This window comes from Mesorhizobium xinjiangense, from assembly GCF_009749525.1.
Taxonomy (GTDB): Bacteria; Pseudomonadota; Alphaproteobacteria; order Rhizobiales; family Rhizobiaceae; genus Mangrovimarina; species Mangrovimarina xinjiangensis.
The window spans coordinates 57672-161486 of record NZ_WOAC01000011.1 but is presented as its reverse complement, the minus strand read 5'-3'; the positions used below and the strand labels follow the sequence as shown (position 1 = coordinate 161486).

The window sequence follows — 103815 nt, the reverse complement described above, 5'->3', positions numbered from 1 at the left end:
CGTTGTGATCGGAACGTCGACCAGCGAGGCACTCGCCTTGGCCGTGCGTCGGCTGGGTGGCGTTCGGGCGCTCGCCGCGCCGACCGTCACGGCCGACTATTTCGATGCCCTCGAGATCGAGGAGCAGGTGGATTGGTTGAATGACGTCGTGGGCAGAACAACGTTCCACGACGGTGCCGACACCAACTACATCACATTGCTCGATCGCGGCGTCAGCAGGGCGCACCCGCTCATCGCTCCGGCGCTCGCCGTCGCTGACCGCCATGCGGCGGATCCGGCGTGGGGTCTTGAGGATCCCGTTGGTCACGGTACGCAGCTCGCCGGCCTGGCTCTGTTCGGGGATCTGACGGCCGCGCTGCAGACGATGAACCCCATTCATGTTCGTCATCGGCTGGAGTCCGCCAAGATCATCCCGGACGCAGGCCACAATCCGCACCATCTGCTGGGCGCCGTTACGCGCGATGGCGTCAATGCCGCCGAGGTCACCGGTGACCGTCGGCGGACATTTACGATGGCGAGCACCACCGAGGATGATACTCCCCACGATGGCGCCCCCACATCCTGGTCAAGCGAAATCGATCAGCTGACCTCCGGCGTTTCCGGCGACAAGAAGATTAAGCGATTGCTCCTGGTGTCGGCTGGCAATACCAACCAGGACCAATTTGGGAACGATGACTATCTGACTGTCTGCGATCACCCGGACCACGAAGTGGAATCGCCGGCCCATGCCTGGAACGCGATTTGTGTCGGAGCTTATACCGAGAAGAATGCACTGCCGGCGGGCGAGTTTGGCGCGCCGCTAGCGCCGGTCGGCGACCTCGCACCATCATCGCGGACGGCAAGCTGGTCATCCCATTGGCCGCTCAAACCCGACGTCGTTTTCGAGGGTGGCAATTGGCTGGTCGACGGTGCCCCTCCACCTATGAAGCATCCTGCGCTGTCGCTCCTCACCACCGATCATCAGTTCCCGCAGCGGGCCTTCACCACCACCGGCGAGACGAGCGGCGCCACGGCGCTGGCAGCGCGCGCCGTCACCGAGCTTTGGTCTGACTATCCCGACCTTTGGCCCGAAACCGTCCGCGCCCTGTTCGTGTCGTCCGCGCGCTGGACACCTCAGATGAGAAGCCATTTGCCGGCCAGCCGCGTCAAGGGAGACTACGCGCCGCTGTTCAAGCGCTATGGCTATGGCGTTCCGGACTTGGAGCGCGCACGCCGCAGCGCGTCCAATGCGCTGACCCTTGTGGTGCAGGACACAATCACGCCATACCGGAAGGCGGACAAGGCCGCCCCGCAACACGTTCATAACGAGATGAAGGTGTTCCAGTTGCCGTGGCCGGTCGCGGAACTGCGCAAATTGGTCGATGCGCCTGTAAGCCTGCGCGTTACGCTGAGTACATTCATTGAACCGAACCCGTCCGAGCCGGCAAGAGGTTCGAAGTTCCGATACGCTTCACACAATCTTCGCTTTAAGCTGAACCGGCCGAACGAGAGCGAGGCCACGTTCCTTGCGCGTATCAGCAAGGCCGCCGAACAACCTGATGAACCGATCCTTGAGGAAGATGATAACTGGATGTTCGGTCGCAACCGACGCGATGTCGGGTCGCTGCACATCGACGAGTTGGTATGTCCGGCATCCGACTTGGCGCGCCGAAACCTGATCGCGGTGCATCCTGTCGCCGGCTGGTGGAAGACGAAGACCATCCCCGATCCGGAAAATCGTACTGCCCGCTTTGCTCTGATCGTGGAGATCGATGCTGGCGAGACGAACGCGGATCTCTACGCGGAAGTCCAGGCCGTAATCGAGAACCTTAATGTGATTGCCGCTTCCGTCTGACCTCGCAGCGCCGCGGGCGTGCTGCAGTAGTGGTCTTCAGAGCAGCATGATAGTTTGGCAAATGGACGGGGCCATAAATGAGTAAAACCCATCATCTTGACCTGCTGAACAATAGCATTTCCTATTTCAGGGAGGCGGTGTCTTATGCTCAGCGGGACTCGGATGACACCAATCACTGGAAGTTCGCAATCCTGCACGTCGTGCAGGCAATGGAGCTGGCTTTCAAAGAGCACCTTCGGCGCGTCCATCCCGCATTCATTTATGAATCGGTCGACAGGCCCGGAAAGACACTCACTCTGCGTGGTGCACTCGAGAGGCTGAAAAATCCGCAGATCGGCAATATTCCGATCGCCGAAGCCGAGGCCGCTAAGATCGTCAAGGCGTTCGACCTGCGAAGCGAATTGACCCATTTCGAGTTCAATCATTCGCACGATCATATCGAGTTGAAATTCGCCGAGATTTTCAGCTTTATGATCTTCTTTTACCGAAGCTATCTCGGCCTTGCCACTGCGGATTTCATCGACGAAGACCAACACAACAAGGTCATTCGCTTGGTAAGAACCCGCGCCGAACTGCTAGAGCGAGCGAAGGCTTATGTAGGTGGCCGTGACGATGGCGATGTCTGGCTGTGCCCCTCCTGCCAGGAGGCAACGTTCCTCACGGCGGAGGAGCAATGCTGCTTTTGTCATCACAAGGAACAAGTCGTCGAATGTCCGACATGCGGTGAGGAGACCCTCGAATCCGAGTTGATAGACACCTCGGATCTGCTCCATTGGGATTACGATGAGGGGCGAATGGTCCTTATCGAGAATTTCGGACTGGAGGAGCGTGCGTGCTCAGAGTGCATTACGGAAACGAGGCAGAAGGTCGAGGACCTGAGACGAGCGCAGTACGATGAAGACCTTGCGATGGATGAGTACTACGCCCGGAAAGGCAGATAAGGCGGACAGCAAGGCTTTGACTACGTCGAATTTCCTCTCGGCAGACTACAGGGCTGTCGGCTTGGTATTGTAATTCACGGGGCTTCAGAGCCACTCAAGCACGATCATCGTTCCCCATCCGGGTAGGCCGGTTTGCTGGGCGATTGCGCGCCGGTTGACAGTGGCCCGTCACGAGCGCGCTGCACCTTCGGTTGCATGCCCCACTTGTTCGCCGGCTGAGGGGGGCTGCCGCGTCCGCATCGACGTAGTCTCAGAGCTCGGGTACGCGTCTCCAATCGGGCCTCGCAAGCACTGAGGTCAAGACTTCTTTCGACGTTTTTTCGTTGCCGCGATCATCGGCTGCTCCCGAGAGACATCCAAAACGATTACGGTCAACTTGTCCTTCATCTGACGAGGCAGGTCATCGGTGAGCAGAGTACGGCTAATGACACCGGTTGCCCTGCCAGAAATATCCTCGCTGTCACACCATTACCCCCTTTAGTAACTCAGTTTGCCTAATCTCACCCGTGATGTGTTGCAAGAATTGCAATGCCTGTCGTCCGGCCTACAAGCACTCTTAGTGCCTTATCCCGTGCCGTCAGCAAATCGTTCAGCAGCTTAGTGAACCAATGTGCGATACGATGAGATACAATTGCGTTTCGAGGTCCCATGTCTGAAGTCGACTGGCTAAGCCATCTCCTCCAAATCATCTCCGTTACCGGTCAGCTCGAGGTTCGCTGCGCCTACGGTGCACCGTGGCGCGTTGCCTGGAGCCAGGCTGAGGCGAACGAAATTCCCTACCACGTGATAGTCAAGGGCCGAGCCATTCTCGAGGATCCGGAGACGAGAACAGCACGAGAGCTGCTGAGTGGCGATATCGTTCTGCTGCCACACGGAGCGGAGCATGTGCTGCATGACGGTAGCGGGCAAACGCCAATCCGTACACACGAAAGCGTGGGCTCTGCCGGATGGATGCTGAGCGAGAACGACGGCCAGGGTGAGCAACTGGATCTGCTGTGCGGGCGTTTTTTCGTCGCGCCCCCCCATGATCGGCTGATCCGCAATTACATGCCGCCCAATCTCGTGGCGCGAGCCATGGACGGTCATGGAGAAGAGGGCATCGGATCCGCTTCCAACCAGCTTGCGAGCCTGGTGGGGCTGATGCGAATGGAGTCCGCTCGCGACCGAGCGGGGGGACGCGCAATTCTCAACGCACTTTCTTCGGCTCTATTCACCTTGGTATTGCGCTCGGCCAGCGAAGCCGAGAAGGCGCCCGAAGGCTTGTTGGCGCTGGCCGGCCATCCGCGGCTCGCTCCGGCAATCGCCGCGATGTTCGCCGATCCTGCGCAGCCTTGGAAACTGCCTGATCTGGCGGACTTGTGCGGCATGTCACGCGCGACCTTCATGCGGCACTTTCAAGACAGGCTAGGCTGCTCCGCACTCGACCTGTTGACCGATCTTCGGATGAGTCTGGCCGCCAACGAGTTGAAGAAGCCGGCGATCAGCACCGAGGCTGTGGCCGAGACGGTTGGGTATCAATCGGTTTCCGCATTCCGGCGTGTGTTCGCCGAAAGGATGGGGATGACCCCGGGGGAATGGCGCCGTCTGTCACACAAGGGCGAGTATCCAGCCCTCGCCTAGTACCCATGTGCGTGCGGATTGATCCTTTCAAGCATAATATTGAGCCAATCCAGTCTCGAAAATTTCACCTTCGGCCGTAAGTTGGGCTCCGTCATCACTTGTTGAGGGAGCCACCCAATGAACTACATCGTCACAGCCGCCGCCGAGCCCGCAACCGGCGCCATCGCAGAAATCTACGCACAAGCCGAAAAGAGGGGGAGCACTCTCGGGCCTCTAACTTCCCCTTCAACCGCGCGACCAACCCCGACGAACGCCGTCATCGAAACTATCCTGAGCCGTAGCGCCGCCAAGTATTACGACGCTACCGCCACCCTGAGCGACGACCAGATCCGCGAACTGGTGCGCATTGGCACCGCCGCGCCGACTTCGTTCCACCTGCAGAACTGGCGCTTCATCGCGGTTCGCACGCCTGAAGCCAAGGCACGACTCCATCCGATCGCTTGGAAGCAGCCCGCGATCCTCGATGCCGCCGTCACCTTCATCATCATCGGCCAGTTGGCCGATGCCAGCACCGTCCCCGAGCGCCTGGCGCCGGTGGTGGAAGCCGGCATCATGCCGGCGCACCTGGTGCCGGAATGGGAAACCCCCGCTCGCGGATTGTATGACGATCAACCGCAGCGCCAGCGCGATGAGGCTGTGCGCTCCGCGACCTTCGGAACCGCGGCGATCATTTACGCGGCCCGCTCGCTTGGCCTGGGTTCCACGCCGATGATCGGTTTCGACGCCGAGGCCGTGCACAGTGAGTTCGGCCTGCGTGAAGACGAGGTCCCAGTCATGCTGCTGACCGTCGGGCCGGAGCGAGCCGGCAACTGGTCGCAGAAGCCCCGCATGCCGGTGACCGACGTGCTGGACTTCGCATAATTCTCAACCAAACCAAAAACTTATGGAGACTATGATGGCAAGAACTGCTGCCCTGAAGCCGGAACACGTGCCCGCCGAATCGAAACCCACTCTCGATGCCTTCACGAAGAACATCGGGTTCACCCCCAACATGATGGCGGCCTTCGCGCAGAGCCCGATCGCGTTCAACTCGTGGGCCACCCTGCTCGGCTCCCTGAGCAAGGCGCTCGACGTGAAGACACGCGACAGCATCGGCCTTGCGGTCTCCGAAGTGAACGGCTGCAACTACTGCCTGACGGTTCACAGCTTCACAGCCGAACATATGGCCAAGTTGTCGCCTGATGACATCATTCTCGCCCGGAAGGGCCGTGCGAGTGATCCTAAGCGGGACGCGGCCGTCCAGTTCGCGCGCAAGGTCATCGAGACCCGTGGTCACGTCAGTGACGCAGATCTGCAACCCGTCCGTGAGGTTGGCTACACCGATGCGAACATCATCGAGATCGTCGCATTGGTGGCCATGTACTCCCTGACGAATTTCTTCAACAACGTGTTCGATCACGACAAGGACTTCCCCGCCGTTGCGCCGGCCGGCTCAATCTGAGCTCTGTCCGTTCGCAACCTCTTGAAGCCATTGGAATCGATCAGATGAACATTCTCCATATTGACTGCAGTCCGCGTCAAGAATCGCATAGCCGCGAGCTTTCAGCGGCGATCGTCAAAAGGCTTCTTGAGGTTGCGCCGGACGCGAGCATCAGCCGGCGTGATTTGGGGAGCGAACCCTTGCCGCACACCGTGGCTGATTACGCAGCTGCGCTATCGACGCCGGCCACGTTAGCGGCTCCGCCGGAGGGCGTTTTCGATCTTTCCGAAGCACTCATCCGGGAAATCGAGGCTGCCGATGTGATTGTCATCGGAACGCCGATGTACAACTTCAGCATTCCGTCGACTCTCAAGTCGTGGATCGATCAGATCCTGCGGGTTGGTCGCACGATGAAGTCGACGCCGGCCGGGAAGGTGGGAATGCTGCGGGATCGTCCGGTATTCATTGGTGTCACATCCGGTGGCGTCTTTACCGGCGACCGAGCCAACCAGCCGGATTTCCTCACGCCCTATCTGTCGTTGGCATTTAGCTCCATTGGGCTGAAGACCCTGCAGTTCCTGCCCGTACAGGCCACTGCGTTCCTCGACCAGAACCAGGCGCTGGCGGCGAGGGACGACGCTCTCGCCGCTATCGACCCGACCGTCATGGAAGGCCTTCGTTCGGTTTATGATCGGCCTGCAAGCGATCGAGCATCCGCGCCATGGCGAGCCAGCCGCGCCGAGGCTGGGCCGTTGTCGGTCGAGATCTTGGCCGCGCTTGGAGAAGCGGGCGTGGCCCGTGACCCTTCGCTCATGCGACCCGCCCGACCGATCACGGTCTCATAACGCTCGGCTATCAATCCCATGGCCAAAGATGATTTTCCTTTGCGCCGTCATAGCCCCAAGCTTCGATCTGTGCCGCCTCTTCTTGCGCACGCCGCAGGCCGTTGGCGCGCCAGTATCATAACCACGGGCGCCCGCCCGGATCATGAGCACAAGGTTTTTTCGATGATGTCATCCATTGGTACTGCCGAGGGGACGGTTCCCAGAATCGGCGACAGGATCACCGACAAATCGGCGCCGCCCGACGACAACGCCATCCGCGGCTGGATCGGACCGGAGGCATTCGAGCGTTGGGCTGAGCTGCGGAACTGGATCAATGAATTCTACCCCGGGGTTTTCGCGCCGGACTGGCTCTATGGCGGCAAGAACCGCGGTTGGTCTCTGCGCTACAAGAAAACCAAGGCGTTCACCACCTTGGTGCCCGAATACCGGCGGTTTTCGACCGTGGTGGTCATGGGAGGGGCAGAACGGGAGAAGTTTGAGGAGCGGCGATATGTCTGGCGCCCGCAATTGGTCAAACTCTACGACGAGGCCAAAACATACATTGACGGGAAATGGCTGACAGTTGCCATCTCGTCGGCAGATGATCTGCGCGATGTGACGGACCTGTTGATCATGAAGCGCCCGCCACCGTCAGCTCGCTGAGGAAGGTCGTCGAGCCCCACGACCTGAAGTGAGACGGGGTCTACCCCATCCGCTCCGCGAGCTGAGAGGGCAGTAGTCGCCAATCGTTATTGTTATCGCAAACCGACCTTACCATATTTTGGACATGCAGAAAAATGTAATCTCCTTTCGCGAGCATCGTGAGCTCGGCGAGGTCGCGTGGCTGCGCGATCACGATTACGCCTTGGCGCTCGCCGCCGAGCAGGGCAAACCTGTTCTGCTGCTGTTCCAGGAAGTGCCTGGGTGTTCGACATGCGTGCGCTTCGGGCAGGATGTCCTGACGCATCCGTTGATGGTGGAGCTGATCGCCGATCGGTTCGTGCCGGTGGCGATCTTCAACAACCATCCGGGTGCAGACGCCGAGATCCTGCGCCGCTACGACGAGCCATCGTGGAACAACCCCGTGGTGCGATTTCTCGGGCCTGACGGAGCCCAGCTCCTGCCCAAGCTGGCAGATCGCTACGACGCGCTGGGGCTCCACGATAAGATCACCGCGGTTCTCGAGATGCTCGGCAACGATGTCCCCGGCTATTTCCAGTTGCTGGGGCGCGATCTGCTGGTCGAATATGGCCTCAGCAAATGCGTCACCTACACAACGCCGTGCTTCTGGTCTGGCGAAACGAGCCTCGCCCAGCATCGGGCGGTAATCACGACTGATGCCGGATGGATCGATGGCGAGGAGGTGGTACAGGTGCATTTCGATCCGCGGGAGGTCTCGCGAGCCGATCTGGATGCTTACGCACGAACCGAGGGGTTCAGCCCAATCGAAAGCGGCGGTTTCGAGCTTGACGGCGAACCGCAGTACTACCTGCACAAAAACGCGGCTTGTCATCTGCCTCTAACGCCGGCCCAGCGTACACGGATCAACCTGGCCGTGCCTTATCGCGAATGGCTCGCGAACCTGCTCAGCCCGCAGCAGTCGGCATGGCTTGCCGATGCACGGCTTCAGCGATCGAGCGGGGAAGCAACCTATCGCCAGGACATTCGGAAGAGCTGGCCGGCGCTGGCGGCGCAGCTTGGCCTTGTCGGGAAGGAGAAGTGATCATGGATGTCGGAACCATCGGCCTGATTGAGGATGGGGATATCCTGCTCGACCTGGCATCGCTGGCACTGAGCCATCTGGATCACGAGAATACCGACATCGGCCCCTATCTCGAAAGGCTCGAAGAGATCGAGGACAGGGTGTGCGATGAAGGGCGGAGCGCGGTTCTTTCGAGAGAACGCGCCGCCGTGCTCTCGCGCGTGCTGCATGGGGAGTTCGGGTTTGTTGGCGATACCGAAACTTATGATGCGCCGGTCAACGCCGATTTTAGCGGCGTGCTCGACCGTAAGCGCGGCCTGCCGATTGCACTGTCGATCCTTTATGTCGCAATGGCTCGCCGGGCTGGATGGAGCGCCTACGTGCTTAACCTGCCGGGCCATGTGATGGTCCAGATCGGCGAGAAGAGCCCCGTGGTGATCGATCCCTTCGCGGGTGGGGGTCCGGTGTCAGAACGGAAGATTGCGGCGATCTGCCAGGCTTGCCTTGGCAAGGAAGGCGGCGCTTCCGCACTCAGCGTCTTTCGGATGAGCAATCGTGACGTACTGGCGCGGTTGTTGAACAACCAGGCTGTCCGCGCGGAAAATGACAACGATCCTCACCGGGCCCTGGAGGTGTATCGGCGGATCACGCAGGTCGCACCGGAAGTGCTTGACGCCTGGCAAAAGCTTGCGCGTCTGCAATTGACATTCAACGATGTTGCAGGTGCGAGGAAAAGCCTGTTCGCCATGTCAGAGGTCGCGCCTGACAAGAAAACGCGCGATCGGATCATGGGTGCATTCGAAGCGCTCGGTTCAGCCAAACCTGTCTCACTGTAGAGGGCACCGGCCTACGGATCGCCTCGCCGTGGGAATGGCGTGGGCCGGAGGCATGTACCATACCGCCATTTAACCGGGAGAATATGTCGTGGATGCAAAGATCAGATTCGAGGATCGCCGCTTCAATCCGGATCTGGTGGAGTTTCACCAGCACGCCAAGGCCATGGCTGGTTCGGTCGGCTATACGGCAAAGCTAGGTATCGACGGCCAGCTTGCGCAATTACTGCGGTTGCGAGTGGCGCAACTCAACCCTTGCTCCTACTGCCTCATCCTTCACAACCAGGCGGCAGCGGACCAGGGAATCACGCCTGAACGCATCGCAAATCTGCCGAGCTGGAGGGAAAGCACGCTCTATAGCGATGCCGAACGCGCCGCCCTTGCTTATTGCGAAGCCCTGACCATCTTCGAACAGGCGAGCTTCGCTGCTGCACATGATGAGGTGGCGAAGCAATTCAGCGAAGTCGAAACCGCTGAGATCGCCGCTGTGATCATCAATATGAATGTCTGGACGCGGCTCAAGCTCGCCCAAGGGGCAACCCCAGTTAAAGCCAGCGATTCCGCCTGATCGACAAGTAACTCGTGGCCATGATAGGGCTGACGGCGGGGACCCGGCTTGATCGAGATCAGGCAATAGCCCGGCGCATCACGCGAACTGCGAGCACCTTGAATGTCAGAAAAACATATGCTATTTTCTGACACATGAACACGACCAAGACATCGGTTCCCGATCGGATCATGCAGCGCGCCCGTGCCGGCGGGCGCGGCGGCGTCTTTACGCCCAGTGACTTCCTCGATGTAGCGGGGCGCGCCGCGGTCGATCAGGCCCTTTCCCGACTGGTCAAGAACGGGAAGCTGCGTCGCCTGGCGCGTGGTCTCTATGATTTCCCGAAAGTCCATCCGAAGCTGGGTCCACTTTCCCCGGCCCCCGATGATGTTGCCCGGGCGCTTGCGCGCGAGACTGGTTCGCAAGCACAGATCGCGGGCGCGCACGCCGCCAACGCGCTTGGCCTATCGACCCAGGTTCCGGCAAAGAGCCTTTATCTGACCAACGGACCCTCGCGCAGGATCGTGCTGGGCAAGCGCGTGGTCGATCTGCGCCACGCATCGCCCAAGCACCTCATCGCGCCGGGCAGTCCTGCCGGAACGGTTGTCCAGGCGCTTCGCCATGTCGGACCAGTGCGAGCTGCAGACGTTGCCCAAGTTGCTGCTCGCCGGCTGTCGGCCAATGACAAGAAGGTGCTCGCCTCCAGTGCCATCCAGGCTCCGGCCTGGATGCGCCCCACGCTGATCTCGATCGGCAGCACAGCCGCGAGTTCGGTTGATGGATAGCGTCGCCCTTCTGCCGGCTGGCGATCGGGCGGCTCTCTTCGGAGAGACCGGCGCCGGCCGTGGCGTCGCCAATACCATCATCGAGAAAGACTTCTGGGTCTGCTGGACCTTGAAGCGCCTGTTCAGTCTTCATGAGGAGGCGGCGGCCAGCCTGGTCTTCAAGGGCGGAACGTCACTGTCCAAGGCCTACGGCATCATTGGTCGCTTCTCCGAGGACATCGACATGTCCTTTGATCGTACTGATCTCGGTTACTCAGGGGATCGCGATCCTGAAAACGAAGGCATCAGCCGTAAGAAGTCAGGGCAACTCATCGATGGCCTGGTCGCGGACGTCGAGCGGCATATCGCCGACAAACTCCTTCCGGCGTTGCGTGCTGCAATCGTTCAGCAGCTGGGCGAGCCGCAAAATGGCGAGTGGTCGCTCGTGGTCGATGACACTGACGCTCAGACGGTGAACTTCCACTATCCGCCGTCGCTTCCGGCGGCAGACTATCAGGGCATGGCCTACATCACGCCGCGCGTGAAGCTTGAGCTCGGTGCTCGCGGCGATCCGTGGCCTGCCGAGCACAAGATCATTCGTCCCTACGCGGCAGACGATTTCCCTGACTTCTTCGGCGATCCGGATACCACTGTTACGGTTCTGTCGGCGCGCCGCACCTTCTGGGAAAAAGCCACGGCCTTGCATGCGGAGGCCCATCGTCCAGCGGAGTCGGCGACCCCACAATATTTCTCGCGCCACTATTATGATCTCGCCATGCTCCTCGGCTCCGACGAGGGCAAGGCCGCCGCCGTTGATCTCGAGCTTCTGGCAACGGTGGCAAAGCACAAGACGATTTTCTTTCGCTCGGGCTGGGCCAGCTATGATAGGGCGCGCGCCGGCACCTTACGGCTAGTGCCGGACGAGATGCGGATCAAGGATCTCAGAGCTGATTATCGCGCAATGGCGCCGATGATGTTCGACGATGCACCGCTGTCATTCGACGACATTCTTGCCGCGATTGGAGAGTTCCAGGAACGCGTCAACAAATAGTCCCAGCACTTGCCCGGACTCGTGGCTGGCGACGCGTCATTCTGGCCCAGGAAGGATTGTCGCGCGGATCCTGAAATCGGCTACGTTGCAGGTTTCGGGAGTTGCGAGCCGCCTCCTCCGGAAAAGGTGGGGCGTCCCCTTCGGGACGGGCTGTTGGCTTCGCTGAAGCCCCTGTCGGGTCTTCCCCCATTCGGGCGGCCATCCCTGACGCGGAACCGATATCGGAACTCGTCATCGCAAGGGGCAACGCCTCCAATCAGAAGGCCGGGCTGATCACGCCCGGCCCTTGATCGTCGCAAAAAAGGGCGGCACCGTTCCTCGGAACGCGCCGCCCTGCAGGCTGCGGTGTTGCCTAGTTGACGGGGGTGAAGGTCACGTGGGCGACAGAAGCATTGACGTCCCAGTTCCAGTCCTTGGGTGCATCCGCATCGCCCCGAATACCGGTGTGGTAGGCAATGACGCCATTTTCCGGATCGCGATCGTTGCCGGCGCCCAGGGAGCCCAGCAGGCCCGTCTTTTCGTTGTTGTTCTCCGATCCGGCATCGTAACCGCGGACATCAATTGTCATTGGTTCGGTCAGGCTGAAAGCATCGACGCCGGTAAAGCCGGAAAAGCCGTCATTGGTGTTGCCAAGCATCCAGACGCCGTCCAGCAGCGGGTGTGCCTCATCGACCCGGACGAAGAAGGTCCGCTTCTGACCAGGCAAGGTGTAAATGGCCAGTTGCGCATCGCCGATCGTGGAGTCTTTGTTCATGGCCGCAGCGAGCGCGTACATCGCGGTGTTGCCGCCTTCTGCGACCGCCACGAGCTCCACGCCCGCTTTGTCACCGAGCTTGAACAAGGCGGGGGCATCCGCCGTGTGGCTTTCGACCACCGTCGGCGAAAACGGCTGACCGGTCAGAACGTTCTCGACCGTGATCATGATGAGTTTGCTGTCGCCATTCGAAGGCGTTGCATCCTGAGCAAAGGAGGGAATGGCTATGGCTGCGGCCAGTGGCAGCGCGATGAACAGGGCAGTCTTTGTCAAGCTGGTCGATTGAAACTTCACGGTGGTGTCCTTTTGGTATGTTTGCATTTCGATAGGCGAGTTCGCGGCCGGACAAAGGCTCACCACGTGCTGATCTCTCAGGCCGTAGGCCATCGTGACCTGTGCGCAAGCGCGTGAACGCCCGGATGTCCGGAAGATTGGATTCAGGAGGACTGGAAATGAAATCGCTTCTGGCCATTGAATCGATAGCCGGCCGTTATTGGTGATGCGCGCATACCGCACGCAGTGACATGCCGACGGTTCGACTCTGTGTGGCGCGGCCATTGCGCCACGAACACCACTGCTTGCGAGGATGGCGGCCGCTCGGTCGGGTGAACTCAACCAGATTCCCGCTAAGCGGCCCGAAACATGTCAGGGTCGTACGGCGGTAACTTCGATCTCGACCAGAAAACCAGGGCTGGCGAGACCTGCTACCTTGACCACCGAACGAACGGGGAGATTTGGCTGTTCGGTCGTGCCGAAGAATTTGGTGTAGCCATCCATGAAGCCTGCGAAATCCATCTCGCCGCCCTGCGCCGGATCGCCGACCAGGAAAGCCTGCATCTTGATGACGTCGCCCATTTTCAGGCCAAGTCCGTCCAACGTCGCCTCGATCGACTTCAGGACGGATTCGGTCTGCGCTTGAGTATCGCCATAAGCCGCGATCGTTCCCTCTTCGGCATTCGGGTCGATGACGGCAGGGACGGCCCCGCTCAGATAGACCGTCGTCTTGCCTGTCGGCACCTCCACCGCCCGGGCGATGGGGAAGTCCGAATTCGGGATCTTGTGGCGCACCACTTCATCGGCAATTGCGCTGCCCATCATGGCAGCGGTCGCAATCAACATGGCAACGCAGATCGGTGCTTTCATCGCTGGTCTCCTTAACGGACTGTGGCAAGCGGCGGGTTCATGTGCTCCCGCCGTTGCGCCGTCACATGCGCTGGTGATCAGCGCGAGTCCTTCACATCCTGCGCTGTCGCAGCATCCTGGTAATCGTTGCCGAAATGGGTACGCACATAGTTCACGACAGCCGCCACCTGGTCATCGCTCATCATGTCGCCGAACGGCGGCATTCCCTTCTGGCCGTGAAGGACGATGTAGATCGGATAGCCCGCCGACACGAGATTTTCGTTCTTGGCGAGCGCCGGGTAGTGTCCCGCGCCGACCGCGCCCTGACCCTTGTCCATGTGACAGGCGGCACAGACATGGGTGTAGATTTCCTCGCCCGATTGTTCGGAGAAGGTTCGACCCTCGCTGAACGTGACGCCGGCCGAGTCGGCGAAGGCCGCGGACGCGCCGAGCAGGGCCATGAGCGGGAAGGCGGCGAGGCCGCGGACGATGTGATTTTTCATGGTCGTAAGCCCTGCTGAATTGAGTTGGGTTTGGATCATGGCTCTCACCCCTGGAGCACGCGTTGATGCAGGCGCGTGATCGCATCGAGGGAGGATAGGATCGCCCCCTCCTGCCAGGCGGGGATGTAGGAGGCATGCTCGCCAGCCAGCACAATACGGCCGTCGATCTGGCACAGATTGTTGTAGTGCTCCTTGCGCGCTTCTTCGGTCCAGTCGCCGGAGCACCCCAGCGTGAAGGGCGAACGGTGCCAGGCCACGGCAATGCCGTTCTCGAACTCATCCTTGTATTGCGGATGGATGAGCGCGCCCTGCTCCACGGCGTTCCTCACGCGCTCCTCAGGCGACATGGCGGTGAACTCGTAAGAATTCGGCCCGTTCCACGTATAGCAACCGAGGAGGACGCCTTTGCCCTTCGAGTTGTAGTCGGTGCTTGGATAGGAGATCTGCGAGATCGGCTGATCGGTGTAGGAGATACCACCGAAGATTTTCTCGTCCTCCTCCCAGAAGCGCCGCTTCATCTGCAGGCCGACCTTGACCGCCGAGACATAAGGAACGGCGGCGATGGCAGCTTGCATCGGCCCGCCGACCTGGATGTCGATCTGGCTGAGGATGGTGAGCGGAATGGTGCAAACACACCAGTCGGCGCTTTCTTCATTCATCGCGCCGGGGTTCTCCGCGTCCTCGTAGGTCACGGTCACGCCGTTCTCATTCTGGTCGATCTTGGTGACCTTTGCGTTGAAGGTGATGAGATCGCCGACCTCCTTGGCGAAGGCTTGGCCGATGCGGTCCATGCCGCCGACAGGCTGAAACATGGTGGTCTGGAACTCGTAGAGCGCGAAGTTGGCCAGCGAGCCCCACAGCCGCGAGCTGAGAATATCGGACAGGCCGATGATGTCGCTGGGCACCGGCTCGGCCCCGATACCGCCGCCCGGATCCTTCTTGTAACCGCGGAATTCGGACGAATGCAGGCTAGCCTTGTAGCCGTAGTCCTTGTCCAGCGCGCCCCACGAGCGCAGCGCTTCGAGAAGGATTTCCTGGTCTTCCTCGGTGACCATACCTTCGAGGTGGCCCTTCTGGGTCACCTTTGCTAGCAGTTCCGACGTGTGACCCTGGAAGTCGGTCTTGATCTCGCGCACCCGCTGTGGCTTCCCGCCGAACGCCTTTGTCGAATGCAGGTAGGCGTTGTGATTGAACTGCTGGAATGGCTCGAGCTGGACGCCGAAACGCTTGCAGTAGTCAAGCAGCCCGTGGTGGTGAAAGGGGATGCGCCACGGGCCAGGATTGAGATAGAGACCTTCGTCGAACTCGCATTTTTGGGTGGCACCGCCAAGCTCGGTATAGGTGTCGCCGCCCCGTAGCGTCCAATTGCGGCCGCCGGCGCGATTGTTGAACTCCAGTATCTTGACCTTGTAGCCGGCCTGCCGCAGTTCCAGTGCCGCGGCCATGCCGGCAAGTCCGGCGCCGAGGATCAGCACGGACGCACCCTTGGGATCTCCCTCAAGCTTGATCGGGCCGGTGTAGTCGGACGTAGCCGCGAGGCCCATGCTGGTCATGGCCTGATACATGGCGGCACTGCCGGCCGTCATGCCGATCAATTTGAGCAGATCCCGCCGGCGCATGCCGGCGTTCGGTTCGTCGCTAAGCATTCAACGTCTCCTCATCGTGCGGTCCGCAATCCGACCCTGTCCGGTCGGATGGCAAAACTTGGCCAAAGCTTCCAAGCTCAGCCAATGAAAACGTTGTATGGATTTCATGCCCGGCGGGAATTGTAGGCGCCAAAGGCCCCCGTATGTCATGGGCAGGTAATGTCGGATATCAAAGCTCACACCAATGCGTGCCGGCGAGTCCCTCCACCAAACCATCGGCGGAGCATGGCGTTCAGATCGTCGTGCAACGGGCCGCCGCCCGGCTCATTTCATTGGTCGGATCATCGTCATTGGGCGACGCGCTAAATCATGAGGCTGAGCTGACCATGACCAAATCGCTGATCGTCGCTGAATGACGAGATCGTCACGCCGATCAAGCGGATCCCTTTCCCGGTCGGGAAGAGTGGCTCAAGCGAATGGCCGGTTCATATCGGGGCGTTAGATGGATCTTGGTGCCTCCGACGTCGGATATCCTGAAGGTTCATGAGATTGACTAGATCGTCCGCTTCCTCCAGCTTGAACCCAGTCGCTCGGACAACCCCGTCGATCTGGACTTCGCCACGTGCCGTCCGCCTCTCGCCTTAGATCATATCGTTGCTGCGCCATAGGTCACCCTAACGCGCGCCCACTGTGACAAGACCGAAATTCCTACTTTCGGTCAGAGATCTGGCGTCGGAAGATCGGGGAGGTGCAGGGCTTCCTCTCGTCCGCTAGAGGTTCGTGGCCTCAACCACTGCATTTTTCCAACTCCGCGATCCTGTCGACAAGTTCGCCCAAGGCGCCGGACATGAGCTGCTCCTCGCTTGTTGCCAGCAGTCGGCCTGAACGGTCGAGCGGGCTGCCTTGTGTGCCGGGTCGAAGCTGTTGTGGAAGCACCTCCATTCCTGCAGCGGCCAAGAGGTGCCGCAGAGCCGGAAAGCCGCGCATTCCGCCGACGCCCATCGGTGCCGCGCCCACGAGAGCGGCTGGTTTCCCGGCAATGAGCGCGCGTTGTTCCGTTTCTGTGAGCATCAGCCAGTTCACGGCGAGGCGGATCTGCGTGGAGAAGGCGCCGGTATATTCATCGGCACTTACGAAGAAACCATCTGCCCGGGCGAATACCTCTATCATTGCCTGGAGGGATTGATCGTTCACCACACCGAGGTCGATAGGTGGCAAATCGTATTCCATCAGGTCCACGCTCTCGACGGCCAATCTGCCCAAGAATCTTTCCCTGGCCAGCTCAGCGGCAGCAGTGGAGAGCCGGTTGTTTACGGAACTGCGCAGGGTGCTGCCTGCAAGAAAGAGTAAGGTTCGCATGGAGTCCCCATTTTTCGAGGTGGTCGGGCAAGGCCCGGACTTGTCTTGACACCTAAAGCCACTCTCCGTAAATACAAAAGTGCGAATAAAGGACAATGTTCGAATAGCGAACAGAGTCGAAGGAGGGAACGCGATGATGGATGGCTCGCAGCCGACTTCCGGAGGTATGCCCGTTTGGGCTGAAGAGGACGGGGGAACGCGCGTTCCCTACTGGATCTTTCAGCGCGAGGACGTACGCGCCCTCGAAAACGACAAGATCTTCCACGGCAACAGCTGGAATTACCTTTGCCTTGAGTGCGAACTCGCGGAACCGGGTGACTTCGTGGCCGTCCATGTCGGCGAGACGCCTGTCATCGTGACTCGCGATTCCGATGGCCAGTTCTACGCATTTGAGAACCGCTGCGCCCACCGCGGCGCCCTGCTGGCCCTGGAAGACCGGGGCAATGTCAAGGATTTCACCTGCGTCTATCACGCCTGGACCCATAGCCTTCAGGGTGACCTCAAAGGGATCGCCTTCAAAGACGGCATAAAGGGCTGTGGCGGCATCGCCGAAGGTTTCGACATGACGAATTACGGGCCCCGCAAGTTGCGCGTGGACTCGATCGAGGGGATGCTGTTCGGCAGTTTCGACGATGCCGTGGACGATCTCGAGGATTACCTCGGCGACGAGCTGATCGGGCGCATCGCCCGGGTGTTCAACGGCCGTACCCCGGTGGTGCTGGGCCGCTTCACTCAGATCCTGCCGAACAACTGGAAGCTCTACGTCGAGAACACCAAGGACAGCTACCACGCCAGCATCCTGCACACCTTCTTCACCACCTTTGAGCTCAATCGGTTGTCTCAAAAGGGTGGGATCATCGTGAGCGAGGGAGGCGGCTGCCATGTCAGCTACTCGATGATCGACCGGGATGCGGAGGAGGCGAAGAAGAACGCGAGCCTCTACTCCGACCAGAAAATCCGGTCGGACCGCGACATCTCGCTTCAGGACACCTCGATGCTGCAGGGGTTCAAGGAATTCCCCGACGACATCACCCTGCAGATCCTAACCGTCTTCCCCAATTTCGTCCTTCAGCAAATCCAAAACAGCCTTGCCGTGCGGCGGGTGCAACCTAACGGTATCGGCAGCACGCAACTGCACTGGACGTATCTGGGGTTCGAAGAAGACACGCCGGAGCAGCGAAAGATCCGGCTTAAACAGGCCAATCTCGTCGGCCCGGGCGGCTATGTCTCGATGGAGGATGGTTGCATTGGCGGTTTCGTGCAGCGTGCCACCGCAACGTCGCCGAACGAACGCGCCGTGCTGGCGATGGGCGGTTACGATATCGCCTCCGGCAACGATCGGATCACCGAGGCCTCGATCCGCGGCTTTTGGGTTGAGTATCGCGCGAGGACTGGGCTGTGAGGGATTACGTGCAGACCGCCGCCACCGCCGCCCGCATCGCCGACGCGCAGGCCCGCTACGTGCACACCATTGACGATGGCAACTGCGTGGACTGGCCGGAGTTCTTCGTCGACGACTGCTTCTACATGGTCACGACGGCCGACAACTTTGCCCAGAACCTCGAGGCCGGGATCATCTGGCTCGACAGCAAGGCAATGCTGCATGACCGCATCCTGTCGCTTTTCGAGGCCAACGTCTACGAGCGACATTCCTACCGGCACCTGATCGGGCAGCCCTTCATCACCGCCATCGAGGGCGAGGAGGTGGAGTGCGAGTCCTCCTTCATGGTGGCGCGCATTACCCGCGAGGGGCCGACGATGCTGTTTGCCACAGGGCGCTATATAGACCGCTGGCGGGTGACCGACGACGAGGTGCTGATCATGAAGCGGATCGTCGTGCTCGACAGCGGCCATATCGACACGTTGCTGGGCTTCCCGCTATGATGGATTTCACCCGCGACCGCATCCTGGTGTCGATCGGCGACCCGAATGGCATCGGGCCGGAGGTGGCCGTGAAGGCGGCCGCCGCGCTGGCTGACGCTCCCCGGTTGCGGCCAGTGCTGGTGGGGGATGCCCATGTAATCGATCCACTGGCAAAGGCCGAGGGACTGAGCCTCGCCGAGGCGCCGGAGGTCTGGGGAACAGCGGGAACGGTGGACGTGGCGCCGGTCGAGGCACTTGCGCTCGGAGCCAACGCGCCGGGCACAGTGAGTGCCGAGGCCGGGCGGGCGACGGTGGCCTATATCGAGGCGGCGCTGGCGCTGATCGACGGCGGCACGGGCCGCGCCCTCGTGGGCTGCCCGCATTCAGAAACTGCCGTCAATGCAAGCGGTCGTAACTTTGCGGGATACCCGCCACTCCTGGCCGAGCTGCGCGGCACCGGGCCGGACAGTGTCTTCATGATGCTCGTAGGCGGCGGCCTGAGGATCATACACGTCACGCTCCACGAGGGGCTGAAAGCGGCTCTCGATCGGATTTCCCCTGAGCTGATCGAGCGCGCCACCCTCGCGGGCGTCGATGCGCTAACGGCCCTCGGCATCGCCGCCCCGCGCATCGGACTCTTCGGGTTCAACCCACATGCCAGCGAGGGCGGCCTCTTTGGCCCGGAAGACCTGGCGATCGTGACACCCGCGCGCGAGCGCCTACGGGCGCGGGGGCTTGACGTGGAGGGGCCGACAGGGGCTGACACGATGCTGGCTATGGAAGGATTCGACGCCTTCGTCTGCATGTATCACGACCAGGGGCATATCCCGGTGAAACTGCTCGCGGGGCGCACCGCCTCCGCCCTTGCGGTGGGCGGGGGCGTGTTGTTTTCCAGCGTCGGGCACGGCGCGGCGTTTGACATCGCGGGGCAGAACCAGGCCGACCCGGATGCCACCGTGCGCACCATAAGACTGATTGGAGGCGTTCAATGAGTCACACCATCACCGTGCGGGACAAGGACATCGTCGTGGAGTGCGAAGCCGGAGAGACTGTGCTGGACGCGATGGAGCGTGCGGGTTTTGCAATTCCCTACTCCTGCCGCAAGGGAGTGTGCGCCTCTTGCGAGGGCGGGCTGTGCGGCGGCGAAGCGCAAGTGCGCGGACAGGGGCACCTCACCGGGCCGCAGGAGGGCGTTAAGCTTTGCCAGGCGCGGCCGTTGACCGACATCGAGATCGCCCCAGCGCGAATCCGCAAGGTCGACCCGGTGGAGCGCAAGGTGCTACCCGGCAAGGTCCGCAAGATCCAGCGCCTTGCCGAGGACGTGGCCGCGATTCATCTGCGCTTTCCAATCGGGAACCGTGCGCCGTTCCGCGCGGGACAATACCTGCGCGTCATGCTGCCTGACGGCGACAGCCGCAATTATTCCATGGCCAACCCGCCGCAAAAGAACGATGCCCTTGAGCTGCATATCCGCCACGTTCCGGGCGGCAAGTTTTCCGAGTCCATCCTCGCCCGACTGGCGCCGAATGACGTTCTGGAGGTTGAACTGCCCTATGGCGAGTTCACACTGACCGAGGCCGTCATCCCGGCCCTCCTGGTGGCCACCGGCACCGGTTTCGCACCGATCCGGTCGATTATCGAGAACCAGGTCCGCTCCGGCGCCGCGCGCCCGCTGCATCTTTACTGGGGCGGCAATGGAAGTGACGACATCTACATGCGCGCCGCCATGGAGGCGCTGGCGGAGCGGCATGTTTGGTTCACCTTCACGCCAGTTGTCTCGGGTGCAGATGCAGGCTGGCAGGGCCGCAGGGGCTTTGTCCACGAGGCGGTGCTGGAGGATTATCCGGACATGGCAGGGCTTGAGGTCTATGCCTGTGGCGCCCCCGTGATGATCGAAGCGGCGCGCCGGGATTTTTGCGCCAAAGCTGGGCTCGACCCCGACCTCTTCTTCTCCGATGCATTCGTGCCTTCGGGAGATGCCGAGGCCGTGCCCGCATGAAACGGATCCCGGAGGCGTGCGAAAAATGAACGGAGCGGAGGCATTGACCAGGGCGCTTCTGGCGGGCGGGGTGAACACCTGCTTCGCCAACCCCGGCACCTCGGAAATGCATTTCGTGGCGGCCCTCGACCGATTCGAGGAAATGCGCCCAGTGCTCTGTCTGTTCGAAGGCGTGGCGACCGGAGCGGCCGATGGCTATGGCCGCATGGCCGACAAGCCCGCAGCCACGCTAATGCACCTCGGGTTCGGTCTCTCCGGAGGATTGGCCAACCTGCACAATGCCCGCAAGGCGCGATCCCCGGTGGTTAACATCGTTGGCGAACACGCGTCCTGGCACCTGGAGTCCGGCTCGGCGCTTGTCAGCGACATTGAGGGCCTTGCAGTGCCAATGTCTGACTGGGTGCACACCAGCAGAGATGCCAGTAGCGTGGCGCGTGACGCCAGCGCGGCAATCACGGCAGCACGGGCACGTGGCGGCCAGGTGGCGACGCTTATCCTGCCCGCCGACACGGCGTGGTCCGCGGGCGGGCAGCCGCCGGACGCCCCGGCGCCGCCGCCCGCTTTGCAAACCGTTGACCCAGGGGCCGTCGGTGCTGCGGTGAATGCCTTGCGAAGCGGTGAGCCAGCCCTCCTGCTGCTCGGGGGACGTGCGCTGCGGCAAGGCGCTCTGGAGATGGCGGGTCGGATCGCCGCGGCCACTGGTGCGCGACTGGCCACGCCCTATGGCATAGGCCGGCTTGAGCGCGGGGCAGGGCGGGTTCCGGTGGAACGCCTTCCGGCGTTGATCGACCCGGCGCGAAAGGCTTTTGCGGGCATCCGCAACGTGATCCTTGCCGGAGCCGAACACCCCGCAGCGATGTTCGCGTATCCAGACAAGCCGCGCGCGATGGAAGATCCGGGCGCACGATTCATGTCGCTGGCCGAAGACTCTGCCTGCGCCCCCGAAGCTCTTCGCGCGCTCTGCGGCGCGATTGGCGCAAATGCGATCGATCCCGCGCTGGAGCCGCGCGAAGCTCCACTGGCTCCAACGGGCCACCTCACACCCGATGCAGTGTTGCAGGCCGTTACATTCGCCATGCCCGACAACGCGATCATCGTCGATGAATCGATTTCGGCAGGTCGCAACTTCTTCCCGCTGTCGAGGGGCGCGGTGCCGCATGACTATTTGCAATTGCCGGCTGGCGCGCTCGGCAATGGTATTCCTTCCGCTCTCGGAGCCTCGATTGCCTGCCCGGACAGGCCGGTCATCAATCTCGAGGGCGACGGCAGCGCTATGTATACCTTGCAGGGGCTGTGGACCCAGGCCCGTGAGAAAGCGAACGTATTGACCATCATCTTTTCCAACCGGCGCTACAACATTCTTGATGCCGAGATGAAAGGCGTTGGAATCTCGGAAAAGGCGGGACAAAGGGCACGGCGCATGCTCTCGCTCGACAGACCCGACATCAGCTGGGTCGACCTTGCGCGAGGCTTCGGTGTCGAGGCGGCACGTGTCACCGAGATCGGGCCCTTGATCGACATGGTCAAGGGGTGCGCGACACGGAAAGGACCCTTCCTAGTTGAAGCAGTGCTGCCATGACCCTTGCGCCCGCACCCAATTTCTCACCTTGCCGTGGCTCAGGTGCCGCCTGTGCCCGGTTCGCGCAGATACTTTCTGCATTACCCAGCCCATCAATGAATTGAACATTCAAGCCAGGGAGGAAATCATGTTCAACTTTTTCAAGCTCAAACCGTCCACTATGGGCCTTGCCCTCGTCGCGGCTCTGATCGGCACCGTGTCGAAGGCGGATGCGGAGATCGTTGTAATGGGCGGCAACCCGGAGGGCAGCCTCTTCTACGCCCAGTCGCAGGCCCTCGGGGCTATCATCGGTCAACACACCGACATCCGTGTCGACGTGCTGCCGCAGTCGCCCACCGTCTACTTCCCGATGTTCATGACCCAGGAGGCCTCGATCGGCCTTTCCAGCCCAATCGAAGCCGATTTCGCGGTACGCGCCAAAGGGCCCTACGAAGGAGTGAACGACGGCGAAGGCTACCCGATCACGACCCTGATGCTCGGCTCGCCCATCCGGCTTTCGCTGGTGGTCCGGGCCAATGCCGGCATCGATACCATCTCCGATCTCAAGGGCAAGCGCGTGGTAGCGAATTACGGCGCTTTCGCCGGCTCATCCATCACCGCCGAGGCGGTTCTGGCCAATGGTGGGCTGACTACCGATGATGTAGAGCTCGTCAGTGCGTCCAGCTATCCCGAAGGCGTCAGCGCCGTGATCGAGGGACGGGCCGATGCCGCCGTGGGATCCATGGGCAGCGGGATCCTGCAGCAGCTCAACGCGGCGGAAGGGGCCAAGCTGCTTTCCGTCGATCCATCCGAAGAGGCGATGGCCCGATCCCGCGAGATCGGCTCCGCCTTCGTGCCGCTTAAGGTGAAGGCGGGCCCGGTCGGGGTCGACGAAGACATCCACGTTCTGAGCTATGCCACTACGCTCTATGCGCGGTCCGATCTCGAGGATGAGACGGTCACGACGATCCTTCAGGCGATTTGGGATCACCACGAGGAGCTGGAGGCGATCCACCCCTCGCTTGCGACCTGGACGCCCGACCGCTTCGCCAGCGAACAGACCGTGGTGCCCTACCACCCGGCAGCGGTGACCTTCTACAAAGACCAGGACGCTTGGACCGACGAGGTTGAGGCCCGCAACAACGAGGTTGCAGGCGAGTAACGATCTGTTGCGGCCCTTCCGCAAGCCGCGGGAGGGCCGCATCCAAGCGAGCCATCCGACCGGCCTAGCTGAAGGGCGCTCGGCAAGGGAGGAAAGCGAGAGTTTCATGAATAACAGAAGACAACTGACCGGAGGCTGGAAACTGGCCGTCTGCGTGCTCGCCATCCTGATCCCAGTGGCCTCAGTGATCTACGCGTTGCAGTTGTTGCCGCGGTTCGGAATCGTCATCTACAAGGAGCAATTCCTCGCCCTCTTTCTCGCATTTTGCGTGGCGATCACCTTCTTTACCAAACCGCCCGTCGCCAAGGATCTTGCAGGCATGCAATGGATCGACCTGGTGTGTGCGCTGCTGGCGCTGGGCGTCGGCGGCTACATTTTTATCGAATACGAAACCATCGTTCGCAATCTCGGGCTAATCACCACCGACAAGATAATCGTCAGCGTCATAGGCCTCGCGCTGCTGCTCGAGGCGGCCCGTCGTCACGCCGGCTGGGCGATGGTCAGCGTGGGGCTGCTGGCCCTCGCCTACGCCTTTTTCGGTCACTACCTCTCGGGCATGTTCGAGACCCGCGTGATCCGCTGGGACCGTCTCGTGACCTACAACTACCTCAACGCCGGCGCCGTCTTTGGCATACCGCTTTACGTGGCCGCCACAATCGTCACCAGCTTTGTGATCTTCGGGCAGGTGTTGTTCCTCGTGGGGGGCGGCGATGCAATCTCGGATTTCGCGCTGGCCCTCATGGGCCGCCGTCGCGGCGGGCCCGCAAAAGTCGCCATCGTCTCCAGCGCCTTCTTTGGCTCGCTCTCGGGCAGCGCCTCGGCAAACGTGGCGACGACAGGCATCCTCACCATTCCTCTGATGCGGCGGGTGGGCTACAGCGCCGAGAAGGCCGCCGCGGTCGAGGCCGTCGCATCGACCGGTGGGCTCGTGCTGCCCCCGGTCATGGCGGCGACGGGCTTCCTGATGGCCGAGTTCCTCGGTGTGCCCTATGCTACGATTGCCCTTGCCGCGGCCGTCCCGGCGCTGCTGTTCTACTTCTGCCTGTATCTGCAGGTCGACATGGAGGCAGGCAAGGAAGGCCTCACCGGGGTGCGCGGCGAGGAGCTGCCGGACCTGCGCGACGCCAGCCTGCGGATCATACCTGTGGCGGTGCCCTTCGCGGTGCTGCTCTATGCGCTTTTCGGACTCAACTGGAACCCCGCCGCGGCGGCCTTCTCGGGGGCGCTGTCGACAGTGCTGCTGTCCCTTTTCCTGCCCAAGTGGCGTCGGTCGCTTCTTGGCTATCTCCGCACCATTGCGGCCGCAGGGGAGGCGGCGGTTTTTATCGCAATCATGTGCGCGGTCGCCGGGATTGTGGTGGGGTCCCTGGGGCTCACCGGCCTTGGGTCCAACCTATCGCAGAACCTTGTGGAGATTTCGGGCGACAGCGTCTGGATGCTGCTCATGTTCTCCGCCTTCGGCTGCATCGTGCTCGGCATGGGCGTGCCAGTGACGGCAACCTACATCATCCTCATTATTTTGATCGGTCCGGCCATGGAGCAACTTGGCGTCGACCGCCTGGCGGCTCATATGTTCATCTTCTATTTCGGTACGCTCTCGTTCCTCACCCCGCCGGTATGCCTCTCGGTATTTGTCGCCGCGGCCATCGCCGGTTCGGCCCCGATGCGCACCGCGCTGCAGGCGCTCAAATTCGCCGTCGTGGCCTACATCATCCCCTTCGCCTTCGTGCTGAATGGCAGCTACCTGCTGATTGGCGGCTGGCAGAGCATCGCGGCGACCATGGTGTCCGGCGCGGCAGGTGTGTTCATGATCTCATTCGCCCTGGTCGGATTCTTCGTGGGGCCGGTGGCCCTCTGGCTGCGCGGGCTGGCCCTCGTTGCTGGTCTGGTCGCGATATTCCTCGTCGGCCATTACTGGGCCGTCGCGCCGGCGGCAGTGGCGCTGCTCGTCGGCTTCTACGCCTTCCAGAAGCGGGTTTCACAGCACCTCGACACCAGCGGCAGGACTGACGTCGCCAACTCAGAAGTTGCGGGATAGCGCCTCGGCGTATTCCCGCAGCACGGGCAGCAGCTCGCTCTTCATCCGCGCGGCCGAGATCCGGGCGCGGGAGGCCGAAACGCTCATGGCGGCGACAGTCTTGCCGGTGTGGTCGACGACCGGCACCGCCATCGCCGCCATCCCGTCTTCCAACTCTTCGTCGGTGATGGCGACCCTCTCGTCCCGGGCCCTCAGGATCATCTCGCGAAGCTTCTTCTTGTCGGTGATCGTGTGCCGGGTCAGCGCCTTCGGCTCCAGAGCGGCGAGGTAGGCATCAAGTTCCTCGTCGGGAAGATCGGCAAGCAGTACCCGTCCGGTAGCGGAACAATAGCCAAGCAGCCGGCGGCCGATCCGGGCCAAGGACGAAACAATTTTTTCGGCCTCGGCGCGCGCCACGAAAACCGGTTCGTAGTTGTCAAGCACGGCGAGAGAGACCGACTCGCGGAGCCGGTCGCGAGCGTTATCGAGATGCGTCTGGGCCAATTGCGGCAGTGAGGTATTCTGGAAATAGGCATCTCCAAGCCGCAAGAGCCGTGGCGCTGGATGGAAGGCCGAGCCGACCTGAACGACATAGCCGAGATTGAGCAGCGTCAGCAGACATCGGCGCGCGCTGGCACGCGTGGTGTTGGTCGCTCTGGCCGCTGCGGAGATAGTCAAGGGCTTCCGGTCGGTAGAGAAGACCTCGATGATGCTCAGCCCCTTCGCGAGCCCAGCGATGTTCTCGCTATTAGTTGTCAAGAAGCCCTCCTTCGCTACGAATCCGTGCCGCAGCGCCTCGACCATACGCGCCTTGTTCATTGGCCGCGAATTTGGGGGATGAGCTGGTTGGACGCAACTCCATGGGGTCAGGACTCACAACCAGAACATGTGTGATTTTCAACGAAGAGATCCCTGTCAGATGTTTCACCAAGTGTCTGTTTCTGCAATGACTTCGAAAAGTATGAGAGTCCCGCGCACAAAAATTCAAACCACAATAGATTCGAGTAGCTCATTTGGAATCAGTTAGTTATACAAATAGCTGACGGGGTCCGGCTTCGGTGAAATTTCACAGTCGACCGGCTGGACCGCGATCACGATCGGCATGCGCTGACCCGGGACGATCATGCCGGCGTCCGCAGCGCATCAGCGGGATCGACAATTGTTTCACGATTGTTTTCGTCTTCCATGACCATGACCGGGAAGAAGCGTTGCTACCCGTAGCACTTTAAAACGAAACCTTCTTTATTGGTGAAATGTTAAGTCAGACGCCGCAATTGCGCGCCCTGGCGGCTCAAGTGAGAAGGCTTCGGACAGTCAGAACTGGATTGTATTCATGGTCGTGCAGATGTGGTTTCTCGTGCGCGCGGCGCCAACAAGATTATGCCTTCCATACTCGTAGAGATTGTCGTGGCTTCTCTCCAAGGGCGCGACAGCGAACAGCGGTCCGATGGCACCATTATCCCATGTCGAGATAAGACAACGAGGTTGCAATGAAGCTCTGTCTCAAGCGTGTCTATGAGCCCCCGGCGGAAAGCGATGGTCTGCGTGTGCTCGTCGACCGTTTGTGGCCGCGAGGCCTGAAGAAAGCGGATGCCGCGATCGATCTGTGGCTGAAGGAAATTGCCCCGTCGTCTGTTCTGCGCGAGTGGTTTGGACACGACCCGAAAAAATGGCCCGAATTCCGCCGCCGCTACCGCGACGAATTAGAAGAGCGCTGCGAGGACTTGGACATGTTACGTGAGCGCGGCGGCACAGGCCATGTGACGCTTCTCTATGGCGCAAAGGACGAACAGCATAACCAGGCCGTGGTGCTCATGGAGTTTCTGAAGAAGGATGGATCGTGAACGGTGATTTCAGACGCCGGTCGCGACGATGGTCCACGCATCACTTGTGATCGGGATGGGCCGGGCGAATGTCCACATCTCCCTCATTTTAACCACATTGATCGGATCGCCGGCGACAACCGTGCCGTCTGTAGAGCGTTCCGCCCAAACCACCTGGGTATGGAAGCGAAGCGTTACCTCGATCGCGTCGCGGGTCACCTCCACGTCGACGACATCAACGCGGTCGATAGCGATTAGGATGAATTCCGCGGTCTCTCCTCGCTCTTTGCGCTCGGCAATGGCTTCCTCGAATGCCGCTAGCACGTCATGCGACAGAAGCGGCTTCAGGGGTTCGATGTCCGCGGCAGCATATGCCACGGCGATGGTTTCATAGGCCTGGCTTGCGCCATCGAGGAATGCGTTGAGGCTAAATGCAGGGTCGAGTTGGAGAACATCGACAAAGCGCTCGTCATCCGTGCTTGGGGTGGCGTCTGCCGTTCGTATCGAGTGACCGAGTTGTTCCGTGTCGTCGGCTTCGCGTTTCCGCGTGGCCGTACTCAAGATTGAAAAAAGGGCCCACCAAATCCATAGAAGCGAGATTAACGCCAGGTTGGTTGCCGCCTCTGCCATTTCATTCATTTGCTCCTCCCTTCATGGTATTCGGTGCAGGGAAGCCAACTGGTGAAACGGCGGCGGCGAGTACAAAGTCCACCCAACCGACGGCCTTGCGAGCCGACATCGACACCAACATGGCCTAGTCTCCGGGCGCGACCATTCATCTCTGCTCCGAGTGCGGGATCACAGGCTGGAGACAAGCGGGTTGCTCGGCCTCTTTGGAAAGGTCCCGCCGCGCACGACGTAGGTGCTGTCGCCCATCCCATCCAGACTCGCGTCACGGGTCTCGTGCTGCTCGAAGAGGTAGGCGACCATACGTCGACTCGATGGGGGGCGTCGCCGGCCACGGTACAGTCAACTCCGATCTGCGCCGCACGCTGTTCCTTGCAATCAGTCCGCAACGGGATCCTGCGCAAAAATCGAAGCGATCCTAGATAGCGGTCCGCGTGCCGGGGTGCGCTCGTTCGACGGCGCTCTCCTCTGGTGCGTTGAGAACCGAGGTCGTGAGCAGGACCGCAGCGGCGAGAACCCAGTAATACCACGCGTCAAGCCCGGTAAAATTGAAGGCGAAGGGGGCAATGATGAAAACTACACCCAAGGCGCGGTCCACCCAAAGATGCAGCCGGTAGGGGATAACCCTGACGAGCCCCGTCTGGTGGTCCGTGAGAGCCGGCAGCACCAGTGCCGCGACACCGGCCACCACCGAAAGCCACAGTGCGACAGGGCTGCTCTCGCCGAGCTTCAGCAAGAATGGCGCAACAATCAACAAGATGGCGACAGGATAGTCGATCAGGTAAGCGTGCATGGATTTTGTGATGAAGCGGAAAGGCATGGTGTAACTCCTGTGCGCTCGGCAGCTCAATCGAGCTCTTGCGACACCGAGATGAGGGGCGCCTCGCACGAAAAACGATTCGACCGTGTTGTGATCGATGGGTCACCCGTGCTGCCACCGAGTTATCCCGATGAGGTGTATAAGGAGCGTATTCCCGTCTGCGCCTTGTTAGAAATGCCGGCTCGTTATCGTTTTCATTCCGCTCTTGAGGGTCGCGCCCAACGTTATCAGACACTGACCATGCCGAGCGCGCGGACGACTTCCGCCGCAACAGGCCCGACATCTTCTTCGAAGCGCAGGATCTCGGCACGCTCGCCAAGATGATCGGCGTCCCTGCCCATGCCTTCCTTTCATCGGTGCTTGGATGGTCGTTCACGTCGTTGGCGCGCGGAGTGCGACCGACACAACGCCCGATGATCGGGCTATTGAAACCCCTGACCCATCGGCCGTGCCGGAGCCGCGCGAGTGGGAGAAGGACAGCGATCTTGCAGCCTCGTACGTCACAGTTGACGAGATCAGGGTGAAAACGCGGGATTTCCGGTGATGTTTGCTACCAGAACGAGAATCTTCGCGCGGCAGTTCTCGACCCCTTTGCGGTCGTTCACAGGGCTGGCTCGGTTAGTGAGAAGCCGCCGTCCGTTTTCGCGTCAGGCAGCGTTGAAGACGAACGGTGCTTGCTGGAGCAGGTTTTGCCCGCGGACGAACACCTTGCAGGTTCTACGTGCGCGGGTGATGCCGTTGTAGAGCAGTCTGGCTCTTAGCTCATCGCTCCCTGGCACGCCGTGCGGCCAAAGAATAACGACGTGATCGAACTGCCGGTTCTTCGCCTGATGGATACCAAGAAGCGGAATGCCGCGCACGCGATCACTCGCATGAGCGCGGAAACTTGCAGCCTTCCGATCCACTAGGGCGCCAAGTTCTGGTGCGGTCCAAAGCGTCTTGCCCTGCCGGATCATCGATTGAAAAGCGGCCGCCGTAACTTGCGACACCCAGCGTGGCGGGTTTTCTAACTGAGCAAATCGCTCGGCAACCTGTGCGGGCGTTAGTACGTCTCCATCTCCTACGACCGCCATCACGGCTGCGATCTCGTCCGAGGCATGCGGCTCCAAGATCAATCGTATCGGAGGTATATTGTAGGTGGCGGAGTGCAATCCTTGACTGAGCCTTTGGGCGATCGCTTCAGCCCAGTCGCGCCCTGCCGGTGGAAAGAGCACGGCACGCGTTCCTTGCGCATAATGTATCGCCGCGCCGATGCGGAATGGCGCGTAGTTCTTGTAATAGTAATTGATAGTCAGCCCCGGACCTGCGGCAGGCGCCACGAGCTGGCGTAAGTTCGCTCCGGCGTTTAGCAAGCCAGCAACCGCTGTTCGATGGATGTGGTTGAGTTGGGTGGTATCCCCGCCCTGAAACCACTCCATGAACGGGCCGGTGTCTATCTCCTCGTTGAGGCATTGGAATTCGTCCGCAGCGACAAAAACGGACGCATGCGGCGCGAGCGCGCTTACGATGCGCAATCGTGGCGGTGCGAGTTCCTGCGCCTCATCCACCAGAATGACTGGATAGGAGCGTGCGACCCATCTCGCGACTTGCGGATTCTCCAGAAGCTGTCCGCAGGAATTGCAGTTTGCGTTAAAATCTCCGGTTTCGAGACCCAGCGCCGCCGCAAGCGAACGCCAGCGCGTCAACACCTGCAATGCGAAGCTGTCGATCGTCATGGCGACCGACTTCCCGCGCAACAGCGGATTTAAGCGTAGCTCCTCGTCGAGGCGGCGGCGCGAGCCATGCATGAAAGTCAGCGCGAGCACCTTCTGGTGTGGCAGCATCGCTTCTTGCGCCAGCCGCTCTCCCACGGACTCCATGAGCCTGTGGGTCTTGCCAGAACCTGCCGGTCCCTCAAATCCCCGGAAAGGCATCGTTGAACGTCCAATGCGTGGTTATCCCATTCGCGTGGGCTGCGGTTTGGGCCGAGTTCGCAAGGGGTTGTTTGCCGGTCGCTATTGCTGCCAGAACGGAAAGAACGTGCCGCACGCGGCGGCTGCACGCGGGCTTGCCGACTATGACATCGGCCAGTGTGCTGTGGAGAATTTCGTCGCGCTTGGCTCCGTCGGCTTTCAGATGGTCTGCAAGCCCGCCGATGTTTGCGGGTAAACCGAAGGCCGCGAGGTCGGCGTGCGCGATCATGGTTGCATCGGCGCTGCACACCCACGCGACAACATCTTCTATTATCCAGCCGTTCGGCCACTGGATGACCCGGTGACAAGGTGATGCGCCTGCCGACAAAGCGGCCTTGTAGTCATTGCCCGCCCCGTCTCCGTCGACAAGGCAGGTGATTGAAGGATGCACGATCGCAAGGTCGCGGTAGGTCTCCGCAATGCGCGCATCTTTGGTTGGAATGACGCCGACTTCGTGCGTGAAAGTTGCCCCTTGTGGGTCTGCGGGAAGCTCCGTCAAATCGGCGATGCGGCCGAACAAGCGCAACCATGACGCGTCGAACTTTCCTTCGGGAACGAGGACGGCGGGATGCATGACTGCGGAAACCGTCGCCGCGCGCTCGGTCAGAAAGAGCGAGCGCCGCACTGCCGTCGCGTTCTGGTCGATCGGCGACTTTAGCAACGGATTGGCGGATAGCGCGCCCGCGCGGTTGACCATCAACACGAGTTGATGAGGATCGGCCACCGATGAGACGGTCGGCGAATGGCTTGTGATGATCGTCTGCGTCGCCATCTTCTTCAAATAGTGGAGCAGCTTTCTCTGCTGCGGCGGCGGCACATGCAGTTCGGGCTCTTCGATCAGCATGATAAAGTTATCGCCGCGCGCTTTGCGCAGACTGCCAAACCGCATGAGCAGCACGAGAGTCTGAAGCGAGATGATTCCGTTGCCATGCCTACGGCCAGGCAACGGCGGGCGTCCCGCTTCCTGAAAGTGCGGCATCACGGCATCGAGTACGCCGTCGCTGTCGGTCGTGGTCAATCTAAGACTAAGATCGATCTGGCGGCCGAAGAGCGTTTCGAGATCGTCATTCACCTCACCGACGAGCGCGGCAAGCTTCTCGTCTTCTTCGAGCGGCTGTTCGGGATTGCGGAGCCTGTCCCGCTCGGCCAGCACCGCCTCCGCTGGGTTACCCCCCACGTAAGCGACCGTCTTCCGGAACAGATCGGAGCCAAAGGACATCATCCGGTCCCAAGTCCGGTTGGCGGGCACAAGAAAGAGGCCAAGCTCTTTGATGAGGCTGATAGGGAGCGGCACGACCGGCGAGTCATCCGCGAACGGATCGTCGTCATGTGCATCGTCATAGAAGTAGCGCACCGTATCCGTTTCGAGCGTCGTGCGATCGAAGTGCGCACAGAACGCGATCTGGCAGGCAAGCTCGGTCGCCTGCGCTGTAGCCGCCGGATGTAGGTCGCCGCTGACGGGGTCAAACCATTTCTCGACGCCGCGTCCCTGCCGGAACCAGTCATGGTGGTGGTCGGGGTCGTTGTGAGCGAAACCCGAAATTGTGGCGACGATCTTTATTCTTGTTGCCGCGACGGGATCGGAGCCGAAGAAATCATGTTCCGTGAGATGGCGTACCAGACGTTCGCGCCCGAGAAGCAGCGCAAGCGCCTCGACCACAGTTGTCTTTCCCGAATTGTTTGCGCCAATGAGAATAGTGAAATCGTCGAACAGAACCGTTCCGTTCTGGATGCCGCGAAAGCCGTCTATGTCCAGTCGAACTATCTTCATTGTTCCTGCCCCCACGAGAACAATAGCATTTGAGGAAGCGCCGGCGAAGCGCGAAGATTGAAGTGCGCTCGCTCCCAGCGACGAGCGCGCGTGTTCGCCGCCGGTTACGGAGCAACGATCAACTTTACTGCTGTTAGGCGTCGCGGCTGCAGTGTCAGTTTCCCGACTAAAGCGATGTTGCCTGAATGTTTGCTTCAATGTCCGCGAAGGAGGCGCTTCCGGTCGAAAATCATCGACCATGTGAAAGGCAGCTATCCTCGCGCGGCCGCCTACAACCTGTCATTCCGCTTCCCACCTCATCTCGGACATTTTGCCGTCTCCTGGTTTAACATGGCGTCGCCCAGGGGGCCGGGCTGTTGGCGGAGCTGAAGCCCATGCTGGTCTTCATCCTTCGGACGGCCATCCCTGACGCTGAAGAGAAACGGGGGAGATGCTAGGTAGGCTTCGACACTGGATCGACTATCGCCGTGCCCTTCGCGCACGCTGGCAGTATGATGCGAAGCGACTTCTCGCTGCAGAGCAGACGAACGCCTATTATGAGGCGCAACGCCGGGCCACCCGTGCTCGGGTGCGGCGTGAGAAAAGTGAAATCTACCATTGGGCCAAGGTGGCGGCCGAGGTAGCCCGACTCTCACCTCAGGTAGAAATGAACATCACGGTGCTGACGCATATCGTCGACGACGAAGAACGTCGCAACCGTTAAGCAACGTCAGGCCCCAACCCTCCGCCCCACGCTTGTCGTCGACTACGAACCAACTCGAGGACAGTGGTCGACCGGTATTGTGATTGGGCGGGCGGTTCGGGAAATCGAGAGCCACCGGGCTGGTTCACTTTGGGCAAATCCGACCCCCGCTCTCTGTGGATGGCTTTCCTAGTCCGGTTCCGGATCTTCCCGATCAACCCACAAGGGGTCCGCTAGCAAGCTGCGGCCGCTTGGCTTCGCCGGCGCGGTGATCGCGACCTGAACCGGACATTGACGGACGCCATCGAGCGGGGATCGGCCTTGCTCAACGGTGGAGCCCTTCAGATGTCACACGATCTTTCCCTCGCCCAGAACCACGCCTTCAATCTCTCCCGCACTCTGATGGTCCCGGTCACGCTCTTCGCGGTCAACGGCGAGTTCGGCGTAATGCCGAGCGACGAGCTCGACGACGCGGACGTCGAGGTGATCCACGAATACGACCCTTACCAGGTCGGGTCGGCTCATTGAGCCGGCTCCGCCACCAAGTTCGCAACCCAGCAGAAATGCCGGGTTGCCAGTGGACGCCTCCCGCCCTTGGCTGACGCGGAGATGTGCCGCTGGCGAGCCGGCGACCGCAAGGGAGGCTGCGCCGCGGCCCGGGCGACCTACCGGTCGCCTTTTGCCTGTGGCCGCGCCCTTGCCCTCGCCGCTCTTCGCGGCGTTGGGGAAGCGGTCCCGCAGGCCTGCGGGAATGGGCACAAGAAATGAAGAGGCTGGCGCCGAGAGGGTTGCTGGAGGCAATGATGGAAAGAAATGAGGTTGACGAACTCAGAGACCGTGTTCCTTGTGCGGCGGTGCTGGAACTGGCGGGTTTCGGGATCGACGAAAAGGAAAGCACGCGACGCGCCGTCAAACATCGACGCGGCGACGACATCATCATCGTGATCCATGAGGGAAAGGGCTGGTTCGATCCGCTCAGCGATGCCAAGGGCGACGTTTTCTCCCTCATTCAGCACATAGACAACGTCAACTTCGGTGAGGCGCTCGGACTCGCGGCCGAGCTGGTCGGTTACATACCGCGCGAGCCAACCTGGCGAAGACCCGCTCGCGATCCTGACCTGGAACCATCCGTTCATGCGCGCTGGCGCGGCCGGCGTAAGCCATGGCGTGGGTCGGCAACCTGGCGCTATCTGCGCGGCGAACGGTTTCTGCCGGAAACGGTCCTTCGTGCTGCAATTGCGGCGGACTGCCTGCGTGAAGGCCCACATGGCAGCATGTGGGCCGCTCATGTTGATGCCAGTGGTTCGTTGGTTGGTTGGGAAGAACGAGGCCCCGAGTGGCGAGGATTTTCATCGGGCGGCACCAAAATACTCTTTCGCTTTGGATCCACTGCGGCCGTGCGGGTGTGCATTACCGAAGCAGCTATCGACGCCATGAGCCTCGCCGCCTTCGAGGGTATACGGGAGGGCAGCCTCTATCTGAGCACAGGCGGAGGCTGGTCTCCAGCAACCGAGGCGGCGGTCCGAGCACTTGCAAACCGTCCCGATGTGCAGCTCGTGGCTGCTACGGACGACAATCCGCAAGGGGAAATTTTCGCGGGCCGCCTGCGCGAGATTGCCGAAACGGCCGGCTGCGACTGGATACGGCACAAGCCCCCAGCCGAGGACTGGAACGAGGCGTGGAAAGCAAGAGTGAGGGAGGAGCAGGCGAGAAGGGAATGGAGACGGGGCCTGCCGCATGCCCGCCGGTCGCGTCAAGGGTAAAGCTTCGCCCGCTACGCGGCCCTTGACCCGGCCGGGCGGAGAGGCGGCAGCGGGGGAGGGGTCAGAAGGGTTGAAGATGACGGTGAGATCGGAAGGATGAACCGCGCTCCGGCCCGACAAGGCCATAGGAGCCCGTTCATGACCCTTTCTTCCATCCGCAAAGTTTATCAGGGCATCGCCGACCGCAGGCAGATGTTTCGCATGTTCGACCGCCACGCGCAGCGCCCGAACCGCTTCCAAGGCGATTCCGGCCCGCTCTATGCTGGCGAGTGGTTTGAAGTGGCTCGGGCAGACCACGACTATATGTTCGAGATCCTGCCGCCGCTGTGGATTCGCGGTGAAATGTTCGCCCTGCGCGAATTTCTCACCGGCTCGGTCACCAGCGTCTTCTACACGCTGCACATAGACGGCAAGATGCGCTACTTCCACGCCTATTGCGACCTGTCGCAAGCACGCTCGGCCGTCGAGATACGCGACGTGATCGTCGAACGCGAATCTCGCCCGATCCGCGCCATGACGCGCGAGGAACGCATCGAGCATATCTGGTCGAGCACCCATGATGAGTACCGTGGTTATGCCGGCGAACTGTGGATGCCCGAACATCGCGGCAAACGCACAGTCCTCTTCTATGGATGGAGCCGCGGGACGACTCTCAAACTCCTCGATGCACTGACGGACGACGAAATCGCAGCAAAGCTTCCGGTGCATCTGCGGCATCTGCCCCTCGCGATCGCGGCGTGAGGAGGCAGCCATGTTCACATTTCCAATCATGGCTGTGCGCAAGGTCATCGATCGTGGAATCGCCGATGCCGCCGCTAATGGTGGCCATCGCAACCCCTACTACGGCACACGACCGGGCGAGGGCGAAAAGCCCGGCCTCTGGCTGGTCGGAGATCAGGGGGTCTACATTCTCTCCAACGGCAAGCTTGCCGAGTCCCAACACGCCCTGGTCATCTATTCGGAAGAGTGCCACCCCGTCGGAAACCCCAACTGGTGGGACTACAAACGGCGCTGGTTCGGCGGCGACGACGGTATTGAGTTCATAGCGGCCGAACGGCTGATTCCGCTGTTCGACCGAAACCATCGCTCGACGCATCTGCGCGTACAGCTCAGCGAGACCGAGATCTCACTGACCCTCATCACCCGCTAGTCGCCTCACCATCCGCGAGCCCTTCCGCGACCGGCATAGCCGTGCGCGCGCTCGCGCTCGCCCGACATTCACGGAGAGTTTCCATGTCACATGACGACCCATTCACCATCGACCTGTTCGGCAACACCGCCCTGTCTTCTGGGCTCGGTCTCGGCGTCACAGCCTTCGGCAACATTTTCGACGATGTTTCCGATGACGATCATGACCCGGTTCCGTCTTCACCGGCGCCTGCCATGCCGATCGCCAGCGTGACGGTCCCACCAGCTCACGCCGAAACGCGGGGAGCAAACTTCTATCTCGCCTCCGACCGGAATCTGGCCAGAGGCTGGAAAGAGCGTGCTCGTGACAATATCGCCGCGATCCGGCTTGCCGCCGAGATCGAGGATCAGGAGCGTGCCGCAACACCGGAGGAGCAGGAGAAGCTGATCAGGTTTATCGGCTTCGGCGCATCCGATCTTGCCAATGGCGTTTTCCGCCGTCCGGGAGAGATTGAGTTCCGCAAGGGCTGGGACAAGATCGGTTCCGACCTGGAGGATGCCATCTGCGAGGCCGACTATGCCTCGCTGGCCCGTTGCACCCAGTATGCCCATTTCACGCCGGAGTTCATCATCCGAGCTATTTGGGCGGGCCTGCAAAGACTCGGATGGCGCGGCGGCCGTGTGCTCGAACCCGGCATCGGCACAAGCATGTTCCCAGCGCTGATGCCGGAGCCGCTGCGTGACGTGTCACACGTCACCGGGATCGAGCTCGATCCGGTCACGGCACGCATCGCAAGGCTATTGCAGCCGAGGGCGCGTATCGTCACAGGCGATTTTGCCCGCACCGAGTTGCCGGCGAGTTTCGATCTCGCCATCGGCAATCCGCCGTTCTCGGACCGGACAGTGCGGTCGGATCGCGCCTACAGGTCTATGGGCCTGCGCCTGCATGACTATTTCATCGCGCGGTCGATCGACCTCTTGAAGCCTGGCGCCTTCGCCGCGTTCGTCACCGGCTCCGGCACAATGGATAAGGCGGATTGTTCTGCCCGCGAGCATGTCGCGAAATCCGCGGACCTGCTTGCCGCCATCCGTCTGCCCGAAGGTAGCTTCCGCGCTGACGCTGGCACGGACGTCGTCGTCGACATCCTGTTTTTTCGGAAGCGCAAGGCCGGGGAGCCGGACGGCGATCAATCATGGCTCGATACTGAGGAAGTGCGGCCCGCGACCGAGGACGAGGGTACCATCCGCGTCAATCGCTGGTTCGCACATCATCCGAATTTCGTGCTTGGCACGCACGCCCTCACCTCAGGTCCCTTTGGCGAAACCTACACATGTCGGCCAAGGCCGGACGTCGCGCTGGGCGAGGCGCTCGCCGCTTCCATGCTTCTTCTTCCGGAAGCGCTTTATGACGGCGAACCAACCGAGATCGATTTCGATCTGGAAGACGCAGACGATGCGGCAATCATCGATCTGCCGTCCAACCGCCATGTCCGTGAGGGCAGCTTCTATTTCGACAAGGCGCACGGGCTGATGCAGGTGATCGACGGCGAGCCGCTCAAGGTGAAGGTGCGTAAGGGGCGGAGCGCCGACGGCATACCGGAAAAGCACGTCCGGATCATTCAGAAGCTGATCCCGGTTCGCGATGCCGTTCGGGAAGTGCTGAAAGCCCAGGAGCTCGATCGGCCATGGAAGGACCTGCAGGTCAGGCTTCGCATCGCATGGTCGAGCTTCGTGCGTGACTTCGGGCCCATCAACCATACCAGGGTTTTCGTGACGGAGGACACCGAAACCGGCGAGACGCGCGAAAGCCATCGCCGCCCCAACCTCCAGCCCTTCCTCGATGATCCCGATTGCTGGCTGGTGGCGTCGATCGAGGACTACGACCTCGAAAACGATACGGCGAAGCCTGGTCCCATCTTCACCGAGCGTGTCATTTCTCCGCCTGCCCCCCCTGTCATCACCAGTGCCGCCGATGCGCTGGCCGTCGTGCTCAACGAACGCGGTCGCGTCGATCTTGAACACATCGCTGAACTCCTCCATCGCGATCTGGACGATGTCGCCGCGGAACTCGGCAGCGCCATCTTCCGCGATCCGGCCGATGGTTCCTGGCAGATGGCCGACGCCTACCTCTCCGGGCATGTGCGCGACAAGCTCAAAGCGGCCGAAGCCGCCGCAGCACTCGATCCAGCCTATGAACGCAATGTCGCGGTCCTGCAGGGCGTGCAGCCGGCCGATCTTCGACCCTCGGACATCACCGCGCGCCTCGGCGCTCCGTGGATACCAGCCGCCGATGTCGTCGCCTTTGTCAAGGAGACGATGAACGCCGAGATCAAGATCCACCACATGCCCGAACTGGCCTCATGGACGGTCGAGGCCCGCCAGCTTGGCTGGTCAGCGGATGGGACGTCAGTGTGGGGCACCGAACGCCGCCATGCCGGTGAATTGCTTGCCGACGCGCTGAACAGCCGCGTGCCGCAGATCTTCGATACGGTGAAGGACGGCGACAGTGAGCGACGCGTCCTCAATGTCGTCGACACCGAGGCTGCAAAGGAAAAGCTGCACAAGATCAAGGAGACTTTCCAGCGCTGGATCTGGTCCGACCCGGATCGCACCGACAGGCTGGCGCGAGTTTATAATGACCGCTTCAACAATATAGCCCCTCGAGCCTTTGACGGCGCCCATCTCCAACTTCCCGGCGCCTCGGGCGCCTTCGTTCTTTATGGGCACCAGAAACGTGGCATCTGGCGGATTATTTCGGCCGGCGCAACCTATCTCGCCCACGCCGTCGGCGCCGGCAAGACCATGACAATGGCCGCCGCCATCATGGAGCAACGTCGCCTCGGCCTCATCAACAAGGCGATGCTCACCGTGCCTGGCCATTGCCTGGCGCAGGTTGCCCGTGAGTTCCTGGCACTCTATCCGACCGCTCGTATCCTTGTTGCCGATGAGACCAACTTCACCAAGGACAAGCGCGCCCGGTTTCTCAGCCGGGCGGCCACGGCGAATTGGGACGCGATCATTATCACCCATTCGGCATTCAAGTTCATCGGCGTGCCGTCGGCCTTCGAGCAGCGAATGATCCATGACGAGTTGGAACTCTACGAAACGCTGCTCACCAAGGTCGACAGCGATGACCGCGTATCGCGAAAGCGGCTCGAGCGCCTGAAAGAGGGTTTGCAGGAACGGCTGGAGGCACTCTCCACCCGCAAGGACGACCTGCTCACCATTGGCGAAATCGGTGTCGACCAGATTGTCGTCGATGAGGCCCAGGAGTTCCGTAAACTCAGCTTCGCCACGAACATGTCGACGCTCAAGGGCGTCGATCCGAACGGATCGCAGCGGGCATGGGACCTCTATGTGAAGTCTCGCTTCGTGGAGACGAAGAATCCGGGTAGGGCGCTCGTGCTCGCCTCCGGCACGCCGATCACCAATACACTGGGCGAGATGTTCTCTGTCCAGCGTCTGATGGGCTTTGCTGCCTTGATGGAGCGCGGCCTGCACGAGTTCGACGCGTGGGCATCGACCTTCGGCGATACAACCACCGAGCTGGAGCTTCAGCCGTCTGGCAAATACAAGCCGGTCTCACGCTTCGCCAGTTTCGTCAACGTGCCCGAGCTGATTGCGATGTTCCGCGCGTTTGCGGACGTCGTGATGCCGGAGGATTTGCGCCAATATGTGAAGGTTCCCTCGGTCTCGACCGGCAAGCGCCAGATCCTCACGTCGAAGCCAACCACAGCATTCAAGCACTACCAGATGGTACTCGACGCACGCATCAAGGCCATCGAGGAGCGCGACCGCCCGCCGGAGCCCGGGGATGACATCCTCCTCTCGGTCATCACCGATGGCCGCCATGCCGCCATCGATCTACGCTTGGTCGACCCCGACAACGACAATGAGCCCGACAACAAGCTCAACAATCTCATCTCCAACGCCTTCCGGATCTGGAGGGAGACGTCTGGGCACACCTATGTCCGACCGGACGGCAAGCCGTTCGAGCTACCCGGCGCCGCGCAGATGATCTTTTCCGATCTCGGCACGATCAGCGTGGAGAAATCACGCGGGTTCTCAGCCTATCGCTGGATACGTGACGAGTTAGTGCGGCTCGGCGTGCCTCCAGAAGAAATCGCCTATATGCAGGACTTCAAGAAGTCGGAGGCCAAGCAGCGCCTGTTCGGCGATGTTCGTGCCGGTAAAGTCCGTTTCCTCATTGGCTCGTCGGAGACGATGGGCACCGGTGTCAATGCGCAGCTCCGTCTCAAGGCCCTGCACCATCTCGACGTGCCGTGGCTGCCGTCCCAGATCGAGCAACGCGAGGGCCGCATCGTTCGACAGGGCAACCAGCATGACGAGGTGGATATCTACGCCTACGCTACCGAGGGTAGTCTCGACGCGACCATGTGGCAGAACAATGAGCGCAAGGCGAGATTTATCGCAGCGGCACTCTCCGGCGACACTTCGATCCGCCGTCTCGAAGACCTCGGCGAGGGGCAGGCAAACCAGTTCGCCATGGCAAAGGCGATCGCATCCGGCGATCAACGCCTGATGCAGAAGGCTGGGCTCGAGGCTGACGTCGCACGGCTTGAACGTCTGCGCGCCGCCCATATCGATGACCAGCACGCCGTCCGCCGGCAGATACGCGATGCGGAACGCGACATCGAGCTTTCGAACCGACGCATTGCAGAAATCGGCCAGGACACGGAGCGCTACATTCCGACCGATGGGGATGCGTTCGCGATGATGGTCGTCGGCAAAGCCTACACCGAGCGAAAAGAGGCGGGTAGGGCGCTCATGAAGGAAATCCTCACGTTTATCCAGCTTCAGCACGAGGGTGCGAGCGTCATAGCCTCCATCGGCGGTTTCGATCTCGAATATGAGGGACAGCGCTTTGGCAAGGACGGCTATCGCTACTCCACCATGCTCTTACGCACCAATGCGGACTATGAGATCGATCTTCCGGTGACGACCACTCCGCTTGGAGCGGTCTCACGGCTTGAACACGCTCTTGGCGATTTCGAGGGGGAGCGGGAACGCTATCGTCAGCGTCTAGCCGACGCCCGCCGCAGGCTGGCGTCGTACCAGTCACGCGACGAGGAGGGCGAGTTCGCCTTCGCCGGCGAGCTCGCGGAAAAACGTCGACAGCTTGCCGAAATCGAGGAGGCGCTCGCCATGGATATCGAGCGTCCTGATGACGCTGCTCAGATGGCTGCCTGACCCGACCTTCGAGCCAGCCGCGCCGACAGGCTTGGCTGGCTCTTTTCATGTCGATGGTTACGTCGACGGCATTGCTGCCCTTTCGGTCCAAGGAAAGGAAAAGAGGAAATGTGAGGGGAAAACTCCGCTCGCAGATCGGTCTGACCGGTGCCGCTGGCGCTCAACCGCGCCGCTCGCAATCCCGGCCCGTCGTCCTGCGCAGGGCTGTCAGCCCCGCTTGTCCGGCCGGACAGGGATGCTCGGCCGCAGTTGCACCGGCCCGCCCGCTCCGCGGGCCGGGGGATGTCTTCGGGAAGAAGACGCAGAAGGACCGGTAAGTCGCCGCGTCCCGAAACCCTGAGAAGGAGCATCCCCATGGAAATCAAGATTGTCGATCCGCGTTCGCTGATAGAAAATCCTGACCGGGCCCGCCGGAGCAAATCCAGCCCGCAGGCAGACGCATTGCTGCTGGCGACCATCAAGGCCGTCGGCGTCGTACAACCGCCCGTCGTTGCCCCACAGACTGATGGCGGCAACGGCTTCGTCATCCAGTTCGGTCACCGCCGCGTGAAACAGGCAATCGCCGCGGGAATTGAGGAGATCGCCGTTCTGGTCGGCGAAGCGGCCGAAGATGGCGGTGCGATGCGCTCGATGGTCGAGAACATCGCCCGCGAAAACCTCAATCCTGTCGATCAGTGGCGCGCGATCGAGCGGCTGGTTGCACTCGGTTGGACCGAGGAGGCGATTGCCGTCGCTCTCGCCCTGCCGGTACGTCAGATCAAGAAGCTTCGCCTGCTCGCCCACGTGCTGCCGGCTATGCTCGACCATATGGCCAAGGGCGACATGCCCGACGAGCGTCAGCTCCGCATCATCGCGGCCGCCTCGCTCGACGAGCAGAAGGAAGTATGGAAGGCGCACAAGCCGTCCAAGGGCGATCCGCAGGTTTCGTGGTGGAGCGTCGCAAACGGCCTGGCGAAGACCCGCATGTATGCGCGCGATGCCAGCTTCGGCGATGACCTTGCGCAGGCATATGGCATCGCGTGGGTCGAGGATCTGTTCGCGCCAGCGGATGAGGACAGCCGCTATACCACCAATGTGGAAGCCTTCCTGGGCGCCCAACAGGAATGGATGACGAACAATCTTCCCAAGAAGGGCGTCATCACCGAGGCGAACACCTGGGGCCAGCCCGAACTGCCGAAGAAGGCAGAGCGCGTCTATGGCAAGCCGTCGAAGTCCGATCACGTTGCCATGTATCTCGACCGCGACGGCAAGGTGCAGTCAGTCCACTACCGCATGCCTGAGGACAAGAAGAAGGCCAAGGGCAATGGCGCGGCCGAGGAGCCGGTTGTGGTCTCGAAACCTCGCCCTGATGTCACGCGCAAGGGCATCGACATGATCGGCGATCTGCGTACGGATGCGCTGCATGAGGCGCTCGCTCGGGCGCCGATCGAAGACGATACGCTGATGGCGCTACTGATTCTGGCATTCGCCGGCCAGAACGTCCGCGTCGACTCTGGCGCTGGTGGCGACTTCCGCTTCGGCAATCGCTTCGGGCGTCATGCCGCCATGCTGTTCGATGCCCAGGGCAAGTTCGCCTTCGACGCGGACACGTTGCGCGTCGCCATGCGCAACGTGCTTATCGATGTTCTCTCGTGCCGGGAGAACATCAGCAAATCCGGCATTCTGGCGCTCGTTGCGGGCGAGGTGCTTGGCGCCGATGGGTTCTTGCCGAACATGGGCACGGAAGAGTTCCTGTCCTGCCTCTCCCGTCCGGCGCTCGAAGCCTCGTGCGTCGACACGCCGGTCCTGCCGCGTCAGCGAGTCAAGGACACCCGCGCTGCCTTGGTCGAGCACTTCAAGGAGGGGCATTTCGTGCATCCCGCGGCCTTGTTCGCGCCGGATGCAGAAGGCCTCGCCGCGTGGCTCAAGAAGAATGAGACCGTCGAAGAGTCTGAAGACGACGATGCGCCGGAGCATCAGGACGAACTCACTGAAGATTCGGCCCCAGCGGACGGCGATCTCAATGACGAATACTCCGAAGGCTTCCGCGAGGCGGCCGAGTAACAGGCCTCCCACTGCCTTCCGACGTCACCCCGCCGCCGGCACCACCGGCGGCGGTTCTATTTTCACACCGTAAAAACTGGAGAAACCCATGTCCGCACATTTGGTTTTTGAGCACGCCCCGTTGGGTTCGATCATAGAATTCAACGATGGCACTCCACGTCCTCCCGAACGCCACCGCAAGAAGCTTCAGGCCTGGCTTGAGCGCAACAACCGCGGTCGGCTCATCCGCAAACGCGGAAAAACGATGGTCGGCTATACCGACATCCCGGCCGAGATCACTCTGCACATGCAGGATATCGGGAGCCGCTCCGTTATCGTTATGCGCGTCTTGCGCAGCTTTTCGGTCAATACCGATCTCAGCTTCTCGATCGTTGAGCGTCCGGCGGCGGGATCGGTGTTGGTTCTGGAGCGACCAGGTCCTGACGCAGAGTTGGTCCATGTCGGCGACAACGGGCAGGACGCAGAGGAATGGCTGACGCGGCATGGCTATCCGAATGCAGTCCTTAAGGAGGTCACCGCCGACGAGGCCGCGGCCGATGTTGTCGAGGGGAGGACGGCAGCATGAACGCCATCGATCTTCCGGCCCAGCCGGATGCGACCCCCGGATCTCCGGGGGTTTCATTTGGCCGCAGCGCCGACGGCATGACCGTCGCGCTCGTCGGCGATACGGCTTTCGCCATGGCGCCGGCCCGTGATGGCCGGCCTTTCCTTGTCGCGGCATGGCGACTCCGCAAGCCGATGGACGAATGGACCCGCGAGGATTTCTACGGTCATTCCGGGGATCTTGCCGACGAGGCGGCATTTCGAGCCCGCGTGCTGGAAAACGCTGAGCATCAACGCGAAAAACGTGCGCTGGGCCGCACGGAAATCCATTCCCGTGCCAACACGCCCTGGGGCGCATCGCAGGGTGCGACCGTCTTTGCCGAGGGCGTCACCTGCCACTCCACGGCAGGGCACGGCGGCTTCCACCTTTCAAGCGAACGGAACCGCAGGGTTCACCCCAAGCTTCGGGCACCGGGCGGATGGTACGAAGAGGATGAGTGCTGGGCAATTGTTGCGCTCACCTACCCGCATCTCTTCACTGCCTTTGAGCGGCGCTGCGCGGAACGAACGATCAAGGATTCCTGGCCGGATGCCTGGGAGACGATCTTCGGCACCGTCCTGCAGCCGGGCGAATCCCGCACGAAGGACCAACGAGCCTTCGAGCTTGAACACGCCAACGACTGGATCGTGATCTCGGCGATCACGTCCAGCCACGAAAAGGGTTTCGTCGAATGCGTCGCGACCCCTGGCGGCAAACGCGGCGCCGGAACCGAGGAACGGCGCTTTCTTGTCCCCTCGTCAGAATATGACGTCGGTCAGTTCGGTTTCGTGATCGATCCCGGTCGGCACCGTGTCTATGGCGGGCCATCCGACTTCATCGGCTGGCAGCGCGGGAGAGTGGCATGATCGTGTCATGCGACCGCCGCGCGCAGCTACTTCGTATGGAGGAGGCTCGCCGGCAGACCCAGCACCAGCTCGACATCATCGAGCGCCAGATCACGCGCCGCATGACGGCGCTGATCCCAGGCCTGAAACCAAAACGCACGGCGTATCGCGGGGGAAAGCCGCCCGATGCGAGCGCGTTCCTTGAACGCTATCGCGCCAATCTGGCGGCCATCACCGCCGAGCGGCAGCCCGAGATCGACGCATTGTCACGCAAGCTCGCGCGACAGGACAAGGCCATCGCCGCCTTGCGGGAGCGGCTGTTGCCAGCCAATGCCCAGGCTGCGTGATCACGACACACCAATCAGCATCAAGAAAGGAGGACCACAATGCCGCTCTATACGATCGAGGCCACCTATCGCCTGCCCGTTTATCGGCAGCGCACCTATGAAGCGACGACGTCCGAGGCCGCCTGCGAGTTGGCGATCGCGGACGAAGGCTGGGGAGACGGCAAGGAGGATGTCGAGACCTCCGGCGAAACCTATGTGACCGGCATCTGGAAGGGCCGAACGGCCTATGCTGGAACGACCATTGCCGTGCCCGATCGGTTCGATGAAACCATTCAGCGCAAGGCCGATTTCTTTGATGATCTCCTCGCTCTGTTGAAGGAACCCGCCCGGCCAATGGGATTATCGCGGCATGAGTTTGAGCATTGGCTTCCGCGAGCAATGGCGACGATCGCGAAGGCAGACGCCATCGTTGCCGACGCGGCGAGAGGACGCTGAGATGAGCAAGCCAGATGACCTGCACGCCGGACACTATGTAGCGACGGCAACTGTCTACGGAAATCGGCGCAACCTTTTTTACTTTGCGCCGGGAAAGGAACGCCACATCGGCACGCTTGTCGCGGGTTCCCGGTCGCAGATCGACCGGTTCGATGACGATTGCGAGCGGATCGTGCGTGCACTCGATCTCTACGATACAGCAGCTGCCGCGGTTGGGGGCGGCCGAACCGTTGATGACGGGGAGGGCGCCCCATGAGCCGAGGATTTCGGGAAGCCCCGACTCACCCGCTTGTCGAGCATTGGGACGACGAGCGCGAATTGGGCAACGGGATCATCGTGACCCTTCGGCTAGGTCACTTCTTCTATGACGATTGTGGCGTCATGGGTTTCGATGCGGTGAAGGACGCGCTGAGCGCCATTCGGGAGCTTGCCAGGCGGCAACGAGACGGTGCGAATCGACCGTAAGCTCATGCCGAGCGTCACCCGGTCGATGGTGCCGGCGTCCGTCCGGACACCGCGTCGCCGATCGTCATGTCGGACGCGAGCGCGCGCACTTGCTGCTGGCGTGCTTCAGATGTGCAAGGGATCTGCGGATACGGACCCGGTGCATTCGGTACATTTATGAGCTACCTTGGCCAAAACGCGCGAGGGACTGGAAATGGACGAACCGACCTGGGCCGCTTTCCAGCGGCTTCTCAAAATTGCTAGGAGCGATACCGGCCAAGCCCGGCGGGTCGCGAATTTCATTCTCGCATGGTGGAACGCGGAGAGTCTCGGCGGGTTCGATATTGCGGATCTATTCGCGGTCGATCGAAAGATTGCGGCGGACATGGCCGTGGTCTTTTCCTGGCTCGCCCGGCAGGACGACGCGGTCTATGCGACGGAGCATCGCGCCGAAATCGAAGCAATTATCGCCGAATGGCGTCCGGAGGTCTGGGCCCGGTCGAACGAGCCGGCCTGATATCGGCCGAGCTCAACGTTTGCGCACGAGCTCGGTGCGCAGCTCCAGCCCCTTGATCGTGTCGTGCCGGCAGTCGATTTCTTGCGGTTTGTCCGTCAGCCGGATCGGCTTGATAACCGTGCCCTGCTTGAGCGTCTGGCCAGCGCCTTTCACTTTCAGGTCCTTGACCAGCACGACCGAATCTCCGTCTGCCAGCACATTTCCGGAGGCGTCCCAAGCTTCTAACACCGGGGCACCAGAGGCTGCAGCGATCTGCCAAGCCGGCACCCATTCCCGGGTCACATCGTCGTAGACGTAGTCTTCATCGCTCTGGTCCTTGGCGGCCATATCGCAGGGCGGAACGCATTTGCCAATCCCACCGAATGGCTCTCGCAGGCCGCTTCGGGGAGCGAAGCAACTGATCTTCGATGGTGGCGGCGGCTGTTGATCCCGGTGGCTCGGCAGGCACGCTGGCCATGGGCATGGGAGATCTCTTTCCTGTCGACGGTCGGTCCAGACTGTTCCTTGCCGGCTCATCCCCTCGGGTTTTGCTGCGGTCTTAAACCGGCTGCCGTTGGCTTCAAGGTCGCGTTCCGCGCCGCGAGGCGGCCGGATATCGCCGGTCTCGCCAAGCCAGGCCCGCGTCCTGCGCAAGGGCTGAAAGCCCTGCTTGTCCGCAAACCTGTCTTGCTCGCCGCTGGCGCTCCCGGACCCTGAAGCCCCCGTCTGACGCCGGTTTTTCCTGACCGCACCCGAAGGGAAGACCGGCAAGGGCCGATCCGAGCCTTCGGCGAACCGAAGGAAAGGACTTTCCCATGACCAAGACCGCTCGCGCTTCCCGCAAGACAGCCAAGGTTCTCCCGCTACGCAAGGCCACCACCCTCGAAATGGTCAGGCTCTGCTGCCCGGACGCGGCTATGGCCGAGCAGATCGCCGAGGCGTTTGGCCTTGCGGTCCTAGACAGTGATGGCATCCGTGACCTGCACGAGCGCATGATCGTCGAGACCGCCGATGCGCTCAGCGAGGGCCTGGGCGAGCGGGCGATGCAGATCCATCTGCAGCGGATCGTCGGCTCCTATGTCGGGTCCGCCCACGGCGCCGGCCAGTTCTACTCCCGCGCGGTCACCGAGGCCAAGGACGCGACAAGCAGGCTCGCCAACGACATCCGCGACGAAGACCTCGACGGCCCGGTCGGTTTCGACAGCGTCGCCCAGCGCAAGCGCGAGTTCGCTGCCGATATGTGCCTTCAGTCCCATGCGCTACGCATGGCGGCCGAGGGTGTCGTTGCCGCCTACGAGCAGGTCGTCGGCGAGAAGTGGAAGCCGTTCGAGCGCGCCGTCGAGCATCCCGGCCAGGCAGTTGATCGCAAGGCCGTCGAACTCCAGATGGCGGCTTTCGGCTAAGCCGCCCCGGCGAGGCTTCGGCCTCGCCCCTTTTGCCGTTGTAATCGGGCCGGTCTCAAGCGAGGCTGGCCCTTTTTCATGTTGCTATGAGGTGGCGCGCCCGCGTGGGCTCAACGGAAATTTTTCCGCATCGTCATTCCAAGGGTCGAAGACAAACGCCCCGGACGGCCGTGCGTCCTTCACATTGCGCGTGACCAGATAGAGATCGAGATTGATCGCTGTTGCGGCAAGCATCGTGTCGATGACTGGCGGCGCGTGACCGCTTTCCCGCTTCACCTTCCCCGATATCCTTCCCCATTTTCGCACGATGTCGTCATCGAGCGACACGACCCGTCGACCGAACCGCTCGGCAAGCGCGTCGCGCGCCGCAATGTAGCGCGGCCGGTCCTCGTGATCGGGTGGAAGGTTGTGGATGCCCTTGTCGTACTCCGCCAGCGTCAGCACGCTGATGTGGAAGGTTTCCTCGTCCTGACCTGCGGCCCAGGTCTTTACAGAGGGCGCGCCGCGCGGATTGATCAGGGCGGCCACGACGTTTGTGTCGAGCAGCCAGCCCTTCAAAGTTCGACGTCCCGGCCGCGATCCATCTCGCGCTCCAGATCGAGTTCCTCGAGATGCAGGCTTTCCATGAACGCGACAAACGGCGCGCGGGGCTTTTGTGGCGCCAGCCTGTCGAACTCTTCGACACTCATGACGACGACCGCATCGCGGCCACGCACGGTCACGCGCTGAGGCCCTTCCTCGCGCGCGTGACGGACCACCTCGCTGAAACGCGCCTTGGCTTCTTCCAGCTTCCAGCGTCCGGTGGCCGTTCGGCTGGCGGGCTTTTTGCCCCTGATCAGTTCTGCCTGCTTACCCATCGGTCCTACACCTAGTCAGATAGTCAGATACATAGCGCGTCCGGCGCTGAAATTAAAGACCAAGGATAGGCAAGGGTCGGAGAAATGCCGCTCGCGGCCCCGTTCCGGACGCTGGTCCTGCCGGGGATCGGCGGTTCGCGCAACGGCTTCGCCGTCCTCCACTTCGTTCCGGCCTCGTGACCACCCCATCGCGCAGGCGCGACGGGGACCCCGGTCGGGTGCGCGCCCTTCCGCCTCCCCGGCCGACGGACCCCGTAACGGGGCCGCGATCGGCGCGGCCTCCTCAACGGAGGTTCGAAGAAAATGAGTAGGAAAGAAAACGGATCGCGCGCCGACATCTATGTAAGGATCACCGAAAAGATCGTCGAGGAGCTGGAAAAGGGCGTTCGGCCGTGGGTGCAACCCTGGCGGGCGAGCCACGCGAAGGGCCGCATCACGCGCCCATTGCGCCACAACGGCGAACCATACACTGGCATGAATGTTCTGCTTCTCTGGTCGGAAGCGATGGCGAACGGTTACGCTACTCCGATCTGGATGACGTTCCGCCAGGCCGGCGAGCTTGGGGCGCACGTCCGCAAGGGCGAGACCAGCTCGACTGTCATCTATGCCAGCCGGTTCACCAAGACAGAGACCGATGCGCAAGGCAGCGAGGTCGACAGGGAAATCCCCTTCCTGAAAGCGTATGGGGTGTTCAACGTCGAGCAGATCGAAGGCCTGCCGGACCACTATTATCACAAGCCCGAGCCGGTCGAAGATCCGATCGAACGAATCGAACATGCCGATCGCTTCTTTACCAACACCGGGTCCGAGATCCGGCATGGCGGTTCGCAGGCGTTCTATTCGCCGTCCTCGGGCCACATCCAGATGCCGCCGTTCGAGACTTTCCGTGACGCCGCGTCTTACGCTGCCGTCCTCGGACATGAGCATGTCCACTGGACGGCGGACCCTCGTCGCGTCGGCCGAGACCTCAGCCGCTATTCCAAAGATCGGAGCGAACGCGCGAGGGAGGAGCTGGTCGCGGAGATCGGCTCCGCACTCCTTTGCGCCGATCTCGGCATCGTGCCGGAGCTGGAGCCGCGCCCCGATCACGCCAGTTACGTTCAATCGTGGTTGCGCGTTCTTCAGGGGGACAAGCGTGCGATTTTTCAGGCGGCGGCGCACGCGCAGCGAGCGGTCGCTTTCCTTCATCAGCTCCAGCCGCAGGTGAAGACTGAAAGGGAGGCGGCGTAATGGCGCCACTTCCTTCTTTCCGGTTGCTGATCCTCGCCTGCTCGGCGACCAAGCGCGAAGGGCCGGCCTACATGCCGGCCATCAAGCGCTATGATGGCCCGCTCTGGCAGACATTGCGCCACGTCGATCCGGATGGAACGAAGGCCCGCGTCGCCGTCCTCTCCGCCCACTACGGGTTTCGTGACGCTCGCACGCCGATCGAAACTTACGACAAGCGCATGACCGAAGAGACCGCCATCGCCATGAAGGCGGGCGGCCTGGTGACGCGCTGGCCACGTCCAAAAACGCAGCGGCGCGTGATGCCGTCCGGCGAACATCCAGGAATGCACATCGGCAGCATGACCGCCTTTAGGCGATGTCCGTTTGCCGAAGTCGCTCTCGTGGGCGGTCATCTCTATCTCGACATCATGCGCCATTTCGTCGGACTGTTCCGCGACGGTGGCTATGTCGCCGCCGATGCTCGGATCACTGAGATCAACGGCCCGATCGGCCGTATGCGCCAGGAGCTGCGACTGTGGCTCGAGCAATACGATGCGGAAGCACGCTGATGCTCCACCCTCCATCGTTAACCGGGAAAGGTGCGGAACCTTTTTGTTCCGGCGCGCGGCCCTCCGCGAGAGGAAACCCACCTTTCTGGCAGGCTTGATGTCGCAAGCGCGCTCGCGCTTCTGGCCAAGCAGCGGAGCGCACGGTCACTCATCATCGCACGGTCAGCCCCGGCCGTTGTGGAGTGCCGCTCAGACTCCGACACGCGCGTAGATGCGGGCCTCCCGATGGAATTTGAAACTTTCTCCAGGGCTCCGTGACCAACGTTGTCGTCAAAACCAGGACGCGGCGGAGCATTGAGGGAGGCGCGCGACGATCGACCTGGCGGCCACGGCCGGCGTTCGATCCTGGCAATATAGTCGACGATGTTGTTGTTGCCGTTGACGAGGACCGCAGAACACCGATGATCGTAGGCTACCACCGCCTCCTTCCGGTTGGGTCATGGCGCACCCACGCAGACCTCAATGGATCTGGTGTGACCGGAGGCCGACTTCGTCTCGATCGCCTTTCCGCAACGGTCGTTTCCGATCTTTTTCCGCCGCCCGGCAGGCCGGGCTTTGCATCGCGAAGCAAAAAGACCGTCCCCGTCCGCCCTCCACTTCGTTCCGGCCCGGTGGGTGCGGAGCCGCTCGCCGCCGGTCCTTACACCGCCATCGAGGTCGCGATAGGCGCGGCCCGAGCAAACCCGAAAGGAAACAGTCATGGCTGTCATCGGCGAATTCACCACCAACGGCAACAACAGCATCGTCGGCTTCGTCCGCACCCTTAGCGTCAGCTTCAAGGCTCGCCTGAACCCGATCGAGCGTGTCTCGCGCGACGCCCCGGACTTCCGCGTTACCGCCGGAAACAACGTCGAGGTCGGCGCCGGCTGGAAGCAGGTCTCCAATGACGGCGAGGAATACGTCTCCGTCAAGCTGGACGATCCGAGCTTCAACGCCCCGATCACGGCGGCGCTTTGGCCGAGCGAGCAGGAGGGAGCATACGCCCTCATCTGGAACCGCCCGAAGCGGGAGAGCTGATCCCCGCCAAGATGGAGCCCCGCCGCCAAGGCGGGGTTCCCTACGCGCGTGATGAACCCGCAAGCAGGCATCGAGCCTGCTGGCGGGTTGTCGGGCGTGCAACCGGGACCGGGGTGTCTGCTCAGATCATCCGAGGATGCCATGGCGACCCGAAGGCCTCAAGGACGAGCGGTCCCCCCAAAATGCTGACGCATTTCGGCTCCCCCACTCGCCGGCTCCGCCGGTCGCTACGCGATCCCTGACCCCTCCGGCCCACCATGACCGCCGATGTCATCTTTCACCAACATCAAGGAGATGACCAATGTTGATCGATCAGCACATCGAGGAGCTGCGTGCCGAGCTGCGAAATGCCGTCTATCAGGACGAGCGTCGCTGGATCGAGACCGAACTGGAGAAGGCACTTGCCGAGCGTGAGGAGATCTGGGCCGAGATGGAGGGCCTGATCAGCGCCGAGCCTCCCTTTTAGGGAGGCTTTGATCAGCGCCGCATCGCTTACGTGCGGCGCTGACGACTTTCGGATGCGAGCGAGTGCGCATCTGCCCGTCCCGGCTCAGCCGTTGAGGGCATCCTTGATCGCCTTCGCCGGTGTGAAGGTCAGCTTTTTCGAGGCCGCAATCTTGATCGTCGCACCAGTCGAAGGGTTCCGGCCTTCGCGTTCCGGGGTATTTTTGATTTTGAATTTGCCAAATCCGGGCACGCTGGTTTCAGCGTTGGTCTTGGCCGCGTCCACAATCTGGTGGAACACGCTCTCAACGATCGACTTGGCCTGAGCTTTGGTCAGGCTCTGCTCGGATGCGATCTTGTCGGCAATCTCATTCGTTGTTGTCATTGAAATACCTTTGTGTTGGAAAGCCCCAACCACCTATGACAACGAATGCCTCCCTTCGGAAGAGGCCGGCCAGCTCATCATCTGCGAAAATCCACCGAAAACGGCCGGAATTCATGGGTTCAAGGCGGTTTCGGCATCTGCTCTTCCTGAGCCGGCTCAATCCCGATAGCCGCGCCGCCGCTTGGTTCGTTCCAGCTTAGCCATAGTCGCCCCCGCCTCTTCGGCCTGATCGAAGGTTTCCATCATGGACTGGCCGTTCGTGCCGATCCGGCCCCAGTTGCGGATGACGGACGCGCCACCGAACAATGTCGGCTGGATGGCCAGCGTATAGAATCGGCGCATATTCTGCGACGGATCGATGCGGCGAAGATGAACCGGACCTGTCTCTTCGTTCTCCATGGCTGGAGTCTCGCTTCCTTTGGAAGCGGCGTCCAACGCATTTCGTGAATCGCTCGGGCATGACCGATTCATTTCAGTGATGGCCCCTTGGGGGCAGTTGCTGTTCCCTACAGCATGGTGGTGTCGTGCCAGTACGATGATTTTCGACCGGAGGGATTGGGCGCCGCCGCTCGGGGAGCGAACGGCTCTACTCGCGACGCAAGGCGGCGCTTACGAAGCCCGCAAGCGGTCTCTGCCATTCGGTGACGATCCTCGCGCAGCGCCTCGAGGGCACAGAAAAACGGGCAAGGTCCGCGTGGCGTATGGGATGGTACAGAGCCGGCTGGTCACCGGATACGGACCGCGCCCTTTGGGCGCGGGTCTTCCTCTGAACGTCCTAGTGTACGCCAGCCCATCCGGCGTCAATGACGGCGCGGCACCTCCAATTTTCTGCCGACACCCTGGCGGGCGCCTCCAGAAAATGGGCACCTCCGCTTGCCGCGGGACGGCCGCGTTCCGCGGTCATTGACCCCTCTGGTCTACAGCGTGGGCTCCTTGCCGTCAGAAAGACGAAAGGAGTTCATGATGACAAACATCTTCAATCCATACTCGCGTCTCGGCAGCGTCGAAGCGATCCGCCACGAAGTCCTTGTCCGACTCGATCAGTGCAGGACGGAGTTTTCCCGGGCCATGCATGTCAGGCTTCTGGAGATGCTCGATGAAATGCGTATCGATATAGAGAGCGAGCTTCCGATGTGGATCGAGCTGGACGCAAACCGGCACAAGTCGGAGTCGGACGCATTCCTGTTCGACCTCTACTTCGAGCGCCCGTGCTGCGATCAGCGCTGGATCAACGAAGGGCCGTTCTCCGTTCTCGAAGAGATCAGCGTCCTTGTTCACGGAGACGAGCCTGGCATCGTCTGCGGCGTGACGCTGGATCACACTCTGGTCCCGGCGTCCGAGCTCGACGGCCTTGATGAAATCTTCGCCGAAATCGAGCGCGAGATCGGCGTGCGTTTCATTGCCGCGCGGGTCAAGCGCAACGCTGCGGCGTAGGAGACCCCCCTGTCCGACGCTCGGGGAGGCGGCTTTGGTCGCCTTCCTGAATTCGATCTCGCATATCGGGCAGCGCTATTGCCGGCTAGTCGCCGGATGCGGTCGCGTCCCCTGGCGGGCCGCGGGCTGATCTACCTCTGACGTCCCAGTGTGCACCCGCCACTGCGGCGTCAAGGACATCGCGGTCCCCCCCAAAATTCTTGCGCATTTCGGCTCCCCCACTCGCCGGCTCCGCCGGTCGCTCACGCGATCCCTGACCCCTCGCGCCTACGGTGCGGGCACCTTCCATTAGAAACGAAAGGAGACTTTCCTATGAATTCCTCGCAAGCGCTCAACCTCATTGTGAAGCTCGCTGGCTTCAAGCTCCTCGTGCGGGCCAACCGCTTCGGTTGCGACAGCGATTTCGCACGGGAGACCCATGATTACGTCATCGCCGTCCTCGACGGTTTCCGCGCGGAGCTGGCCGAATTGATCCACCTCGCATGCCAAGCCACATGCGAAACCGATCCAGATGAGCAGGATGACCTCATCTACCATCTGCTTCAACGCCAGAATGCAACGGAGCGCAACTGGTACGATTGCCAACCTCTCGAGGTAGGTGGATGGAATCGCTCGGAACCCGATGGTTCGTTTCGACATCCCGTCACTGGGAAAACCGAGTTCGCTGACGAAATTCCGCGCGTCATCGATATCCCCCGAGAACGCTTGTGCGGTCTGCCCGCCATTCTCGATGACATCGAGATCGAGTGCGGAATAGCGTTCACCTACGACATGGTCATCTACAAGCCAAGGCCGCGCAATCCCGAGGCGACGAAGACGATGCCGGCTTTCGACCCAGACGCCGAAATCCCGTGGTAACGGCTACCGGGGAGGCGGCGCTGTCGCCTTCCCTTTTCTTTCCCGATGCTTCTGCTCTGGCGGATACGGTGTGCAGGACATCGAACCGGATCGACCGGCCCGCAGTCCTCTATGAGAGGGGGAAGCCGCCCTCTCAAACTCTCCCCGGAAGGGGCAGGGCAAGCCCCGCCCCCTCCAACTCCCCCACCCCTGGAAAGGGGTGGTCCACCCCCTTCCAGACCTTCCCCATCTATACGGACGCGGCCCCTGGTCGGGGCCGCGGGCTATCTCTCTCTGACATGGCATTTTGCACCCGCCACTCCGGCGTCAAGGACGAGCGGTCCCCCCAAAATGCTGTCGCATTTCGGCTCCCCCGCTCGCCGCCGCTGGCGGTCGCTTTGCGATCCCTGACCCCTCGCGGCTACGGTGCGGGCCCCTTCCGTCAGAAAGACGAAAGGAGACTTCATATGACCCACCGGAAAATCATCTCAATCGATGGAGGCAGCGCGGAATACTGGAGGCAGCGCAAACTGGGCTTCCGGATGATCCGCGAGGCGGAGCAGGCCGCGAAGCGACTGGAAAATGCGCCGATGTATATCGCAGGCAAGTGGGACGAGGACTATGGCGATTACGAGCCTGTTGAAAATCTCGGCCCTCTCGACGACATGGAGGATGCCATCCGGGCCATCGAGGCCAACGAAACGGCGGTCAGCATCCTTGTCGCGCAACGTCGCACCCACATCGGCAACTCTCCGATCATGGCGGTCATCCGCGAGCTGGGCCTGCCGAACGACAGCCGCATCGAGGATCCGGCCTTCAATCCGCTGTGGGGACCTGACGGCGACTGAGGTTCAGGCGAGAGGCGGCGGATGCCGCTTCTCGCCTTTGCCTGACGTTGGGAGCCAGACCAGCCGGTTCGACCGGCCGGCCTGGCTGTGAAAGGGGGGCAAGCCGCCCCTCTCAAACTCGCCCCATGAGGGAAGGGCAAGCCCCTCCCTCAAACCCCCTCCCAATGGGGAAAGGGGACGGTTCCCTCCACCCTTTCCCCAAACCCCTATCCCTCTCCCGGAAGGCCTTCGGCCACCACTCAGGACGGCAGGTTCGGCATCGGGCCGTTCGCGATATCCCACACCCACGCTGGCATGTCGCTTTCGCCGATCAGCTCGTCGAGCCTCTCGCGAAACGCGGCATCGGCATCGTCCGGCATCAGATAGAGGGCCGTCGTGTCCCCGCCGGCTTGCGTCACGACGAGGCTCGCCATCGGCTGGGCCGGTGGCAGGTTGTAGCGCAGCGACTTCACGAAACCCGCGCCGCTCTTTGTTAGCCGCTCGATCAACATCGCCTCATAGCTGGTCTCGATCGGAATCCAGTTCTCGTTGACCGCCATCAGGGCGATCGCTTCGACCGTCGCGACACCGGCCGCGCCGACGCCGAAGGTGGCGACGGCGACCAGATGCGAGTCCTGATTGGCGTCCCACAGCGCCAGCTCGTTGGCGAATGCTTTCCTCATGCGGTGCTTGATGTCTTCGGCGAGCATGAAGGGGAACCGCGGCGCGTGCTTCACCACGAGCTTCGCACCAATGCGCGACGGTGCGATCTCCTTCACTTCGCCGATCAGGATCGCCAGCGAACGGCGGTTGCGGTTTGAATGGATCGCCTTGCTCAGGAACTCGGCGCGGCGACGCATGATCGCATCCTCGCGTTTCGCGTCGAACATCTCCGGTATATAAAGAGAGTGGGCAAGCGGCTGTCCCTTCGCTATCGACGTAGCCGCGGCATCGAGAAGGAACTTTCGCAGCACCGCCCAGTTGCGCCGTCCGGACATTGCCGGGCGCCAGCGATTGAAGCCCGCGCGATCCCAAAGGTAATGCAGCATTGCCTTCAGCGACAGCTTCACGCCGTCGGTCTTTGCTTCGCTCGGCTGGGAGCCTTCGCCGACACCAGGCGCTGCGCGGCCGGATAGCTTCGATAGGCTGAAGCCGAGCTTCAGCGCAGTCGTGCCATCCTCGACATTCTCGATGATCGCCTCACCTTCCACCGACACCAGTCCGGACAATTCGGAAGGCGGCTCATAGGAATCGCAATCGACATCGTGCTGCGGCCCGGTCCCTGGCATTCGCTTCAGGATATGCCGATCGCCCGAACGCGCGATATACATCGCCACGCCTCCTGGAGAGCACAGGCAAAGCGGGTGCTCGTGGCGCGCGAATGCGCCGGCGAGCAACTCCTCGGGCGCCGCGGGGTCGAATGCGATATCGGTGGCGCCTATGCGGATGCGACGGCTCATTGCCGAACTCCGGCGGTCGATGCCGGTCCGTTGCACCAGCCGAAGTCTGGCCCGCCCCAGGGACGGGCCAGACCCTCGCGCACCAACATCTCGCCGAGCGAGATGTCTTCGCGCGCCACGATCCGCAGCTTGCGGCCGTAGCTGTCCTGGTCTCGCCAGCTGCTGATCAATCGGAACCTGCCGGCATTGAGCAGATCGAGCAGGCGCGTCTTCGCCATTTCCCCGGCCTGTGCCTCCCCCGCACAGTCCGGCTCGGAAATCTCGGGCGCGTCGATATCCGCAACGCGGATCTTCGTGCCCTTGAACCAAAAGGTGTCGCCATCGACGACGCAATTGGCGCGAACCGGACCAGAGCAGATTGTAAACTCCGCCCGGTGCTGATCACGCATTGGCGGCTCGAAGGATACCGGTATGTGCGCTTCCAGCTGTGCGGGCACAGCCCGTCTGCCGAACTGATCGCTGGTCAGCACAAATCCGACACCAACAAGGCAAAGGCCAAGGGCGGACAGCACAAGCGTTCTCGCGCTCATGACTCCTCTTTCTCCCGGTGGAATCGGTTCTTGCCGGTGACTGCCTTCATATCGTCGCGTCGGAACCAGATCGCGCGTCCGCAGCGCAGCGGCGCATTGCCGGCTGTGAACACGATCTGTTCGTCACCGCGCATTCGCAGCACCTCCTCGGGCAGGATCAGAGGCCGGGATACCAGTTGCTTCGACCGTGTCCGCGATGACCCCGACATCTGCGACGATCGACTGAGCTGGTCGACCTCAACCGTGGTGTTGCCGCAACGGCGCGAGATATAGTCCGCCGTTTCCGGGTCGTTGATGGCCGCGAACGACACCCATGATGCGCTTTCGAACCATTTGGAGGTGGCGTCTCGGCCGCCATAGGTTTCGCGCATCTGGCCAATCGACTGGAACAACAGCACAAGGCTGATACCGTACTTTCGTCCGGCGTCCCGTGCGGTTTCGAGAATGCGCAGATAGCCTAGCCGCGCCACCTCATCGAGAAGGAACAGAGTTCGGCCATTCACCTCTCCGTTCCGATTGTAGATCGCATTGAGCAGCGCCCCGACAATGGTGCGTGCGAGACCCGGATGGGTCTCAAGCGTCTTGAGGTCGAGCTGGACGAAGATGTCGGTCTTGCCCTCGGCGATGTCGTCGGTCGAAAAGCTCGAGCCCGACACCAGCGCGGCATAGTTCGGATAGCTCAACCAGTGGGTTTCCTTGACCGCATTGGCATAGACGCCGGAGAAGGTTTCCGGGGTCATGGCGATGAACGGCGCGACGTTCTCCTTCACGAAACCCGATGCTGAATTGTCGTAGATCTGCTGCAATCGCTCGCGCAGCTTCGGCTCGGGTTCCGACAGGTTGGCGCGCATCTGACGCAGATGCTGGTTTTCTTTTTCCGTATGGCCGGACAGGCAGACATCGGCGATCAGCGCGGTGATGAGCTGAAGCGCCGACGCCCGAAAGAAGTCGTCTCGGATTGATGTCGACCGGCCCGTGTCGGTAACCACCCAGTTGGCGACCGCCACCACATCCTCTTCCTTGGTGCCGCCGAAGCGGCCGATCCAGTCGAGGACGTTCACCCCGGTCGTCGGGTTCTTCGGATCGAGGACGAACACGTCTCGTCCGGCTTTGCGCCGATGCTCGATGACCATAGGCGCGACCTCATTGGAGGGATCGAGGGCGACCAGGCCGCCGCCCCATTTGAGCGCAGTCGGAACCGTTACGGATGTCGTCTTGAAACCGCCCGAACCGGCGAACGCCAACCCATGCGTGGAACCGAACGACGCGTCGAAGCAAAGCAGCGGAGATCTGCCACCCGCGCCCCACGTATCAGGATCGTCCGCGCGAAACCCGCGATCGGCGACGACATCCTTGTCGACGCGATAAGCCTCCCCGACGACGATGCCGCCAACGTCGGGGAAGAGGTGTTTGGCGGCGTTGAGCTCCATCCATTCAGCTTCGCCGTGAACCGCACGCTTGCCGCGCACGCGGCGCGGGCTCGATGGGGCAAAGGCGGCATTGCCGCGAAGCGCGACCCGCAGTGCAAAGACGCCGGCGACTGACGCGATTGTCGCGCCCATGGCTGTCGCCGGATCGATATAGGATGCAATGGTGCTACCTACCGGCAACGCGCCGGCGAACGAGCTCAACCGAAGCGCTTCCTGGACCACGGCGACTATCACGACCGCGAGCGTGCCGATCAGAACTCCAACACCCGCATAGCGAATTGCGGCCGCGCCTTTTGCAGCAAAGAGGAAGATAATCCCGGTTCCTGCCGCCGACACGTAGGGCAGAGCAATCCCGATCCGGCCGAGCATGATCTGCGCCTGCGGCGACTTCCCCAGGCTCGCCATCCATTGCTCGATGCCAGTGAGCGAAATGACCACGCAGACCATGATGATACACGGCGAGGCAAGCAGGGCGATCCTAGTCGGGGTCATGCGCGAACGCCTTTTCGCCGATTGTCAGCAGTCGCGCCCGCTCGCGTTCGTCGGCTCTGATCCGGCTGGCGCCGTCGATCAGAAGCCCGAGCAGCAGCGCACGCTTCTCATATCGCAAACCCGCCTTGGCAATCAGGCCGCCGAGCTGGATTTTCTCCCTGGCATCCTTCCGGCGCGCTTCGGTCTGGCTGGCTTGTCGCATGCGCTCAAGCTTCCCCAGGCGACCGCGCAGTCGCGCCAGACGCGACCGGCGAGGCCGCCGGCTTTCCCTGCCGGGCGCTGCCCTTGCGAAATTTGCCGGCAATCTCCTCGAGCGCGGATATCAGATCACCCTCCTCCACGTCGATGTCGCCGAGACCGGCCTTGAGGGCCAGACGTCCGATGCGCTCGGCCTCGCGTGTCTCGGCGGCTTTGAGCTGCTCCTGCAGGCGGGCGATTTCCTCGCGGATTTTCGAGGACGGTTTTTTCATTCCGGTGGCTCCCTTTCCGTTCGACTGCCTGTTGGCAGAAACAAGAATTGCCCGGGATCGCGCGTAGCGCGACCCGGCATATATGCGGGGTCGGCGAAGCCGACGCTTCTTGAGATGATCCCGGCGTTCCGAAGGAATGCCTCCAAGGGCGCAATTATACGTCGCTGGCGCGACGTGTTTGCGTTGCGGCCCTGGAACGACCGTCAGATCCCTTCGGAACAATTGGTTTCAACCGGAAGAGGGAGCGGTACTGCCGTGGCCATTGCGCATTTCTCCGCCAGCATCGTCAGCCGCGGCGACGGGCGCAGCGCTGTGCTGTCGGCGGCCTACCGGCATTGTGCGCGCATGGAGTACGAGCGCGAAGCGCGGACAATCGACTACTCGCGTAAAGCGGGTCTGCTGCACGAAGAGTTTGTGATCCCGTCGGACGCCCCCGACTGGATCAGGACGATGATCGACGACAGGTCGGTCGCCGGAGCATCCGAGGCGTTCTGGAACAAGGTTGAGGCCTTCGAGAAACGCGCCGATTCCCAGCTCGCCAAGGACGTGACCATCGCCCTGCCGCTCGAACTCTCGGTCGAGCAGAACATCGCTTTGGTGCGGGATTTCGTGGCGAACCAGATTCTTGCGAGGGGCATGGTCGCGGATTGGGTCTATCATGACAATCCCGGCAACCCGCATGTCCATTTGATGATGACCCTGCGCCCACTGACGGAAGATGGGTTCGGGCCAAAGAAGATTGGGGTGATCGGTCCTGACGGCCAGCTGCTCCGAACGAAAGCCGGCAAAATCCAATATGAACTCTGGGCTGGTGGCACAAAGGATTTCAACACCTTTCGAGACGCGTGGTTCGAACGGCTGAACCATCATCTTGCGATCAACGGAATCGCTCTGCGCGTCGATGGCCGCTCATATGAGAAGCAGGGCATCGACCTCGTCCCGACTATCCATCTTGGTGTTGGCGCCAAGGCGATGGAGCGCAAGGCGCAATCCGGCGGCGGGAGGCTCGAGCTTGAACGGATCGAGCTTCTGGAGGAGCGACGCGCGGAGAATGCCCGCCGCATTCGGCAGAATCCGGAACTGGTTCTGGATCTCATCACGCGAGAGAAGAGCGTGTTCGATGAGCGCGACGTGGCGAAGATCCTGCACCGTTATGTCGACGATGCGGGTTTCTTCCAGAGCCTGCTTGCGCGCGTCCTACAAAGCCCCGAATTGCTGCGGTTGGAGCGAGAGCACATCTCGTTCGCCAGCGGACAGCGGGCGCCGGCGAAGTTCACGACGCGCGAGCTGATCCAGCTTGAAGCCGGAATGGCGGCAAGAGCGGTCTGGCTCTCCCGACGTTCGTCGCATGGCGTACCCAACGCCGTGCTGGAAAAGACCTTTGCGCGCCATGAGCGCCTGTCGGAAGAGCAGCGTTCGGCCATCGAGCATGCCACCAGAGGCGCTCGCATCGCCGCGATCGTTGGCCGAGCAGGCGCCGGAAAGACGACCATGATGAAAGCCGCCCGCGAGGCATGGGAAGCCTCCGGCTATCGGGTTGTCGGTGGCGCACTGGCTGGCAAGGCGGCCGAAGGGTTGGAGAAGGAAGCGGGAATTGCCTCCCACACGCTCTCGTCGTGGGAGCTGCGGTGGCAACAGGATCGGGACCTGCTCGACGACAAGACCGTGTTCGTGCTCGATGAAGCCGGCATGGTGTCTTCGCGGCAGATGGCGCTATTCGTCGAGGCGGTGACGAAGGCACGCGCCAAGCTCGTCCTCGTTGGTGATCCCGACCAGCTCCAGCCGATCGATGCAGGTGCGGCTTTCCGCGCCATTGCCGATCGCATCGGCTACGCCGAACTCGGGATTATCTACCGCCAGCGGGAAGGATGGATGCGCAAGGCGTCGACCGATCTCGCCCGCGGCAATATCGGCGCAGCACTCGATTCCTACGACAATGCCGGCATGGTGCGGGGAGAATGGACGCGGGATGAAGCCGTCCAATCCCTCATCGCGGACTGGAACCGCGATTACGACCCGGAGCGGACCGCGCTCATCCTTGCGCATATGCGTCGCGACGTGCGAGCACTCAACGAGATGGCACGCGAGAAGCTGGTCGAGCGCGGTGTTGTCGGCGAAGGCTTTGCCTTCCGGACCGAGGACGGAGTCCGCAACTTTGCAGTCGGCGACCAGATCATGTTCCTCAAGAACGAGGGATCGCTCGGCGTCAAGAATGGCATGCTGGCGAAAGTGGTCGACGCTTCGCTGGGCCGCATCATAGCGCAGATCGGCGTCGGCGATGATCGTCGTGAGATCACGGTCGAGCAGCGCTTCTACAGCAATGTCGATCATGGCTACGCCACAACAATTCACAAATCACAGGGCGCTACAGTCGACAGCGTAAAGGTCCTCGCCTCGCGCTCGCTCGACCGTCATCTCACCTATGTGGCACTGACCCGCCATCGGCACGATGCCCGGCTCTATGTCGCTCTCAACGACTTCACCAGAACGGGCGGCATTCTCGTCGGTCACGGTGTAGCACCCTATGAGAACAAGCCGCAAAACCGCGACAGCTATTTTGTGACCCTCGAAAACGGCGAGGGCCAGCAAAACACGATCTGGGGCGTCGATCTCGAGCGCGCAATGACAAAGGCCGCGCCCAGTATCGGTGATCGCATCGGTCTCGAGCATAAAGGTTCGGAGCCGGTCGTGCTTCCAGGCGGACAGACGGTACAGCGCCATTCCTGGGAGGTCGTCGACATCCGCGAGCTGGCTCTGTCGCGGGTTGCCGAACGTCTGTCGCGTGACGGCTCAAAAGAAACCACGCTCGATTACGAGAAGACGTCCCTCTATCGCGCCGCTCTTCGCTTTGCCGAAATCCGCGGGCTCAATCTCATGGCCGTTGCGCGTACTATGGCGCGCGACCGGCTCGCCTGGACCATTCGCCAAAAACAGAAGCTAGCCGAATTCGGGACCCGCCTGCGCGCGATTGCCGGGCGGCTCGGGCTGTTTTCCGGCGCGCACCAACAATCCCAATCCAGCGAAATCAAGGAGGCTAGACCCATGGTAGCTGGCGTCACCATCTTCCCGAAATCCATTGAGCAGGCGGTGGAGGATAGGCTCGCCGCCGATCCTGCCCTCAAGACGCAATGGGAAGAGGTCTCCACCCGCTTCCATCTGGTCTACGCCCAACCGGAAGCTGCCTTCGCCGCCGTCAATGTCGACGCAATGGTAAAGGATGCGGCGCTTGCCAAGTCCACGACCGCGAAGATCGCAAATGATCCAGAGAGCTTCGGCGCGTTGAAGGGCAAGACTGGCTTGCTCGCGAGCCGTGCCGATAAGCAGGATCGCGAGACCGCGAAGCTTAACACATCGGCGCTTGCCCGAAACCTTGACAGCTACCTCCGCCAGCGGGCCGAAGCCGAACATAAGCACCAGGCCGAGGAACGCGCGCGTCGCCTCAAGATCTCCGTCGATATTCCGGCGCTTTCCTCGAATGCCCGACAGGTGTTCGAACGCGTGCGCGATGCGATCGATCGCAATGATCTGCCCGCCGCGCTCGGCTTCGCATTGGCAGACAAGATGGTCAAAGCGGAGATCGATGCCTTCAACAAAGCTGTGTCTGAACGGTTCGGCGAACGCACCCTGCTTTCCAACTCCGCCAAAGATGCGACTGGTTCGACATTCGAAAAACAGGCATTCGGCATGGCGCCGGGTGAGCGGGAAAGGCTGGCGTCGGCATGGCCGACAATGCGCGCCGGTCAGCAACTTGCCGCGCATGAGCGCACGACGCAGGCTCTCAAGGACACCGAGGCCCTTCGCCAGTCGCAGCGCCAATCCGAGGCACTGAAGTGACCATCAGGAGGATCCGAACGGCCGTCATCGCCGCAATCGTCCTTATCCCGCCGGTGACGTCGGTCGTCGCCTACGGCGCGGGCTTTCGACTTAATTTGACACCTAGCTATCCGCTTGGACTCTGGCGAATCGAGGCTTTGACCCGTCCGGTCGCGGTCGGCGATGTGATCTTCATCTGTCCGCCCCGCACCCCGGCGTTCGCACTTGGCGTCGAGCGCGGTTATGTGAGGCCGGGAACGTGCGAAGGGGGCATGAGCCCACTCATCAAGACCGTGGTAGCGCTCTCCGGCCAGAGCGTCGATATCGCCGGTAGCGTCACGATCGATGGCACGGCTCTTCCGCACTCCGATGTTCACGCCGTCGATGCGGCTGGCCGGGCCCTTGCTCCCTATTCCGGCGGTTTCGTGCCGACCGGCGCCTTGTTCCTTCACTCCGATTTTGCAGGTTCCTATGACTCGAGATATTTCGGGCCGATCCCCGCTTCCGGGCTCCTTGGCCTGGCACATCCGGTCTTCACGTTTGACCGGTGACACGACGAAGCTCATTGCGCTTCCCTTTCTAGCTGCTGGCGTTGGCGCCGTGGCTTGGAGCGGTGAACCGCGTCTGCTCCCGCTCGCCGTCCTGTTCTCCGCGCTTTGGGCCTTAGCGCCGTCTCGGCTTGGCGCGATCATGGTTGCGGCGGGATATTTCCTCGCCGCATCACGCGGTCTCCCGCAAGGCGTGGTCAATTTCTACGGAAGCGGCTTTGGGGCCGGTATCGCCCTCTGGTTCGGCGCGGCGGCCACCTTTGTCCTCGTTCATGGGATCATGTGGACCGCGCGCCCGGGAATTGCGAAAGCCCTACGCTACGGTCTGGCCGCGATCCTCATGAGCGTGCCGCCGTTCGGGATCGTCGGCTGGGCGCATCCGGTCACCGCTGCCGGCGTGCTGTTTCCGGGTTGGGGATGGTGGGGCCTTGCGGCCGCCGCTATCGGTCTGCTCGCGATGACGACGAGGATCAGGCTGGTCCTTACCCCAATCCTCGCCGGGTTGTGGATCTGGTCGATCGCGACGTGGACGCCACCAGTTCCGCCAAATGGCTGGGTCGGTATAGATTCGCATTTCGGTGGAGCGCGAGACGAGTTCGCCGGATATGCGCAGCACCTTGAGACGATCGCATCCGTCACAGCGGCCGCGCGCGCAGGCAATGCGGTTGTCGTCCTCCCCGAAGGAGCCGCTGGGATGTGGACGTCGACCGTCCGGAACCTCTGGCGCGACCGGCTTGCCGGCCTTGACGTCGAGGTCAACGCCGGCGCAATCGTCGTGGACGGTCGGGGCTATGACAACGTCATGCTCGGCATATCGAGCAGTGGCGCGGATGTCCTGTACAGGGAGAGAATGCCGGTGCCGGTCTCGATGTGGCAGCCCTGGCGGGACCTGTCCGGTCAGAGCGGCGGCGCACACGCCCATTTCTTCGATAATCCGATTGCCACATTCGGAGGTCGACGCCTGGCGCCGCTGATCTGCTACGAGCAGCTTCTTGTCTGGCCGGTGCTGCAATCGCTCTTTTATGGGCCGGACGTGATCGTGGCCACTGGCAATGGCTGGTGGACCGCCGACACCACGATCGTTGCGATCCAGCGTGCGTCCGCGATCGCCTGGGCACGCCTTTTCAATCTTCCTTTGGTCACGGCCTTCAATACTTAGTGGAGCGATCTATGTTCGAGCTTGCCTTGATTCAACAGTGTGCCGACCCCGGCGTGGAAATCGGCATTGTCGAGCGCTTCATCTCTGAGGTCGGTTCGGACAATCCCCTTGCAGTCAGGATTACCTCGGGCAATCGCGTCATCTTGCCCGAAGCTCCTCAGACACCGGATGCAGCTCTCCGCCTGATCGCACACTATCTGGGGCAGGCAGTTGTCAGGGTCGGCATCACGCAGTACCCAGCCGGGCACGGAATTACCGACGCCTCCGAGCTCAACAGCGACCTGTTGGATGCCTGCGGAAATATCCAGATGGGGTCGACCTTGTTTGGCAAGGTCTATCGGATCGTCGCCCATGCCCATGGCGAAACGAGCGCAGAGGTCTTCACTGAAGCGCTCAAGGCGTGGCAGACGGGCATGTTCGAGGGACGATATGTGTTTGGCGAGGAGGATCCGGGCCCATTGCCAACGGATGATGAAGCCGCCGACCGCGCGCAGCCTGCCGAGCACACGGATGAACAGGAAAGTCCCACCCCTGATATCGGCGAGGCTTCCGGCGGCGACGGGATGGGGGATGATCCAAACCAAGCTGGAATTCGCGTCGATATCTCAGGGTTGACCGGTGAGAGGTAGTCCCGCGAGCCTCCGCGTCGAACTGGCAGCGGGTGTTCTTGCCCAATCAATCATCTGTCGCAGTTCGAAGCGATGACCACCCGGAGTGCCGAATAGACGGCACTCCGTACTGGTTGAGCTACCCGGCGGCTTGCATGTCGAGGCGGTCTTGATCCGCCGGTGCGTTGAACACGGAAGTGACGAGCAGGACGGCAACCGCGAGCACCCAGTAGTACCAGGCGTCGAGCCCCGAAAAGCCGAATACGAAAGGAGCGATGAGGAAGACAATGCCAACGGCGCGATCGACCCAAAGGTGCATCGAGTATGGGATAATCCGCAGAAGCCCGGTGGGGTGGTCGGTGAGGATCGGGAGCAACAGTGCCGCGACCCCGGTCACGACGGAGAGCCAAATCGCGATGGGTCCACTCTGGCCGAGATTTAGCAGGAACGGCGCGACCATCAGAACGACGGCGACCGGATAGTCGATGAGGTAGGCGTGGATCGATTTAGTAATAAAACGGAATGGCATGGCTGTGCTCCCGATAGCTCGGTTGAGTTCAAGGTTGTGTTGCCACACCGGGTCAAGAGCTCCTCGTCCGGTTCGCGCTCGGAAGCGACAGAACCGTACTCTTTGTCTCTCTTTCATCAAGCCCTGTCGGTGAGGTGCAATGGAAAAATACCGCCGTGCGTGCCGCTTTAGAAATGACCGCTCATTATCGTTTCCATTCTACTTGAAGCGCAGAAATGCAGGTCCCATTGCGGCTGAATTCCAGATACCCTGGCAGGGGAAGCGCCTCACCGCACAACCGCACCTTGGCTTTGTTCAATCTCATCTTTCGTCGTCCGCGCCAGTCACTTGCATGGCGGCGGTGCCTTATTTGCCCTGGCGCCGAATTCAAAGGGGCGTCGAGAACACCACGTTTCGTCCGCAGTGGCGCTGAAGGATCTCGCTCGCGGCTTCGGTTTGCTCTGCATTGGCGGGATTTACGATCACCAGAATTCCGCCCTGAAGTATCTGTTGGCGTGCCCAATCTTGGTTCTCAGTCTCACGATGGCGGCCGAACAAGGCAGTCAGGCCACCCGCGCCACCAGCAGACGCCAGCGCCGCTATAAGCGCAGGTGCAGCCGCGCCGCCGCTTGCAGCCAACGCTGCGCCTACCCCCGCAAATGACGCCACCGTCGCTGCGAGCGAGGTCAATAGAGTACGCACCTGCTGCCGGTCATCGGCAAGTTCGATCTCGACGCGTGGGAGGTTGGCAAGATCACACCCGACTGCCTTGGCGCAGGACAACGCGACGTCCTCTTGCGCAAGCAAACTGATTTGGGCGCGATCAATGCCAGAAGTCTCGAGTTGCGCTACCGCGGCCTCGAATTGCTCCTCGGTTTGCATCGCTCCCGTGATTTGTCTGGCTTCCCCAACCATTGATCGACCTTTCAGGTGTTATATGGCGGCGCGTTGCGAACCGCGGCTGTCACGAGTATCCGCCACTCTGCTGGCTGAGATTCCCGAGATAGTCACGCTTCCCGACCGGGGCGCCCAAGTGTCGAAGGATCGCGTGCGCGATCGAGATGTGAAAGAAGAAATCCGGCACTACGAGGTGCCGAATGTAGTCGTCGCCGCCATACCAACCATGCGCGATCGTCGGCGTTATGTCATAGGTGTGGGTCTGGGCGCCGTTGAGCATGTTCGGCTCAATCGCCTGAAGGAAACCGCGAGTTTCCAGCAGGCGGCCCTTAAGCGCCGGGTACACCATCGCAGGTCTAGCCGGAGTTGGTGGGTCGCGCTGCATGAGCTTGGACATGTGGGCCTCGACCTTGTTGCAAGAAATGCTGGACTGCTCCCCGAAAGACAGCATGTCCGATGCGAGCCTCGCCTGGAGCACCGCTCCCGGTGTTAGGCCCTTGGTGCGCTCGAGTGCTTGCGCGTGATCGAGGTAGTCGTCGAGCACCCTCAGGCCATGCAGCATGGCCGGCACCGTTATTTCGTAGACTGAAAAGGACAAGGCAACCTCCCGCGACGGCAGTGGACTAGGGAGTAATACGTCTAAATGCCATGCCTGAGGCGCATCGTTACGATAACGCAGCAAAGATGTTCGCGAAGCCGTCATGTCACGTCAAACGGCGAAAAACGAGCGTGCGGCACAGGGCTCGATGCATCAACATGTCCCCAGTTCGCCGGCCGACGCGCTGTGGTGTTCCGTCCCGTCGTGCAACCCGACCGTTGCGGCGTCGCCGACGACCCTGGCTGACGCCCGACTAGGAATCGACTTATCTGGAACCTGAGTTGGAACGACCTGTAGCGAAATGCACATCGTGAATGGCGGTCCCGACGGATAGTAGCCGCGAGCAACTGAACAGTCGTCCGCCGGCGGCCTAGTACCGCTTTTGCCGGGGACCCTACAGTTGTCATCTAGCTTTGGTGTTAAACAGCCACTATGAATGTCGCCAGGGCAGTACGCGCTGCCTTGGGGAGTAGAGACCCCTATTCACCGGTTGGTGTCGGCCGTTTCGGCACCGAAATCCTCTGGCCAACGGCCGGGGGCCTGCGACGTATGTCCAGGTGCCTCGGTGCTAAAGGTCGCAGGACCGTGTGAATACGGTTTTCTACCCCCCGGCTTGGGTACACAGGATTGATGTCTACGGGGGCGCACCGTGGACCGACCTGCTGGGGTTGAGATGGGAATCGATCGCGCAACGTTTAGTCAAGAAGTTGAAGACTTGTCGTCGGCCGTGGCCGACCTCGTCGATCGGCTGGATCGCGGCGAATTAGAGAGTCTTGCGGTCTTGTCGATCAAGGAGCATCGCATGCGCCTGCAGGCGGCCCAGGATGCCTATGAAGAATGGAACGCTGCGGAAAGCGCAGGCGAGCAAAACGCGAGCGAATTGAAGTCCCTCTACATGAAGGCGGCACTCGACAACCGCGTCCAGATGGCAATCGTAGCCGTGCTCGTTGAAAAGCTCGGCGGGGTCCCTGACCTGCCCGATGACGGCGAGCCGGCGGTCAGATCAGACGACGGGCCGCTGCTATCATGACCGCGTGCGTCGTGTTGCTCGCCCCAAGCTTGACCCGCGCCTGCTCCAGGTAGAAGCGCACTGTCTTTTCAGAAAGGCGCGTGAGTCGCGCGATCTCAGCTTGGGTCTTGCCTATTGAGGCCCAGTTGAGGCACGTGACCTCTCGGGGCGAGAGCGCAACGTCTGCGGTCTGCAACGTGTCATCCCGTCTACGTAGGAGATTGATGTGAACGTAGGCGATCGCGGTCGCTGCGTGGGTTTCGTCCCTTATCGCTACGCAGTCGGGCTTCGTTCTCTCCGAAGCGAGGGAGAGGAGCGCTATGCGCCCGAAGCCTGTCCTGATCGGGATCGTGAATCCCGACTTGATGCCGAACTCGGCCGCCTCCCCCGCGATCCTACGGACCTCACCGCCGTGGCGCATCATGTCGGCTCCCGACCACACAAACGGTCGTAGCGCCCGTTTTGCGTGGGCGATCGTGGGGTCGATCGCGACGTAGCCCTCAGCAAGGTATCGCTGGAGCCACTCCTCGGGGTAGTTCGAGAAGATGCGCGTGTCGGTGCCCTGGATGTGCCCGTATGCAAATCGATCGAATCCGGCGGTCTTTGCGAATTGCTGTAGCGCCTGCCGGATCGCCACCGGTTCCTGAACAAGCTCAAGCGCGTCGACAAGACCGTCGACGTGCTCGTCCAGATATCGCGCTGGCTCGTTCGCCCCCATCAAAGCCCCCTCCCCTGAGCGTTTGCAGATCCTCTCGTCTATTTGGAGTCCGATGGCCTCCTAGGCAGCCCGCGGTCGCGACAGTTGATCGAGCACAGGAAGCATATCACGCGGATCCGATCGGCGCGTCTGGTCCGGGTCGACCTCCGAATACTCGATGATACCATTGCTGCCGACAACGAACCGCGCCGGAATTGGCAGGGTCCAGCTGTCTTCGCCATTGAAGGTCGGCAAGTCGACGCCACCCGCTCTGTGCAGGTCGCGCAGGAGTTCAGGGATGCGCCAGCGCACGCCGAACTGAGACGCCACCTTCCCTCTCGTATCGCCAAGGATCGGAAACGTCACGCCGGCGATCGCTCGAGCGCGTCGGTTCTCCGCCGGCGTCTGCTGCGATACGCACACTAACGAAGCACCACGGGCGACGACGGCTGACTGCATCTTCTCAAGCGCTTCCAGGTCGAACGCGCATGCGGGACACCAGCTCCCCCCGTAGAATGTCAATAGAATCGGGCCACGTCGTAACAGGAGCTCTGACGACACCTCGACGCCATCTTGATCGCGGAGCCGGAATGCTGGCGCGTGGCTCCCCGCCGACAAGGCCCGCTCCGCCTGTCGCGACGCGATCAGGTACTCGGCGGCTTCGCGCAATGCACGAGCCTTAATTTCGCTGATCCTCATCGAGTTTGGCAGGCTGTGTTCTGCAGAGGATTGGTCGTGTCGTGGCATTCTTCCTCTTTCGTTGCCGTCGCTAGTCGGGCTAGCCTGCATAAGAGAATGATCCATTCGGTCCGATCGCAGTAGCCGCTGGCGACAACTTAAAGTTATTCACCCGGATCATGAATGACCGACCGCGCTCCGCAGGAGGAGGTCAGGCTTCCTGACTCTAGAGTAGACCCTCAACCAACATCGTCGTGCCATTACGCGCGAGCGCCATGGGTCTGGGTGTTGGTATTGCCGCTGGTGATATTGGGCATGATCGAGGCGCCAATCACAGGGAGGACGTCGATCCAGCGGACCCTAAGTCTCGCGTCAACTGCCGCTTCAGCATCCTGACCCATCCGGCACGTTCCGACCGGGGTACCGCACCGTTGTCACGCCACGCTTTTACCCATTCGCCTGTGTCCGCGTTTGAATGAACGTGCGGGGCCAGGATCCAATTCTTCCTCGAATACGGCGCCAGCGAGGCCTAGACATACGCATGGCCGCGAGGCAGACGCGACAGCATATCCGAAGCGCCCCTCGGCAACCCATGCAACCTCGATGGCACGCTCGTTGTCGAGCGCGCAACTGTGCCCGCACCTTCAAGTCGCCCTTGATGGTCGTCATAGCGAAGGTCATGCCCGCCTTTACTAGCGGACGAGAAACCGGGAGCTCAGGTGAGCCCCGGCGTGTATCGACCGTCGAATGTCGTCCCTCGATTCGCGTCGGCGAATCTGATCCCGACGGCGTCGCCATCAGGACCGGCGATCCATGAAACATCGTAGGTAGCGTAATACGACGGCGGCCAGAACGACTGGAACCGCCCGTCATCGTCCACTTTCCATTCTCCAGACGACTGTGTCCCGTTCTCGGTGTAAACGGTGCGCCCGTCGGAAGTGAACACCTGCGTTGCGCCGTCGGCGTAGGTAAATTGTGCTCGCGTCAGTGCGGCGGCGATGTGGGCTGGATCGATTCGGTCGCCGTCGCTAACAGCGGATGATTCTGTAGTGACCATCTCCTCCTCCATTCGAATGTGTGTCCGTCAGGCGCTCGTCCGCCAATCCCAGAATGCCAAGCACAGCTCGAGGGAATTGGTCTCGCGAGTTTGTCACTTTTGCAGGATGAGTCCCCGCATTCAATTTAGTGTCAGGTATCGTTTCCATAGCGACTGGTAATTGGCCGACGACAAAGAAGGGAAACGCGGTCGATACGTGAACTGAACGACCGGCGCCTCGTTCATAGAGCCGCTGGACGATCGTTATTGCTGCATGTGCGACAGCGTGATGCTTGCAGCGGCTGGGGCCACTTCGACGCTGCCATCAAGTACCGCCGCAACGTTTGCATTATGAGCGGGGCAATGATCGCGTGGCGTTCAGGACTCGAGGGCAGCTGGGGCGGCAGAAATAAAGGATGCTTTGGAAGTTTTCGGATCATGACGTGAAGCGTTTGATGATCCCCATCAACCGTTCGCAGGACTGTTCGAGCTGTCGTTCAGGCGTGGTCGCGATGCCCAGCAGTAAGCCGGATGGTGCAATCTCTGGTGAGGCATACCAAGCGGATAATGGGCTCGGCCCCATGCCGAACGCGAGCGTTTCTCGCGCTATAACAATGTCTCGTGTTCTGGCCGGTAAGCGCAGCAACGCCGTCAGGCCCGCGACCGAAACCTTCTCGCCTTCGGGGTGGAGGTTGCGTAGCAAAGCGTCACGTTTGCCTGCATAAACGCGCTTCGTGCGCCGTAAATGCCGCAAGTAATGGCCTTCGCGCATGAACTCGGCGATCGCGAGTTGAACCGAGGGACCAGGCGGTGGCGCAAGGCATGCGGCGACTTCCGCAAAGCGGGTCGCTACCGCAGGAGGTGCGACGAGGAAACCAAGACGCAGAGCTGGACTGATGGTTTTGCTGAAAGACCCGATGTGAATGACGCGTCCGCTCCGATCGAGGGACGCGAGTGCCGGAGCGGCGCGACCATTGAGCTGTAATTCGCTCAGGTAGTCGTCTTCGATTACCCAGCTTTCATTCCTTGTCGCCCAATCCAGAAGTCGCAATCGTCGCGTCAGGGACAGCGTGAAACCGAGCGGCGCCTGCTGACCTGGTGTGACGACAACCAGGGCAGCATCGGGGGCCTTGCGGATGCCATAATCGACATCGATGCCTGCCGCGTCGACCGGGATCGGGACGAGCGACATTCTAGCAAGCTCCAGCCCGCGGCGGCTGAAGGGAAAACCCGGATCTTCCATCCAGACCTTGCGCCCTTCGAGACCGAGTGTCCGCAATGCCAATCCGAGCCCACTGCTGTATCCGGCGGTGATCATGACCTGAGAGGGCGAACATTCGAGCCCGCGTGCAACGGCGAGATATGCTGCAATCTCACGTCGTAGTTCCAGCTCACCGCGCGGGTCGGGGTAGATCGGCGGTGCGGCCGATTCCGCGCGGATCGCGTGCGAGCGGATCCTTGCGATCAGCGTCGCGGGAAATCTTTCGTGTGCGGGTACGCCCATCTGGAAAATGGCCGGCCCTGCCGTCATCTCCAGATATCTCTCTAGGAAGGAGCCGGGGTCGGGCGGCGGTTCCGTCGGAGCGATGTTGGTTGGGCGATCCGCGACATGGGTTCCGGCGGCGCGCGATGCAACGATGAGCTGAGCTGCCGATAGTTTTTCGTAGGCTGATTTCACCGTACCGCGGGACACGCCAAGCTGGGATGCCAGGTCCAGCCATGAGGGCAGGCGCGCGCCTGGAACGAGCACGCCGGCTTCGATTGCGGTGCTGATGCCCTTTCGAATCTGCTCGGCCAGCGGCGTCTTCGCAGATCGGTCGAGCTCCAGTTTCAGTGGTTGATTCATGCCCCCGTAGTACACGATCTTTGTCTGTTCTTGGTGCTTTTTTTGGAACCAGATGTGGGGCATTTCTAGGTGGCTGCTCGCGGCATCCGTTGCCGATAGCGTCGACATCTCCTTACTACCCCTGTCGAACAACCGGCCTACGGAGCCAAATCACATGAGCAAGCGTCTCGACTACAACCAGATAGCGCCGGCTGGAGCTAAAGCTCTCGGTGGGGTCTACGGATACATCATGCAGAGCACCCTCCCCCCGGTTTTGGTCGATCTGGTCTATTTGCGCGTCTCGCAGATAAACAACTGCGCCTTTTGTCTGGACATGCACACGCGCGACCTCCTGAAAAAGGGCGAGAAAATGGAGAAGATCGCGCTGGTGCAGGCGTGGGCAGAAGCTGGCAACCTCTTCGACGAACGTGAGCGTGCCGCTCTCGCATGGGCAGAAACGGTGACGCGCGTGGCTGACACCGGTGTGCCGGATGAAGCTTATGAAGGCGTACGAGAGGTCTTCAGCGAGCGGGAGCTCGTCGACCTGACGATCGCGATCAGCTTAATGAACACTTACAACCGGATGGCGATCAGTTTTCGCAATACCCCACAGGCGGCGCTCAAAGACTAATGCCCGCGGCGTCGAACGTTGTCCAAAGGGGCAGCGCCACGGTGCCGCACATCCTCTCAAAAAATGAGAGACACAGTCTCGTTATGCAGGTATTATCTTTGGTAGCGAGAGGTGGCATTTATATAGCCGGAAACCTGCCGGAAAACAGTATGCAAATAGAGTAGCGATGAACGATCGACTTACAGCGCTGAAATTGTTCGCCCGGGCAGGTCGTATAGGCAACTTTTCGAGCGCGGGTCGTGAACTCGGTCTCTCCCAGCCCTCCGCATCACGCCTTATTGCCGCTTTGGAGGCTGAAGTCGGCGCGACGCTGTTCAGCCGGACAACCCGCGCGGTCACGCTAACTGACGCTGGCGCGACCTATCTGACGCGGGTGGAAGCGATTCTGTCGGCGCTGGATGAGGCGGACCACGAGGCGCGCGGAACCGGCGAGCTGCGAGGAGCGCTCCGTGTCGGGACTTCGTCGAGCTTTGTGCTTCGAGAAATCATACCCAGGCTGCCGAAGTTTCTGTCCGCGCATCCTGAGCTCCGGGTCGAGCTGCTATCGAACGATCGGTATCAGGATCTTGTAACCGAAGGCATCGACGTCGCCTTCCGGTTCGGAAGTCTGCCGGACTCGAGCGCCACGGCGCGGAAATTATTGGACGATCCACGGGTTCTTGCAGCCGCTCCGAGTTATCTCGCGGAGCACGGCACTCCCCATATGCCGTCAGACCTTGCTCAGCACGCGGTGATCCTCGGTCCGGCCCATCTCTCACCGACGTTCTCGTTCAGCAAGGACGGGCGCGTTGCATCCGTTCGTGTGAAAAGCCAGTTGACCGTGACAATCAACGAGGGGGCGATTGCCGCGGCCGAGGCTGGGATGGGCATCGTTGCCACGGCCTTCAATAGCGCGAAAGCTGAGTTGGAAGGCGGCACCCTGGTTCGCGTTCTGTCCGACTGGGGCTTCGGCTCGATGGAAGTCAACGCTTTGTTCCTCAGCGGCAAGATCATCAAGCCTGCGGCACGCGCGTTCACGGACTTCCTGATTGAGCAGCTTCGAGGCTGACTTTCTTCGGCATTCCGACCGGTTATCGATACGATAGCTTTACCCGAACGTTCACCGGATTTACGTTCCAAAACTACCTTCTGGGCTCTGTGTGGCGTTGATTTAAATAAAAGAATCAGACGCTTACGTCGTTTCGTGACCGATCTGCGTATGAGTTCAGCTGTGTGGGACAATAATCAAACGATAGGGGCTCAATCGTGGCCAAGGTACTCGTCCTTTATTACTCTTCTTACGGGCACGTGGAGACGCTGGCGCATGAGATTGCGGCTGGAGCGGCCGCTGCAGGCGCGAGCGTCGACGTCAAACGCGTCCCCGAACTCGTGCCTGAGGAAGTAGCCAAGGCTTCCGGATACAAACTCGATCAGAGCGCACCTGTGGCCAAGATTGAGGATCTACCGAACTACGACGCCATCGTCGTGGGTACGGGCACTCGATTTGGGCGCATCTCGTCCCAGATGGCAAGCTTCCTCGATCAAGCCGGCGGCCTGTGGGCGAGAGGTGCCCTGCATGGAAAAGTGGGCGGCGCTTTCTCTTCATCTGCTACGCAGCACGGCGGCCAGGAACTGACGCTGTTGGCGATCATCACCAACCTCTTCCATATGGGGATGACGGTCGTAGGGCTCGACTACGGCTTTGCAGGCCAAAGCAAAGTCGACGAGATCACGGGCGGCGCTCCGTATGGCGCCACGACCGTTGCTGGTCCTGACGGCAAGCGCGAGGTAAGCGAAAGCGAGCTTGCCGGAGCGCGTTATCAAGGTCGGAGGATCGCAGAGGTTGCAGCCACGCTCTACGGCTAGAGTCCCATGGAAATTGCGAACCCTGAAATCGATGACATGGAGCCGACCGAGCGTGAGTTGCTCGCCGAGTTGCGACGGCTCCGTCGCTCATTGCGGCTTCATCCGACCGATATGCCTGATCCAATGGAGGCACTTTCAGCCGGTCAACGCGTGGCGGACTTGGTCGCAAGCGTCATGGGCTCCTGGAAGTTTATCATTTTCCAGACCATTGTCCTCGTCGGATGGGTTTCGATCAATCTCATCGGCGTGGCGAAAAGCTGGGATCCGTATCCATTCATTTTGTTGAATCTGGCGCTCTCATTTCAAGCGGCCTATGCCGCGCCGATCATCGTGATGAGCCAGAACAGGCAACAAGACATTGACCGCATGGCGGCGCAGAATGACTATAAGATCAACCTGAAGGCGGAGCTCGAAATCGAACTGCTCCACGAGAAGATTGACGAGCTTCGGGCCCAAGAGGTGTTGCAGCTCTCCGAGGCCGTTAGCTCGCTAACCGATTTGCTCGTGCAGTCGAGGAAATCGGGCAGCTCGGATTTCACCAGAACGTTGGACCGACCGGATGGCACCGCGTAGCCCGATGTTTCAGCTGTTGCGCCCGCAATCGCAGGCGCCACTTGCTCTGCAACAGGTCTCGTTCTGCACCAGTGGCAGTCACGAATACAGTTAGAACCGCTGAACTCAAACACGTCGCAAAGGAGTCCACCATGGTCACCAGAGGTTTTTTCGGACGTAGTCCGGGAGGTGACGAGGCCGATCGGATCCCGCCAGGCCAGCACGTTGTTGATCACTGGCCTGTCCTCACAGCCGGACCAACGCCGCGCATCGAGACAGCCGATTGGAAGTTTACCCTCAAGATCGGGCCGAGGCCCGTCAAGGTCTGGAACTGGAGCGAATTCAACGCGCTGCCCAAGACCAAGATGACGAGAGACATTCATTGCGTCACGACCTGGTCAAAACTGAATACCGCCTGGGAAGGCGTGATCATCGACGACATTCTCGCAGATGCCGGTGTGGAACGCCCCACTGATTTCATGCTCGCTCATTGCTTCGATGGCTACTCAACGAACGTTCCCCTTGCAGATCTCGCTTCGGGAAAGGCCATGGTCGCTATAAATTACGAAGGACAGCCTCTTCCGCGCGACCATGGTGGGCCAGCGCGGCTACTCGTCCCGCATCTTTATTTCTGGAAGTCCGCCAAGTGGATCAACGGACTTCAATTCACCGAGCGCGACGAGCCGGGCTTCTGGGAACTTCGCGGATATCACAAATATGGTGACCCGTGGCGTGAGCAGCGATACACGAATGACTGAGGAGAGCACACGATCGGCGGTTTGGCAGACATGCACGATTACCGAGATCGTTGAGCAGACGCCCAGTATCAATAGCTACTTCCTGCGGCTGAGCAAGCCATTCATATATATGGCCGGTCAACACGCCGATGTGCGACTGACTGCTCCGGATGGCTACGTCGCAATGCGGAGCTATTCGATCGCGTCGGCGCCGAGTGACTCGCATGTGATCGAGCTTGCGATCGAACGCCTCGCGGATGGTGAAGTCTCGCCGTTCTTCCATGACGTTGCAGCTGTGGGTGACGAGATCGAACTTCGCGGCCCGATCGGCGGCCATTTTCTGTGGCCGGAACGCCCAACCGCACCGGTTCTGTTGATCGGAGCGGGCTCCGGCGTCGTTCCGCTGATGGCTATGCTCCGACACCGCCGCGATCTGGCGCAGACTGTGCCGACTGCTCTGCTTCTGTCATCGCGGACCGAGCGTGACGTGTTGTTCCGCGATGAGTTGCTGTCATTGGAGACGGCCGACCCCAACTTCGAGTTGGCGCTCGCGATTACTCGTGAAAGCCCAAAGCGCACCACTGATTTTGGACGGCGCATCGACAGCGATATGGTCGCTGACGTTATTGGCCGGCTTCCGCGTGTGCCGGAGCACGTTTTTGCCTGCGGATCAAACCCCTTCGTCAATATCGCGGCCGATGGTGCGCTACTGGCGGGACTGGACGCCTCGATTATCAAGACCGAACGATATGGCGGTTGATGGCGCCCAGGACCATTCAACACACGGAAAGGAAGCAATATGACACCAGATGACAACGCACCTAAGCTCCGCGAGGTTGTTGTCGCGAGCGACCCCAACAAGCACGGGGCCCTGGTTGGGCACGTCGGAGCATCCGAGTTTCCTATTGGCGGCCCGGATGCCGTCGGTCAGGTTTCTCCCGGTCCTAATCCTTACGATCTTCTCAGCGCATCGCTTGCCGCATGCACTGCCATGACCGTTCGATTTCAGGCCAAGCGCCAGAAACTTCCTCTCGAGCGGGTAGAAGTGGGCGTCAGCTTCCACCATGGTGCCGAGGGCCAACGAGACTCGTTCGAGCGCACTCTTGTGCTGGAGGGAGAACTCGACGCGCAACAGCGCGCATTCCTGCTGGAGGCGGCAAATCTCTGCCCGGTTGGCAACATTCTGGGCATCACCGCCGATATTCACACTCTCTCGGACCGCACAGTCTCTAGCCAAACGGCGGGCGGTCAGGCGAGTTATGAGGATGATCTGGCTGAGCTCCCCATCCCGTATATCGATGCCGATTGAGCCTCTATCGTGGCGTCGATCACTGCATTCGGGACCCCGCGGTCTGTCGTGCCCGCGAAATCTCAGCTTCCGCACGACCCTTGACTCTGGATGCCTGCGCCGACTGTCAATCTCGGACGATGGGATATTCGTCCCGGCGCCTACGCCGCTTCTTGGCCAAAGCAATTGCGTTGAAAGGTGTATTCAGTGATGGATCATACTCGAAGCGGCAGCGGTCATAGCGGACACTTGCCTACAAGTGGGCCGGGCTTGGCGATTTCAGCCTGGCTGACGGGCATCTTCTTCGTCGTCGAGATGGGTATCGGACTATGGACCGGGTCCATCGTGGTCATCTCCGACGCCTTCCACACTTTCTCAGCGGTGGGTGGGGTGCTCGTGGCAATCGTCGCCGCGCGGCTCGCCCAGCGTCCCGCCGACGAAGATCGCAGCTTCGGTTGGTATCGGGCCGAGATCATCGGCGCGCTTGTCAATGGTGGCTTCCTGCTCGTAATGGCGCTGGTGGTAATCGTGATGGGAGGTATGCGCCTGACCCATCCGATCGCACTGCCGACCGGTCCGATGCTTCTGGCGGCGGCCGGTGGACTTGTGACCGAATTCATCGCGCTCGGTCTGATCTGGAAGCAGAGCCGGAGCGACCTCAACGTGAAAGGTGCACTCTGGCACATCATCCAGACTTTCGTTGGCAGCCTGATCATAATCGTCGCCGCCGTCGTGATCTACTTCACCGGCTTCCTGCTTATCGATCCGATCCTGGGCATGGGTTTCGGCTTCATTCTACTTTGGGCAAGTTGGCATATCCTGCGCGAGGCTGCCCATCTCTTGATGGAAGGAACACCAGCCGATGTCAGCCTCTACGAAGTGGTCGATGCGCTCATGGGGGTCGAGGGGGTGGCAAACGTGCATCATGTTCATGCCTGGGCGCTAACCAGCGGGCGTTACATATTCTCAGGTCACATCAAGGCTGAAGCTGACGCTGACCCAGGAGTTGTGCTGAAAACGGCACACCGCCGTGTGAAGGAGCGCTTCGGCTTCTTTTTTGTGACTTTGCAGGTGGAGACTAGCTGTCTTGACGAGGCCGGCTCTGAGGCGATCGACATCACGCGCGCAGCCGGCAACAAGGGTTGACGATATACTGGTTGGACAGGAAGCCCTACTCCTCGTCCCAATAACAGGTTAAACAAGCGGTTGGCCTCTCGGAAAGTGAGAGAAGATGGATCGTTTGGAAGCAATGGAATATTTTGTCGCCGCGGTTGAAGCTGGGAGCTTCTCCGCGGCCGGGCGGCAGTTGAACGTTCCTCTCCCCACGATCAGCCGCAAGGTCGCCGATCTCGAGGCTCATCTCAAAACCCAGCTTCTCGTCCGGTCAACGCGAAAGTTGGCGCTGACAGAGGCCGGCGTCAATTATCTCGCCGCATGCAGGAGCATTCTCGATCAGGTTGGAGAGGCCGAATCCCAAGCTGCTGGCGAGTACAGTATCCCGCGTGGCGTTCTGACGATCACTGCACCGATCGTTTTCGGCCGGCTGTATGTCGTCCCGATCGTCACCGCGTTCCTGGCCAAATTTCCCGAGATAAGTATCTATTTGACTCTGTCAGATCATACGCTTGACCTCGTCGATGAGCACATCGATCTCGCCATTCGCACGGGCATGTTGCCTGACAATGCGTTCGTTGCGACCAAGGTTGGCGAGATACGCCGCGTCGTGTGCGGGAGTCCCGCTTATTTTTCGACCCACGGAACGCCGAAAACGCTGGACGATCTGGCCAAGCATATGTGCATCACCTACACGGCGCTCGCGTCGGGTATGACCTGGGTATTCGACCCTCGAGACGGCAAACCGAGTCGAGGGGTCCGTCCAATGTGTCGACTGAAGATCAATACCGCCGAAGCGGCGATAGACGCCGCGATTGCGGGTATTGGCGTCACAAACGTCCTCTCATATCAAGTCGCCATGCCAGTCTCTGAGGGTAAGCTGTCCCTCATCCTTCAGGATTTCGAGCCCGAGCCGACACCGGTCCATATCGTTCACGGCCGGCAGGCGCTCTTGCCATTGAAACTGCGCCTCTTCGTCGATTTCGCGGCTTCGCGCTTGCGAAAGTCCCTGGACGACGACCTCGCAAAATTGAGCTAAGGTCGCTGAAGTCGCACTAGGCAAAAATCGACGCTGCGCAAGGCAAACCCCGACCATGCCGCGCGGGAATATGACAAATTTGCATTTAGGCACTACCGCCAGCTTGCAGCGAACCCAATATCAATAATAGGCGCCGACGAAGGCAAGAAACACGACGATGCTACTCCAGGACGAACTCGATGCTGTTAGGGAGAGGTGCTATGAAAGCACCCCTCAGCATATCAGCCGTGTCCGCCAGGACGCCATCGAAGATCTCGTTTCGTCAGGGATTGCCGAAAGGGCTGTTCGTGCTGGAGATTATGCTCCGCGCTTCCGCCTGCGCGATCCCGATGGCAAATTGATCTCGTCCGACGACCTCCTAGACCGTGGCCCTGTCCTCGTCGTTTTTTATAGAGGGCGGTGGTGCCCCTATTGTAACGTCGACTTGCGCGCGGTTGAGGCCGTCGCGGAGGATTTTCGGTCAACCGGTGCTTCGATTGTTGCACTCTCTCCGCAAACTGCGAACGTGAGCGGCACCACCGGACGAATGCACAACCTCTCGTTCCCCTGCCTGGTCGACAGGGGCGGGAGAGTCGCTCGCTCGTTCGGACTGCGTTGGAAGCTATCCCAAGAGTTGCGGGCCGCCGAGATGGAAACCGGCCTGGACCTTGCCGCCGTGAATGGTGAGCCGAGCTGGACGTTGACGATGCCGGCCCGGTACGTCATAGGCCCGGATGGAATCGTCGAGTACGCCGATATCAGCGCCGACTACACGCGACGCGGGGATCCAACGGAGCTCTTTCCGGTCCTGAGGCAAATTCGTGCACCCGTGGTGCACTAATCCTCAAGCGTAGCAGTCCTGAGTTCCAGAAAGCGTGTCCGCCCGTCCAAGGATGCCCGACGCGGGTTTCATCGCGCCAGAACCGGTGCCAACCTAGCTTCACGAGATCGTGCCCTTTCTGCCGTGCGATGCAGCACGGTGATCGCACGTGGTTGATAGTGACACGCAGAGTTGGCGGTGAACATCCGATGGAACTTCATCAGGTTCGGTACTTTCTGGCGGTTGCAAGCACGCTCAATTTCACGCGCGCCGCGGAGATGTGCAACGTCACGCAACCGGCCCTGACCAAGGGGGTGCAGAAGCTGGAACAGGAACTCGGGGGCCAGCTTATCTACCGAGAGCGGCAACTTACCCACCTAACTGACCTGGGAAAAGCGGTGTTGCCTATGCTGGAGCGCGCACTCGCATCGACCGAGGCTGTTCGACGCAGGGCGCGCGAGTTTCAACAAAAAGAGATGGCTCCTTTAGCTATCGGTCTCGCGCCGTCAATTTCCGCGTCGCTCGTTCTTGAGCCTATCACCGAAATTCGCAAATTCGTGCCTGGCCTCCATGTCGAGCTTCGAGAAGAAGCGCCGAACCGCCTTGTCGAGCTTCTGCTGGAGGGCGAAATAAATGTCGCCCTGGTTGGTGATCTCGATGACAAGCCGGAACGTATCGACGACTGGTCGCTGTTCGCGGAGCGCTATGTCGCCGTTCTCGCCCCGTCGCATCAGCTCGCAGATCTTCCGGTGATCGGAATGGAAGCACTCCGAGAAGCCACGATTCTGGGCCGCTGCAACTGCGATGTTGAACCGAAGTTTCAAGAACAACTGTCTCCCGACGCGCCAAAGCATCACAATCACCGCAGCGACCGAGAGATCCACCTGCAGCATCTTGCTGCCGCAGGTTTCGGAATTGTCCTTGCTCCTGAACATATGCCACGGTTGCCTTCTCTGAAGGCACTTCCCATCGAGGGGGATCCCGTATGGCGGGAGGTACACCTCCTTGTCGTCCAGGGGAGGCGCTTCTCTCCCGCACTTGATGCCTTCGTCAAAATCGCCCGACTGCGTGATTGGTCTCTTCACATGGGAATGCCTCCGCACCCCCCACACCACAATCACATCGCAGCGGCCGTCTCTGCGTGACCGCAATTATGGCCAGCTCCTGCCGCGGAACGTTTATGATGTTCGCTTACAGGCGGTGGGCCTTTCGTTGGCGGGTGACTCTCGTTCCGTCAAACCCCGCCGACATCCTCACCATGACCGCGATGAATAGAAACGATAACCGCCGGATATTTCCCAATGAACCTCCTTCGACATAGCGTCTCCCAGGAGACACCGGGAGTTTCATATGAGCGTTGATTTTAATGTCTGACCACGTTGCAAAAACCTTCGATCAGATGCGAAACGAAATTCTCGCCGGATTCAATGACGCCGACCGGGAATCCTACGTTCATCTTGTTGACTGGCTTCGTAAGACTGATGTCGTGTCGCACGCATTGCAGGTAGGCGATACTGCGCCGGACTTTCTTCTTCCCGATGAGGAGGGGCGGCTCCATTCGTCCATACAGCTACGCGAAGCCGGGCCGTTGGTGGTTAGCTTCTACCGTGGTGGGTGGTGCCCGTTCTGCAGCGCAGAGCTTCGCGCGCTTCAGGCGATCAAGGGGAAACTCGATGACCTGCAGGCCAAGGTTATTGTGCTTTCTCCCGATACACGTGATCTGCCAAGGCGGCTGAAACAGCAGTTGAATCTCGAGCTGACAATGCTCGCGGACGTCGACCATGGCGTCGCCGCATCGTACGGCATTGTGTTCCGAGTCCCTGACGAAACCAAGGCCCATTATGCGGGGCTCGGCCATGACTTCGGGCACCGTCATGGAATGTCAGAATGGATGCTGCCAATTCCGGCGACTTACGTAATCGATCAGGATGGCGTGGTCCGAGGCGCCTTTATCGAGCCGGATTTCACAATTCGCCAGGAACCTTCCGATATCCTCTCCAGAGTTCGCAAACTTTCCGGATCTCGGACTGGAGATATTTCCGGCTCCGACGAATGATATCTGCGGCGGGACAGTTTCGCTAATTGGGATGAGAACCGCGATGCATCGTTTCCCACATCCTGTCTTCGTCGCCGCAGGGCTGCGTACACCCTTCGGGCGCGGGGGCGGCGCACTCGCCGACTATGATGCGGTCGGCTTATCGGTTCCCGTCGTACAGGCTATGGCCGATCGCGCCGAACCCGACCTCGTCGTCTGGGGAAGCGTGATCCCCAATCTCAGCTGGAGCAACATCGCGCGCGAAGTCTGGCTCGATGCGAAGCTCAATCCCAACGTTCCCGCGTTCTCTGTAGTGCTTGCCTGTTCGACCAGCATGACCGCCGCGTTTACCGCGGCCGGCATGCTTGGCGGCGGGATCCACTTAACTTTGGTCGGTGGCGCAGAGGTGATGAGCCGGCCGCCAATCGGACTGACATCTGCGGCATCGAAACGCTTGATCGACCTGTTCGCGCATGATGCGGCAGCTGCGCTCACTGCCCTGAAGGCACTCGAGCCGCAAGACTATGCGCTTCCCATCAAGGGATGGGCTAATCGCATCACCGGCCGCACGATGGGCGACCATATGGAGGAGACCGCGAAGGCATGGCACATCAGCCGCGAGGCACAGGACGCGTGGGCGCTCAAGAGCCATCACCGCGCCGTTGCCGCTTGGAATAGTGGGTTTTTCGACGACCTCGTCGTTAAACTGCCCGAACTCGATCGTGACGCCAATCCCCGCGCCGATACGTCGGCAGAGAAGCTCGCCGCGCTCAAGCCCGCCTTCGACAAGACGAGCGGAAAGGGAACGCTGACCGCAGGGAATTCGTCACCCATCACTGATGGTGCCGCGGGCTGTTGGATCGCCAGCGAGGCCGGCCTCGAGCGGCTGCCGGCGAACACGCCGTATCTCCGCCTGGTCGATTACGAGATAGCGGCGGTCGACCACCATACCGAGGGGCTGCTGATGGCGCCGTCTTATGCCATCCCTCGCCTTCTCGCGCGGCATGGCCTGGGTTTTGAAGACATTGACCTCTGGGAGATCCACGAAGCCTTCGCGGCCCAGGTGCTGGCGAATGTGGCAGCGATCGAGCGAAACGAGTGGGTTCGTTCGAAGACCGGCGTCGACGCGAATTTCGGCACCTTCCCTTGGGATCGGGTAAATCCGAATGGCGGCTCAGTCGCGATCGGCCATCCCTTCGGCGCAACTGGCGCGCGGGACCTGAGTCAGGCCGTGAAGGAGCTTTGGTCGCGACCGGTGGGATCGCGCGGAGTCATCAGCGTCTGCGCCGATGGTGGCCAAGGAACCGTGGCGCTGCTCGAACGCGTTTAATGAACTTTCCCCGGAACCCCGCTCGGCCATAACGAGGGAGCTCAGCGATAACGCGCTGATCGCCGTCTAGAGCACTACGTTCCGCAAAAGGTCTGCAAAACCCGCTCGTCCTCGCGCGGCGGCAAGGCGTAGTCGGACCGCTCAGGCTGCTCGTCGAACGGTCTGACGACGACGTCCAGCAATTCTTCGAATGGCCGGAAGTCAGCGTCCTCGACGGCGGCCTTGATGACCGCCTCGATGCGATGGTTGCGCGGGATGTATTTCGGATTGGTCGACAGCATGACCTGCCGGCGTTCGGCGGGTAGCTTCGACTCTTCGGCTAGTCGCCGCCGCCAGCGCACCGCCCATTCGTCGAATTCCTTCGGGTCGGCGAAGAGGCGGCCAACGCCGCTGTCGCCGGCCGGCCCTTCGATCTCTGCAGCCAGCCTCCGGAAGGTCAGCGTGAAATCGGCCCGGTTGCCTGCCATGGCTTTCAGAAGATCCCCGATGAGCTGCAGATCGCCTTCCTGCTCCGCGAACAAACCGAGCTTACGTCGCCAGCCGCGGTGGAAGGCCACGTCGTAGGCGGCCTGGAACGTCTTGAGGGCCTCCTCGGCAAGCCGTACCGCCTCGTCCTGATCTTCATGAATGATCGGCAACAGGCTTTCCGCGAAGCGCGCAAGATTCCAGACCGCAATGCCTGGCTGATTGGCATAGGCGTAGCGGCCCTGCCGGTCGATCGAGCTGAACACCTTAGCTGGGTCGTACTCATCCATGAACGCACACGGGCCATAGTCGATCGTCTCGCCGGAGATCGTCATGTTGTCCGTGTTCATGACGCCGTGGATGAAGCCGACCAGCATCCAGCGTGCGACCAGATCGGCCTGGACGGCAATCACCTGTTCGAGAAGAGCGAGATACGGCTGGTCGCGTTTGGCGAGGTCCGGGAAATGGCGGCCAATGGCGTGGTCGGCCAGCAGCCTGATTGCCTCCACGTCCTGCCGGACGGCGAAATACTGAAACGTGCCGATGCGGATGTGACTGGCGGCGACGCGCGTCAGCACCGCGCCCGGCAGCGGCGTCTCGCGATAAACCGTGTCGCCGGTCAGAACGGCGGCCAGCGTGCGCGTGGTCGGGATGCCCAGCGCCGCCATGGCTTCGCTGACGACATATTCGCGCATCACCGGCCCAACGGCCGCGCGCCCGTCGCCGCCGCGCGAGAACAGGGTTCGTCCGGAGCCCTTGAGCTGCAGGTCGCGCCGCTTGCCTGATGTGTCTATGATTTCGCCAACCAGCAACGCCCGGCCATCGCCGAGCTGCGGCACGAAATTGCCGAACTGATGACCGGCATAGGCCAGCGCGATCGGCTCCGCAGCCGCCGGGAAACCGTTCCCGGCCAGCATGGCGATTCCCTCGCGGCTTTCCAGCCATCCGGCGTCAATCCCGAGTTCCGCCGCCAGCGGCCAATTGATACGGATCAGCTTCGGCGCCGACACGGTATTGGCTCCGGACCGCGTGAAAAACCGATCGGGCAAGTGTGCGTAGCTATTGTCGAAGGCCGGCGCGGCGGCCCTCGTCTGTCTTCCCGACTGTCTCACCGCTGTCGATTCCGCCATGGAAAACCTACTCTCCGAATGAGCTGCTGTGGTTTGAATAAAAGTGCCTACGGGTCTTGATCGTCTTTCCCTAACTCACCCGAATCCCGTCGGAACCCCAAAACGAAGGCTCTGACCTTCTCTGCAGACATCTCGCATGGCTTGAGCGATGCGCCATCCGTTCCCAGCCGGTAGAGGTTGAAACTGATGATATCGGTTCCAGCCAATTTTCGCGCAAACAGACTGATGCGTCGTCCGTCATCGGACCGGCGATAGGTCACACCATATCGCTGACCTTCATAGATCCCTTCGCTGTAACCGTCGGGAAACATCGCTAGCGCGCGCTCGAACTCAGCGCTCTCCATCCGCCGAGATCCCTTTCCTACACCGAAGCGAGCCCTTGTTAGCACGGAAAGAGGGCGTCAATGCGCGGCACTTGTGACGAGTGGCATCGAAGCTTCGCGCCGATCGTATCGCACCGTCGGCGTCAGCATCCCCACGATCTCCTCGCCGATCGTCGGATGCACGGCCATGGCAGACGTGAAGTCTCTCATGGTGGCCCCGCTGCCGACTGCTATGGCGAGCACCTGTATCATTTCGCTCGCTTCTTCGGCGAAGATGTGGATTCCGAGGATCTTGTCCGACTCGCCGTCAACGACGATCTTCAACATCGATGCTTCGCAATCGCCCGTCACGGCCGCCATTAACGGGCGGAAACGGACCTTGTAGACATCGACAACTGGATATTGCGCCCTGGCCTCCAGCTCAGTCAGCCCAACCGTTCCAATTTCCGGGCTGGAAAAGACCGCAGTCGGGATATTTGAGTAGTCGACCTGCCAGGCATTGTTGCCGAAAACGCTGTCGGCGAATGCATGTCCCTCGCGGATCGCGACCGGCGTCAGATTGAACTGGTTGGTCACGTCGCCCACTGCATAGATGTTCGGGATGTTCGTGCGCGAGTTCGCGTCGACGGTGATGGCGCCGTCCCTCCCAGTCTTGACCCCAGCGCACTCGAGTCCAAGCGCCGTCGTGTTCGGAGCGCGGCCGAAGGCGAGCAGCACCTGGTCTGCCTCAAGCCTCCCCCCCTGCTCGGTCGTGACGTCGATGCGTGCGGCTTTGTCGCTGTCAGCCTTCCTCTCAAGGCGGACGATGCTGTCACTGAGCATCAGCTTGATCCCGCGGTTCGTGTAGGACGCGGCGACCGCCTGGCGCACGTCCTCGTCAAAGCCGCGGAGCACATTGCTCCCGCGGCAAACGACTGTGACGTCGCTTCCCAGTGCGGCGAACAGGCCTGCAAATTCCATGGCAATGTACCCGGCGCCGCCGATGACGAGCTTTCTCGGGAAAGTCTTCAAGTCGAAGATCTCGTTCGACGTAATGCCGTGCTCAATGCCCTCAAAGGCAGGCAATTCGGGTCGTGCGCCAGTCGCGATCAGGATCGTGCGCGCACGCACCCGTCGCCCATCACCGAGAAGATGTACCGTATGGGCGTCCTCAAGTATGGCCCTGGACCTCACGACCTCGACGCCAGCAGTCTCTTGCCCGGTGCTGTACAGCTCTTCGAGACGCGCGATTTCACGGTCCTTCGCCGCAACCAGGGAAGGCCAGTCGAAACGCGGGACCGACAGACGCCAGCCGAATGCCGCAGCATCTTCAAACTTGTCGCTGAAACGCCCCGCGTAGACGAACAGCTTCTTCGGTACGCAACCGCGAATGACGCATGTCCCTCCGAGCCGGTGCTCTTCGGCGAGCATGACTTTGGCGCCATGTTTCGATGCCACGCGCGCCGCGCGGACCCCTCCCGATCCGCCCCCGATGACGAAAAGGTCGACGTCAAACTCAGGTTCACGCGGAACCACAGAAGCCTTGGCCGCCGTGGTTGAATGGGTTGACGTCGGCTGCACCAAATTCATGTCGTTCAAGTCAATATCCAATTCGTTGCGCGTGGGCTGGCAGAATCCAGGCCATCGTGTTGTCGGGGCGCAGCGTCCATCGCGCGCCCATTGAATCCGGATTTCACCCTGAAATCGAACGGTCTCGATTCCTAGCGCGAGCCCTGAAACCTCGGACTCGCGGCGTCGTGTTTTGGACTTTCGGGTCAGACTGCTCGTTTGAAGTCACAGGGCCCTGGACAAGATGCCGTGCGCGAGACTGGCGGGGAGTGCGGCGATAACCACGTCTTATTAATAGCATGCCCGTGCGCCTATTCCGGGACAGCGCCCCTAGTAGCTAAGCTGGGAAATAGGGTGCGTCATGTTGCGGGAGACATGAGCGACGAGCCGATACCCTGCGCAGCTTAAACATTCGACTTGGCAGAATAGACCTGGACCGCGCAAATGACTTCACAGCCCCAACGCCTGAACTTCGCCGGCCATTCTGGCGCGAGCCTCTCTGCACGGCTTGACCTCCCCAACGGGCCGATCCGCGCTTTCGCACTCTTTGCCCACTGCTTCACGTGCTCGAAGGACCTGGTCGCAATTCGACGGATCGGTGCCGAACTCGCCCGTATGGGCGTCGCTGTCCTGCGCTTCGATTTTACTGGTCTCGGTTCAAGCGAGGGGGAGTTCTCGTCGACCAACTTCTCCTCGAACGTTGCAGATATCGTTTCCGCCGCAGACTACCTGCGCCAACATTTTGAGGCTCCCTCCGTGCTCATCGGACACTCGCTCGGCGGTGCCGCTGTGCTGTCGGCATCAAAGCGGATTCCAGAGACCCGCGCCGTGGTGACGATCGGTGCCCCTTCAGACGCCAGCCATGTGTTAAAGCTTGTATCGGGCTCCGACAGGTCAAAGATCGATGGCGACGGGTCTACGGACGTGCGCATTGGAGAGCGTACGTTCAAGATCAGCAGGCAATTCGTCGAAGACGTATGTCGCGAGCCGCTGGAAGAGGATATCGCGTCGCTGAGAAAACCCATTCTGATCATGCACGCCCCGCGCGACGAGATCGTTGGCATCGACAACGCCACCGAAATATTCCTGGCCGCAAAGCATCCTAAGAGCTTCATCTCCCTGGACGCAGCCGACCACCTGCTTTCCGATCCGGCCGACGCCGCATTCGTGGGTCAAGCGATAGCCGGCTGGCTCTCACGCTACCTTCCGGCGGACAAGCCCGAGGAGGACGACGTCCACACCGACGTGCGCGTCATGGAGACGGGCGAGGGCCGGTTTCAGAACATGGTGCGCGCGGGCCGGCACCGGCTCTTCGCAGACGAGCCAGAGAAGGTAGGCGGCCTCGACACCGGGCCGACGCCATACGACTTCCTCTCCATCGCGCTTGGCGGCTGCACTTCGATGACGCTTCGCCTTTACGCAGAACGCAGGAACATTCCCCTGGGCCTAATCAGTGTCGACGTCACGCATGAGAAGGTCCATGCCGTCGACTGCATCGAGTGCGCGACGGGCGAAACGCCGGACGCAAAGATCGACCGCTTCACGCGCACCATCACGGTGGCGGCCGCGCTGACTGACGAGCTCGGGGCGAAGATTGTCGAGATCGCCAACAAATGCCCGGTCCACCGAACGCTCGAGACTTCGTCCGTCGTCACCACGTCGGTTGCTACGACGTTGGTATCGGCGCCCCCGCGAAGCTGAGGTCTTGGCTAGGAGGCGTAGGTAACAACTCGATTCTGAGGGCCTGGTGAGGCGCCGGGTCACAATGGGAAGACGTCGCAACGCGTCTCGAGCACCCCGACAAACGGATTCGTTCGCGGCGTCTTCATTCCGGAAGTGGGATGAACTCGCGATCATCTCCCGGAGGCAGGTGAAAGCGACCATGAGCCCAGTCGCCTTGGGCCCATGTGTCCCTCGCGGCGTCGATCTTCTCCTGCGACGAGGCAACAAAATTCCACCAGATATAGCGTGGGCCGTTTAGGGTCTCGCCGCCGAGCAACATCAGTCGCGCGCCCTGCTCGCCGGCACGCACTGAAATGGCATCACCTGGCCGAAACACCATCATCCGGCCGCTCTCGAACCGATCGCCCGCGACTTCGATCGCACCTTGCGTGATGTAGAGGCCGCGATCCTCGTGATTGTCAGGGAGGGGCAAAGCAGCACCTGGCTCAAGCACTACGTCGGCGTAGAACATCTCGGTGAAGGTCTTCACCGGCGCCTTGGCACCCCAGGCAGTTCCCAGGATCAACCGCACTGCTTTGCCCTCTCCTTCGAGCAAGGGAAGGGCATTTTTCCCGTGGTGCTCGAACTGTGCGTCCGTTTCCTCGGCGTGGTCCGGGAGCGCCACCCAGGTTTGAATGCCAAAGAGGCTGCTCTTGCCTTTGCGCGTGTCCGCGCTCGTGCGCTCGGAATGGGTCACGCCGCGCCCGGCGATCATCCAGTTCACTTCGCCGGGATAGATCATCTGGTTCGTTCCCAATGAATCCCGATGCTGGAATTCGCCGTCGTAAAGATAGGTTACAGTCGCAAGCCCGATATGCGGATGGGGCCGCACGTCGATTCCGTTCCCGGTCAAAAATTCAGCGGGCCCCATCTGGTCGAAGAAGATGAAGGGACCAACCATCTGCCGCGCCGGCGCCGGCAGTGCACGGCGCACTTCGAAACCACCAAGGTCCCGGGCCCGTGGGATGATCTGCGTTTCGATCGCGTCGGCCTCGCCGGCTTGCGGGCAATGCGGCTCGAGACCCGGGTTCCAGCTCATGTCGCGGTCCTTTCATCGTGCGTTGGTTGACCGTAGTCTCGCCTCGACCGCGCGGTCGATCGAAGGATTATTCGAGCGGCGTGGTCAGCGGATTGTCACCGGTGTCGAGGACGAAGACCGCGAGAAGCTTTGCGGGCTCGGTCTCGCTCGCGTTGCGGCTGACCGAATGGGTTGCGCCCGGCTCTTCCGACCAGCTCTCGCCGGCCTGATAGATGCGCGTCTCGCCGTCATTCACTTGAGACTCGATCGAGCCCGAGATCACGTAGGCGTAGATAAACGCCGATTTCGCGTGGGTATGAGCCGGCGATGCGGCCCTCGGGGGATAGGTAACCTCGACAGCCACCAGGGATTTCCCGGGAATATTCGGAATGGTCGCTTCGAAGTTCTTGGCGACGGTTTCCGCTTCCTGGGCACCGGCGACGCTTGCCATCGGCGAGGCAAGGGCGACCGCGGCGACAACTGATCGGATCTTCATGGTCGTTCTCCACACTGCCCCGTTGTTGGGGACTATTCGGAGGATTGCCAATCCTCTGGGTAAAAATACACCGAGAATGTCGGCCATGCCGCGCAACACCCCCCAACATGGAGGTGTCAAGCGCGCAAAGTCTCGCCGCCATCCGCATCTGGGTAGTACTGAGGCGCTTCACGACGATCGTATTTCCCGTAGTCGCGCACGATCCGAACTCTTCGCATCCTCGCCTTGTCATTCGGCGCGGAAGAGTCCTCGTAGGTCCGCGCCGCCGTGGCGTCCTTCCAGGATACGAGCACAATGAGATCACCCGGTGTGAGCACCGCGTCGAAGATGTCCCAGGATATCATATTGTCGGCCCACGGGTTCAGGCCCAACCACTCGGCACAGTCGTACGGGTTGTTGGTCTGCTTCCACTCCGAGGGCCGACTAGCGTTGATGAGCGTGACCGCGGTTCCCTCCCCGACCTCGGTCTCGTCGAGCCGCTGCTCCGTCAGCGCGTAATCCGCGGGCACCTGATTGTCGGCGGTGATCTGGCCAACGCGCAGGTGGTAATCCGCGAGGATTTCGTTTCGGCCCCTCTCCTGGATCTCATGATGACGTTCGTTGGTGCGCCACCGGACGAGCGACTTCTCATCCCGCCAGTTCGAAAGCGAAAGAAACCAACCCTCGCGGGTGAGGCTCCTGTAACGAACGTTGTCGACGAAGCCGTCTACCTGTTCCAGCTCGGGGCGGAGCCTCTCGGCGTTCTCGAGGTAGTCAGCAACCTTCTCATTGTTCGGGAGGACCTCGAAAAGTACTGAAAACATGATCGTATCTCATTCTTGGGGCGCCAACGCGTAGTCGATCCCAACGCAAGGGGCGCGAACATCCGCGCCGCCTTCTCGGACCAAAACCCGGCTGTGCGTAACATGACCACGCTACCCCAGAGCATGGAATTCTAAATCGCGAGTGGGAAGTCACCTCATGCTATCGAGTCGATAGCCGTCCGTTATGATGACGTCAGAACGTAAGTACTCCCCCCGACTGCCGTAGAGCCTCGCTTGATCGAGCCCGTTCCGAGTGTCGCGGCACAGATCGCTCACCACATGCCAGCACGCTCGCCGATAACGGTCGGCTATCGACTCCATGGCTAACAGTGATTTTCCTTCGCGGCGCCATCGTCCCAGAGTTCGAGCTGTTGTCGCCCTATCTCGTGTTCCGGCCAAGTCGGTGCCCGTTCAACGAATCCAGGGCAAGGAGGTTCGAGATGCAGATCAACGAGTCACTCAATGGTTCCCTTCACGACGAGCTCGAACTCCCCGCGTTGGAGGATGTCTTCGTACTCGCGGACAGCGCCGGGGTTGCGATTGGGGCGCGGCGGGTATTCAGCCCGAGTGTCCTGAGGGTTCCCCATGCTGTCAGCGGCCGTATCGCGTCCAGGTGCGTAGAGATTCCGCTCGTTGGCAGTGACGGCGAGGTCTCCGGCGTCCTGTGCCGGGCCGCCACAACACCTAAGACAGGCGACATGCTCGCGCCACATCGGCCGAAGGGGGGCTGTCCGACCGTGGACGTGGAGCAGTTCGCCGTGCACGACATCAACAACCTTTTCGCCGTGATCGCGAGCGGTCTGCGGCTGCTCGAGTGTCAGGACGATGCCGGGTACCGCAGGGCCATCGTCAACAAGATGGAAGAAGCGATCACGCGGGGCGCCTTTCTCAGCCGGCAGCTGCTCGACACAGCGCGACTTTGCGACCACTCGATCGACGGAGCTGTCGACGGCGATCGCTTCGCGTCGATGGTAGCCACGCTTTTCCAGGCGCTGCGCCCGGATATCGCCGTTCGCAGCGAGATCGCTCCCGATTTATGGGATTTCAATGCCGACCCGGAAGGGCTGTACTTCGCACTGCTGAACCTCTTTCGAAACTCGGCCGACGCGATGCCGGGCGGCGGCGCAATCACCCTTACAGCGCGGAACATCGAAGCTTCCGGTTTTGCTGCAAGGCGAGCCGTCGAGATCGTGGTCGCTGACGACGGGGAAGGCATGTCCAGTGAGGTGCTCTCGCAAGCCCTCAACCCGTACTTCACGACAAAGCCTCCGGGCAGGGGTAGCGGCCTCGGGCTCCCCCAAGTCCAGCGCTTCGCTGAGGAACGGGGAGGCGCGGTGGGCATAGAGAGCAAGCAAGGTGCCGGAACACGGGTGCGCCTCACTCTCCCGTGCGTCAACGCGGCGGAGGTAGCAGGCAGCATTGTCACAGGCGACGTCGCGTACCGGCCAACCCTGGAGGGAGGCGTATTCTACGCAATCAACACACCGACAACTCCAACTGCGGAGTAACGACCGCAAACGCGAGAGAGTTGTTCTGCGATGGAGCTCATGATCCCACCCATCCGCCTCGGGAGGGCGCGCTGTGCTCTGGGGATCGGCACGACAGGACCATTACGCTAAGGCGCACAGAGCGCCAACACGCATCGTACCCCGCCGGTGGTCGTGCGGGATCGTGAACAGGAGACCTTCGCTTGATTTTACCTCCCGGTACGACAGTCGCAGTCGCCGACGGCGCAACGCTCCGGCTATTCCGCAACAAGGGTGTGAAACCAGGGGTACTTCTGGTCGAGATTACTTCGCCGAGACTTGGCCCCACCAACTCAGGCTCAGGCACCCGCCATCACTCCGGGTCAGCCAACCCCGATGCAAGACGGCTCGTCGAGGATAACTTCGCGGCAGCAACGGCGGCGTTCCTCAACAAACAGAGCTTGGATGGGACGATAGAGCATTTGGTGGTAGTCGCCGACCCGAGGACGCTGGGTGAGCTGCGCAAACACTTCCACGCTGATCTGACAGGCAAGATCATAGGTCAACTCCCCAAAGATCTGAATCAGCGCCCAGTCGAGGACATCGCATCACTGATCGCTGAGGCGTGACGCCCGGCCGGAACGACCTGCCGGGGCACGATTGCTTCTACTCACCAAATCGACGGCGATGAAGATTGTCGCCCGGCAGCGATGCCAGGCGGGGGACTGGCGCAGCAAGACAGCATGAAGCGTGTATGCCGCACCGTTGTTTCTTGGATGCAGTGCCGAATGCATCGATTCAATAGCCAGAGGTCATTGGACCATGGAGACCCGCGGTCCTACTTTTAGACCACCTGCACGGGAGACCAGAAGATGAAGACAGACCCCAAGAATCCTGAAGCAGTGTCGCAGCTGTCGCCATAATTTCGATGTTAAGGTAAAACGATATGTACGTTCATATTCTGGTCGCGACGGATGGTTCTGATCTGGCGGATCGTGCACTCGATCAGACGATCGCAATCGCCAAGGCGCTGAAATCTGACGTCACTGTGGTGACCGTGAGCGAGCCGGCTTCGGTCGTGGGTGCGGGCTACTACGCCGGCACGGGTTACATCGGTGATCCGATCCCGGGGCTCATCGAGGCGCAGGAAAAAGCGGCCAAGGATTTGCTCGACAAGGCCGAGCACAAGGTGAAGGCCGCTGGTCTTCCGGTAAAGACGGTCTACGTCAACGACAGCTTCCCGGCCGAAGGCATTGTCCTCACGGCCGAGGAGATCGGGGCCGACCTGATCGTCATGGGATCGCACGGCCGTCGAGGCCTCGGTCGCCTGCTGTTGGGTAGCCAGACCAGCAACGTGCTGGCCCAGACCAAGACACCCGTGTTGGTCACTCGGTGACCAACGTCCTGCTGTCGCCAGGGGCGTCGGACTATGGGCGCTGGCGTTCCTGTTCTTAAGTTGCCAGCAAAGGAGATCACAAAATGAAGACATACAGAAAAATTCCCGAAGCAGTGGCGCAGCTGACGCCGGAACAATACCGGGTCACCCAGGAAGATGGCACGGAGCGCCCGTTTCAAAACGAATACTGGGACAACAAGGAACCGGGACTCTACGTGGATGTGGTGTCCGGTGAGCCACTATTCGCGTCTGCAGATAAATTCGACAGCGGCACCGGTTGGCCGAGCTTCACGAAGCCCCTGGTGCCGGAAAACGTGGTCGAGAATGTTGACCGGTCCCACGGAATGACCCGCACCGAGGCTCGTTCCAAACACGGCGACAGCCATCTCGGCCATGTGTTTCCCGATGGACCTCGGGAGAAGGGAGGTCTGCGCTACTGCATGAACTCGGCGTCTCTCCGCTTCATTCATCGCGATCAGCTCGAGAGCGAAGGATACGGCGAATATCTCAAACTCTTCAATCAGGAGGCTTAACGATGGCTACGAAAACTGAACGCGCACTTCTTGCCGGAGGTTGCTTCTGGGGAATGCAGCAATTGATAAGGCGCCAGCCAGGCGTTGTTTCGACCAGGGTCGGCTATTCCGGCGGCGACGTCCCGAACGCAACCTACCGCAACCACGGTACACACGCAGAGGCCATCGAAATCATCTTCAATCCCGAGGAGACCAGCTATCGGGATATCCTCGAATTCTTCTTTCAGATCCACGATCCGTCGACATTGAACCGTCAGGGCAACGACCGGGGTGCGAGCTACCGTTCCGCGATCTTTTACACGAGTGATGAGCAACGCCGCACGGCCGAAGACACAATAGCCGATGTCAATGCGGCCGGCTTGTGGCCAGGGAAGGTCGTCACGGAAGTTGCGCCGGCCGGCGACTTTTGGGAGGCGGAACCGGAACACCAGGATTACCTCGAGCGCATCCCCAACGGCTATACCTGCCACTTCGTTCGGCCGGACTGGAAACTGCCACGACGAAACGCCGCGTGACGCCCGAGGTACTGATTTGCACGGGCACGACATGACAAATGGTATTCAGGGTTTGGTCGCACCGGATCTCCTCGTTTCCCATTGGATCGATGAGACCGGGCGGCCGCGAGCACCGCTGACACTCAATGATCTAGGGTCACGGCATCGTATCTTGTTCTTTTACCAGCATTGGTGCCCTGGCTGTCACTCGCATGGGTTTCCGACACTGCTCGAGTTGATTGAGCATGCAGCGCCGCTGGATGTTGGATTTGCCGTTGTCCAGACCGTGTTCGAAGGATTCGACGTCAACACGGCCGATCAGTTGCCCCTCGACCAGCAGCGATACGGACTCCGTGTACCTTTCGGCCACGACCCGATCTCGCCAGACGGACAATATCCAACAACGATGGTGAATTATCGGACGGGTGGTACGCCGTGGTTCGTTGCTATCGATCCCGAGGGAACCGTGATCGGGAATGGGTTCTCGGTCGACGTCAACAAGGTTGTGAGCATCTTCCGAGAGCGGTCGTGACCGGGAGCCTGCAGGCTGTATTGCGACGGCTTCTGGACGTTCGGACACGGCTTTGAGATTCCTCCAATACGTGCTTGCTTTAGCGTCGCATTGGATTGGTACCTTCAGTACTCGATACCCAATGCAAAAACACTTGCGAGGCCTTGCAATGAAACCTTCGCAGCTCTTCCAAACGGCGCTCGGACCAGACGACCTTCATAGCTTCTTTCACGAGGTTCGTCAGACCAGTGAAAGGCTTGGTGCACCACTTTCTGATGCCGATGCGACGGTCCAGTCGATGCCGGACGCAAGCCCGGCCAAATGGCACCTCGCACATACGACCTGGTTCTTCGAGGCAATGGTGCTCCACCCGTTCGTCCCAGGCTACGAGCCCTTCGATGAAGAGTTCAGCTTTCTCTTCAACTCCTATTACGAAACGCTCGGAGCTCGGCAGCCACGGCCCAGACGCGGGATGATCACACGACCCGCATTGAGCCAGATCCTAGACTATCGAAAGCATGTCGATTTCGGGCTGGACGCATTGTTGCGCACGAGCCCCGACCAGAACATAGCGGAATTGGTAGAGCTTGGCTGTCATCATGAGCAGCAGCATCAAGAGCTCCTCCTCACCGATATCTTGCATCTCTTCGCTCAGAACCCGCTTCACCCCGCCTATCGCGATCCTGGGCCTGTGGAAGTGGAGACGGCCGATCTTCCTCCGCTCGCCTTCACCGATTTCGACGGGGGAATCGTTGAGATTGGGCATGGGTCCGTCGGATTTGCCTACGATAGCGAAGGCCCCCGTCATCGCGCGCTGGTTGAACCGTTCCGGCTCGCCAACCGCCTCGTCACGAACGGCGAATGGGCGGACTTCATCGCTGACGGCGGGTATAGGAAGTCGCTCCTATGGCTATCGGAAGGTTGGGCCAAGGTGCTGGCCGAGGGGTGGTCGCAACCTCTCTATTGGGAGGAGCGTGACGGACAGAACTGGACGATGACACTAAAAGGGTTCCAGCCCATCGATCCCATCGCGCCCGTCACCCACATAAGCTACTTCGAGGCAGACGCATTCGCGACATGGTCAGGAAAGCGCCTTCCGACGGAGTTTGAGTGGGAAGCCGCGGCTCAGGAGATCGCGATCCAGGGCAATTTCCTGGACACGCATCGTCTTCGTCCCAAACCGGCATCACCTCATGTTGGTGGTCTTCAGCAAATCTTCGGGGATGTCTGGGAGTGGACCCGCAGCGCGTTCTCGCCATATCCGCGATTTCACGCGGTTGAGGGCGCCATTGGTGAATACAACGGCAAATTCATGTCGGGCCAATTCGTCCTCCGCGGGGGCTCCTGCGTGACCCCGCCGGGGCATATTCGCGCGAGCTACCGTAACTTCTTTCCCGGGCATGCTCGATGGCAGTTTTCCGGTCTGAGACTCGCAGAGGACGGGTAACAGCCCGGCGAAAATACATTCCTTTTCATTCAAGTCTGAAGGAGACACCCGTGAGCACACAACAAATCGTTCCCGACATGGAAGTGATCGGCGCCGACGGCGTGCATTTAGGAACCGTCGAGGCCATTGCCGATGGCCGCATCCGGCTGTCAAAGCGCGATAGCGGCGAGGGCAGTCACGAGGGGCACAACCACTTTATTGACCTCGGACTGGTCGCCACCGTGGAGGGAACGAAGGTCCGCCTTTCGGCGAATGCGGCCGTGGCGGTCACCTTCGAAGAAGAGGAATCGCATAAGCCGGTTTGACCGGAAACGGCGCCTTCTCGTTCGATCGTCCTGAGGATTACACTAGAAAGAAGCAGACCCATGTTGCGCAAAGCGATACTTGCCGCGGCCGCCATGGCGGTGATCGGGAACTCCGCCTACGCCCAGGAGAGCACGGGACCGATCACGGTCGGCATGTCCGGTGGCTATTTTCCCTTCACCTTCGTCCGGCAAGGAGAGCTGCAGGGATTCGAAATCGACCTGATGAACGCGATCGGAGAAGAGCTTGGTAGGGAGATCGAGTTCGAGACCATGTCGTTTTCCGGTCTGATCGGCGCACTAGAGGCTGGGCGTATCGATACCGTCGCCAACCAGATCACGATTACGCCGGAACGCGAGGAAGCCTTCGTGTTCAGTGACCCGTACGTTATTGACGGCGCACAGATCGTGACGCGCGAGGGGAATGAGGCGACGATCTCGGGCCCGGAGGACCTCAGCGGCAAGTCGGTCGCGGTCAACCTCGGTTCGAACTTCGAAGATCTTCTGCGCGAACTGCCGAACGCCGATCAGATCGACATCCGCACCTATGAAAGCAATATCGAACAGGACACGGCACTTGGGCGCGTCGACGCGTTCGTGTTGGACCGCGTGTCGTCGGCCCAGGTGATCAAGGAAAGCCCGCTGCCGCTGGCCCTTGCGGGTCAGCCCTTCAGCGAGATCCGCAATGCCTATCCCTTCCGCGACGACGAGGAAGGTCGCGCGCTGCGCGACAGAGTGAATGCCGCCCTCGACACGTTGCGTGAAGACGGCACGCTCACGGAAATCTCGCAAAAGTGGTTCGATGCCGACATTACGAGCTCGGAGTAAGTGACGGATGCGGGCACTTGATCTGCAGTACATGCTGGGTCTGGTGCCCGTCATTCTCAGTTACGTGCCGCTGACGCTCGCCATGGCGGGTATCGCCATGGTGCTGGCGCTTATCATTGCATCGCTGTTGGCCGTGGAGCGCGTCGTTCGTATCCCTGTGCTCGATGGGCTAGTCGCGATCTTCATCAGCTTCTTTCGGGGCACTCCGCTGCTCGTGCAGCTATTCCTGTTCTATTACGGACTGCCACAGATCGTGTCCTTCCTGACGCAGATCAACGGCGTAACGGCAGCGATCATGGGCCTGACGCTGCACTTCTCCGCCTACATGGCCGAAAGCATTCGGGCGGCGATCATCGGCGTCGACCGGAGCCAGTGGGAGGCCAGCCAGGCGGTCGGCATGACTCAGAGCCAGATGATGCGCCGCATCATCCTGCCGCAGGCAGCGCGCATCGCCGCCCCAACGCTCGTCAACTATTTCATCGACATGATCAAGGGCACGTCACTCGCGTTTACCCTCGGCGTTACCGAGATGATGGGGGCAACCCAGAAGGAAGCAGCAGGTAGTTTCCTCTATTTCGAGGCGTTCCTCGTGGTTGCGATCCTCTACTGGATCATCGTCGAAAGCCTTTCCTTCGGCCAACGTTGGCTGGAAGTGCACCTAAACAAGGCCCACGCACGATGATCCGGATCAAGGGGCTTACCAAGCGCTTCGGCGACAACACGGTGCTGAACAACATCGACCTCGAGATCGAGCGCGGCGAACGCATTTGTGTGATCGGCCCTTCAGGTACGGGCAAGTCGACGCTGCTTCGGTGCATCAATTTCCTCGACCGTCCCGACTCCGGCACGATCGAGTTCGGCGATTTCAAGGTCGAGGCAGCGAAGGCCACCCGCCGGCAGATTCTGGCGCTCCGGCGGTGCACCGCCTTCGTCTTTCAGAACTATTCGCTCTTCACCAACAGGACGGCGCGGCAGAACATCACAGAGGCGCTGGTCACCGTCCACAGACAGTCGTCCGATGAGGCGAACAGGCGCGCCGATGCCATCCTGCGTGAGACAGGTCTCCTCGACAAGGCTGAATCCTATCCCGCCGCGCTTTCCGGCGGACAGCAGCAGCGTGTCGGCATCGGCCGTGCGATGGCGCTCGACGCGGACCTGATGCTGTTCGACGAACCCACCTCTGCGCTCGATCCGGAATGGGTGGGCGAAGTGCTCGACCTGATGCGCCGCGTCGCCGAAAGCCGGCAGACCATGCTGATCGTGACTCACGAGATGCAGTTCGCGCGTGAAATTGCGCATCGCGTGATCTTCATGGATGGCGGCCGCATCGTCGAGCAGGGGCCACCGGGAGCGATTTTCGGTGCGCCACAGGATCCGCGCATCCGTGATTTTCTGCGGAGGGTTTCCTGAGACACCGCGATCATAACGCCGAAAGGAAACGCCCGTGACTTCAAGCCTCGAACAGCTTCGCACAATGTCGACGATTGTTGCCGACACCGGTGATCTGGGTGCGGTCGAAAGACTGAAGCCGATAGATTGTACGACAAACCCGACCATCGTCCTCAAGGCGATGGAGGATGATGCGTACAACGACGTCGTCGATGAAGCGCTGTCATGGGGACGCAAGGGTAGCGGCGACCCTATGCGCGTCGCAGCGGCCACCGCCGATCGCTTGGCGATTTCCGTTGGTGTTGAGCTTTTGCGCCGTATTCCTGGATACGTGTCGACAGAAGTCGATGCCAACCTCTCGTTCAACGTCACCGCTTCAGCGGCCAAGGCCCGGCAAATTATATCGGACTACGAGCAACGTGGCATCCAACGGGACCGCGTCCTCATCAAGCTGGCGGCGACCTGGGAGGGTATTCGGGCGGCCGAGATCCTGCAGCGGGAGGGCGCAATGTGCAACATGACGCTCCTGTTTAACCGCGCGCAGGCAATCGCAAGCGCTGATGCCGGTGCATTCCTGATCTCGCCCTTCGTCGGACGCATCTACGACTGGCATAGAAAAGTCGAAGGAAGAGATTTTACCGCCGAAGAGGACCCCGGTGTGGCGTCCGTTCGCAATATCTACAACCACTTCAAGACCGAAGGAATCGAAACGATCGTCATGGGCGCATCGTTCAGGAATATCGGTCAAATCCGAGCGCTGGCTGGCTGTGACCGGCTCACAATCGCGCCAACGCTCCTCGATGCCCTGGAATCGAGCAACGATGAGCTTCAGCGAGTGCTTTCGCCTGGCGCCGTTCCCCGAACATCACTGAGGGAGCCGACGGATGCCATTTGCCACTGGTTTGTCAGTGAAGACGCAGTCGACATCAAGCGTCCGGGACCCAGCGACCCCATCGATGAGGTTACGTTCCGCTGGATCATGAACGAAGATGCTATGGCAACCGAGAAACTGGCTGAGGGCATTCGAACATTCGCAAGTGACCTGCAGGAACTGCGGCACCAGGTGCGAAGGCGGCTTCAATAGCCACCCCGGAGGCCAGAGGCGAGGACCTTTCGAAGGGTTCGAGGCAAGACGGGAATATTATGAAGTCTTAGCAAGAAAAGGAACCAGAAATGGCAATTGCGAGATGGAACGGCACGGTGATAGCGGAATCGGACAAGACCGTTGTCGTCGAAGGCAACCATTACTTTCCGCTCGAGTCCGTCAACACTCAGTATCTAAAGCCGAGTGACACAACCAGCCGGTGTCCGTGGAAGGGCGTTGCGAAGTACTATTCTCTCCTCGTCGATGGCGAGGCCAACGAAGACGCAGCATGGGTGTATGCCGACCCCTCCGACGCAGCGGCCGCAATTAAAGGCCACATTGCATTCTGGAAGGGTGTAGAGGTGACATAGTACGGGGGCCCGCGGCCGGACCAATCCGGACCCCGTGGGCGTTTCGCGGCTTTCTTACTCTCATGAGCCTGTGCACATCGTTGCACAGCAGAACCGCAAGCCAACGATTTTATCGGTCGACTTCACCAAACACGATGTCTAGCGAGCCGAGGATGGCGGAGACGTCGGCCAGCATGTGGCCCTTGCATAGGAAATCCATCGCTTGCAGGTGCGCAAAGCCCGGCGCGCGCAACTTGCAGCGATAGGGTTTGTTGGTTCCGTCGGAAACAAGGTAGACGCCGAATTCGCCCTTTGGCGCCTCGACGGCCGCATAGACCTCGCCCGCCGGCACCCGGTAACCCTCGGTGTAGAGCTTGAAGTGCTGGATCAGCGCTTCCATCGAGCGCTTCATCGCGGAGCGCTTGGGCGGCACGATCTTGCCGTCGGTGGTCGAAACCGGGCCGACTTTCTCCTTGCCCAACAGCTGGTCGACGCATTGGCGGATGATCCTGGCCGACTGGCGCATCTCTTCCATGCGGATGAGATAGCGGTCGTAGCAGTCGCCGTTCTTGCCGACTGGCACGTCGAAATCCATCTCGGCGTAGCATTCATAAGGCTGCGACTTGCGCAGGTCCCACGCGGCACCCGAACCGCGTACCATCACGCCTGAGAAACCCAAGCCCCACGCGGTGTCCAACGGGACGACGCCGATATCGACGTTGCGCTGCTTGAAGATGCGGTTCGGCGTCAACAGATCATCGAGATTCCTGACCGTTTGTAGAAACGGGTCGATCCACTTGCCGATGTCCTCGATCAGCCTTTCGGGCAGATCCTGGTGGACGCCACCCGGGCGGAAATAAGCCGCGTGCATTCGTGAACCGGAGGCACGCTCGTAAAAGACCATCAGCTTCTCGCGCTCCTCGAAGCCCCACAGCGGCGGCGTCAGCGCCCCAATATCGAGCGCCTGCGTCGTGATGTTCAGGAGATGGCTCAGAATGCGACCGATCTCGCTGTATAGCACACGGATGAGCTGGCCGCGCTTCGGCACCTTGATCTGAAGCAGCCGTTCGACGGCAAGCGCGAAGGCATGCTCCTGGTTCATCGGCGCCACATAGTCGAGCCGGTCGAGATAAGGCACAGCCTGCAGATACGTCTTGTGCTCGATCAGCTTCTCGGTGCCGCGATGCAACAGTCCAATATGTGGATCGACGCGGGTGACAAGTTCGCCATCCAACTCCAGCACGAGGCGCAGCACCCCGTGAGCTGCGGGGTGTTGCGGCCCAAAATTGATGTTGAAGTTGCGGACAGAGGTCTCAGACACAATGATAGCCTTCGGCCCTGACCATGACGCGATGACAAGTGTTCAACTCTTCCTCCCTTCGCATTCCCATAGTCGAAAATGCGCAACCGTCCCTCGGCTTCCGACAACTCAGCACCAACCCAAGGGGCTTTTTCCCGCGAGGAGAGCCACCCGCTTCAGCGTTCGCGGCTGCCCACGTTCACGTCTTCCGGATTTTCCTCTCGGATCGATTGCTTTTGGGATACTTCACTGGCTTCAATTTCGGTGGCTGCCGCCCACACCTCGTCGAAGTGCGTTGAGGGAATAATGACGGCACCCGAGGAGTCGGCGTACACATAGTCTCCGGGGACGATGGTGACACCGTCCAAGACAACCGGCACGTTCGCCGCATCGGGCATGAGTTCGGCCGTGCCTGCGCGCACCGCCTCGCCGGCGCAATAAAATACGGGCTCATACTCGGCCAGCTCGCGAAAATCGCGCAGCCGCGCATCGGTTATCAGTCCGGCGACACCGGTGTTGTTTAGCCTGGAAAGCTTCGTGCCGCCGCCCACCGACGTGTTGCCGTACCCGGCGCTGTCAAACACAATGACCTTCCCGTGCGGCTCATTGCCGATCGCCGCATAGAAACATCGCGCGAAGCTGTTGGCCTCTTCCTGGAACAAATCCTCCCGA

Annotated in this window: 109 protein-coding genes and 1 pseudogene (1 of these 110 cut by a window edge); 74 read left to right on the top strand and 36 right to left on the bottom strand. The window is 61.0% G+C overall.

Translation table 11 applies throughout. From position 1 onward, the window contains the following. The 12 genes from GM909_RS13460 to GM909_RS13405 all read left to right on the top strand — a co-directional run. Positions 1-1834, top strand: a 1834-nt coding sequence (locus GM909_RS13460; RefSeq protein WP_157016893.1) for a S8 family peptidase, incomplete at its 5' end; no start/stop codon positions are given. Between the two features lie 77 nt (positions 1835-1911). Beyond that, positions 1912-2775 carry a hypothetical protein gene (locus GM909_RS13455; RefSeq protein ID WP_157016892.1) on the top strand — a complete coding sequence of 288 codons (864 nt, stop codon included), beginning with the start codon at positions 1912-1914 and terminating at the stop codon, positions 2773-2775. 648 nt (positions 2776-3423) lie between these two features. Next, positions 3424-4395: an AraC family transcriptional regulator gene (locus tag GM909_RS13450; RefSeq protein ID WP_157016891.1), complete on the top strand. Its 972-nt coding sequence runs from the start codon at positions 3424-3426 to the stop codon at positions 4393-4395. 117 nt (positions 4396-4512) lie between these two features. Beyond that, entirely contained in the window at positions 4513-5256 is a 744-nt protein-coding gene (locus GM909_RS13445; protein WP_235911884.1) for a nitroreductase family protein, read from the top strand. Positions 5257-5290: 34 nt separating this feature from the next. After that, a complete protein-coding gene (locus GM909_RS13440) occupies positions 5291-5836 on the top strand; it encodes a carboxymuconolactone decarboxylase family protein (RefSeq protein ID WP_157016890.1) in 546 nt (181 codons plus the stop codon). 44 nt (positions 5837-5880) lie between these two features. After that, the gene (locus tag GM909_RS13435) at positions 5881-6660 is read left to right on the top strand and encodes an FMN-dependent NADH-azoreductase (RefSeq protein ID WP_157016889.1); all 780 of its coding nucleotides are present in this window, start codon (positions 5881-5883) and stop codon (positions 6658-6660) included. A 165-nt stretch (positions 6661-6825) separates the two neighbouring features. After that, complete coding sequence (locus GM909_RS13430; RefSeq protein ID WP_157016912.1) at positions 6826-7302, top strand: DUF3788 domain-containing protein; 477 nt, start codon at positions 6826-6828, stop codon at positions 7300-7302. A 124-nt stretch (positions 7303-7426) separates the two neighbouring features. Continuing rightward, on the top strand, positions 7427-8362 hold the full coding sequence (locus GM909_RS13425; protein ID WP_157016888.1) for a VPGUxxT family thioredoxin-like (seleno)protein, type 2: 936 nt from the start codon (positions 7427-7429) through the stop codon (positions 8360-8362). Between the two features lie 2 nt (positions 8363-8364). Further along, complete coding sequence (locus GM909_RS13420; RefSeq protein ID WP_157016887.1) at positions 8365-9177, top strand: transglutaminase family protein; 813 nt, start codon at positions 8365-8367, stop codon at positions 9175-9177. Between the two features lie 88 nt (positions 9178-9265). Beyond that, a complete protein-coding gene (locus GM909_RS13415) occupies positions 9266-9742 on the top strand; it encodes a carboxymuconolactone decarboxylase family protein (RefSeq protein WP_235911883.1) in 477 nt (158 codons plus the stop codon). 134 nt (positions 9743-9876) lie between these two features. Beyond that, complete coding sequence (locus tag GM909_RS13410) at positions 9877-10506, top strand: DUF6088 family protein (protein ID WP_407941294.1); 630 nt, start codon at positions 9877-9879, stop codon at positions 10504-10506. Then, positions 10499-11536 carry a nucleotidyl transferase AbiEii/AbiGii toxin family protein gene (locus GM909_RS13405; protein WP_157016886.1) on the top strand — a complete coding sequence of 346 codons (1038 nt, stop codon included), beginning with the start codon at positions 10499-10501 and terminating at the stop codon, positions 11534-11536. Before GM909_RS13410 ends, GM909_RS13405 begins: the two co-directional genes overlap by 8 nt. Before the next feature lie 352 nt (positions 11537-11888). On the opposite strand, the gene GM909_RS13400 is transcribed toward GM909_RS13405, so the two are convergent. The 5 genes from GM909_RS13400 to GM909_RS13380 form a co-directional block, all read right to left on the bottom strand. Next, positions 11889-12677, bottom strand: a complete 789-nt coding sequence (locus GM909_RS13400; protein ID WP_157016885.1) for a spondin domain-containing protein — start codon at positions 12675-12677, stop codon at positions 11889-11891. 258 nt (positions 12678-12935) lie between these two features. Then, positions 12936-13433, bottom strand: coding sequence for a RidA family protein (locus GM909_RS13395; protein WP_157016884.1), 498 nt, complete (start codon positions 13431-13433; stop codon positions 12936-12938). 77 nt (positions 13434-13510) lie between these two features. Continuing rightward, positions 13511-13915 carry a c-type cytochrome gene (locus tag GM909_RS13390; RefSeq protein WP_198174242.1) on the bottom strand — a complete coding sequence of 135 codons (405 nt, stop codon included), beginning with the start codon at positions 13913-13915 and terminating at the stop codon, positions 13511-13513. Positions 13916-13959: 44 nt separating this feature from the next. Further along, positions 13960-15561, bottom strand: coding sequence for a flavin monoamine oxidase family protein (locus GM909_RS13385; protein ID WP_235911882.1), 1602 nt, complete (start codon positions 15559-15561; stop codon positions 13960-13962). A gap of 726 nt (positions 15562-16287) precedes the next feature. Further along, positions 16288-16860 (bottom strand): NADPH-dependent FMN reductase, encoded by a 573-nt coding sequence (locus tag GM909_RS13380; protein WP_157016883.1) that lies wholly within the window; start codon positions 16858-16860, stop codon positions 16288-16290. Positions 16861-16993: 133 nt separating this feature from the next. Here GM909_RS13380 and GM909_RS13375 point away from each other — a divergent pair, with 133 nt between their 5' ends. From GM909_RS13375 to GM909_RS13345, 7 genes are all read left to right on the top strand, one after another. Then, a complete protein-coding gene (locus GM909_RS13375) occupies positions 16994-18262 on the top strand; it encodes an aromatic ring-hydroxylating oxygenase subunit alpha (protein WP_235911881.1) in 1269 nt (422 codons plus the stop codon). Further along, positions 18259-18744, top strand: coding sequence for an aromatic-ring-hydroxylating dioxygenase subunit beta (locus GM909_RS13370; RefSeq protein ID WP_157016882.1), 486 nt, complete (start codon positions 18259-18261; stop codon positions 18742-18744). Before GM909_RS13375 ends, GM909_RS13370 begins: the two co-directional genes overlap by 4 nt. Next, positions 18741-19715, top strand: coding sequence for a PdxA family dehydrogenase (locus tag GM909_RS13365; protein ID WP_235911880.1), 975 nt, complete (start codon positions 18741-18743; stop codon positions 19713-19715). The genes GM909_RS13370 and GM909_RS13365 overlap by 4 nt, the downstream gene beginning before the upstream one ends. Further along, positions 19712-20722 (top strand): FAD-binding oxidoreductase, encoded by a 1011-nt coding sequence (locus tag GM909_RS13360; protein ID WP_157016881.1) that lies wholly within the window; start codon positions 19712-19714, stop codon positions 20720-20722. Before GM909_RS13365 ends, GM909_RS13360 begins: the two co-directional genes overlap by 4 nt. A gap of 25 nt (positions 20723-20747) precedes the next feature. Then, complete coding sequence (locus tag GM909_RS13355; protein WP_157016880.1) at positions 20748-22301, top strand: acetolactate synthase large subunit; 1554 nt, start codon at positions 20748-20750, stop codon at positions 22299-22301. Between the two features lie 127 nt (positions 22302-22428). Beyond that, positions 22429-23442 carry a TAXI family TRAP transporter solute-binding subunit gene (locus tag GM909_RS13350; protein WP_157016879.1) on the top strand — a complete coding sequence of 338 codons (1014 nt, stop codon included), beginning with the start codon at positions 22429-22431 and terminating at the stop codon, positions 23440-23442. 106 nt (positions 23443-23548) lie between these two features. Then, positions 23549-25480 (top strand): TRAP transporter permease, encoded by a 1932-nt coding sequence (locus tag GM909_RS13345; RefSeq protein WP_157016878.1) that lies wholly within the window; start codon positions 23549-23551, stop codon positions 25478-25480. Here GM909_RS13345 and GM909_RS13340 read toward each other — a convergent pair. Beyond that, on the bottom strand, positions 25463-26263 hold the full coding sequence (locus tag GM909_RS13340) for an IclR family transcriptional regulator domain-containing protein (protein WP_198174241.1): 801 nt from the start codon (positions 26261-26263) through the stop codon (positions 25463-25465). The two genes, GM909_RS13345 and GM909_RS13340, sit on opposite strands and share 18 nt — an antisense overlap. A 686-nt stretch (positions 26264-26949) precedes the next feature. Here GM909_RS13340 and GM909_RS13335 point away from each other — a divergent pair. Then, on the top strand, positions 26950-27303 hold the full coding sequence (locus GM909_RS13335) for a DUF488 domain-containing protein (protein WP_157016877.1): 354 nt from the start codon (positions 26950-26952) through the stop codon (positions 27301-27303). Between the two features lie 9 nt (positions 27304-27312). Here GM909_RS13335 and GM909_RS13330 read toward each other — a convergent pair whose 3' ends face one another. From GM909_RS13330 to GM909_RS13315, 4 genes are all read right to left on the bottom strand, one after another. After that, entirely contained in the window at positions 27313-27921 is a 609-nt protein-coding gene (locus tag GM909_RS13330) for a Tim44/TimA family putative adaptor protein (protein ID WP_157016876.1), read from the bottom strand. A gap of 406 nt (positions 27922-28327) precedes the next feature. Further along, positions 28328-28729: an SPW repeat domain-containing protein gene (locus GM909_RS13325; RefSeq protein ID WP_157016875.1), complete on the bottom strand. Its 402-nt coding sequence runs from the start codon at positions 28727-28729 to the stop codon at positions 28328-28330. A gap of 647 nt (positions 28730-29376) precedes the next feature. After that, the gene (locus tag GM909_RS13320) at positions 29377-30642 is read right to left on the bottom strand and encodes an ATP-binding domain-containing protein (protein WP_157016874.1); all 1266 of its coding nucleotides are present in this window, start codon (positions 30640-30642) and stop codon (positions 29377-29379) included. Next, positions 30623-32452: an ATP-dependent nuclease gene (locus GM909_RS13315; protein WP_157016873.1), complete on the bottom strand. Its 1830-nt coding sequence runs from the start codon at positions 32450-32452 to the stop codon at positions 30623-30625. Before GM909_RS13315 ends, GM909_RS13320 begins: the two co-directional genes overlap by 20 nt. Positions 32453-32882: 430 nt before the next feature. Between GM909_RS13315 and GM909_RS13310 the strand changes: the two genes are divergently transcribed. The 14 genes from GM909_RS13310 to GM909_RS13245 all read left to right on the top strand — a co-directional run bounded on the left by GM909_RS13310 (position 32883) and on the right by GM909_RS13245 (position 46450). After that, positions 32883-33155: a hypothetical protein gene (locus tag GM909_RS13310; RefSeq protein ID WP_157016872.1), complete on the top strand. Its 273-nt coding sequence runs from the start codon at positions 32883-32885 to the stop codon at positions 33153-33155. 324 nt (positions 33156-33479) lie between these two features. Next, the gene (locus GM909_RS13305; protein WP_157016871.1) at positions 33480-33662 is read left to right on the top strand and encodes a hypothetical protein; all 183 of its coding nucleotides are present in this window, start codon (positions 33480-33482) and stop codon (positions 33660-33662) included. A gap of 275 nt (positions 33663-33937) precedes the next feature. Beyond that, positions 33938-34897: a DUF3991 and toprim domain-containing protein gene (locus GM909_RS13300; RefSeq protein ID WP_157016870.1), complete on the top strand. Its 960-nt coding sequence runs from the start codon at positions 33938-33940 to the stop codon at positions 34895-34897. Positions 34898-35035: 138 nt separating this feature from the next. Then, complete coding sequence (locus GM909_RS13295; protein ID WP_157016869.1) at positions 35036-35638, top strand: DUF1419 domain-containing protein; 603 nt, start codon at positions 35036-35038, stop codon at positions 35636-35638. 10 nt (positions 35639-35648) lie between these two features. Next, on the top strand, positions 35649-36047 hold the full coding sequence (locus tag GM909_RS13290) for a DUF3085 domain-containing protein (RefSeq protein WP_157016868.1): 399 nt from the start codon (positions 35649-35651) through the stop codon (positions 36045-36047). An 83-nt stretch (positions 36048-36130) separates the two neighbouring features. Continuing rightward, entirely contained in the window at positions 36131-41236 is a 5106-nt protein-coding gene (locus GM909_RS13285; RefSeq protein ID WP_157016867.1) for a lactate dehydrogenase, read from the top strand. Positions 41237-41590: 354 nt separating this feature from the next. Continuing rightward, positions 41591-43279 (top strand): ParB N-terminal domain-containing protein, encoded by a 1689-nt coding sequence (locus tag GM909_RS13280; protein WP_157016904.1) that lies wholly within the window; start codon positions 41591-41593, stop codon positions 43277-43279. Positions 43280-43367: 88 nt separating this feature from the next. Next, on the top strand, positions 43368-43844 hold the full coding sequence (locus GM909_RS13275) for a hypothetical protein (protein WP_157016866.1): 477 nt from the start codon (positions 43368-43370) through the stop codon (positions 43842-43844). Continuing rightward, a complete protein-coding gene (locus GM909_RS13270) occupies positions 43841-44728 on the top strand; it encodes a DUF7007 domain-containing protein (RefSeq protein ID WP_157016865.1) in 888 nt (295 codons plus the stop codon). The genes GM909_RS13275 and GM909_RS13270 overlap by 4 nt, the downstream gene beginning before the upstream one ends. Further along, positions 44725-45054 (top strand): hypothetical protein, encoded by a 330-nt coding sequence (locus GM909_RS13265; protein ID WP_198174240.1) that lies wholly within the window; start codon positions 44725-44727, stop codon positions 45052-45054. Before GM909_RS13270 ends, GM909_RS13265 begins: the two co-directional genes overlap by 4 nt. Before the next feature lie 39 nt (positions 45055-45093). Next, entirely contained in the window at positions 45094-45489 is a 396-nt protein-coding gene (locus GM909_RS13260; RefSeq protein WP_157016864.1) for a hypothetical protein, read from the top strand. 1 nt (position 45490) lies between these two features. Then, positions 45491-45745 carry a hypothetical protein gene (locus GM909_RS13255; RefSeq protein WP_157016863.1) on the top strand — a complete coding sequence of 85 codons (255 nt, stop codon included), beginning with the start codon at positions 45491-45493 and terminating at the stop codon, positions 45743-45745. After that, complete coding sequence (locus GM909_RS13250; RefSeq protein WP_157016862.1) at positions 45742-45954, top strand: hypothetical protein; 213 nt, start codon at positions 45742-45744, stop codon at positions 45952-45954. Before GM909_RS13255 ends, GM909_RS13250 begins: the two co-directional genes overlap by 4 nt. 166 nt (positions 45955-46120) lie before the next feature. Beyond that, a complete protein-coding gene (locus tag GM909_RS13245) occupies positions 46121-46450 on the top strand; it encodes a DUF7673 family protein (protein WP_328600459.1) in 330 nt (109 codons plus the stop codon). Between the two features lie 12 nt (positions 46451-46462). On the opposite strand, the gene GM909_RS13240 is transcribed toward GM909_RS13245, so the two are convergent. Then, positions 46463-46777 (bottom strand): alkylphosphonate utilization protein, encoded by a 315-nt coding sequence (locus GM909_RS13240; protein ID WP_157016861.1) that lies wholly within the window; start codon positions 46775-46777, stop codon positions 46463-46465. 467 nt (positions 46778-47244) lie between these two features. Here GM909_RS13240 and GM909_RS13235 point away from each other — a divergent pair, with 467 nt between their 5' ends. After that, positions 47245-47832, top strand: coding sequence for a hypothetical protein (locus tag GM909_RS13235; RefSeq protein WP_157016860.1), 588 nt, complete (start codon positions 47245-47247; stop codon positions 47830-47832). An 84-nt stretch (positions 47833-47916) separates the two neighbouring features. Here the strand turns inward: GM909_RS13235 and GM909_RS13230 are convergent, their stop codons facing one another. Beyond that, complete coding sequence (locus tag GM909_RS13230; RefSeq protein ID WP_157016859.1) at positions 47917-48390, bottom strand: type II toxin-antitoxin system VapC family toxin; 474 nt, start codon at positions 48388-48390, stop codon at positions 47917-47919. Continuing rightward, the gene (locus tag GM909_RS13225) at positions 48387-48689 is read right to left on the bottom strand and encodes a type II toxin-antitoxin system Phd/YefM family antitoxin (RefSeq protein WP_157016858.1); all 303 of its coding nucleotides are present in this window, start codon (positions 48687-48689) and stop codon (positions 48387-48389) included. The genes GM909_RS13230 and GM909_RS13225 overlap by 4 nt, the downstream gene beginning before the upstream one ends. Before the next feature lie 303 nt (positions 48690-48992). Between GM909_RS13225 and GM909_RS13220 the strand changes: the two genes are divergently transcribed. The 4 genes from GM909_RS13220 (at position 48993) to GM909_RS25780 (ending at position 51950) form a co-directional block, all read left to right on the top strand. Next, a complete protein-coding gene (locus GM909_RS13220) occupies positions 48993-49919 on the top strand; it encodes an ArdC family protein (protein ID WP_157016857.1) in 927 nt (308 codons plus the stop codon). Between the two features lie 71 nt (positions 49920-49990). After that, positions 49991-50467, top strand: a complete 477-nt coding sequence (locus GM909_RS13215) for a hypothetical protein (protein ID WP_235911878.1) — start codon at positions 49991-49993, stop codon at positions 50465-50467. A gap of 699 nt (positions 50468-51166) precedes the next feature. Beyond that, complete coding sequence (locus GM909_RS13210) at positions 51167-51484, top strand: DUF736 domain-containing protein (protein ID WP_157016855.1); 318 nt, start codon at positions 51167-51169, stop codon at positions 51482-51484. A 301-nt stretch (positions 51485-51785) separates the two neighbouring features. Continuing rightward, complete coding sequence (locus GM909_RS25780; protein WP_198174239.1) at positions 51786-51950, top strand: hypothetical protein; 165 nt, start codon at positions 51786-51788, stop codon at positions 51948-51950. An 84-nt stretch (positions 51951-52034) separates the two neighbouring features. Here GM909_RS25780 and GM909_RS13205 read toward each other — a convergent pair whose 3' ends face one another. Together GM909_RS13205 and GM909_RS13200 are read right to left on the bottom strand one after the other, a co-directional pair. After that, on the bottom strand, positions 52035-52313 hold the full coding sequence (locus GM909_RS13205) for an HU family DNA-binding protein (RefSeq protein WP_157016854.1): 279 nt from the start codon (positions 52311-52313) through the stop codon (positions 52035-52037). Positions 52314-52469: 156 nt separating this feature from the next. Next, positions 52470-52712, bottom strand: coding sequence for a WGR domain-containing protein (locus GM909_RS13200; protein ID WP_157016853.1), 243 nt, complete (start codon positions 52710-52712; stop codon positions 52470-52472). Positions 52713-53276: 564 nt separating this feature from the next. On the opposite strand from GM909_RS13200, the gene GM909_RS13195 reads away from it, so the two are divergent. The 3 genes from GM909_RS13195 (at position 53277) to GM909_RS13185 (ending at position 55432) form a co-directional block, all read left to right on the top strand. Further along, a complete protein-coding gene (locus tag GM909_RS13195; protein ID WP_157016852.1) occupies positions 53277-53747 on the top strand; it encodes a hypothetical protein in 471 nt (156 codons plus the stop codon). Positions 53748-54059: 312 nt separating this feature from the next. Continuing rightward, entirely contained in the window at positions 54060-54605 is a 546-nt protein-coding gene (locus GM909_RS13190) for a hypothetical protein (protein ID WP_157016851.1), read from the top strand. 446 nt (positions 54606-55051) lie between these two features. Beyond that, complete coding sequence (locus GM909_RS13185; protein ID WP_157016850.1) at positions 55052-55432, top strand: hypothetical protein; 381 nt, start codon at positions 55052-55054, stop codon at positions 55430-55432. A gap of 239 nt (positions 55433-55671) precedes the next feature. Here GM909_RS13185 and GM909_RS13180 read toward each other — a convergent pair whose 3' ends face one another. The 5 genes from GM909_RS13180 to traC are packed head-to-tail and all read right to left on the bottom strand — an operon-like array spanning position 55672 to position 59793. Then, positions 55672-56871 (bottom strand): DUF1173 domain-containing protein, encoded by a 1200-nt coding sequence (locus GM909_RS13180; RefSeq protein WP_157016849.1) that lies wholly within the window; start codon positions 56869-56871, stop codon positions 55672-55674. Further along, a complete protein-coding gene (locus GM909_RS13175; protein ID WP_157016848.1) occupies positions 56868-57401 on the bottom strand; it encodes a thermonuclease family protein in 534 nt (177 codons plus the stop codon). Before GM909_RS13175 ends, GM909_RS13180 begins: the two co-directional genes overlap by 4 nt. Further along, positions 57398-59323, bottom strand: coding sequence for a Ti-type conjugative transfer system protein TraG (gene traG / locus GM909_RS13170; RefSeq protein WP_157016847.1), 1926 nt, complete (start codon positions 59321-59323; stop codon positions 57398-57400). The genes GM909_RS13175 and traG overlap by 4 nt, the downstream gene beginning before the upstream one ends. After that, the gene (traD, locus tag GM909_RS13165) at positions 59310-59525 is read right to left on the bottom strand and encodes a conjugal transfer protein TraD (RefSeq protein ID WP_157016846.1); all 216 of its coding nucleotides are present in this window, start codon (positions 59523-59525) and stop codon (positions 59310-59312) included. Before traD ends, traG begins: the two co-directional genes overlap by 14 nt. A gap of 4 nt (positions 59526-59529) precedes the next feature. After that, complete coding sequence (gene traC, locus GM909_RS13160) at positions 59530-59793, bottom strand: conjugal transfer protein TraC (RefSeq protein ID WP_157016845.1); 264 nt, start codon at positions 59791-59793, stop codon at positions 59530-59532. A gap of 255 nt (positions 59794-60048) precedes the next feature. On the opposite strand from traC, the gene traA reads away from it, so the two are divergent. The 4 genes from traA to GM909_RS13140 are packed head-to-tail and all read left to right on the top strand — an operon-like array spanning position 60049 to position 65942. Continuing rightward, positions 60049-63627, top strand: a complete 3579-nt coding sequence (traA, locus tag GM909_RS13155; RefSeq protein WP_157016844.1) for a Ti-type conjugative transfer relaxase TraA — start codon at positions 60049-60051, stop codon at positions 63625-63627. Continuing rightward, positions 63624-64157 carry a conjugative transfer signal peptidase TraF gene (gene traF / locus GM909_RS13150; protein ID WP_407941293.1) on the top strand — a complete coding sequence of 178 codons (534 nt, stop codon included), beginning with the start codon at positions 63624-63626 and terminating at the stop codon, positions 64155-64157. The genes traA and traF overlap by 4 nt, the downstream gene beginning before the upstream one ends. Next, positions 64078-65313, top strand: coding sequence for a conjugal transfer protein TraB (locus tag GM909_RS13145; RefSeq protein ID WP_157016843.1), 1236 nt, complete (start codon positions 64078-64080; stop codon positions 65311-65313). The genes traF and GM909_RS13145 overlap by 80 nt, the downstream gene beginning before the upstream one ends. 11 nt (positions 65314-65324) lie before the next feature. Next, complete coding sequence (locus GM909_RS13140) at positions 65325-65942, top strand: lysozyme family protein (protein ID WP_157016842.1); 618 nt, start codon at positions 65325-65327, stop codon at positions 65940-65942. A gap of 118 nt (positions 65943-66060) precedes the next feature. Here the strand turns inward: GM909_RS13140 and GM909_RS13135 are convergent, their stop codons facing one another. The 3 genes from GM909_RS13135 to GM909_RS13125 form a co-directional block, all read right to left on the bottom strand. Further along, the gene (locus GM909_RS13135; protein ID WP_157016841.1) at positions 66061-66450 is read right to left on the bottom strand and encodes an SPW repeat domain-containing protein; all 390 of its coding nucleotides are present in this window, start codon (positions 66448-66450) and stop codon (positions 66061-66063) included. Positions 66451-66816: 366 nt separating this feature from the next. Next, a complete protein-coding gene (locus GM909_RS13130) occupies positions 66817-67344 on the bottom strand; it encodes a hypothetical protein (protein ID WP_198174238.1) in 528 nt (175 codons plus the stop codon). Positions 67345-67393: 49 nt separating this feature from the next. Beyond that, complete coding sequence (locus GM909_RS13125; RefSeq protein ID WP_198174237.1) at positions 67394-67924, bottom strand: DUF1993 domain-containing protein; 531 nt, start codon at positions 67922-67924, stop codon at positions 67394-67396. 673 nt (positions 67925-68597) lie between these two features. Here GM909_RS13125 and GM909_RS13120 point away from each other — a divergent pair. Beyond that, complete coding sequence (locus tag GM909_RS13120; RefSeq protein WP_157016838.1) at positions 68598-68954, top strand: transcriptional repressor TraM; 357 nt, start codon at positions 68598-68600, stop codon at positions 68952-68954. On the opposite strand, the gene GM909_RS13115 is transcribed toward GM909_RS13120, so the two are convergent. From GM909_RS13115 to pdxR, 5 genes and pseudogenes are all read right to left on the bottom strand, one after another. Next, positions 68923-69651 carry a helix-turn-helix transcriptional regulator gene (locus GM909_RS13115; RefSeq protein ID WP_157016837.1) on the bottom strand — a complete coding sequence of 243 codons (729 nt, stop codon included), beginning with the start codon at positions 69649-69651 and terminating at the stop codon, positions 68923-68925. The genes GM909_RS13120 and GM909_RS13115 overlap by 32 nt on opposite strands. A gap of 60 nt (positions 69652-69711) precedes the next feature. After that, a complete protein-coding gene (locus GM909_RS13110) occupies positions 69712-70377 on the bottom strand; it encodes a peroxiredoxin-like family protein (RefSeq protein ID WP_198174236.1) in 666 nt (221 codons plus the stop codon). A 191-nt stretch (positions 70378-70568) separates the two neighbouring features. Then, positions 70569-70727, bottom strand: a pseudogene (locus GM909_RS13105) (GMC oxidoreductase); the annotation flags it as partial. A 296-nt stretch (positions 70728-71023) separates the two neighbouring features. Continuing rightward, positions 71024-71365, bottom strand: a complete 342-nt coding sequence (locus tag GM909_RS13100; protein ID WP_157016834.1) for a hypothetical protein — start codon at positions 71363-71365, stop codon at positions 71024-71026. A gap of 415 nt (positions 71366-71780) precedes the next feature. Beyond that, a complete protein-coding gene (gene pdxR, locus GM909_RS13095) occupies positions 71781-73190 on the bottom strand; it encodes a MocR-like pyridoxine biosynthesis transcription factor PdxR (RefSeq protein ID WP_157016900.1) in 1410 nt (469 codons plus the stop codon). A 154-nt stretch (positions 73191-73344) separates the two neighbouring features. Here pdxR and GM909_RS13090 point away from each other — a divergent pair, with 154 nt between their 5' ends. The 13 genes from GM909_RS13090 (at position 73345) to GM909_RS13030 (ending at position 84538) form a co-directional block, all read left to right on the top strand. Beyond that, positions 73345-73800, top strand: a complete 456-nt coding sequence (locus GM909_RS13090) for a carboxymuconolactone decarboxylase family protein (RefSeq protein ID WP_157016833.1) — start codon at positions 73345-73347, stop codon at positions 73798-73800. Positions 73801-73966: 166 nt separating this feature from the next. Next, positions 73967-74848, top strand: a complete 882-nt coding sequence (locus tag GM909_RS13085) for a LysR family transcriptional regulator (protein ID WP_157016832.1) — start codon at positions 73967-73969, stop codon at positions 74846-74848. 197 nt (positions 74849-75045) lie between these two features. Further along, a complete protein-coding gene (gene wrbA / locus GM909_RS13080; protein WP_157016831.1) occupies positions 75046-75645 on the top strand; it encodes an NAD(P)H:quinone oxidoreductase in 600 nt (199 codons plus the stop codon). Positions 75646-75651: 6 nt separating this feature from the next. Next, positions 75652-76218 (top strand): DUF1003 domain-containing protein, encoded by a 567-nt coding sequence (locus GM909_RS13075; protein WP_157016830.1) that lies wholly within the window; start codon positions 75652-75654, stop codon positions 76216-76218. A 131-nt stretch (positions 76219-76349) separates the two neighbouring features. Beyond that, positions 76350-76955, top strand: a complete 606-nt coding sequence (locus GM909_RS13070; protein WP_157016829.1) for a sulfite oxidase-like oxidoreductase — start codon at positions 76350-76352, stop codon at positions 76953-76955. Continuing rightward, positions 76948-77694, top strand: coding sequence for a ferredoxin reductase (locus GM909_RS13065; RefSeq protein WP_157016828.1), 747 nt, complete (start codon positions 76948-76950; stop codon positions 77692-77694). Before GM909_RS13070 ends, GM909_RS13065 begins: the two co-directional genes overlap by 8 nt. 39 nt (positions 77695-77733) lie before the next feature. Then, entirely contained in the window at positions 77734-78243 is a 510-nt protein-coding gene (locus GM909_RS13060; protein WP_157016827.1) for an OsmC family protein, read from the top strand. 249 nt (positions 78244-78492) lie between these two features. Beyond that, positions 78493-79368 (top strand): cation diffusion facilitator family transporter, encoded by an 876-nt coding sequence (locus GM909_RS13055; RefSeq protein ID WP_235911877.1) that lies wholly within the window; start codon positions 78493-78495, stop codon positions 79366-79368. An 85-nt stretch (positions 79369-79453) separates the two neighbouring features. Next, positions 79454-80374, top strand: a complete 921-nt coding sequence (locus tag GM909_RS13050) for a LysR family transcriptional regulator (protein ID WP_157016826.1) — start codon at positions 79454-79456, stop codon at positions 80372-80374. A 157-nt stretch (positions 80375-80531) separates the two neighbouring features. Next, the gene (locus GM909_RS13045; RefSeq protein WP_157016825.1) at positions 80532-81194 is read left to right on the top strand and encodes a peroxiredoxin-like family protein; all 663 of its coding nucleotides are present in this window, start codon (positions 80532-80534) and stop codon (positions 81192-81194) included. 188 nt (positions 81195-81382) lie between these two features. Continuing rightward, a complete protein-coding gene (locus tag GM909_RS13040) occupies positions 81383-82318 on the top strand; it encodes a LysR family transcriptional regulator (RefSeq protein ID WP_157016824.1) in 936 nt (311 codons plus the stop codon). 221 nt (positions 82319-82539) lie between these two features. Further along, positions 82540-83229: a peroxiredoxin-like family protein gene (locus GM909_RS13035; RefSeq protein ID WP_157016823.1), complete on the top strand. Its 690-nt coding sequence runs from the start codon at positions 82540-82542 to the stop codon at positions 83227-83229. A gap of 43 nt (positions 83230-83272) precedes the next feature. Then, on the top strand, positions 83273-84538 hold the full coding sequence (locus tag GM909_RS13030; protein WP_157016822.1) for a thiolase family protein: 1266 nt from the start codon (positions 83273-83275) through the stop codon (positions 84536-84538). A gap of 74 nt (positions 84539-84612) precedes the next feature. Here GM909_RS13030 and GM909_RS13025 read toward each other — a convergent pair whose 3' ends face one another. Genes GM909_RS13025 through gorA form a run of 3 tightly spaced genes read right to left on the bottom strand, consistent with a single transcriptional unit; the run spans position 84613 to position 88025 of the window. Beyond that, on the bottom strand, positions 84613-86133 hold the full coding sequence (locus GM909_RS13025) for a protein adenylyltransferase SelO (protein ID WP_157016821.1): 1521 nt from the start codon (positions 86131-86133) through the stop codon (positions 84613-84615). 47 nt (positions 86134-86180) lie between these two features. Continuing rightward, complete coding sequence (locus tag GM909_RS13020; protein ID WP_157016820.1) at positions 86181-86477, bottom strand: hypothetical protein; 297 nt, start codon at positions 86475-86477, stop codon at positions 86181-86183. 57 nt (positions 86478-86534) lie between these two features. After that, entirely contained in the window at positions 86535-88025 is a 1491-nt protein-coding gene (gene gorA / locus GM909_RS13015; RefSeq protein WP_157016898.1) for a glutathione-disulfide reductase, read from the bottom strand. Positions 88026-88448: 423 nt separating this feature from the next. On the opposite strand from gorA, the gene GM909_RS13010 reads away from it, so the two are divergent. After that, positions 88449-89705, top strand: coding sequence for a bifunctional alpha/beta hydrolase/OsmC family protein (locus GM909_RS13010; protein WP_157016819.1), 1257 nt, complete (start codon positions 88449-88451; stop codon positions 89703-89705). A gap of 124 nt (positions 89706-89829) precedes the next feature. Here GM909_RS13010 and GM909_RS13005 read toward each other — a convergent pair whose 3' ends face one another. The 3 genes from GM909_RS13005 to GM909_RS12995 form a co-directional block, all read right to left on the bottom strand. Next, a complete protein-coding gene (locus tag GM909_RS13005; protein ID WP_157016818.1) occupies positions 89830-90765 on the bottom strand; it encodes a pirin family protein in 936 nt (311 codons plus the stop codon). 67 nt (positions 90766-90832) lie between these two features. After that, positions 90833-91240 carry a cupin domain-containing protein gene (locus tag GM909_RS13000; protein ID WP_157016817.1) on the bottom strand — a complete coding sequence of 136 codons (408 nt, stop codon included), beginning with the start codon at positions 91238-91240 and terminating at the stop codon, positions 90833-90835. Between the two features lie 116 nt (positions 91241-91356). Next, positions 91357-92043, bottom strand: a complete 687-nt coding sequence (locus tag GM909_RS12995; protein ID WP_157016816.1) for an antibiotic biosynthesis monooxygenase family protein — start codon at positions 92041-92043, stop codon at positions 91357-91359. Positions 92044-92483: 440 nt separating this feature from the next. Between GM909_RS12995 and GM909_RS12990 the strand changes: the two genes are divergently transcribed. The 13 genes from GM909_RS12990 to GM909_RS12930 all read left to right on the top strand — a co-directional run bounded on the left by GM909_RS12990 (position 92484) and on the right by GM909_RS12930 (position 101864). Then, a complete protein-coding gene (locus GM909_RS12990) occupies positions 92484-93551 on the top strand; it encodes an ATP-binding protein (RefSeq protein WP_157016815.1) in 1068 nt (355 codons plus the stop codon). A gap of 182 nt (positions 93552-93733) precedes the next feature. After that, positions 93734-94138, top strand: coding sequence for a host attachment family protein (locus tag GM909_RS12985; protein WP_157016814.1), 405 nt, complete (start codon positions 93734-93736; stop codon positions 94136-94138). Between the two features lie 317 nt (positions 94139-94455). Next, positions 94456-94905 (top strand): universal stress protein, encoded by a 450-nt coding sequence (locus tag GM909_RS12980; protein ID WP_157016813.1) that lies wholly within the window; start codon positions 94456-94458, stop codon positions 94903-94905. An 83-nt stretch (positions 94906-94988) separates the two neighbouring features. Next, positions 94989-95438: a peptide-methionine (R)-S-oxide reductase MsrB gene (msrB, locus tag GM909_RS12975; RefSeq protein ID WP_157016812.1), complete on the top strand. Its 450-nt coding sequence runs from the start codon at positions 94989-94991 to the stop codon at positions 95436-95438. A 2-nt stretch (positions 95439-95440) separates the two neighbouring features. Then, on the top strand, positions 95441-95953 hold the full coding sequence (msrA, locus tag GM909_RS12970; protein ID WP_157016811.1) for a peptide-methionine (S)-S-oxide reductase MsrA: 513 nt from the start codon (positions 95441-95443) through the stop codon (positions 95951-95953). A 31-nt stretch (positions 95954-95984) separates the two neighbouring features. Continuing rightward, the gene (locus GM909_RS12965) at positions 95985-96464 is read left to right on the top strand and encodes a peroxiredoxin family protein (protein WP_157016810.1); all 480 of its coding nucleotides are present in this window, start codon (positions 95985-95987) and stop codon (positions 96462-96464) included. A 148-nt stretch (positions 96465-96612) separates the two neighbouring features. Continuing rightward, the gene (egtB, locus tag GM909_RS12960) at positions 96613-97890 is read left to right on the top strand and encodes an ergothioneine biosynthesis protein EgtB (protein WP_157016809.1); all 1278 of its coding nucleotides are present in this window, start codon (positions 96613-96615) and stop codon (positions 97888-97890) included. A 77-nt stretch (positions 97891-97967) separates the two neighbouring features. After that, entirely contained in the window at positions 97968-98195 is a 228-nt protein-coding gene (locus GM909_RS12955) for a DUF2171 domain-containing protein (RefSeq protein WP_157016897.1), read from the top strand. A gap of 60 nt (positions 98196-98255) precedes the next feature. Then, entirely contained in the window at positions 98256-99020 is a 765-nt protein-coding gene (locus GM909_RS12950) for an amino acid ABC transporter substrate-binding protein (RefSeq protein ID WP_157016808.1), read from the top strand. Positions 99021-99027: 7 nt separating this feature from the next. Then, positions 99028-99702, top strand: coding sequence for an amino acid ABC transporter permease (locus GM909_RS12945; protein WP_157016807.1), 675 nt, complete (start codon positions 99028-99030; stop codon positions 99700-99702). Further along, the gene (locus GM909_RS12940; protein ID WP_157016806.1) at positions 99699-100430 is read left to right on the top strand and encodes an amino acid ABC transporter ATP-binding protein; all 732 of its coding nucleotides are present in this window, start codon (positions 99699-99701) and stop codon (positions 100428-100430) included. Before GM909_RS12945 ends, GM909_RS12940 begins: the two co-directional genes overlap by 4 nt. Positions 100431-100464: 34 nt before the next feature. Then, positions 100465-101493 (top strand): transaldolase, encoded by a 1029-nt coding sequence (locus tag GM909_RS12935; RefSeq protein ID WP_198174235.1) that lies wholly within the window; start codon positions 100465-100467, stop codon positions 101491-101493. A gap of 89 nt (positions 101494-101582) precedes the next feature. Continuing rightward, positions 101583-101864 carry a DUF427 domain-containing protein gene (locus GM909_RS12930; RefSeq protein WP_157016805.1) on the top strand — a complete coding sequence of 94 codons (282 nt, stop codon included), beginning with the start codon at positions 101583-101585 and terminating at the stop codon, positions 101862-101864. Positions 101865-101973: 109 nt separating this feature from the next. Here GM909_RS12930 and GM909_RS12925 read toward each other — a convergent pair whose 3' ends face one another. Both GM909_RS12925 and GM909_RS12920 read right to left on the bottom strand, forming a co-directional pair. After that, complete coding sequence (locus GM909_RS12925; RefSeq protein ID WP_157016804.1) at positions 101974-103164, bottom strand: NADH-quinone oxidoreductase subunit D; 1191 nt, start codon at positions 103162-103164, stop codon at positions 101974-101976. Positions 103165-103319: 155 nt separating this feature from the next. Continuing rightward, a protein-coding gene (locus GM909_RS12920; RefSeq protein WP_157016803.1) for an RraA family protein crosses the window boundary here: on the bottom strand, positions 103320-103815 show its 3' portion. The gene runs 164 nt beyond the window's last position; only the last 496 of its 660 coding nucleotides appear in the window; its start codon lies off the right edge, out of view — the gene reads right to left on this strand; the stop codon is at positions 103320-103322.

Excerpts from the sequence above, each read along its gene's own strand:
- GM909_RS13455 (WP_157016892.1), top strand. The coding sequence starts at position 1,912 with ATGAGTAAAACCCATCATCTTGACCTGCTGAACAATAGCATTTCCTAT.
- GM909_RS13450 (WP_157016891.1), top strand. The coding sequence starts at position 3,424 with ATGTCTGAAGTCGACTGGCTAAGCCATCTCCTCCAAATCATCTCCGTT.
- GM909_RS13445 (WP_235911884.1), top strand. The coding sequence starts at position 4,513 with ATGAACTACATCGTCACAGCCGCCGCCGAGCCCGCAACCGGCGCCATC.
- GM909_RS13440 (WP_157016890.1), top strand. The coding sequence starts at position 5,291 with ATGGCAAGAACTGCTGCCCTGAAGCCGGAACACGTGCCCGCCGAATCG.
- GM909_RS13435 (WP_157016889.1), top strand. The coding sequence starts at position 5,881 with ATGAACATTCTCCATATTGACTGCAGTCCGCGTCAAGAATCGCATAGC.
- GM909_RS13430 (WP_157016912.1), top strand. The coding sequence starts at position 6,826 with ATGTCATCCATTGGTACTGCCGAGGGGACGGTTCCCAGAATCGGCGAC.
- GM909_RS13425 (WP_157016888.1), top strand. The coding sequence starts at position 7,427 with ATGCAGAAAAATGTAATCTCCTTTCGCGAGCATCGTGAGCTCGGCGAG.
- GM909_RS13420 (WP_157016887.1), top strand. The coding sequence starts at position 8,365 with ATGGATGTCGGAACCATCGGCCTGATTGAGGATGGGGATATCCTGCTC.
- GM909_RS13410 (WP_407941294.1), top strand. The coding sequence starts at position 9,877 with ATGAACACGACCAAGACATCGGTTCCCGATCGGATCATGCAGCGCGCC.
- GM909_RS13405 (WP_157016886.1), top strand. The coding sequence starts at position 10,499 with ATGGATAGCGTCGCCCTTCTGCCGGCTGGCGATCGGGCGGCTCTCTTC.
- GM909_RS13400 (WP_157016885.1), bottom strand. The coding sequence starts at position 12,677 with ATGGCCTACGGCCTGAGAGATCAGCACGTGGTGAGCCTTTGTCCGGCC.
- GM909_RS13395 (WP_157016884.1), bottom strand. The coding sequence starts at position 13,433 with ATGAAAGCACCGATCTGCGTTGCCATGTTGATTGCGACCGCTGCCATG.
- GM909_RS13390 (WP_198174242.1), bottom strand. The coding sequence starts at position 13,915 with ATGAAAAATCACATCGTCCGCGGCCTCGCCGCCTTCCCGCTCATGGCC.
- GM909_RS13385 (WP_235911882.1), bottom strand. The coding sequence starts at position 15,561 with ATGCTTAGCGACGAACCGAACGCCGGCATGCGCCGGCGGGATCTGCTC.
- GM909_RS13380 (WP_157016883.1), bottom strand. The coding sequence starts at position 16,860 with ATGCGAACCTTACTCTTTCTTGCAGGCAGCACCCTGCGCAGTTCCGTA.
- GM909_RS13375 (WP_235911881.1), top strand. The coding sequence starts at position 16,994 with ATGATGGATGGCTCGCAGCCGACTTCCGGAGGTATGCCCGTTTGGGCT.
- GM909_RS13365 (WP_235911880.1), top strand. The coding sequence starts at position 18,741 with ATGATGGATTTCACCCGCGACCGCATCCTGGTGTCGATCGGCGACCCG.
- GM909_RS13360 (WP_157016881.1), top strand. The coding sequence starts at position 19,712 with ATGAGTCACACCATCACCGTGCGGGACAAGGACATCGTCGTGGAGTGC.
- GM909_RS13355 (WP_157016880.1), top strand. The coding sequence starts at position 20,748 with ATGAACGGAGCGGAGGCATTGACCAGGGCGCTTCTGGCGGGCGGGGTG.
- GM909_RS13350 (WP_157016879.1), top strand. The coding sequence starts at position 22,429 with ATGTTCAACTTTTTCAAGCTCAAACCGTCCACTATGGGCCTTGCCCTC.
- GM909_RS13345 (WP_157016878.1), top strand. The coding sequence starts at position 23,549 with ATGAATAACAGAAGACAACTGACCGGAGGCTGGAAACTGGCCGTCTGC.
- GM909_RS13340 (WP_198174241.1), bottom strand. The coding sequence starts at position 26,263 with ATGGTCGAGGCGCTGCGGCACGGATTCGTAGCGAAGGAGGGCTTCTTG.
- GM909_RS13335 (WP_157016877.1), top strand. The coding sequence starts at position 26,950 with ATGAAGCTCTGTCTCAAGCGTGTCTATGAGCCCCCGGCGGAAAGCGAT.
- GM909_RS13330 (WP_157016876.1), bottom strand. The coding sequence starts at position 27,921 with ATGAATGAAATGGCAGAGGCGGCAACCAACCTGGCGTTAATCTCGCTT.
- GM909_RS13325 (WP_157016875.1), bottom strand. The coding sequence starts at position 28,729 with ATGCCTTTCCGCTTCATCACAAAATCCATGCACGCTTACCTGATCGAC.
- GM909_RS13320 (WP_157016874.1), bottom strand. The coding sequence starts at position 30,642 with ATGCCTTTCCGGGGATTTGAGGGACCGGCAGGTTCTGGCAAGACCCAC.
- GM909_RS13315 (WP_157016873.1), bottom strand. The coding sequence starts at position 32,452 with ATGAAGATAGTTCGACTGGACATAGACGGCTTTCGCGGCATCCAGAAC.
- GM909_RS13310 (WP_157016872.1), top strand. The coding sequence starts at position 32,883 with ATGCTAGGTAGGCTTCGACACTGGATCGACTATCGCCGTGCCCTTCGC.
- GM909_RS13305 (WP_157016871.1), top strand. The coding sequence starts at position 33,480 with ATGTCACACGATCTTTCCCTCGCCCAGAACCACGCCTTCAATCTCTCC.
- GM909_RS13300 (WP_157016870.1), top strand. The coding sequence starts at position 33,938 with ATGGAAAGAAATGAGGTTGACGAACTCAGAGACCGTGTTCCTTGTGCG.
- GM909_RS13295 (WP_157016869.1), top strand. The coding sequence starts at position 35,036 with ATGACCCTTTCTTCCATCCGCAAAGTTTATCAGGGCATCGCCGACCGC.
- GM909_RS13290 (WP_157016868.1), top strand. The coding sequence starts at position 35,649 with ATGTTCACATTTCCAATCATGGCTGTGCGCAAGGTCATCGATCGTGGA.
- GM909_RS13285 (WP_157016867.1), top strand. The coding sequence starts at position 36,131 with ATGTCACATGACGACCCATTCACCATCGACCTGTTCGGCAACACCGCC.
- GM909_RS13280 (WP_157016904.1), top strand. The coding sequence starts at position 41,591 with ATGGAAATCAAGATTGTCGATCCGCGTTCGCTGATAGAAAATCCTGAC.
- GM909_RS13275 (WP_157016866.1), top strand. The coding sequence starts at position 43,368 with ATGTCCGCACATTTGGTTTTTGAGCACGCCCCGTTGGGTTCGATCATA.
- GM909_RS13270 (WP_157016865.1), top strand. The coding sequence starts at position 43,841 with ATGAACGCCATCGATCTTCCGGCCCAGCCGGATGCGACCCCCGGATCT.
- GM909_RS13265 (WP_198174240.1), top strand. The coding sequence starts at position 44,725 with ATGATCGTGTCATGCGACCGCCGCGCGCAGCTACTTCGTATGGAGGAG.
- GM909_RS13260 (WP_157016864.1), top strand. The coding sequence starts at position 45,094 with ATGCCGCTCTATACGATCGAGGCCACCTATCGCCTGCCCGTTTATCGG.
- GM909_RS13255 (WP_157016863.1), top strand. The coding sequence starts at position 45,491 with ATGAGCAAGCCAGATGACCTGCACGCCGGACACTATGTAGCGACGGCA.
- GM909_RS13250 (WP_157016862.1), top strand. The coding sequence starts at position 45,742 with ATGAGCCGAGGATTTCGGGAAGCCCCGACTCACCCGCTTGTCGAGCAT.
- GM909_RS13240 (WP_157016861.1), bottom strand. The coding sequence starts at position 46,777 with ATGGCCGCCAAGGACCAGAGCGATGAAGACTACGTCTACGACGATGTG.
- GM909_RS13235 (WP_157016860.1), top strand. The coding sequence starts at position 47,245 with ATGACCAAGACCGCTCGCGCTTCCCGCAAGACAGCCAAGGTTCTCCCG.
- GM909_RS13225 (WP_157016858.1), bottom strand. The coding sequence starts at position 48,689 with ATGGGTAAGCAGGCAGAACTGATCAGGGGCAAAAAGCCCGCCAGCCGA.
- GM909_RS13220 (WP_157016857.1), top strand. The coding sequence starts at position 48,993 with ATGAGTAGGAAAGAAAACGGATCGCGCGCCGACATCTATGTAAGGATC.
- GM909_RS13215 (WP_235911878.1), top strand. The coding sequence starts at position 49,991 with ATGCCGGCCATCAAGCGCTATGATGGCCCGCTCTGGCAGACATTGCGC.
- GM909_RS13210 (WP_157016855.1), top strand. The coding sequence starts at position 51,167 with ATGGCTGTCATCGGCGAATTCACCACCAACGGCAACAACAGCATCGTC.
- GM909_RS25780 (WP_198174239.1), top strand. The coding sequence starts at position 51,786 with ATGTTGATCGATCAGCACATCGAGGAGCTGCGTGCCGAGCTGCGAAAT.
- GM909_RS13205 (WP_157016854.1), bottom strand. The coding sequence starts at position 52,313 with ATGACAACAACGAATGAGATTGCCGACAAGATCGCATCCGAGCAGAGC.
- GM909_RS13200 (WP_157016853.1), bottom strand. The coding sequence starts at position 52,712 with ATGGAGAACGAAGAGACAGGTCCGGTTCATCTTCGCCGCATCGATCCG.
- GM909_RS13195 (WP_157016852.1), top strand. The coding sequence starts at position 53,277 with ATGACAAACATCTTCAATCCATACTCGCGTCTCGGCAGCGTCGAAGCG.
- GM909_RS13190 (WP_157016851.1), top strand. The coding sequence starts at position 54,060 with ATGAATTCCTCGCAAGCGCTCAACCTCATTGTGAAGCTCGCTGGCTTC.
- GM909_RS13185 (WP_157016850.1), top strand. The coding sequence starts at position 55,052 with ATGACCCACCGGAAAATCATCTCAATCGATGGAGGCAGCGCGGAATAC.
- GM909_RS13180 (WP_157016849.1), bottom strand. The coding sequence starts at position 56,871 with ATGAGCCGTCGCATCCGCATAGGCGCCACCGATATCGCATTCGACCCC.
- GM909_RS13175 (WP_157016848.1), bottom strand. The coding sequence starts at position 57,401 with ATGAGCGCGAGAACGCTTGTGCTGTCCGCCCTTGGCCTTTGCCTTGTT.
- traG (WP_157016847.1), bottom strand. The coding sequence starts at position 59,323 with ATGACCCCGACTAGGATCGCCCTGCTTGCCTCGCCGTGTATCATCATG.
- traD (WP_157016846.1), bottom strand. The coding sequence starts at position 59,525 with ATGCGACAAGCCAGCCAGACCGAAGCGCGCCGGAAGGATGCCAGGGAG.
- traC (WP_157016845.1), bottom strand. The coding sequence starts at position 59,793 with ATGAAAAAACCGTCCTCGAAAATCCGCGAGGAAATCGCCCGCCTGCAG.
- GM909_RS13145 (WP_157016843.1), top strand. The coding sequence starts at position 64,078 with ATGACTCGAGATATTTCGGGCCGATCCCCGCTTCCGGGCTCCTTGGCC.
- GM909_RS13140 (WP_157016842.1), top strand. The coding sequence starts at position 65,325 with ATGTTCGAGCTTGCCTTGATTCAACAGTGTGCCGACCCCGGCGTGGAA.
- GM909_RS13135 (WP_157016841.1), bottom strand. The coding sequence starts at position 66,450 with ATGCCATTCCGTTTTATTACTAAATCGATCCACGCCTACCTCATCGAC.
- GM909_RS13130 (WP_198174238.1), bottom strand. The coding sequence starts at position 67,344 with ATGGTTGGGGAAGCCAGACAAATCACGGGAGCGATGCAAACCGAGGAG.
- GM909_RS13120 (WP_157016838.1), top strand. The coding sequence starts at position 68,598 with ATGGGAATCGATCGCGCAACGTTTAGTCAAGAAGTTGAAGACTTGTCG.
- GM909_RS13115 (WP_157016837.1), bottom strand. The coding sequence starts at position 69,651 with ATGGGGGCGAACGAGCCAGCGCGATATCTGGACGAGCACGTCGACGGT.
- GM909_RS13110 (WP_198174236.1), bottom strand. The coding sequence starts at position 70,377 with ATGCCACGACACGACCAATCCTCTGCAGAACACAGCCTGCCAAACTCG.
- GM909_RS13100 (WP_157016834.1), bottom strand. The coding sequence starts at position 71,365 with ATGGTCACTACAGAATCATCCGCTGTTAGCGACGGCGACCGAATCGAT.
- pdxR (WP_157016900.1), bottom strand. The coding sequence starts at position 73,190 with ATGAATCAACCACTGAAACTGGAGCTCGACCGATCTGCGAAGACGCCG.
- GM909_RS13090 (WP_157016833.1), top strand. The coding sequence starts at position 73,345 with ATGAGCAAGCGTCTCGACTACAACCAGATAGCGCCGGCTGGAGCTAAA.
- GM909_RS13085 (WP_157016832.1), top strand. The coding sequence starts at position 73,967 with ATGAACGATCGACTTACAGCGCTGAAATTGTTCGCCCGGGCAGGTCGT.
- GM909_RS13075 (WP_157016830.1), top strand. The coding sequence starts at position 75,652 with ATGGAAATTGCGAACCCTGAAATCGATGACATGGAGCCGACCGAGCGT.
- GM909_RS13070 (WP_157016829.1), top strand. The coding sequence starts at position 76,350 with ATGGTCACCAGAGGTTTTTTCGGACGTAGTCCGGGAGGTGACGAGGCC.
- GM909_RS13065 (WP_157016828.1), top strand. The coding sequence starts at position 76,948 with ATGACTGAGGAGAGCACACGATCGGCGGTTTGGCAGACATGCACGATT.
- GM909_RS13060 (WP_157016827.1), top strand. The coding sequence starts at position 77,734 with ATGACACCAGATGACAACGCACCTAAGCTCCGCGAGGTTGTTGTCGCG.
- GM909_RS13050 (WP_157016826.1), top strand. The coding sequence starts at position 79,454 with ATGGATCGTTTGGAAGCAATGGAATATTTTGTCGCCGCGGTTGAAGCT.
- GM909_RS13045 (WP_157016825.1), top strand. The coding sequence starts at position 80,532 with ATGCTACTCCAGGACGAACTCGATGCTGTTAGGGAGAGGTGCTATGAA.
- GM909_RS13040 (WP_157016824.1), top strand. The coding sequence starts at position 81,383 with ATGGAACTTCATCAGGTTCGGTACTTTCTGGCGGTTGCAAGCACGCTC.
- GM909_RS13035 (WP_157016823.1), top strand. The coding sequence starts at position 82,540 with ATGTCTGACCACGTTGCAAAAACCTTCGATCAGATGCGAAACGAAATT.
- GM909_RS13030 (WP_157016822.1), top strand. The coding sequence starts at position 83,273 with ATGCATCGTTTCCCACATCCTGTCTTCGTCGCCGCAGGGCTGCGTACA.
- GM909_RS13025 (WP_157016821.1), bottom strand. The coding sequence starts at position 86,133 with ATGGCGGAATCGACAGCGGTGAGACAGTCGGGAAGACAGACGAGGGCC.
- GM909_RS13020 (WP_157016820.1), bottom strand. The coding sequence starts at position 86,477 with ATGGAGAGCGCTGAGTTCGAGCGCGCGCTAGCGATGTTTCCCGACGGT.
- gorA (WP_157016898.1), bottom strand. The coding sequence starts at position 88,025 with ATGAATTTGGTGCAGCCGACGTCAACCCATTCAACCACGGCGGCCAAG.
- GM909_RS13010 (WP_157016819.1), top strand. The coding sequence starts at position 88,449 with ATGACTTCACAGCCCCAACGCCTGAACTTCGCCGGCCATTCTGGCGCG.
- GM909_RS13005 (WP_157016818.1), bottom strand. The coding sequence starts at position 90,765 with ATGAGCTGGAACCCGGGTCTCGAGCCGCATTGCCCGCAAGCCGGCGAG.
- GM909_RS13000 (WP_157016817.1), bottom strand. The coding sequence starts at position 91,240 with ATGAAGATCCGATCAGTTGTCGCCGCGGTCGCCCTTGCCTCGCCGATG.
- GM909_RS12995 (WP_157016816.1), bottom strand. The coding sequence starts at position 92,043 with ATGTTTTCAGTACTTTTCGAGGTCCTCCCGAACAATGAGAAGGTTGCT.
- GM909_RS12990 (WP_157016815.1), top strand. The coding sequence starts at position 92,484 with ATGCAGATCAACGAGTCACTCAATGGTTCCCTTCACGACGAGCTCGAA.
- GM909_RS12980 (WP_157016813.1), top strand. The coding sequence starts at position 94,456 with ATGTACGTTCATATTCTGGTCGCGACGGATGGTTCTGATCTGGCGGAT.
- msrB (WP_157016812.1), top strand. The coding sequence starts at position 94,989 with ATGAAGACATACAGAAAAATTCCCGAAGCAGTGGCGCAGCTGACGCCG.
- msrA (WP_157016811.1), top strand. The coding sequence starts at position 95,441 with ATGGCTACGAAAACTGAACGCGCACTTCTTGCCGGAGGTTGCTTCTGG.
- GM909_RS12965 (WP_157016810.1), top strand. The coding sequence starts at position 95,985 with ATGACAAATGGTATTCAGGGTTTGGTCGCACCGGATCTCCTCGTTTCC.
- egtB (WP_157016809.1), top strand. The coding sequence starts at position 96,613 with ATGAAACCTTCGCAGCTCTTCCAAACGGCGCTCGGACCAGACGACCTT.
- GM909_RS12955 (WP_157016897.1), top strand. The coding sequence starts at position 97,968 with ATGGAAGTGATCGGCGCCGACGGCGTGCATTTAGGAACCGTCGAGGCC.
- GM909_RS12950 (WP_157016808.1), top strand. The coding sequence starts at position 98,256 with ATGTTGCGCAAAGCGATACTTGCCGCGGCCGCCATGGCGGTGATCGGG.
- GM909_RS12945 (WP_157016807.1), top strand. The coding sequence starts at position 99,028 with ATGCGGGCACTTGATCTGCAGTACATGCTGGGTCTGGTGCCCGTCATT.
- GM909_RS12940 (WP_157016806.1), top strand. The coding sequence starts at position 99,699 with ATGATCCGGATCAAGGGGCTTACCAAGCGCTTCGGCGACAACACGGTG.
- GM909_RS12930 (WP_157016805.1), top strand. The coding sequence starts at position 101,583 with ATGGCAATTGCGAGATGGAACGGCACGGTGATAGCGGAATCGGACAAG.